This window comes from Bacillus sp. L75, assembly GCF_003676355.1.
GTDB classification, from domain to species: domain Bacteria; phylum Bacillota; class Bacilli; order Bacillales; family Bacillaceae; genus Bacillus; species Bacillus velezensis.
Map to the genome: position 1 here is coordinate 1 of NZ_ML064901.1, position 115,343 is coordinate 115,343.

The following is a 115,343-nucleotide window of genomic DNA, read 5'->3' on the forward strand; positions in this document are numbered from 1 at the left end:
TGTCTCATCTTATGGGGTCAGTCCCACCGGGAGAGGTTTTTTTATGTTTCACGTGTAACATATTTCGACAAAATGGAACAAGGTATATAAATGTTTATCATCAGGGATGCTTATAAGCATACAGAAAGAAAAAACGGCTTAGCAGTGGTACGATGTTGATGAGGTGACAGTGATGATTTCATTAAGCATATTAGATCAATCTCCTGTATCAGAAGGGAGTTCCGCGGAAAGCGCGCTGCGGGATACAGTAAGACTGGCGCAGGAGGCGGAAAAGCTTGGATATAAGAGGTTTTGGGTGTCAGAGCATCATTTTTCAGAGCGGTTGGCGGGTTCAAGCCCTGAAGTGCTGATCAGCCATATTGCGGCGAAAACGAATGAGATTCGTGTAGGCTCGGGCGGTGTCATGCTTCCGCATTACAGCGCATATAAGGTGGCGGAGAATTTCCGCGTGCTTGAAGGGTTGACGCCGGGCAGAATCGATCTCGGATTAGGGAGAGCGCCGGGCGGAATGCCGATCGCATCATGGGCGCTGAATGACGGCGGGAAGCGTAATGCTGATCAATATCCGCAGCAGCTTCGTGAGCTGGCGATGTATTTGCATGATACAGCTGATGACAATCACCGTTTTCCGAATCTGACCGCATCACCCCTTATTAAGACGGCGCCGGAAGTCTGGCTTCTCGGTTCTTCGGGGGAAAGCGCGCTTCTGAGCGCAGAAATGGGAGCAGGCTATATGTTTGCCCATTTTATTAATGGAGAAGGCGGAGAAAGCACGACAGCACAATATAAGCGCAGATTTAAACCTTCCGCATTAGGAAAAGAACCAAAAACGGCCGTGGCTGTGTTTGTGCTGTGCGCGGACACGGAGGAGAAAGCGGAGGAACTCGCGGCCGTCATGGATTATACGCTGCTTGCGGGTGAACAGGGGATTCCGCTTCACGGCGTACCGTCTTACGAAACCGTCCGCGGAAATACGTATACACCGTATGAACAAAGACGAATTGCCGATAATCGGAATCGAATGATCATCGGAACGAAGCCGCAAGTGAAAGAACAGATTCTGGCTCTCAGTAAAGCATACGGAACGGAAGAAGTGATGGCTGTAACCATTACTCATCATTTTGAAGATAAACTTCAGTCATACCGGCTGCTTCGTGAAGCTTTTGCCGAATGATCAGAAAGAAACCCTGCTGATGCTCCAGCAGGGTTGTTCGGTTATTCAATGATAAAAGGTTTTTCAGTCAGCACCTGGCTTGATTTCCCTTTGTTCGCGGCATAGGCCAGCATATAATATTCTCCTGCCGGCAGTGCGCTGTCACCATTGACTTTGCCGTTCCAGTCGAAATATTGATAGCCTTTATCCTGCTTTTTGTAGATGCCGGCTTGGCCGACAAAGTCAAGATTGCTGTCATATACAAGGAAGGCAAGCTCTTCGGCTCCCGCCGGAAGATAGGTTTCAATTTGGTAGGTTCCCTGCGTTGTGCCGTCCTGCACGTCGATTGACGTCACGCGCGGATAGTCCGGCTCTTTTACAATCAGCAGCGTCGGCACTTTTGCAACTGTTTTTCCGCCTTCTCGCACTGTGACGGTTCCCTCATAGGTGCCTGCCTTTACTTTTTTGGCATTGACCTTTACTTTCGCATTGACCTTTCCGGTTTGATGAGCGGGGATCACGACCCGGTCTGTGCCCGAAACGGTAATGCCCCTGCCGTTGAAAGAGTACTCGAGCTGATATGATTTTCTGATGGACGATTGATTTTCAATCGTAAAGGTTTCTTTTTTCGTTTCATTGCCTTTGTCTTTCATAAACGTTCCGTAAGAATAACTTCCCGGGGCGACAAGGGAGTCTGCTTTGATCGCCTTCATGATTCTGATGCTTCCGGCACCTTGCGCATTATGCGGGTATACGTCACCGTCCGCGTCCGTTAAGGTTTCCGCCGTGTTCATGAGAGCGGCTTTTATTTGTTCCGGGCTCCATTTCGGTTTGGCCTGCTTGATGACGGCAGCTGCGCCGGCTACATGCGGGGAAGCCATGCTCGTTCCCTGCTTCGATCCGTAGCCGTACGGGTCGGCCGGATCATGGGTCGGAATGGTGCTGACGACGTTTACGCCGGGGGCGGAGACGTCAGGTTTAATCATCCACGTGTCCATAACCGGACCGCGTGACGAAAAGTCTGCCATTTGTTCAGTGAGCGATTTAGCCACGGATAAATTGAAAGTCGCTTTTGTGCCGCCCGCTTTTAATTGGCTGACGAGTTTTTCGCCGTCTTCTGATGAAAGCTTAATCGTCGGCACGGACATGCCCGGTACGTTTGCTTCAATTTCTCCCGGGGCATTGTTATACACAACCATACCGATCGCGCCCGCTTTTTTGGCGTTGTCTGCTTTATCCACAAAGGCGATGCTGCCCCGTTTGACGACAGCGACTTTTCCCTTCAGATCTTTGCCTTCAAAATCCTTTTGCTCGCCGATACCCGCCTCTATGAGCTCTGTTTCTTTTTTATTCAGTGCTTTTATGTCATCTTCTTTGTTGTAGCCCATTACTTTCGCTGAGGAATAGGAACCGAAGGACACGGCGTACTCGTTCAGCGGCAGCTGGGTCGCTCCGACGGAGATGGCTTCTCTGGACGTTCCCGGAGAGCCGACGGTCCAATTGTTCGGCCCGCTGTTTCCGTTTGATGTAACGGCCGTGACGCCTTCTGACATCGCCCAGTCAAGCGCCGTGCTTGTCGCCCAGTCTGGGTTATTCACAGAATTGCCGAGAGAAAGGTTCATGACATCCGCTCCGTCCTGTACGGCGCGTTCGATGCCGGCGATGACGTTCTCCGTTGTTCCGCTTCCGCCCGGACCGAGCACACGGTAGGCAAGGAGTGTAGCATCCGGCGCGACGCCTTTGATCGTTCCGTTTGCCGCTACCGTGCCCGCGACATGGGTTCCGTGGTCAGTCGACGCGCCTCTCGGATCACCGGACGCCGTTTCTTCAGGATCGTAATCGTTATCCACAAAATCGTATCCTTTATATTGTCCGAAATTTTTCTTTAAGTCAGGGTGTTTATATTCGACACCGGTGTCAATAATGGCAACCTTGACGCCTTTACCCGTATAGCCGAGCTTCCACGCGTCATTTGCCCCTATATAAGGCGCGCTGTCATCCATCTGCGGAGACACGGCATCCTTAGATAGGGTGATGTCTTTATCTTTGAGCTGATCGGTATGATAGGTGACATTCGGATAAACCGCTTTGACATCCTGATCACTCAGCAGTTTGGGGATTTCATTTGCCGGGAGTTTCATGGAGAAGCCGGAAAACACTTGCTCATATTCCCTGTTAATTTTTCCGTGTTTAATGGTTTTGAGCGCTTTCTTTTTCACTTTTGCGCGTTCGCTTTTCAGCCTGCTTTTTGTCTGTGCTTTGCCGAGTTCCTTTGCTTCCGCCAGTGACTTTTCCTTCAGCTCCACGATGACTGTCGTTTGTTTGCCGGTGGTCATATCAATGTCACCGAACACCTCAGCCTTCTCAAGATCAGGAGTTTGCGGTTTTGAAGCCGGCGCAGCCTGTGAACTTGTGGATAAGGTAAAGGATAAGACAAAAGCCGGAAGCAGATAACGGATGATTCCTTTTTTCAATCGTGTTTCCCCCTTTTTTCTTTATCTAAATTAGAAATCTAGTATATATTTCTTGAAAATTCAAAATAATCCTTGTGACATATGACTCATTTATGGAAATTGGTCTGTGAATAAGGAGGGAGTTATACACAGAATCCTGTGTATAACTGAATAAATTTGTGTATATATATTGTTGGGAACGAGTGTTCCTATACAAAATATAGATCGAGTTTGTGGATATGTGGATATGCCCTGTGTTTAAGCTGTGCTTAACCAAGGGATAAGGTGTGTATAACTTTTTTTATCGGCTTTTCCATTTTTCAGGTCATTTCCATCAGCTTTCAACAAAACTTCTGAAAACTAGTTTGTTTTTTCACTCATATTGTGACAAACAATTCGCCCGGCCGCGTCTATCATAGAGTCATAGGGTTGCTAGACCCGCTAGTTTTTAGCGGAGAAGGATCGGCCGCCTTTTCCGTTAAAGCGGAGAGAAAAACAGGCCTGCGAACAAGCTGTCTGTCAAAAAGAAGCGGAGGGATGATTTGCAATGAAACGTTTGCTAGTATCTTTACGGGTGTGGATGGTCTTTCTGATGAACTGGATGGCGCCGGGTAACGGAAGATATCCATTAGCCGCCGTGTACGGAAACCAAGCGGCTTATCATAAGAAAGCGAAGCGGACGGCTGGGGCTTTTTCGTTTGTGAGCCGTGTCCGATCGGCGGATTTGACCGATGAAACGAAATCGGCCCGCGGCAGGCTGGATAAAAACCGATGGATGCCTGTCCGCAAAGAATTGCCGAAACGGGAGCGCGCGGGTCCGGCACCTTTACATCATATGAAAAAGAGGGTACAATCCCACTAAACATATGAACGGGAGCGAACCTCTTGAGAATAGACAAAGTATTAAATAACAATGCGGCGTTAATAAAAGAAGACGGACGGGAAAAGATCGTAATGGGTCCCGGAATCGCTTTTCAAAAGAGAAAAAATGATGTGATTCAAAAACATAAAATTGAAAAAATATTTGTCGTGCACGACGAAAATGAAAAGTTCAAACAAGTGTTAGAAACGCTTCCCGAAGAGCATATAGAGGCGGCTGAAGATATCATCAGCCATGCGGAGGGAGAGCTTGCGGCACCTTTGAGCGATCACATCCACATTGCGCTGGCGGACCATTTATCCTTTGCGATCGAAAGGATTCAAAACGGCCTTCAGGTGCATAACCGATTGCTTCATGAAATTAAGGCGCTTTATAAAAAAGAATATGAGATCGGCCGCTGGGCGGTTGAACACGTGAAACAAACCCTCGGTATATCATTGCCTGATGATGAGGCGGGGTATATCGCGCTTCATATCCACACTGCCAAGGCGGATGCCAAAAGCATGTATTCGGCGATGAAGCATACAACCATGATCAAAGAAATGATCGAAAAGATCGAATCCTTTTTCGAACAGAAGGTGGATGAAGACAGTATTTCCTATCAGCGCCTCGTCACGCACTTACGGTATGCGGTCAGCCGGTTGGACTCAAATGAAGCACTCCATTCCATGGACGAGGAGATGCTTTATTTCATCCAAAAAAAGTATCCGTTTGCTTATCGGTGTGCGCTTGAACTGGCGGCGTTTTTAAAAACTGAATATGATTTGGAGCTGCCGGAATCCGAGGCCGGCTATATCACGCTGCATGTCCAGCGTCTGCAAAAAAACCCGGAATAACGCGTCTGTTTCGAGAAACAGACTTTTTTTTTGAAAACATATTGACGAAAGCGCTATCATGAAATAGAATGAAAGCGCATTAAAAAAACTGAATCCGGCGGGATTGTGACTGGTAATGCAGGCAAGACCTAAAATTTGCGTACATGAAAAAGGGATCATGCTGACCTTTTTCGTTGGCGAATTTTAGGTCTTTTTTGATTTTAGAAAGGGGGATACATCATGAATTATCAAGAAACGGCAAAACAGCTTATCAAACATATCGGAGGGGAATCAAATGTCATCAGCGCGACACATTGCGCGACGCGGCTCAGGCTCGTCATTCAAGATGAACAGAAGATCAGCCAGGCCGGCATTGAAGAAATAGAAGGCGTAAAAGGGGCTTTCAGCAGCTCGGGGCAATATCAGATTATATTCGGCACCGGCCTCGTGAATAAAGTGTATGACGCTTTTTCAAAAGAAGCCGATTTGGGGCGGGAAGATCGTGAGACACATCAGGACGCAGCGAAAAAAAAGCTGAATCCGGCCGCAAGATTTGCGAAGACACTGTCTAACATATTCGTTCCCATCATTCCGGCTATCGTGGCAAGCGGACTTTTAATGGGGCTGCTTGGCATGATGAAGGCTTTTCACTGGGTGTCTGAACAATCATCGCTGTTTAAGCTTTTAGACATGTTTTCAAGCGCGGCGTTTATCTTCCTGCCCGTATTCATCGGGTTCAGCGCGGCGAAGGAATTTGGCGGTAATGCCTATCTCGGTGCCGTGCTCGGGGGAATTATGATCCATCCGGCGCTTTTGAATCCGTGGGGGCTTGCGGATGCATCGCCTGATTTTATGCAGCTCTTCGGCTTCGACATTGCGCTGCTCGGCTACCAAGGGACGGTCATCCCCGTACTGTTAGCCGTTTACATTATGAGCAAAGTGGAAAAGGGCACGAGAAAAATTGTGCCTCACGCATTCGATTTATTGGTCACGCCGTTTGTCACGGTGATTGTCACAGGATTTATCACCTTTATCGCAATCGGTCCGCTTGGCAGGGCGATCGGATCAGGCATTACCGTCTCGCTGACATATGTGTATGATCATGCGGGCATTGTTGCCGGACTGCTTTTCGGCGGTCTTTATCCGCTTATTGTGCTTACCGGTGTGCATCACAGCTTTCATGCGATTGAGGCCGGCCTCATCGCTGATTTGGGCAGAAACTATATCCTTCCTATCTGGTCGATGGCGAATGTCGCTCAGGGCGCGGCGGGACTGGCTGTATTTTTCCTGACGAAAAAAGCGAAAATGAAAGAAATCGCTCTGCCGGCCGCATTTTCCGCTTTTCTCGGTGTAACCGAACCAGTCATTTTCGGTGTGAACCTAAGATACCGCAAGCCGTTTATCGCGGGAATGATCGGCGGAGCGCTGGGCGGAGCCTATGTCGTGGTGACCGGTGTCGCCGCCAATGCCTACGGTCTGACCGGAATTCCGATGATTGCCATCACGGCTCCGCTCGGTTTAGGAAATCTTATAAACTATCTGATCGGAATAGGCATCGCCTCTGTCTCGGCGTTTATTGCCGCTTACATTATGGGAGCTAAAGAAAAGGAGGCCGTCAAATGAGGACACCGGATCAAGAGCTGCGCCTGCAGGCTGAGGAAGCGAAAAAGAAGCGGGGAGAAACAGCCGCGTCAGATCCATACCGCCAGAACTATCATATTATGCCGCCGGTCGGGCTTTTAAATGATCCGAACGGCGTGATCCAATGGAACGGCGTATATCACTTGTTTTTTCAATGGCAGCCATTTCATACGGGGCACGGCGCGAAATTTTGGGCGCATGTGACGACGAAGGATTTCGTTGAGTGGAAAGAGGAAGAAATCGCGCTTGCACCGGGTGAGTGGTATGACAAAAACGGCTGCTATTCCGGAAGCGCCATCGAAAAAGACGGGCGGCTCTGCCTGATGTACACAGGCAATGTCCGTGACGGAGAAGGCAATCGGGAAACGTATCAATGCCTCGCCGTATCCGAAGACGGGATCGTATTTGAAAAAAAAGGAGTTGTCGCGCGTCTCCCGGAAGGCTATACCGCTCATTTCCGTGATCCGAAGGTTTGGAAGAAAGACGGAGCGTATTACATGGTGCTTGGCGCGCAGACAGAAAAACTCACCGGAAGCGCTGTGTTGTTCACATCAGAGAACTTGACGGATTGGACGTTTCTCGGTGCGATTGCGGGGGCGGACTCCGGCGGTCTCGGGTCATTCGGTTATATGTGGGAATGTCCCGACCTGTTTTCCCTTGACGGAACCGACGTGCTGCTCGTATGTCCGCAGGGGCTTGAAGCCGACGGGATAGAATATCATAACAGCCACCAGGCGGGCTATTTCCTCGGCAGGCTGCATACAGAGCCGCCAGAATTTAAGCACGGTGAATTTACGGAGCTTGACAGAGGATTTGACTTTTACGCGGCGCAGACGCTGGAAGATGATAAGGGACGGAGAATTCTGTTCGCGTGGATGGGCGTTCCGGATCAGCATGAGGACAAACATCCGACACATGCGTATCACTGGATTCACTGCTTAACGATGCCGAGACAGCTGTCACTGTCCAACGGCAGAATCATACAGCGCCCGCTTTCGGAAATGAAATCACGCCGCACGGATGAACAAAAGCACCGTCTTCAATTGAATTGCTCGTCTGTAAGCCTCCCGGTGAAAGATGCGTCCCGGGCTGAAGTGCTGCTGGAGGACATCACTTGCGAATCCGGTTTTGAAATCTCAATTCGGGGCGCGGCCCGGTTTATATTTCATCAGGAAGAGGGGCTGGCTGTGCTGGAGCGCACCGCTTTCAGCGGAGAAGAAAAAGAAAAGAGAAGCTGCTCCATCAGCGAGGTGCATTCCGTGCAGCTCTTTCTGGATGCATCCTCGATTGAATTGTTTTTGAATGATGGAGAAGAGGTATTCAGCGCCAGATATTTTCCTTTCCCGGGAAATGATGACGTAACCGTCACTTCGGCAGGAAAAACGGAAATAAATGGCTCGATTTGGACACTTTTGTAGAAAATCGTTCTTTTTTCTTATGTGAAACCTATGCCATCTGTGCTATTCTTCAAACGAAAGCCTATGATTCCAGGAATAAAAGGAGTTGTTTTCTCAGTTTTGAAAAATCAGAAGATGACGCCGAAATGTTTACTTGTCAAAGCCGCAGAGCAAGTGGAAGATAAGCGGGAAGAATATAAAGAAGTATTGCTTCAGCTGAAGCGCATGCTCAAGAGAGCTGAGCCGCACAATGAATGGAGTGATCGGCTGATGCATACATATGAACAGATGAAGGAATATGCGCTGTTTGTGCAGTCTATTGAGATGTTTTTGCGGTCATCCGCGAAAAAAATGAAATAATCCCCCTCGGGTAATGAGGGGGATATTTATTTTATTTTCCGCTAAGACGCATCGCCGAATGTTTAGTCGGTCCGATGTATTGGTTCAGCGGGAAGGATTCTTTGATTGCCGCGGTGATAAATTCTTTTGCCGCATAGATGGCTTCCTTCACTTCAGCGCCTTTGGCCAGTTCTGCCGTCACGGCGGCGGAGAATGTGCATCCGGCTCCGTGCGTGTAAGGTGTATCAATCATTTCGCTTTCTAATACTTCCGCGGTTTCTCCGTCATACAGCACGTCGATCGCTTTTTCATGTTTCAATTTGCCTCCGCCTGTAATCAATACATATTTCGCGCCGAGTTCGTGAATTTTCTTGGCCGCTTCTTTCATGTCTTCCACCGTTTTTAATTCATCCATACCGCTCAGCTGGCTTGCTTCAAACAGGTTTGGCGTGATGACGGTTGCCAGAGACGCCAATTGGGTGCGAAGCGCTTCGGCATGCTCCGGATACAGCACTTCGTTCGCTCCTTTGCAGACCATGACAGGATCGATAACGACATTCTTCAGCTGTTTTTCTTTAATCGTTTTCGCCGCAAGCTCTATGATCTCCACGGTAGGGAGCATTCCCGTTTTCATGGCGTCTACGCCGATTCCGTCAACAATCGTCGCCAGCTGTGCGCGAATCGTATCGGCATCGATCGGGAATACTTGATGATCCCAGCTGTTCTCCGGGTCCATCGCTACGATCACGGTCAAAGCCGTCATTCCGTATACGTTTTTTTCTTGAAATGTTTTTAAATCGGCCTGAATTCCCGCGCCGCCGCTGGAATCAGAACCGGCAATAGTAAGTGCTTTGTGCATTGACATATCAATGGCCTCCATCAGTGTTTTATATCTCATTATAGTTAGATTTTCTTCCGATCACAATACGGAAGGCTTGGAGGAATGATTTGACAGCCGCGGGGGATGTGCGTACAATACCTACATAAGATTACTAGGTAAGGGTGAGAAAATAAATGCTCAACAGGGAGCTTGTAAAGGGAAGCACGGTCATTCTGGTGCTGACGCTGCTGAATGAACGGCCCATGTACGGGTATGAACTTGTGAAAGAAATGGAGAAAAGAAGCGGGAATGAACTGCAAATGAAGGAAGGCACGCTGTACCCATCGCTTCATAAGCTTGAACGCCAAAGCTATATTTCTTCTTACTGGGAAAAGCAGACCAAAGGGCCGGACCGAAAATATTACCGGATCACCGATGAAGGAAAAAACATTCTAGCCGAACGGACGAAGGAATGGAATCTGTTCTCTGCTCTGATGGACCGGATGCTGAAGCGGGGCGGGCAGAATGGATAAAGACCTTTATGTGCAGGAAATCAGAAAAGGGCTGGAAGGCAAGGCCGGAAGCCGTGAATTATTAAAAGAAATCGAAAGCCATATTCATCATGCCATTTGTGATCATCTGGAAAAAGGCAAAACCGAAAGCGAAGCGATGGAGCTTATTCTGCGGGAAGTGGGGACTCCGTCTGAGATTATCTCTGCTTTTCAAAAAGCTTCGGCGGTGCCCGCGCGGACTTTTATGCTCTTTTATCTGTTCTGCAACTGCGGTCTTTTTGTGATGGGGGCGATGATTACGATGATGCACGCGTGGAGGATTCATCCCGCTGTTGACGCGCTGTGGAAAGGGATTTCCGTGTCAGTATGGCTGATTATGATCGGTTATGTGCTGTATTGGTTCCAAATCGGCTATCAAGCTGGCAAAGAGTTCGGGGCTGGCGGCAAAAAGCTTGCTGAGCGGACGGTATGGGCTTCAATTGTGCCGAATCTATGTTTTATGTTTGTCTTCTTGTTCAATCTGGTTCCGGCTGGGCTGTTTCCTTCGGCGGTCACACCGAGTTTTGCGGCAGTATGCGCCGTTGTGACGGTATGTTTTCCGTTTTGCGGAAAAATAGGTTTTTACGCAGGCAGGCAGAGACTTGCCTGATCTTTTTCACTATATACATAGGGAATCTATATAGGGGTGTTAAAATGAGATTAGGTTCGTGGATGTACGGCGCGTGCGCCCAAATAGCCGTAACCGTATTTACCGTCTGCAGCTTGGTTCTTGCATTGCCCGTTGTGAGTCTTTTTATTATGGTTCTGAATGGGATGCAAGACGCTGTTTTTGTTGTTTTCAGTATTTTGCTTCTTCTATTATTTTATGCGCTGGGATGGATTTGGGCCGTTTCGTTTGCGCGTGAGTGGAAGGTGAAACTTTTCGAGCTGCAGATCAGTTCGCTCATTCCGCTGGCGGGTATATTATACTTGTACATTGACAGCGGGGTGAGTATACCGGAACTGATTCATGATTGGGGTGAGGATGGATGTGCGCTTGTCCCGCCGGCTTTTGTCTGCTTGTGCACAAGCTATGCGATGGTGTTGGTGCCTGTTTATCAATCAAAACTTTGGAACGCCATGGAGGCGGGCAGACTTAATGCCAAGGCGGTATGCACTGTTTGGGGAGACCTTCTGATCATTCTCGTTTTGCTGGCGGGCATGACCTGGATTTGTTTCTGAATGGGCCGAAATCAAAAATCCCCCCTGATCTCTCCGCCGCTTTATGTTTTAATAGAACATGAGAAAAAGCAGAAGGAGCGGATCATGAATATATCAATTGTCATAGTCACGTATAATCGGATTCCGGCTTTGTGTGAGCTGCTGGAGTCGATTTCCATGCAGACCATAAAGCCTTATGAAGTGATCATTGTAAATGATGCCGGGGAATCGGTCGAACAAGCGAAGCAGCTGTACAGCGATCTGCCGATTCAGATTATTGATTTAGAACAGAATGCCGGACATGTGGAAGCTCGGAACGCAGGTGTGAAAAAAGCGTCGGGTGATTGTATCATGCTGTGCGATGATGATGATTTCATTACGCCGGGCCATTTGGAAAGAATGGCGGCTGCACTTGCTGATGCGGATTTTGTCCATTCTGACGCGGAAATTGTGTCATTTGAAGAACGGGGCGGCACGAGATACCCGGTGTCACGAAAGCCGTTCGCCTATACGGCGGATTATGCGGATATGCGGGTATTTTCCACGTACGTTCCGTCAGGCAGCATGTACAGGCGTTCTCTGCATGACACGTTGGGGTATTTTGATCCGGATGTCCATAATTATTGGGACTGGGACTTTTATTTGCGCGCCGCGAAACAGCACCGTGTGAAGCGTGTTCCTTGCGCGAGCGTCATATATGCGTTTTTTGAGGGAGGCGGCAATCAGTCCGCGGATCTCGGCGGCAAAAGGAAGCGGTACTTAGACCGGTTAAGCGAAAAGCACGGGCTTGGAGAACTCCCGACGAAAAACTTTGCGGTTCTTCTTGAAGAGCCGGACATGAAGAGGCGGGAGGCGCCGACTGACATTGTGTGGGACGGAAAGCCCGTCCATTCAAGACTGCACAGTTCATAAGGGGGACGGACAGTTTGAAACAGCTTTTAAAAGACAGCTGGTGGAATCAGCTGAAAGATGAATTTGACAAACCGTATTATCAAGAGCTGAGAGAAATGCTGAAACAAGAATACAGCAGCCAAACGATTTATCCTGACAGCCATGATATTTTTAACGCCTTGCATTATACGCCCTATGAGGATGTAAAAGCGGTCATTCTCGGACAGGATCCATATCACGGGCCAGGACAGGCGCACGGGCTTAGTTTTTCCGTTCAGCCCGGGGTCAGGCAGCCGCCGTCTTTGAAAAATATTTTCATAGAGCTTCAGGACGATATCGGCTGCTCCGTACCGAACCATGGATCGCTCGTCAGCTGGGCGAAGCAGGGAGTGCTTTTGTTAAACACAGTGCTTACGGTTCGCCGCGGTCAGGCCAATTCCCACAAAGGCAAGGGATGGGAGCGGCTCACTGACCGCATCATTGATGTGGTGAATGAAAGAGAGAAGCCGATTGTCTTTATCCTATGGGGGCGTCACGCGCAGATGAAAAAAGAGCGCATTGACACATCGAAACACATTATTATTGAATCGACTCATCCGAGCCCGTTTTCGGCAAGGAACGGTTTTTTCGGGAGCAGACCGTTTTCCCGTACAAACGCCGCCCTTGAAAAAATGGGGGAGCAGCCGATCGACTGGTGCATCCCCGACCTGCCGCAATAAACGGTTTTTTGAGGCGCTTCCGCCCGGCGGTAAGCGCCTTTTTTGGCGTTCAGGGCGGTATGCCGTCAGAAAAAATAACAAACTCAATTCTGCGATTCGCTCAGAAATTTGATAAAATGCAGGAAGAAGACAAATTACTGCTGGAGGATTTACTCATGAACATACATATCTCTGCTTTGATTCAGAAGATGGAAGAAGAACTGAGGCAGGCGAAAACGGCGACCCGCACCGAGGAGGTCAAAATGCACGCGGCTGCCATCCGCTCTCTGTGTGATGTCGTGCTCGGCACTCAGACGCACACCGCTCCGGCGCCAGTGCAGAATCCGATTCCGAAAGCGGCGCCGAAACCTTCCGCGTCTCCTTCGACAGACCCGCTGCTGCTTGAAAAAATGATGGGCAGCGCCGGGCTGAACCAATATCAGAAAAAAGCGAAAGACGAACGTGAGGAAGACGGAAACGGGGATTCCATTTTCGATTTTTAACAGGAGAGGTTGATTGACTTGAAACTGATACTCGGGGGTTTGCAATGGACGGCATTTATGATTGCGGCTGCGATTGTAGTTCCTGTCGCCATCGCACAATCATTTCACTTGAACCATGCCGATTCTGCCGCATTGATTCAGAGCACATTTTTTGTGCTTGGCGTCGCCGCGGTCATCCAATGTCTCCAGGGACATCGTCTGCCGATTAATGAAAGCCCGGCAGGCTTATGGTGGGGCGTATACACGATTTACGGCGGACTGACTGGCACGGTGTTCGCGACATTCGGCGAGACGCTGCGGGCGCTGCAGGGGGCGCTGTTATTAAGCGCTGTCTTTTTCTTTTTGTTCAGCCTTTTTAAAGTGATTGAACGGCTGGCCGTGCTGTTTACGCCGGTTGTGACCGGTGTGTATCTGCTGCTGTTGGTCATGCAGCTGAGTCAGCCGATTGTGAAAGGCCTTTTGGGCATCGGCTATTTAAAAAACAGCGTCGACGGCCTTGTATTCGGGCTCGCCATGGTTGTGACGGCGGCGATGTTCATCATGTCCCGATCGAATGTTACGTTCTTAAGACAGTATGCGATTCTCCTTTCGCTTGCCGGCGGATGGATCTTATTCGCCGTCTTCGGCGCTGCCAAACCGATTCAAATACCGGACCGCGTGATTCAGCTGCCGGCTCTTTTTCCGTTTGGAAAACCCGTGTTTGACAGCGGCCTGATCATTACGTCACTTTTCATTACCGTGCTTTTGATTGTCAATATGCTCGCGAGCATCCGGGTTGTAGAAGCGGCGGTGAAAAAATTCGGCGGCACCGTCGGGAAACGGCGTGAGCGTCCGGCTGGGTTTGCGGCTTCGATCAGCCACCTTTTGAGCGGACTGTCAGGGGGCATTGCGCCTGTGCCGATTTCAGGGGCGGCCGGTTTTATTGAGACGACGAAGCTTCCTTCGAAAAAGCCGTTTCTTTTGGGAAGTGTATTTGTCGTGATCATCAGTATGATCCCGCTATTTATGAATGCGTTTGCGAGTCTGCCCTCACCGGTCGGCTTTGCGGTAAACTTCGTCGTTTTCTCCACGATGGCCGGTCTCGCCTTTACGGAGTTTGACTCTTATGAGAAAGCGGAGCAAAAACGAATCCGCTCCATTATCGGTCTGGCGCTCCTGACGGGGGTCGGCGTAATGTTTGTGCCGGAGAGCGCGTTATCGGGGATGCATCCGATCCTGATTTCGCTCTTAAGCAACGGTCTTGTGCTCGGGACGCTGCTGGCGATAGCGATTGACCGAATCCAGCTTATCAAAAAGAAAAAATCCGACAATCTCGTGTCATCGGACGGCGGACGTTGAATTTTGCCGATGTTGGGTTATGATTGAATTGGAAACTTTAACGAAAAGGCGGGAGAAAAATAGATGAAAGTGTTTATTATTCTTGGTGCGATTAACGCTTTATTGGCCGTGGCGCTGGGCGCTTTCGGCGCGCATGGGCTTGAAGGGAAAATCCCCGATAAATATTTACAGGTGTGGCACACAGGCGTGCAATATCATATGTATCACGCGCTCGGTCTTCTGGCTGTCGCGTTTTTGACCGAAAAGCTTTCTGGCGCAGGCAGTGTTTCTGTTGCGGGTTGGCTGATGTTTGCGGGCATCGTTCTGTTTTCAGGAAGCCTGTACGTATTGAGCGTGACGCAGATTTCCATTCTCGGCGCGATTACACCGCTCGGCGGCGTGGCGTTTATCATCTCTTGGATTATGATTATCGTCGCGGCCGTCAAATATTTATAAAGAAAAAAAGCCAATCCTCTGTCAAATGAGCGATTGGCTTTTTGATTTATCTCGGAGAATAAGAAGACATGGAGTACGGATAAGTATAAGCGATTTCCTCATCAAACGTGATGTAATCAAGGTAAATGGTCAGAAGCAGATAGCGGGTGCCCGTTTTCGGATCGCTGATGATGATATGGTCACGTCCCGCCGCCTGAATCACACCGCGGAAAATCTTTGAATTCCATTCTTTGCTGTTTTCAAATGTCATATAAATCGTCGCTGTTTTGCCCCGGTTCAACCGCAGAATATTTTCAATGTATGACTCTTCAATCGGCAGCATGCCGGGAACGTTTTGTGACGATGATGGACCTGACGGAATCTGAAAGCTGCCGCCGCCCTGCTGCTGCGGCTGGCCGGGGAACCCCCCGCCGAAGCTCTGCTGGCCTTGCTGCATCGGCATTGTCATTTGCTGCTGCATCGGCATCATTTGTGATCCTTGGCCCTGAGGCTGCGGATAAGGATTAGGCCCGAGCTGCGGCTGGTATCCTTGCATATCCATTCCCATTCCCATCCCCATCCCCTGCATTTGCTGATATTGATTCTTTTTCGGTTTCATATTGTTCCTCCTTTGATGAAAACCTCTTGATGCTGAAACCTCCTGACAAGTATCAGACAGCCGACAGAGCGGCTGCTGTTTTTATCTATTCCACCATATGAGCCCAAAGAAAGATTTATGCGAAAAAAGAAAATACGCTCCAATGAGTCCGGACATCAGAGCCGGCTTTTTTTGTGCGCGCAATGCTGACTTTTCACATAATAGTCTGTATTCCTAGCGCATCTTCCGCATAAGGAACATATGATAGCGGTAGTTTCAGGTGCGAAAAGGGGGTGACGAGTTGCCTAAAGTGTCAGTGATCATGACGAGCTATAACAAAAGTGACTATGTGGCCCGCTCTATTAAAAGTATTCTGTCTCAAACGTTTACGGACTTTGAGCTGTTCATTATGGATGACAACTCAAATGAAGCGACATTGGCGGAAATACGTCCTTTTCTCACGGATGACCGCGTCCGGTTTTATCAAAGCGATGTATCGGGCGTCAAAGAAAGAACGGAAAAAACACGCTACGCCGCCTTGATTAATCAGGCAATAGAAATGGCGGAGGGCGAGTACGTGACGTATGCGACCGACGACAACACGTATGTGCCGGAACGGCTTGAGAAAATGGTGAAAGAGCTTGATGAAGACCCGGAAAAAGCCGTCGTGTATTCAAGTTCCAAAACCTATCATCTGAATCAGCGGAAAGAGACGGTGAAGGAGACGGCCAGGCCCGCCGAACGGATCGTGTGGAACGCGCCGTGCGCCATTGACCATTGTTCGGTCATGCACCGGTTTTCCGTGCTGGAACAGGTTAAATCGGCATTCGGTTCCTATTGGGATGAAAGCCCGGCGTTTTACCGGATCGGTGACGCCCGTTTCTTCTGGAGAGTGAATCATTTTTATCCGTTTTACCCGATTTCTGAGGAGCTTGATATCAATTATATTACCGATCAATCCATCCATTATCAGCTTTTCGCGGCGGAGAAAAACGAGTTTGTGAACAGCCTTCCGCAGCAGACCACGTGCCGGGAGCTGAGGGAATCATTAAAAAAGCTTGGAAAGGGGTGAGGGCTTGTCGGCATACTTAGCGAACTATTGGGTGCTGTACCGGCAGTATATTGACCTTTTTCAGTCACTTCGCTACAAAGACATCCCGCTCGCATTGATCAGTAATTTTTATCAATATATCAGTCCGGCGCTTCGGGAGAGCATGGAGCAGAACCCAGAGCTTTTCGGTCCGGCTGATCAGCATATTCCTGAAGCCGGTATACAGCCATATTATGATCAAAAAAGGCAAAACATTAAGAAAACAGATGAGAAACCGGTAAACGGAAAAGTCATTCTGCATTTCGATCATCTTCGGTTCACCGAGGGAAACTACCGGCAGTTTGACCCGGCAAAAACAGCGGTACTGGCCAGATGGAGTCTGCCTGACCATTACGGGCTGCCCGTTATCTGCAAATTGGAGCTGACGGGAATGGGGCAAAAAGGGAACCCCGTCCCTTATATTGAAAAAGCCCATTCCATTTTGAAAGAGCTTCACAGCCATCCCGCTTTCGGAAACAGAGAATTTCAGGAACGTTTGTATAAAGACATTCCATTATTTATTGAAGCGATTGACGCCATTGATATTTTGTTTACGGCCGAAAAGATTTCCGCCGTTGTAGTCGGCACGACGGAGGATATTTACAGCCGTGTGCTGGCGCTGATGTCCGCGAAAAAAAACGCCGTCAGCATCTGTCTTCAGCACGGAGCGCTCATGGGAGATGAAGCGTTTCTGCCCGTGTTTACGGACTATCAGGCCGTATTCGGGGCTTATGAAGCGGAGTGGTATAAAGCAAAAGGCTGCAGGGATGAACAAATCATCATCACGGGGCATCCCCGTTTCGACGAGATTTTCTCAAGAGAGCCGATAGATCAGGACACGTTTTACCGCAAACTTTCTTTTCTCCCGTCACAGCGGACGGTGCTGATCGCCACGCAGCCGTTTTCTGATGAATTTTATACGGGCGTGCTTGAAGAGCTTGCCGGCCAAAAGAACATGCAGCTCATTATTAAACCGCATCCATGGGAAATCGGCAAAAACAAGCTGGATGCTTACAATCAGGTGCTGCGGAAATATAAAGCAGGCAAAATCATCAAAAAAGAGATGGAGCTGTATGATATTCTCCCGTATGTTGACGCTGCGGTGACACAGACATCAACGGTCGGTCTTGAAGCGATGCTGTTTCAAAAGCCCGTGCTGATCGGAAAATCAGCGGGAACCCGCAGATACCCTTATTATCACTCACTTGGAGAATTTGTCTTTGAGGACCCGCAGGCACTTGCTCAGGAATTGATCCGGATATGCGAAAGCCCCGCAGAATATCAAAAAGCGGAACAGGCGCGCCGTGCTTTTGTCGCCGCGAACTACCCGGTTCAGGATTCGCTTGCCGCTTTATGCCAAGTGCTTCAGGAAAAAACCGGAGTCAGCTTCAGACGGGTTGACCCTTCATAAAAAAGATAGGAGCGCAAAGAAAATGGTGCAAAAAAGATCAGCTTTTCTTCCCTATTCATTGCCCATGATCGGGAAGGACGAAATTCAGGAGGTTATTGATACGCTTGAATCGGGCTGGCTTTCAAAGGGACCGAAAGTAGAGGCGTTTGAAAAAGCTTTTGCCGCCTGGACGGGGGCAAAGCACGCGATCGCGCTGAACTCATGTACCGCCGCTTTGTTTTTGGCCCTGAAAGCGAAAGGGATCGGTCCCGGCGACGAGGTCATCACGTCTGCCGTGACGTTCAGTTCAACGGCCAATACAATCGTGCACACAGGCGCCGTTCCGGTGTTTGTTGACATCGATCCGCTTTCGCTGAATGCGGACCCTAAAAAAATTGAGGCGGCCGTCACCCCGCGGACAAAAGCGATTGTACCCGTTCATTTCGCCGGCCAGTCGTGTGATATGGATCAGATTCTGGCCATTGCCGAAAAGCATCAGTTATTTGTCTTAGAGGATGCCGCACATGCCGTGTATACCACGTATAAACAGAAAATGATCGGATCAATCGGCGATGCGACGGCATTCAGCTTCTACGCGACAAAAAACCTGGCAACCGGTGAAGGCGGCATGCTGACGACGGACGATGACGGGCTCGCCGATCAGATCAGGGTGCTCAGCCTTCACGGCATGAGCAAAGGCGCGTGGAACCGCTATTCTTCAAACGGAAGCTGGTACTACGAGGTCGAAACGCCCGGCTATAAAATGAATATGTTTGATCTTCAGGCAGCGCTTGGGCTTCATCAGCTGAAACGGATTGACAGCATGCAGCAAAGAAGAGCCGACATTGCGAGCCGCTACCAGGACGCCTTCAGACACATGAAAGGGCTGACCATCCCGCATGTCAGTGATGACGGGCGGCATGCATGGCATCTGTATGTTCTTCAAATAGAGGAGCAGGAGGCCGGGGTCAGCCGGAACGATCTGATTTCCGCTTTAAAAGACCAATATAATATCGGTACAAGTGTTCATTTTATTCCGGTTCCGTTCCATCCGTATTATCAAAAAACGTACGGGTATAAGGAGACTGACTTTCCGGCCGCTGCAGCGTATTATCACCGCACCGTGTCACTCCCTCTTTATCCGTCAATGACAGATGACGACGTTGAATACGTCATTGCAGCCGTTACGGATATCGTCAAAGGGGCTGATTAGGTGTACAGACTGAGGGAAAATCTTGCGCAGGACATGATTCATACCTTCCTGCATCAGAAGGGCATTCAGACGGAAGCCTATGAATCGTCGCTCTGTTTATTGGAAGAAAACAGCCTTCAAGGCGTGATTTTATATGAAAACTCTTCGTGGGAAAGTCAATTGTTCCGAAAAAATATCATCAATGTGAAGCTTGCAGCCGCAAACAGCGCCGGACAGCTCAAAAGGCTGTTTCAGGAATTTTACGCGGCAAGGCGGGCGGACGGCACTGATTTTATATTTATTAAAATACCGGCTGAAGATATCGGCGCGATGCAGGTCGTTCAGCAGCTTCCGAACGCTTATTTTGTAGGGAGTCTGCTCAAGCTCGTCAGTCCGGTGCGTGTATATAACAGCACACCGCCGTTTGAGATTACAGAAGCCGGACCCGGCGACACGGAAGCGATCAGCCGGCTGGCCCGCGACGCCTTTACAAAAAGCAGGTATTACCAAGATCCCCGCCTCAGCTATGAAAGTGCAAACCGCCTGTTTGAAGAGTGGGCGCGGAATAACGCGGAAGGCAGAGCTTCGTTACAATTCGCCGCCACATATAAGGGAGAGACCGTGGGCTTTATTCAGGGGCTGTCTAAAGGCGATGAATTCGTCCTTGATCTGATGGCGGTAAAGCCGGGCTTTGAAGGGAAAGGAGCGGGATTCCATTTAGCGGCGCACATTATTGAACAATCATTGCGCTTTCAGCATAAGACTGTATCAGCGGGAACGCAGCTCCACAATGTAAGAGCCATCCGCCTGTATGAAAGAATGGGATTTAAAGCGGATGCGTCCTATTACTACTATCATGTGTGGCCCGGGAAGGAGGCGGACTGATGGCATCATGCCAAATCGGAACGAAGTCAATCGGCGAAGGTTCGCCCGTATTCATCATCGCCGAAGCTGGAATTAATCATGACGGAAAACTGAGCCAGGCGTTTGAATTGATAGATGCGGCCAGTGAGGCCGGCGCGGACGCGGTCAAGTTCCAAATGTTTCAGGCTGACAAAATGTATCAGAAAGACCCCGGCTTGTACAAAACCGCTGCGGGAAAAGACGTCTCGATATTTTCTTTAGTGCAATCAATGGAAATGCCCGCTGAGTGGATCGAACCGCTGCTTGAATATTGTAAGAAAAAAGGCGTGCTGTTTTTAAGCACGGTATGTGACGAAGGCTCTGCCGACTTACTGTATGCGACTTCCCCTTCAGCTTTTAAAATCGCCTCCTACGAGCTGAACCATCTGCCGTTATTGAAATATGTCGCGGGGCTGAAGACCCCGATTATCTTCTCCACCGCGGGCGCTGATATTTCAGATATTCAGGAGGCTTATCAAACCATTACCGGCGAGGGGAACAAAGAAATTGCGATCATGCATTGTGTGGCGAAATATCCCGCGCCGCCTGAATACAGCAATCTGAGCGTCATTCCCATGCTTGCCGCCGCATTCCCGGATGCAGTGATCGGTTTCTCCGATCACAGCGCCCATCCGTATGATGTGCCGTGCGCGGCGGTCAGGCTCGGAGCGAAACTGATTGAAAAGCATTTTACGATCGATAAAAACCTGCCCGGTGCTGATCACTCCTTCGCCCTCAATCCGGATGAATTAAAACAAATGGTTGCGGCGATCCGCTCAGTTGAAGCGGAGCTGCGGCAGGGGCATCACGCTTCGGTGCCGGAAGTGCTGTCGGGAAGCTCCCATAAAACCACGACACCGATTGAAGGAGATATCAGAAGGTTCGCTTACAGAGGCATTTTTTCAACAGCGCCGATTCAAAAAGGCGAATGTTTTACGGCGGAAAACCTTGCCGTCCTTCGTCCCGGCCAAAAACCGCAGGGGCTCCACCCGAGATATTTTGAACTTTTAACTGACGGGACGCGTGCGGTCAGGGATATCCCCGCTGACACGGGCATCACTTGGGATGACCTTTTGACGAAAGGCAGCCCATATGATGACTGACATTTTGTTTATCATTCAGGCGCGGATGGGAAGCGGGCGTCTTCCCGGCAAAGTGCTGAAACCGATCGGCGGGTATACGATTCTCGATATGATTGTCAAAAGGGTTCGGCAAAGCGCGTATTATGATCAATCGCGGGATAATCTGATCGTCGCCGCGTCTGACAGCAAGACCGACGACATTCTGTCTGCGCACTGCCTCAGCAAGAACTACCGTGTGCACCGCGGCAGCGAGCAGCGCGTGCTTGACCGGTTTGCACAAGTCATCGAACGAGTAAAACCGGACATCGCAGTCAGACTGACGGGGGATAACCCGTTTGTCGACCCTTCGCTGCTTGATTTTCTGATTCAATCGCATTTAGATCAGCACGCGGACTACACGTATATCTGCGGTACACCGCTTGGCATCGGCGGCGAGGCGGTAAGCGCGCGACTTTTAACGGAGATCAATGCCGACAAAACGCTGGCGGACAAATACCAGGAACATGTCACGCTTTTAATAAGAGAATCTCCTGAGAGGTACCGGCTTCTCTTTCCTGAGCCCCCGCAGGAACTCCGGGCTCCTCACTTGCGGATGACCGTCGATACAGAAGAGGACTACAGGCTGGCCCGCGAGCTGTACGTAAAAGCGGGCTCGCGTCCTGATATTCCGGCAAAAGAATTGATCTATCTGCTGAATAGTGATCCGGAGCTCAGGGCCATTAATCAAATGATCCGGCAAAAAGAGGCTGATTAGCATGCGGGTTCTGATTTTCGCTGACGGGGGCCGTGACATCGGCATGGGGCACGCGGTCCGGATGAAGCTGCTTGCCGGTGCCATTAAGAACAATTGCTCAATAACGTTCTGCACAAATAAAGAGGCTTCTTCTTATCTGTCATCTGATCAATGGGAAGTGATCATCAAGCCTGACAAGGGACAGAAGGAATTTATTGTCCGGGAAATAAACAGGCAGGCTCCTGACCTTCTCATATTCGATCTGCTCGATATGCCGTGTGACTGGTTAGAGGAAGTCAAAAAGCATTCATCGGCACGCATCGTCTTATTTGAAGAAAAACGGGAACATGTCATTCATTTATGCGATGCCGTTATAAACGGCATTTACGGCGGGCTGAAAAGCCGGACGGTCCAAATGGGCAGCGCCGCTGTATATGAAGGCCCGGAATATATGATTCTTCATCCGGGTTTTGAAAAAGCAAAGCAGCTCTATCAACTGAGAAAAGAATGCCGGACCATATTGGTCTCATTAGGAGGAAGCGACCCGAAGAAGCTTGTCTTTAAAGTGATGGAAGCATGCCGCCGCATCCCCGACATTCAGCGAAAACGAGTGATCATCGTCATGGGCGGCGCCGCGCCTCATGCTGATAACGTGCGCGCGCATCTTACACAAATGCCTTATGCCGAGATGGTAAGGCAGACAAATGACATGGCCGCGCTTCTTTCGAGGGCTGATATGGCCGTCGTGTCCGGCGGGATCACTTTATATGAAACCATTTGTACAGGTGTGCCCTGCATCGTACTTTCTCAAGTGGAGCATCAAACTGAGACGGCAGAAAAATTCGCCGCACGGGGGGCCGCCGTTCATCTCGGCCTTGGTGAATGCATATCACCGGACGTTCTCGCTCGGCATATGTCTGACATGGCCGCTGATTATCCGATGCGGACCGGACTTCATCAAAACGGAAAGCCGCTGGTTGACGGCAGGGGCATCAAACGGGCGGCGGCGATTCTTTATGATTTGTGATAAAACCACACGTAAGGAAGTGTTCATGTGAAAGGTGTTATCTTAGCCGGAGGCACCGGCTCACGCCTTATGCCGCTGACAAAAGCGGTCAATAAGCATTTACTCCCTGTCGGTCCATATCCGATGATTTACTGGTCGATCATGAAGCTGGAAGAAGCGGGGATTACAGATATTTTGCTGATTACGCAAAAAGAATATATTCCGCAATTTCATAAACTTCTCGAAACCGGAGAAGAGCTCGGCGTCTCAATCACATATCAGGTTCAGCCAGCCGCATCCGGCATATCCGACGGTTTATCATACGCAAAGCGGTTTACCGGGCGCGATCCGTTCGTTCTGCTTTTGGGAGATAATATTTTTGAAGATTCATTAAAACCTTATACGGAGCGTTTCGCAAAGCAGGGAAAAGGAGCAAAAGTGCTGCTGAAAGAAGTGGACGACCCGGAGCGCTTCGGCATCGCCGAGATTGATGAGAAAAACAAACGGATCAAGTCGATCATTGAAAAGCCGGAGCAGCCGCCGACCAGACTATGCGTCACAGGGATCTACATGTACGACGCAGAAGTGTTTTCTTATATTGAACAAATTTCCCCTTCAAAACGCGGCGAACTGGAAATTACGGATGTCAATAATTTATACATTGAACACAGTGAGCTGACGTATGATGTGTTAACGGGCTGGTGGGTGGATGCGGGCACGCATGAATCGCTCTACCTCGCCGGAAGCCTGGCGCATCAGGCATTACAGAAAGGACAGGAGCATTAATCATGCCAAAATCATATTTAATTACAGGGGGCGCCGGATTTATCGGCCTTACCTTTACAAAGATGATGCTGAAAGAAACGGACGCGCAGATTACCGTCCTGGATAATCTCACGTATGCAAGCAGGCCGCTTGAAATAGAAGCCTTAAAAAAGAACGGCCGTTTCCGTTTTATCAAAGGTGACATTTCTAAAAAAGAGGACATTGACAAAGTCTTTTCCCAAATGTATGACGCTGTCATTCATTTTGCGGCTGAATCCCATGTGGACAGAAGCATAAATCAGGCAGAGCCGTTTATCACAACAAATGTGATGGGCACATACCGACTGGCGGACGCGGTGTTACAGGGAAAAGCCGGCAGGCTGATTCACATTTCCACAGATGAGGTGTACGGAGATTTGGCGCCGGATGATCCCGCTTTTACGGAGACGACGCCGCTTTCTCCGAACAATCCGTATTCGGCCAGCAAGGCAAGCTCAGACCTGCTCGTCATGTCTTACGTGAGAACCCATAAGCTTCCTGCCATCATTACAAGATGCAGCAACAATTACGGGCCGTACCAGCATCACGAGAAAATGATTCCGACCATTATCAGGCATGCCGTAAACGGCACGCCGGTTCCGCTGTACGGCGACGGGATGCAGATCAGAGACTGGCTGTTTGCCGAAGATCATTGCCGCGCCATTAAGCTCGTGCTGGAAAAAGGAACACTCGGTGACATTTACAATATCGGCGGAGGAAATGAACGGACGAATAAAGAGCTTGCGTCATTTATCATGAAGGAGCTCGGTGTCGAGGAACGGTTTGCTCATGTCGAAGACAGAAAAGGGCATGACCGCCGTTACGCCATCAATGCCTCAAAGCTGAAAAATGAGCTGGGCTGGCGGCAGGACGTCACATTTGAAGAAGGAATGAGAAGAACCATTCGCTGGTATACAGACAGCCAAGACTAATCGGAAAGAAGGGGATCCGATTGACGAAGGTATTAGTAACCGGAGCGGCCGGCCAGCTGGGGCGGGAGTTATGCCGCCAGCTGAAGCGGGAAGGGTATGAAGTGATCGCCTTGACAAAAGCGATGATGAACATATCCGACCAGCGTTCGGTGCGGCACTCGTTCAGCCATTACAAGCCGGATATCGTCGTCAATACGGCGGCATACACCTCCGTTGACAAATGTGAAACGGAGCTCGACAAAGCGTATTTAATAAACGGAATCGGCGCTTATTATGCCGCGCTTGAGGCTGAAAACACCGGCGCGAAATTCATTCACATCAGCACCGATTACGTCTTCAGCGGCAAAGGAACACGGCCATACCAGACCGATGATCCCGCAGATCCGGGCACGATTTACGGAAAAAGCAAAAAACTCGGCGAAGAACTGATCCGGTTAACGGGAAAAAACCACACCATTATCAGAACGTCGTGGGTGTACGGCAGCGGCGGGCACAACTTTGTCAATACGATGCTGAAACTTGCGGATACACATGATCAGGTGCGTGTCGTTAACGATCAAGTCGGAGCGCCGACGTACACAAAGGATTTAGCCGAAACGGTGATCGGTCTGTTTGACAGGCCGCCGGGCTTATACCACGCCGCAAACAGCGGAGTGTGCAGCTGGTATGAATTTGCCAAGGCTATTTTTGAAGAAAGCGGCAGAACCGCCTCCGTGCTGCCCGTCACGACGGAGGAATACGGAAATGAGACGCCGCGCCCCGCTTACTCGGTGTTGAGTCTTGAGTCGATTGAACGGCAGGGGCTCGGCATGAGGCATTGGCGGGAAGCGCTGCATGATTATTTACAAAGGGAGGGACAGTGCAAGTGATCGAAGGCGTAAAAATCAAAAAGCTGATCAAACACAGCGATGACCGGGGTTTTTTCTCAGAACTCGTCCGTGACGATGAACATCTCTTAGAGCGTTTCGGGCAGGCTTCCTGGTCCAAAAGCTACCCCGGCGTCATTAAAGCATTTCACTATCATGAGAAACAGGATGACCTGTGGTTTTTTCCGACGGGCCACGCCCAGGTCGTGCTGCATGACCTTCGCGAAGAGTCGGCAACCAAGGGAGAAACGGATGTCTACTACATGGGAGAAGACAATCCGATGCTCCTTCTCATTCCTAGGGGCGTCGCACACGGGTACAGAGTGCTGGGTGAAACCCCGCTGACCATTATTTATTTCACGACAATGTCCTACAATCCGGATCAGCCTGACGAAAAAAGAATTCCGTGGAATGATGACACCATCGGATTTGACTGGCAGACGGCTCACCGATAGCGCACAAGACGAAGACAGCGGATGTCTTCGTTTTTTGTGCTGATTCATCTCGTGAAAAATAAATGATTGAATATTCTAAAAAATAATTTACTTCCATGGATAAAGGTGGTAGATTATTCTCAGGAAAAGAGAAACCCAATTCGCGAATGGAACCATCAGACACGCTTTTCCGGCAGAGGACGCTCTGAATCCCATATGATCTGGAGGAATTCATGATGTTAAAAAGAAAATCATTTTCGGCCTTTCTCATCAGTGCTGCGGTATTTTCATCTGTGTTCTTGCCATCTTTTCATGCGAACGCCCAATCTGCCGTTATTGAAGCGAAAACCGTCAATAGTACGAAAGAATACGCGACGTCTGATATTGAAGTCACATACAAGCCGAATGCGCTGCTTGCCGTCGGCGCCGTTGAATTTCAATTTCCTGACGGGTTCAACGCCACTGTGAGGGACTCTGTAAACGGAAGAACACTGAAAGAAACGCAAATTCTCAACTACGGAAAAACGGTCAGACTTCCGCTTACCCTTGACTTATTGGGCGCGTCTGAATACAATCTCGTCCTAGTGCGTAAAAACCTTCCGCGCGCGGGCGCGTATACAATTAAAGGCGATTACGTAAACGGTTTGGGGGCCGGCAGTCTTTATGCCGAAACAAAGCTGGTTATTGACCCGCGTTAATCGGGGATGAAAGAGGCTGACAACAGCCTCTTTTTTTTTATGCGCAAAAAACCTGGCATGAATCTTGCATATAAAAAAGGGCGTAACGACAATGTGAAAGGGATTGATGGGTTTTGGTGTAAAAGCGCTTACATTTTGTTCTGCCGGTAATTGAAGCTTACACGTAAAATACGATGAGGTGATAAAACATGTCAGCCAACCCGATTTCTAAAAGCAATCAGAAAGATGAAGAAAAAGAAGTTCTTAATTTGTTCTTGTCAACACAATCGATCATAAAAGAGGCCCTGCGAAAACTGGGGTACCCTGACAATATGTATGAACTGATGAAAGAGCCGATGCGGCTTTTAACCGTCCGCATCCCTGTCAAAATGGACAATGGCTCAGTACAGGTTTTCACGGGCTACCGCTCACAGCATAATGACGCAGTCGGCCCGACAAAAGGGGGCGTGCGGTTTCATCCGGAAGTCAGTGAAGAAGAGGTTAAGGCGCTTTCCATCTGGATGACTTTAAAATGCGGCATCACAAATCTTCCTTACGGGGGCGGAAAAGGCGGCATCATCTGTGATCCTCGGACGATGTCATTCGGAGAGCTGGAACGGCTGAGCCGCGGATATGTGCGTGCGATCAGCCAGATCGTCGGTCCGACAAAGGATATTCCGGCTCCCGACGTATATACCAACTCGCAGATTATGGCATGGATGATGGACGAATACAGCCGCCTGAGAGAATTTGATTCACCGGGATTCATTACGGGCAAACCGATTGTTCTCGGCGGTTCACAGGGGCGGGAGACGGCGACCGCGCAAGGCGTCACGATTTGTATTGAGGAAGCCGTTAAGAAAAAAGGGATTCCATTGGAAAATGCGCGGATCATCATTCAGGGGTTCGGAAATGCGGGGAGCTTTCTCGCTAAATTTATGCATGACGCCGGCGCCAAGGTGATCGGCATCTCAGACGCCCACGGCGCTTTGTATGACCCTGACGGCCTTGACATTGATTACCTGCTGGATAAGCGGGACAGCTTCGGCACGGTGACGAATCTCTTCTCGGATGTCATAACGAACAGGGAGCTGCTGGAAAAGGACTGTGATATTCTCGTGCCCGCCGCAATCTCCAATCAGATTACGGCTGAAAACGCCCATCACATTAAAGCTTCAATCATTGTGGAGGCGGCAAACGGCCCGACAACGATAGATGCCACGAAAATTCTGAATGAAAGAGGCGTGCTTCTCGTGCCGGATATTTTGGCAAGCGCCGGCGGCGTGACGGTGTCTTATTTTGAATGGGTGCAAAATAATCAAGGCTTTTACTGGTCTGAGGAGGAAGTCGCCGGAAAACTGCGCAGCGTCATGGTGAATTCGTTTGAATCCATTTATCAGACAGCGCATACCCACAAAGTCGATATGCGTTTGGCCGCCTATATGACGGGCATCAGAAAGTCGGCTGAAGCGGCCCGTTTCCGCGGCTGGGTATAAGTGTTATCCGCAAAGAGATTTTGCATCAGTTATATAGCGGATCGCAAAATTTCTTTGCGTTTTCAGATTACAGCTGACAGATTCGGACAAGCTTCGTCCGCTTTCGGCAAAGATTTTCTTATTTTTATCACAAATTGCTATGCTGGTATGCTTCTTGCATCTTCATAAAGCGTGAGCACACATTACAAAATACGGGGAGGAATTCTAATGACAGTTTCATACGCACACGAACCATTTACAAATTTTCAGGAAGAGACAAATAAACAATCGTTTCAGGAAGCGCTGGCTTATGTGAATTCACAGCTCGGCAAGCATTATCCGCTTATCATCAACGGTGAAGCGATTGAAACGGATAAAAAGATCATTTCCGTCAATCCGGCAGATAAAAAAGAAGTGATCGGTTCTGTATCGGCCGCCGGAAAAGAACTTGCGGAAAAGGCCATGCAGGCTGCGCTGCAGGCATTTCAAACATGGAAAAAAGTACGGCCGGAACACCGCGCGAATGTGCTGTTTAAAGCGGCGGCGATCATCCGCAGAAGAAAGCACGAATTCTCCGCGTATCTAGTGAAAGAAGCCGGAAAACCGTGGAAGGAAGCGGATGCGGATACGGCGGAAGCGATCGACTTTTTAGAGTATTACGCCCGTCAGATGCTGAAACTGAAAGACGGTTCCCCTGTAAAGAGCCGTGACGGAGAATATAATCAGTATCACTATGAGCCGCTTGGGGTGGGGATCGTCATCTCTCCATTCAACTTCCCGCTTGCGATTATGGCGGGAACGGCGGCGGCAGCCATCGTAACAGGCAACACGATACTGCTGAAACCGGCGGATGCGGCGCCTGTCGTGGCGGCGAAATTCGTTGAAGTGATGAAAGAAGCGGGCCTGCCGGACGGCGTGCTCCAATTCATACCGGGCGACGGAGGAGAAATCGGCGACTATCTGGTTGAGCATCCGAAGACGAGATTTGTGTCGTTTACAGGTTCCCGCGCGGTCGGATGCCGCATCTATGAACGCGCCGCAAAAGTACAGCCGGGCCAAAAGTGGCTGAAACGGGTCATTGCCGAAATGGGAGGGAAAGATACGGTGCTTGTAGACAGAGATGCTGATCTTGATCTTGCCGCTTCCTCAATCGTGTATTCCGCCTTCGGATTCTCAGGCCAAAAATGTTCAGCCGGTTCCCGTGCGGTCATCCATCAGGACGTCTATGATGAAGTTGTTGAAAAAGCCGTCGCTTTAACAAAATCACTCACCGTCGGAAGTCCGGAAGATTTTGATACATACATGGGGCCAGTCATCCACGAAGCATCTTATAATAAAGTCATGAGTTATATCGAAATCGGCAAAACAGAAGGAAAACTCCTGACGGGAGGCGAAGGTGATGATTCAAAAGGATACTTTATTCAGCCGACCATTTTTGCGGATGTTGATGAAAACGCCCGCCTGATGCAGGAGGAAATTTTCGGGCCGGTCGTCGCGATCTCAAAAGCCCGTGATTTCGACCATATGCTTGAGATTGCCAATAATACCGATTACGGACTGACGGGCGCTCTGTTATCGAAAACCCGCGCGCACATTGAACGCGCCCGCGAAGATTTTCACGTCGGGAATCTATACTTCAACCGCGGATGTACGGGAGCGATTGTCGGATACCAGCCGTTCGGCGGCTTCAATATGTCAGGAACCGATTCAAAAGCCGGAGGACCTGACTATCTGATTCTTCATATGCAGGCAAAAACAACGTCTGAAGCCTATTAATCTTTCGGAAATAGCGCGATGAAAAAGAGAGTCGCGCTATTTTCTCTATATGAGGGTAAGGAGGATGGAACATGTATCAGCAGCTCAGCAAAATGCTTCCGGAGGAGAAAATAGAAGCCATTACGAAATCACTGGTGGCGTTAAACAGCATCAACGGCACATTGGGAGAAGGAAAAAAAGCCGACTATATCAAAGATATGATCAAGAGCTTTCCCTACTTTCAGGAGAATCCGTCACATGTGTGGGAGCAGGCGATTCCTGAGGACCCTTACGGCCGCAAAAATATTTTTGCATTTATTGAGGGAAACGGCGAAAGCCTGAATACGGTCATTTATCACGCTCATCTTGATACGGTCGGCATCGAGGATTTCGGCCCTTTAAAAGATATCGCTTTTGATTCCGACCGTCTCGCGGAGTATTTCTCAAACTATGAATTTGATCGGGATGTGCAGCGGGACGCCCGCTCAGGCGAGTGGATGTTCGGAAGGGGTTCGGTTGATATGCAGAGCGGTATTGCCGTTCATCTCGCCAATCTGCTTCACTTTTCTGAACGGCGCGATCAGCTGCCGGGCCATATTCTGTTCATGGCAAACCCGGATGAAGAAAGCCAGCATTCCGGCATTTTAACCAGCATTTCTGAATTAAAACGGCTGAAACAAGAAAAGCAGCTTCGTTATTTAGCAGCGATTAATAACGATTTTATCACCCCGCTGTATGAGGGTGACACGACAAGGTACATCTACACGGGCGCGGCAGGGAAGCTTTTGCCTTGCTTTGCGATTTACGGGCGGGAGGTGCATGTCGGTGATACGCTGTCCGGCATCGACCCGAATTTGATCGCGTCAGAAATCACCAGAAGAATTCACAACAATATTCATATGGCGGAAAACATTGAAGGGGAGCTTGTGCTTCCGCCGACCTGCCTGTACCAGCGTGACAACAAGGAAGCGTATAACGTGCAGACCGCCGTCAGCAGCTATGTCTATTTTAATTATTTTATTTACGAGAAAACCGCCAAAGAAGTCATGGATCAGCTGACCGCCGTGGCTGACGAAGCCTGCAAAGAGACAGAACGAAAATTATCTGATTATTACGACGAATACTGTGAGAGAACGAGCCTGCCGAAAAAAGAGATGTCATGGAACGTTCAAGTGTACAGTCTGGAAGATTACCTGAAAAGGCTGAGAAGCCGCGGGATAGACCCTGCACAGTGTATCGGGCAGGCATTTAAAACATATGAACATCTTGAACTGCGGATGAGATGCTTTAAAGCCGTCGAGGAACTGCAAAAACTCGATCCTGAGCAGGGAGCCAAGGTCATTATTTTCTATGCGCCGCCTTACCTTCCGCACAATTATCTGAAAGAAGAGAGCACACGGGACCGGCTTTTGCAGCATGTCATTCAAGAAGCGGTCGATAAAACAGCGGCGTCAACCGGAGAAACATTCGCCTTTAAAAAGTTTTTCCCTTATTTAGCGGACGGAAGCTTTTTATCGCTGCATGAAACAGACGAGGAGGTCTCCGCCTTTACCGATAATTTTCCGGGCTGGGATGTCATCGGGACGATTCCTTTTAAAGAAATCAGGGAATTGAATATTCCGTCGGTCAATATAGGGGTATACGGAAAGGACGGCCATAAATGGACGGAACGCGTGTACAAGCCGTACACATTCCATGTGCTGCCGGAGCTCATTCAGCAGACAACAATGCACCTTTTGCACAGCTACCGATTAGACATACGCACAAATGGCTGACATAACGGAATAAGGGGGATGTATATGCAGGGAGATACCAATCAAACTGAATTGCAGCGCACGATGAAGGGCCGGCATTTGTTTATGATCGCCCTCGGCGGCGTGATCGGGACGGGGCTTTTTCTGGGCTCCGGTTTTACGATCAGTGAAGCGGGACCGATCGGCGCGATATTGGCTTATGTGATCGGCGGATTTTTAATGTATCTGGTGATGCTTTGTTTGGGGGAGCTCGCGGTCGCCATGCCGGTCGCAGGATCATTTCAAGCGTATGCGGCAAAGTTTCTCGGGCCGTCGACGGGTTTTACGATCGGATGGATGTACGCATTCAGCTGGGCCAATACAGTGGGGCTTGAACTGACGTCGGCGGGGATTTTAATGCAGCGGTGGTTTCCGGCCGTTCCGATTTGGGTGTGGTGCCTTGTATTCGGCGTCGTCATTTTTTCCATTAACGCGCTGTCTGCGCGGAGTTTTGCGGAAATGGAATTTTGGTTTTCCAGCATTAAGGTCATGGCCATTGTATTGTTTATTATTCTCGGCTGCGCTGCGGTATTCGGCTTTGTCGGTTTTAACGGCGGGCAGACGGCTCCGTATCTGTCAAACTTTACGACGGACAAAGGGCTTTTCCCGAACGGTGCCCAAGCCGTGCTGTTTACCCTTGTCATGGTGAATTTTTCATTCCAGGGCACCGAGCTGGTCGGAATCGCCTCGGGAGAAAGCGAAAATCCGGAAAAGACGCTTCCCCGCTCAATCCGAAACGTCATATGGCGGACGCTGTTTTTCTTCGTGCTGGCGATGTTTGTTCTCGTGTCCATTTTGCCGTACCAAACGGCAGGCGTCATCGAAAGCCCGTTTGTGGCTGTGCTGGATAAAATCGGCGTTCCCTATGCGGCTGATATCATGAACTTTGTCATTCTGACCGCCATGCTGTCGGTGGCGAATTCCGGGCTGTACGCTTCATCCAGAATGATGTGGTCCCTATCAAAAACTAAGATGGGCCCCGCTTCCTTAACGAAACTGACGAAAAAAGGCGTGCCTCTGAAAGCTCTTTCCATCACCATCGCTATCTCCGGTTTATCCCTGCTGACAAGTGTATTCGCGGCTGAAACGGTGTATGTATGGCTCATTTCCATCTCCGGTATGATTACCGTCGTCGCGTGGATGTCAATCTGCGCTTCACAATTCGTTTTCCGGAGACGCTTTCTCGCTGAAGGAGGAAATCTGAAAGACCTGGCATTTAAAACGCCGCTTTATCCGATCGTGCCGATTCTCGGATTTTCGATTTACGGGCTTATCTTAATCAGTCTCATCTTTATCCCCGACCAGCGTATCGGTCTGTACTGCGGCGTCCCGCTGATGATCATCTGTTACGCGTATTATCACTTCGGTATTAAAAAACGCCTGAAGCGTGAGCAGGCTTCTTCGGAAAAAGGCGCTGCCGGATAAGAAAAAAAGCCCTCCGCAAAAAGCGGCGGGCTTTACTTTGTTTTTCGTTTGGCCGACAGGACATAGGATAGAACGGCAAAGAACTCAAAACCGAAAATGCTGACGGCCATCGGCCAGGCATTTTCTTCTCCGGCAATACCGACCAGGGGAGCGGCAGCCGCACCGCCGATAAAGGGCAGGAGTCCGAGAAGAGCTGCAGCGCTTCCCGCGCCTTTCTCCTGTTTCTGCATAGCCAGAGAAAATCCCGTCGTCGTGACGATCCCGACAGAAGAAACAATGATGAATAATGAAATGCAGACCGCCGTCAGGCCTAAACCAAACGCAAGTGATAAAAGCAAAGCGATGCTTCCGATGACGGCGATCAACAGCCCGGAGACAAACAGCTTCCGTTCATCATGTGTTTTGGCCATCCGTCCGGTGATTTGGGTTGCGCATATGATTCCCGCACCGTTTACGGCGAACAGCAGGCTGAACATTTGCGCCGATACGCCGTAGATGTTTTGCAGTACAAACGGCGACCCGGCAATATATGCGAACATGCCGGTCATCACAAATGCCTGGCTGAGCGCAAATCCCATAAACATCCGGTCGCCAAGCAGGCCGCGAAACGTCATCAGCGTCTCCCGGAGTCCGCCGCTTGTCCGCTTTTCCGGCGGGAGTGATTCAGGCAACGCCGTAAGCACGGCGGCAGAAATGATACAGCCGATCACCGCCAGCACGACAAATACGATTTTCCAGCCGGCAAACTGAAGGATAAATCCCCCTGTAATCGGCGCTAAAATCGGTGCCGCCCCATTGACGAGCATCAGTAATGAGAAAAAAGCCGTCAATTCTTTTCCGGAATACATATCGCGTGCGGACGCCCGTGCGATGACGATTCCGGCCGCCCCGGTGAATCCTTGAATAAACCTCATGACAATTAAAAACGAAACAGAAGGGCTGAAGGCGCATAATAAAGAAGACAGCGTATAAAGCAGCAATGACAGAATGAGCGGCTTCCGGCGCCCGATCATATCACTGAGCGGCCCGACAACGATCTGCCCGACCGCCAGCCCCAAAAGACAAAACGTCAGGCTCAGCTGCGCAAGTGACGCTGTCGTATGAAGATCGGCCGCCACTTCAGGCAAAGCGGGCAGATACATATCGAGCGAAAGCGGCCCGAATGAAGCGAGCGTCCCGAGAATCAGTACCATGCCGAGGCCTGCGCGGGCGGCCTTTGAATCAGCGTTATTCATTTCATGACCCCCACCTTAACAAATGATTCTATCACTATAGCATAACCGGACGACGTATTTTATATCATTTGTTGAATACAAACTAAATATTTTATTTAAAATCTGAATGTAAATAAGAAAACAGAATTAGTTTTCATTTGAAATGTAAAATGAAACATAAGGATGCTAAACTATAAAACAACAAAAGGTAGAAAAGTTTTACGGAAGAGGTGTTCAAAGAGCATGAACAGCAAACAAACCGATCACATCGAAACGAAACGCCGATTTCCGATCTGTCTCGCGCTTGCTTTGACATTAGGCGTATTTGCCGCCGGTTCTGAAGAGCTGGTGATTTCTCCGCTGCTTCCGGATTTAGCGCGGGCATTCAGCTCGGATGTCAGTGTGCTGGCGCTTTCCATCAGTATTTACGGAGTGATGATTTTTATCGGTGCGCCGCTTCTCGTTCCGCTGGGCGATAAATATTCCCGGGAACTCAGCCTGATGGCGGGGCTGCTTATATTTACGGCCGGCACGGTGATCTGCGCGCTGGCGCACAATCTCTTTTTCTTCTTTCTGGGCAGGGCGCTTTCCGGGCTTGCGGCGGGTGCGTTTGTGCCGACAGCTTATGCGGTGGTCGGCGACCGTGTGCCTTATGCGTACCGCGGCAAGGTGATGGGTCTGATCGTGTCAAGCTGGTCGCTCGCTTTGATTTTCGGCGTTCCGATCGGCTCTTTTATCGGCGGCGTTTTAAATTGGCGGTGGACGTTTTGGATTTTCGCCCTCATGTCTGTCCTCGTTGCTTCGCTCATTTTCATTGAGGCGCGCCGCAGCACGGCGGATGGGGATAAAACAGAAGAGGAAAACGGCCGGCAGGCAGGCACTTTCCGGGATGCGCTGAAGGTGCCCCGTGTCCCTGTATACCTCACGATCACTTTTTGCAACATGATCGGTTTTTACGGCATGTATTCCTTTCTCGGCACATATCTTCACCGCGTGCTGCCGGGGGGGAATACAGCTTCAGGGCTGCTGATCATGGTGTACGGAATCGGTTTTTCCATGAGCGTGTTCACCGGAAAAATCGCAGATAAGGCGGGGAAAATGCGCTCTTTGATCGCGGCATTGGCCGTGATCAGCATATGGCTTTCCTGTCTCGCCTATGCGCCGTCATCAATGCCGTTTTTGGTTATCGGGTTATTCGTCTGGGGATTGATGCAAAGCCTGACGGTGACCTTGCTCAGCACCATTTTAAGTGATTGCTCACAGAGCCGCCGGGGCAAAATCATGGCATTTTACAGTCTGGCGTCCAATTTGGCCGTCACCTTGGGTTCTGCTGTCATGGGTCCGGTCTATGTCGGATACGGATATGCGGCTGTTGGATTTATCTGTGCGGCCGTCACCCTCATCGGCTTTGTCCTCAGCGTTTTCGCATACAGAAGGTATGGGAAATATGAGCATCAGGCCGACCAATCATTGTATCGGTAAAATAAAGTTTCTATAATTTTGTAAATGTTAATTTTTAGCACCCTATTTCATAGGGTGTTTTCTAATATATAGGAATAATTATCAATATTTTCAAATAATATTGACAGCTTGAACGTCTATGGATAATATTTACTTAAAATTTAACAGATTGGTTGGTGCTCATGATTATATTGGATAATAGCATTCAAACGAAAAGCAAGGCTTATTCAATATCTAAACTGATTACGATCAACACGCTCGGTCCTGAAGGGACAAGCAGTGAGTACGCAGCAAAAAACTTCATCACCAATTTTACCCTTCTCCAAGGGGTGAACAGTAAATTATCACTGCATGATACATTTGAATCGTGCATTGAAAAAACGCTTCAAAGTCCGCTGGAATACACAATTGTGCCTCACGCGTATGACGGCATTAAGCACTTCTACATGAGACCGGATCTGCAGCTTCTGCAAATTTTCAGGTGCGACACCCCGATGTACGGCCTGGCTGTCCGGCCCGGTTTTGAATATACGGATGACATGCTTGATCAGACTGTCATCGTATCCCACCCGTCTCCTATCAATTTGATTAAGTATTTTACCCGTAAAGATGTCACGTTTGATCTGGTGAACTCAACGAGCGCAGCCGCGAAAAGAGTGAAGGACGGTTTGTCCGACATCGCGCTGACAAATGAGCTGGCCAGACAAAAGTACGGCCTTCACTTTGTCAAAACATTTAAAAGCATTCCCATGAGCTGGTCATTATTCGGAAAAGGAGAGATTCATGATGAAAACTGAACAAGATTTGCAGGAACTTTATTTCCCGACGCCTAAATTAATAGAATGGGATAACGGAGTAAGACAATATTCGTCCGTCAGAGGAGATACGGAAGTTCTGCTTTCTTACGTTCCGCCGCATACAAACGTGGAACCGCATCAGCATAAGGAAGTCCAAATCGGCCTTGTCGTTTCCGGCGAGCTGTCCATGACTGTCGGAGATGTCACAAGAAAGATGACAGCGCTGGAATCAGCCTATATCGCGCCTCCTAATGTGCCTCACGGCGCAAGAAATGAGACGGATCAAGAAGTGATCGCCATTGATATTAAACGCCTGAAAGCCGGTGAAACCTACACAAGCCCTGAAGATTATTTTTTGAATATTTTTAAAACGAGAGACTTATTGCCCGGTATGGAAGTCACGTTCTTCGTGGAAGACTGGGTGGAAATCATGCTTGCCAACATTCCGGGCAACGGGGGAGAAATGCCGTTCCATAAACACCGCAATGAACAGATCGGCATCTGCATCGGCGGCGGCTATGATATGACCATTGAAGGCTGCAAAGTGGATATGACATTCGGCACAGCTTATTTCTGCGATCCGAGAGAAGATCACGGCGCCATCAACAGATTTGAAAAAGATTCAAAATCAGTCAATATCTTTTTCCCTCCGCGCTATAACAGAGCAAAAGCGAAAAAATTAGAGGCGGAAGAGTCATGAACCTGACGGATAAAACCGTCCTCATCACAGGGGGCGCATCAGGCATCGGTTATGCCGCGGTTCAGGCGTTTCTGAATCAGCAGGCGAATGTGGTCGTCGCGGATATTGATGAGGCGCAGGGAGAAGCGATGATCAGGAAAGAAAACAATGACAGGCTGCATTTTGTGCAGACGGATATTACAGATGAGCCGGCATGTCAAAACGCCATCCAGTCAGCGGCGGACAAGTTCGGCGGATTGGACGTGTTAATCAATAACGCCGGCATCGAAATTGTCGCCCCGATTCATGAGATGGAGCTGAGCGATTGGAACAAGGTGCTCAACGTCAATCTGACGGGCATGTTTCTTATGAGCAAGCACGCGCTCAAGTATATGCTCAAAAGCGGCAAGGGCAATATCATTAACACGTGCTCCGTCGGAGGAGTCGTTGCATGGCCCGACATTCCCGCATATAACGCCTCTAAAGGCGGCGTATTGCAGCTGACGCGTTCGATGGCTGTCGATTACGCCAAACACAACATCCGCGTCAATTGCGTGTGCCCGGGAATCATTGACACACCTTTGAATGAAAAGTCGTTCCTTGAAAACAACGAAGGCACGCTTGAAGAAATCAAAAAAGAAAAAGCGAAAGTCAATCCGCTGCTGAGACTCGGCAAGCCTGAAGAAATAGCGAACGTCATGCTGTTTCTCGCGTCGGATTTATCAAGCTATATGACCGGAAGCGCGATCACCGCAGACGGTGGATACACCGCACAATAGAGAAGGAGTGTTTACATATGGAGAGAAAAACAGTATTGGTTATCGCTGACCTTGGGGGATGCCCGCCGCATATGTTTTACAAAAGCGCAGCCGAAAAATACAACCTCGTCAGCTTTATTCCAAGGCCTTTTGCAATTACAGCCTCTCATGCGGCATTAATTGAAAAATACTCGGTCGCGGTCATAAAAGATAAAGACTATTTTAAGAGTCTGGCTGATTTTGAGCATCCCGATTCGATTTACTGGGCTCATGAAGATCATGACAAACCTGAGGAAGAAGTAGTCGAAGAAATCGTCAAGGTGGCCGGCATGTTCGCGGTTGACGCCATTACGACCAACAATGAACTGTTTATCGCTCCGATGGCAAAAGCGTGTGAACGTCTCGGCCTGCGGGGAGCGGGCGTACAGGCCGCTGAAAATGCCAGAGATAAAAACAAAATGAGAGCCGCTTTCAACCGGGCCGGCGTCAAGTCTATCAAAAACAAACGGGTGACGACGCTGGAAGATTTCCGCGCCGCGCTTCAGGAAATCGGAACGCCGCTCATTCTAAAGCCTACATATCTGGCGAGCTCCATCGGCGTGACGCTCATCAAAGAGAGGGAAACGGCAGAAGCCGAATTTAACAGAGTCAATGAATACCTGAAGTCGATTAACGTACCGAAAGCGGTCACGTTTGAAGCGCCGTTTATCGCGGAAGAATTTTTGCAGGGCGAGTATGACGACTGGTACGAAACAAGCGGTTATTCCGACTATATCAGCATAGAAGGCATCATGGCCGACGGAGAATACTTCCCTGTCGCAATTCATGATAAAACACCGCAAATCGGATTCACGGAGACATCGCATATTACGCCGTCCATCCTGGATGATGACGCGAAGCGGAAAATCGTCGAAGCAGCCAAAAAGGCGAATGAAGGACTCGGCCTCGAAAACTGCGCAACACATACAGAGATTAAATTAATGAAAAACCGGGAAGCCGGACTGATTGAATCAGCGGCACGATTTGCGGGCTGGAACATGATTCCGAATATTAAAAAGGTCTTCGGCGTCGATATGGCGCAGCTGTTATTGGATGTTCTCTGTTTCGGAAAAGAAGCCGATCTGCCGAAAGGATTATTGGAGCAGGAGCCATGCTATGTCGCCGACTGCCACTTGTATCCTCAGCATTTCAAAGAAAACGGCCAGCTGCCTGAGACGGCTGTCGATTTCGTCATTGAAAGCATTGACATTCCCGGCGGCGTCTTAAAGGGAGACACCGAAATCGTTTCTTTCTCGGCGGCCGAGGCGGGTACATCCGTGGATCTGCGGCTGTTCGAAGCGTTCAACAGCATTGCGGCGTTCGAGCTGAAAGGAAGCAATTCGGGTGACGTGGCCGAATCAATCAAACAAATTCAGCAGCAGGCGAAGCTGACTGCAAAGTATGCGTTACCGGTATGAAACAGCTGAAACCGAACTCTAAGTATTTGCTTTTCGGGCAGGCGCTTTCGTTTATGGGAGACTATTGCGTTCTCCCGGCTCTGCTCATTTTGTCTACATACTATCACGACTACTGGGTGACGTCCGGCGTCATCGCGGTCCGCAGTATTCCGATGGTGTTTCAGCCGTTTTTAGGCGTGCTCGTGGACCGGCTCGACAGGGTGAAAATCATGCTGTGGACGGATGTGATCAGAGGCGTCATCTTTTTGGGGCTGACATTTCTCCCGAAAGGCGAATATCCGCTGCTTTTTCTGGCGCTGCTGTTTGTTTCTTACGGAAGCGGCGTGTTTTTTAACCCGGCACGTCTCGCGGTCATGTCGTCTTTAGAAGCGGATATTAAAAATATCAACACTTTGTTTGCAAAAGCCACGACGATTTCGATTATTGTCGGCGCTGCAGCCGGCGGACTTTTTCTGTTAGGCGGTTCTGTGGAGCTTGCCGTCGCGTTTAACGGGGTGACCTATCTTGTCTCCGCGTTTTTCATCAGCCGCATTAAGCTTCAATACGTGCCGATTCAGTCAGAAAACGTAAGGGAAGCTTTTCAGTCGTTTAAAGAAGGCCTGAAGGAAATCAAAACAAATGCTTTTGTGTTAAACGCCATGTTCACGATGATTACGATGGCGCTTTTGTGGGGTGTCGTCTACAGCTATTTCCCGATTGTCAGCCGCTTTTTAGGCGACGGGGAAATCGGCAATTTCATCCTGACGTTCTGCATCGGCTTCGGCGGCTTTATCGGCGCCGCTCTTGTCAGCAAATGGGGCTTTAACAACAATAAAGGGCTGATGTATTTTACAGTGTTATCGATCGTCTCGCTTGCGCTGTTTTTGTTTACCCCGATTTTCGCCGTGTCAGTCATTGCCGCTATTCTTTTCTTTATCGCAATGGAATACGGTGAAGTGCTGGCGAAGGTCAAAGTTCAGGAGAACGCGGCGAACCAGATTCAGGGCCGGATCTTTTCGGTGGCGGAGGCGTCCATCGGATTGTGCATCGCTGTCGGTTCCATGCTGATCAATATTGTAGACGCGGCAGTCATCATGGCGTTTATCGTCCTTTTGGTCAGCGGGCTGTTTCTGCATACAAAACTGGTCAATAAATCCTTTTCAGAACGGAATAACGAATCAGAGCAAATTCATTTATAAGGAGCCTTTCAGATGGAAATCATACCGTCCGACGTCATCAAGACACTTCCGAAACAGGAATTTTCGCTCGTTTTTCAAAAGGTAAAAGAGATGGAGAAAACGGGAGCTCAGATCATTAACCTCGGGCAGGGGAATCCCGATCTCCCCACACCGCCGCATATCGTTGAAACATTGCGGGAGGCTGCGCTGAATCCTTCGTATCACGGATACGGCCCGTTCAGAGGCTATCCGTTTCTGAAAGAAGCCATCGCGGAATTTTATGAGAGAGAGTACGGGGTATCGGTCAATCCGGAGACAGAAGTCGCGCTGTTCGGCGGAGGGAAAGCTGGTTTGTACGTTTTGACGCAATGCCTGCTGAATCCCGGCGATATCGCCTTAGTCCCGAACCCCGGCTACCCTGAGTATTTATCGGGAATTACAATGGCCAGAGCGGAGCTGCATGAGATGCCGCTTCATCCGGAAAACGGCTATTTGCCGGATTTTGAGCGGATTGATCCCGCCGTCCTGAAAAAAGCCAAGCTGATGTTTTTGAATTACCCGAATAACCCGACTGGCGCGACTGCGGATCAGGCGTTTTATGAAAAAGCGGCAGCGTTTGCAAAAAAACATGACATCCACCTTATTCACGATTTTGCATACGGCGCGTTCGAATTTGATCAGAACCCGGCCAGCTTTCTTCAGGCGAAAGAAGCGAAAACGGTCGGCGCGGAGCTTTATTCATTTTCGAAAACCTTCAATATGGCAGGCTGGAGAATGGCATTTGCCGTGGGGAATGAGAAAATCATTCAGGCGGTCAATGAGTTTCAGGATCACGTCTTCGTCGGCATGTTCGGCGGTCTTCAGCAGGCGGCAGCGGCGGCGCTGTCAGGAAGTCCTGAGCATACGGAGCGTCTGAAGCGCACATATAAAGAACGGATTGACTTTTTCACGGCGTTATGTGAAAAGGAATTAGGCTGGAGCATTGAAAAACCGAAAGGGACTTTTTATGTATGGGCTGAAATTCCGAATGAATTCGAGTCTTCACACCAGTTTTCGGACTATCTGCTGGAGCATGCCCATGTTGTCGTGACGCCCGGCGAGATTTTCGGCAGCGGCGGAAAGCGTTATGTCAGAATATCAATGGTGGCAAAACAGGGTGATTTAAGGGAATTCGTGCTGCGGATTCAAAAGCTCGGTTTGTCCTTTCCTTCATTACAAGAAACATCCCGCTGAGAGCGGGATGTTTTTATTATATGCTTTTCATGCTGCCGCCGTCGGCTGACACTTGCTGTCCGGTAATATAGGAGGCTTCTTCAGAGGCAAGAAAGGCAGCCAGCGCCGCGGTTTCTTCCGGAGTTCCGACACGCTTCATCGGGACGCCTGATGCAATCCGTTCTTCCGCTTCCGCTTTAGAAATGCCGTTTTGCTTCATGACATTCTTCACGAATTGGTGATAACGGTCTGTGGCGATAAACCCGGGATTCAGACAGTTGACAGTAATGTGAAAAGGCGCAAGCTGAATGGCGATGTTTTTGCTGGCATTAATTAAAGCGGCGTTCATCATGCTGTTGGTAAACATATTGGCGCCGGGTTCTTTCCATAGGTTTCCGACGATATTAATGATTCTGCCGAATTCGTGCTGTTTCATGATTGCTGCGGCCGTTTTCATAGAGTCGATATAAGCGATTGTTTTATTCGTAAAGGTATTTGTCATATCCTCTATATCGCAGTTTTCAAAGGTATCCGGCGAGCCGCCCGGAATGTTGTTGATCAATACATCAAGCCGTCCGCATTGTGATCTGATCTCTTCAAAAATGCCGGCTCTTGTCTTCTGATCCGACATATCCCCGGCCAGAACGGTGACGCCCGCATCCGGATGTTTGGCGAGGATCTCTTCTTTTACCGATTCGATATTTTCGGGAACTCGAGAATTAATGACGGTATGAAAGCCATTGTCCGCCAGTTTCAGAGCGATCGCTTTGCCGATCCCCTGACTGGCTCCCATAATAAACGCGGTTCGTTTTGACAACTGTCTGCACCCCTTTACCAAAATGGAATCTCCTTTACATCGTAAAAAAAAATGATAAAAATAGCAAATTTTATTTAAATTCTGACAAAGGAAAAACCCGCCGGACAGGCGGGTGGTTGTTACACGTGCAAAAACTTCGGAAGCGTGTCAAGAGACAAGCGGTTTCCGACAAAAAATGAACCGAATTCGCCGTAGCGCGCGCTGACTTCATCAAAGCGCATTTCGTAAACAAGTTTTTTGAACTGAAGCACATCATCGCTGAAGAGCGTGACGCCCCATTCGTAATCGTCAAAACCGACAGATCCCGTGATAATCTGTTTGACTTTGCCGGCATAGCTCCGTCCGATCAAGCCGTGGCTTCTCATCAGGTTTCTGCGTTCATCCATAGAAAGCATGTACCAGTTGTCATTGCCGCTTCTTCTTTTATCCATCGGATAGAAGCAGACGTATTTCGCTTCGGGCAGCTCAGGATACAGGCGGGCGCGGACATGCGGATTTTCATACGGATCGCCTTCTCCGCTTGCGAGGTAGTTGCTCAGCTCAACCACGGACACGTAAGAATAAGCCGGGATTGTAAATTCAGCAAGCTTTGATTTGTTAAATTCAAGCTCGATTTCGTTCAGCTCTTCCATTGTCGGGCGAAGAATCATCAGCATAAAATCAGCTTTCTGTCCGACGATGCTGTAGATGGTTTGCGAGCCTTTGCCTTCTTTTTGGGCGACACCCCATTTTTCAAGCAGTCCCGTAAATTCGTGAATAATCGACAGGCGCTCATCGCTGGATAACATCTTCCATGACGTCCAGTCCATTGTGCGGAAATCGTGAAGCGCGTACCAGCCGTCAAGCGTTTGGGCGGCTTCGTTCGTTTTTTGCTGCTCACTCATGTATCTTCACTCCTATATCTTTTCATTACATTGATGCCTTCACTATATCACAGTTTAACCGTTTCGGCTGTGGAGAAACCTTGAATAATCCGAAGCCTTGTGTCAGAAACTATGCCGTGAACAAACGGTCAATTAAATTAGTTAGAAAAATAAGATTTCTTTTTGAAAGCGCTATAATAGAAGTTGGTTATTTGAATTTAGCTGGAAGAAGAGTATGCTGTAAAAGTAAGCGTTTTTTGTCAACATAGAGGAGGGTATATCGTGGCAGATTTATTTACAAAAGTACAAGAAAAAGTCGCAGGAAAAGATGTGAAAATCGTATTTCCTGAAGGGTTGGACGAACGTATCCTGGTTGCGGTCAACAACTTGGCGGGCAACAAGGTATTAAAGCCGATCGTAGTCGGCAATAAAGAAGACATTCAAGCAAAAGCGAAAGAATTAAATCTTACGCTTGACGGCGTGGACATTTTTGACCCGCATACATATGAAGGCATGGAAGAACTCGTTCAGGCTTTCGTAGAACGCCGCAAAGGCAAAGCGACGGAAGAACAGGCCCGCAAAGCTTTGCTGGACGAAAACTATTTCGGCACGATGCTTGTGTACAAAGGTCTCGCAGACGGACTTGTCAGCGGAGCTGCACATTCTACTGCTGATACGGTGCGCCCTGCACTGCAAATCATCAAAACAAAAGAAGGCGTGAAAAAAACATCAGGCGTCTTCATCATGGCCCGCGGTGACGAGCAGTATGTGTTCGCTGATTGCGCGATCAACATTGCTCCTGACAGCCAGGACCTTGCCGAAATCGCCATTGAAAGCGCCAATACGGCTCAAATGTTTGACATTGACCCGCGCGTTGCCATGCTCAGCTTCTCTACAAAAGGATCGGCGAAATCAGACGAGACGGACAAAGTGGCTGAAGCGGTGAAAATTGCGAAGGAAAAAGCGCCTGAGCTTACGCTTGACGGCGAATTCCAATTCGACGCTGCATTTGTGCCGTCTGTCGCGGAGAAAAAAGCGCCGGACTCCGACATTAAAGGAGACGCGAATGTATTTGTATTCCCAAGCCTTGAAGCAGGAAACATCGGCTACAAAATCGCTCAGCGCTTAGGCGGCTTTGAAGCGGTCGGACCGATTCTGCAAGGATTGAATATGCCTGTAAACGATCTTTCCAGAGGATGTAATGCGGAAGACGTCTACAATCTTGCGTTAATTACGGCTGCTCAAGCGCTGTAATCCGCAAAAGCCGGCCTTTACGAGGGCCGGCATTTTTTTATAGAAAGAACGTCACTGCGGCCCAGCCGAACAGGGACAAACAGAGAGAACCGATCAAGCCTGCTGCGAGCGCCCGCCAGCCGTTATGACGAAACGCCGATATATGGACTTTCAAACCGAGACCCGCCATCGCCATGCCGATTAAAACATAAGACACTTGAACAAGAAACGCGGAAAACGAGGCTGAAATAACGCCTGATGTATGGATGGCGCTCATTCCGAGAAATCCGAAGATAAACCAAGGGATGGGGAGCGAAGCGGCAGAAGCCGTCTTTGACTTTCCGCTGCGGCGCGCCCGCATTCCGAGCATGAATGCGGCCGGGACGAGCAGCGCGACCCGGGTCAGTTTGACGATCACCGCCATCTCGACGGCTGCTTTTCCTCCGGCGCTGCCGGCCGCCGCCGCATGCGCCACCTCGTGAAGCGTTGCCCCGCAAAAGGCTCCGTAAGCCGCAGGAGAAAAGCCCAATCCATGATAAGCAAGAGAATATACAACAGTAAAAACGGTTCCTAATAACGAAACGGCGGCCGCGCTGATGGCGGCTGCATTTTCATTTGATCTGATCTGCGGCGCGATCGCGGCAATGGCAGCCGCCCCGCAGATCGCTGTGCCGCAGGCTGTCAGCGTGCTGAGTGTCTGATCTATACGGAACAGCCGGGACAGTCCGTATACAACGGCACCCGCAAACATCATACAGCAGACGGCAATTGCAAATACGTGCCAGCCCGCATGATAGATATCCGCCAGATTCAGTCTCATGCCAAGCAGGATGATGCCTGCTTTCAGCAAGTATTTGCTTGAGAACGCGATCCCCGGCTCTAATGCCGCCCGCTGTCCGAATACGGCGCGCCAGAGCATGCCGATCAGCATTGCAAGGACAAGCATTCCGAGCATTTGCAAAAACGGCAGGCGGCTGACATAGAAAGCCGCAAACGCAATTCCTGCGGTAACTGAAACACCTTTTACCATCTTCATCTCAGTCACTTCCCATTATCTTGATAACTCCACTTTACTGCGGTCTTAATCATTAGTAAAATATATTTATATGATCTAAACGATTAGGAAAAATAATGATTAGGGGCGATGCTTTTTGTATTATGGGGAACTGAAAACATTCATTGCCGTCGTGGAAGAAAAAAACTTTACAAAGGCGGCGCAGAAGCTGATGATTTCTCAGCCGAGCGTCAGCCTTCACATTAAAAACCTGGAGAAAGAATTTCAAACCGCCTTGCTGAACCGCTCTCCGAAGCACTTTACGACTACGCCGACGGGGGACATTCTCTATCAGCGCGCCAAGCAGATGGTCTTTTTGTACGAACAGGCGAAATCCGAAATTTACGCCCATCATCATTATGTCAAAGGGAAGCTCAAAATCGCCGCGAGCTTTACCATCGGCGAATATATTCTGCCGCCGCTTCTCGCAAAGCTTCATGACGAGTATCCCGAGCTGAACCTGGACGTCATGATCGGAAACACGGAGGAGGTCAGCGAAGCGGTTCGGATGCTTCAAGCCGATATCGGATTAATTGAAGGGCATACGGGGAAAAACGAGCTGGACATTCAGCCGTTTATGGAGGATGAATTGTGCATTGCCGCACCGAACGGACACCCGCTCGCCGGCAGAAAAAACATCCCGGCTGCCGAATTGCAAAATCAAGCGTGGGTGACGAGGGAGAAGGGTTCGGGAACGAGGGAATATTTAGACCACGTCCTTCAATCAAACGGACTGCGGCCGAAATCCATGATGACGATCAGCAGCAACCAGGGCGTCAAAGAAGCCGTGATCAGCGGAATGGGTCTTTCCGTTCTGTCAAAAAGCGTGCTGCAAAAGGATCTGCTTCACGGCAGCATTTCCGTGCTTGAGATAAAAGGATTCTCCTTAAAACGGAAACTGTCTATCATCCAATCTTCCATTATGGAGAACACAAAAAACAAAGAAATCTTCATCGCTCTATTGAAAAGCCAATTTCAATCATCACAAGCGGAGTGATATAATAAATGCATGGAAAGCCTATGACGAAAGGGATTTAAAATAGATGGGAAAGCAACCGATTGATTTACTGATGCAGCCGAGCTGGAGAATCATTGACCAATCCAGCCTCGGCCCTTATTTTGATGCGAAGCAGTCATTCGCAATGGATGATACGTTGTGCGCCTCCGTAGGCAAAGGGGAATCGCCTGCGACGGCACGCTCTTGGGTGCACCACCGGACGATCGTGCTCGGCATTCAGGACACGCGCCTGCCGTTTTTAGAGGACGGCGTGAAATTGCTGGAGGACGAAGGCTATCGTGTCATTGTCCGCAATTCCGGAGGCCTCGCCGTCGTACTGGACGAAGGCGTATTGAATATCTCGCTTATTTTTGAAGACGAGAAAAAAGGCATCGACATCGACAGAGGCTACGAGGCGATGACAGAGCTGGTGCGGCGGATGCTGCGTCCGCACCATGCCGAAATTGAAGCATATGAAATTAAAGGATCGTACTGTCCGGGCAGCTATGATCTCAGCATCGGCGGCCGAAAATTCGCGGGAATCTCACAAAGACGCCTGCGGGGCGGAACCGCGGTTCAGATTTACCTCTGCGCCGATAAAAGCGGAAGCGAACGCGCCGATCTGATCAGACGTTTCTATCAAGCCGCTTTAAAAGACAAAAGCAACGATACAAAAGGCGTATATCCCGATATCCGGCCCGAAACGATGGCTTCATTAAGCGAATTGCTGCAAACGGACATTACCGTGCAGGACTTAATGCTGGCGCTTTTGACTGAACTGAAGGAACTCAGCGGACGCCTGTATGCAGCCGGATTATCGCCGGAAGAGGAAATGGTATTTGAAAAAAATCTGACCCGAATGCTGGAACGGAATGAGAAGGTGTTCGGCACGCAGGAAAGCTTGGACTAAGTCCGGGCTTTTTTTGTTTTTGGTAATTATATACTATTTAGTTATAGTGAAAAAAGAAGTGTTATATGAAAACTAGTTTACATTATATACCTTATTTGATTAATATATTTATGTAGGTTCCAAATAATTCTATAAACTAAAGGAGATGGAGATATGAACTTTAAAAAAATAAAAGAAGAAAAAAGAATCACGATCCCGACACATTTGTTAGCCGGAGATGCGGAACAATCAGGCAATTCTTTCGCTTGGAGCGGCTGGGTGCTTGTAGTGCCGAGCCAAGAAGACAATCAAAACCCGAATTTGAATTTCTCTGATTTAGCCGCTCAAAAGTAGGATAATCACTGTTTGGAGCCTACACATCTGAGACGAGGCGGTGAGAGTGTGACACAAGAGTATATAAGAGAAATTAAGCGGGGAGCACTGTCATGGATTGTTAAAAATATCCATTATTTTGATATGAATCATAAAGTAGCGAATGATTTCAGATGGCGCCTTAAAACATTTATAGAACTCATTTTTCTTACCAATTACCTGATCAGAAATCAGGCAGATGATAAGGAAGTTGCTGTTATAACGGAGTTTATTACAGAAAGGCTCCGTAATGATCAGCTTGAAGAATTTATTCATTTTGATCCGGACGGTCTCGCCGGATTGGCTATTGCGGGTGAATTTCTTACCTTGACTGATCATCCGTCACGGGCTTCGGTGATATGGGAGCTGGAAAAATTCACGGCAGCGCGTTTTGATTGCAGCCTTGCTAAAGTTCCCTTTCGGAAAATGGATCTGAAGTACAGTCTGCAAAGAGCAGGCGTAACCTCGGAAATAACGGATTTTTCTGACTTATATCACTACACAGCAGCTGGTCAGGATATCCCAAATACATATATGACGGATCATGATGCGTACAGCATCACTCATACGATTTTTTATATAACAGACATGGGATGTTCTTCGCTTACGGATAAAGAGTATCATCTGCCGTCCTTAAAAGAAAAGGTCCTGAAATTTCTCGGGATCTATATCTGTCTTGAGAATTTAGATATTACCAGTGAATTATTGATGTGCAGCTCTTTTTTACATATCAACATGGATAAGGACAACCATAAACCGCTCTATGAAGCAGCCTGGAATAAAATCTATCAGGGCCGAATGAAAGAGGGGAATGTCCCGAGCATCACCTATCAACATAAACCCGGTTTGACAGGTGAACAGCGAAGAGAAGATGTGTTCAAACATTGCTATCATACAACACTTGTCGCCGCTGGTGCCGCGCATGCCTGTCTTAGAGCAGAAAGGAACGATTAACTTGAATAGATTAGCTGAAGAGACGGATCAATTTTTATTATCTTTTGCTGAACAATCGCTTCCGGATCAAAAGAGCCTTCAGCTGTTTGCCGGCTTCTGCAAGTACTACAGGAAGACGAGCCATTCTTCCGCTGTAAAAGAACATACTGAAAGGATTGCCTCCGCTTTCGTTGATAAGTCATGCTGGGAAGATCTGTTTCACTGTAACACGGCCATTGTCAATGAGTTGATTCATATCTATTTAACGGCAAAAGCTTATAAAAAGAAGCAGGGAATGGATTCGGATGATCAGGTCATACGTCACGGATTGCAAAACGGCTATCTTATAAAAAAAGAATGGCCTTATTTTAAATACGCCGAATTCGTCGGTTTGCTGAGCGAGCTGGGAATGTCAACTGACCATGAAAAAGTGCGCTTTTACAAGAATTCGATGTTTCAGCCTTTGCTCCATGACGCATGGAAAAGAACAGCTGAAAACGAGCTGGAGTTTGTCGAGTACTGTCTTCTTCATTTGAATGAGGGAGAGCATCTGCTTCATCCCGGCTTGAAGGCGTCCATTCAAAAATGGCTTGTGTTTTGTCTCGGCAGCCGAAAAATGAAACAGCTGTGCAATATGTTATTTATCCAATCGTGTATCGATCCATTTTTTTATGGCTGTCAAGCGGCTCTTCATCATATAAATAACGAGAATCCATCCATTCATTGTGCTCCGGCTCTTCTGCCGGCGATTGAGATTCTGAATCTGGAGTGTGGAACATGCAGATAGTCAAGGAACATTTTAATATAAAAAAAACAGAAGAATGGCTGCTGGGTTTTTGGAAGAACATTCAGCTGCAGCCGGAAGAAATGGAAGCAGATGATCTCATGCACCTGTTTTGCGGTTTAGCGGCATGTCATCATTTTGAAAGCAGAAAGGATACAGAAGAAGTTATTCTATTCCTAGACCGTTATTTCGGAGAAAAAACACACGAATGCCATCCGGTCCTGTTCGCGTATGCGTATCATGTGTACCGCAGGATAGATGCCGCAAAAAGCATCTTTTTTCATAACGGACTTGAACAAATGGTCCGCGGTTTACAAGAGGAACTGAAATCAGTGCCCTCCTCTATGATCCTCATGGTGTTAGGGGCTTATTTTGGGGCGGTGACTCCGGAAGAACTGATCGTGTTCTTAGAAACCGGGATGAAACGTGAGGCCGATTTGCTCATGGCACCGGGCGGCATGCAGGAAGAACAGGCGGATGCCCTTTATGCAGTCACTTATTTGCAAATGAAAGAATTGCAGCCTTTTCTCACGGAATGGTACAAAACATCAGACTTTGCTTTTTCAGGTTTAATGTTAGCCGAGTGCAGAAAGTATCACATTGACGCCGTTGCAAAATACACTGCCATTATGAAATTTCTCCGATTCGATGAGGCGCTTTTTATACGGGAAGGGCGGGAATTTCTACACTTTCAGCAGCGAAGCAGCGGGAGCTTCGGTTATTTGAATCCGTTAGCGATGGACCAAGGGGCGGCCAGCGGCAAATTACTGGACCGTCAGTATTTCCTGCCGTCCGCTCATTATGCCGCCGCCTCTCTGTCTATGCTGTAATGTCTCTCTTTTGAAAGACGGAAAAAGAAATCAATAAACATATAAGAAAGTAGATCGCTATAACCGTCATGGAATAGGGGATGTTTAACGTTGAAATCGCATCACCCGCACTTTTATTTACATAAGCAACGAGATTTAAATGCGGAAAGAGCGTAAATTTATACCACGTAAATTGGGCAAGCAAATCAGTTCCGCCCAATATACTGCCGGCAAACAGCAGTAAAATGGATAAGCAAAGGGAGAGCGCCTGGCTTTTGCACAATACTGACAAAGTGAACGCAATGGTGACAATGCTTATAATTGATATGAAACGCAAAAGCAGAATGATTCCGGATGCTTTGATTGAACTGATGGTATACAGACTGTCATTTAAATGAGTATAGACGAGCGGATATGAAGCATTGGAAAAACCGAATAACACGCCGCCGATCAGCAAACAGCTCACACAGTAAAATAAGTAAACCATGCCGGTAAACAGAAGAGACGCCAGAAATTTCGATGTTAAAATCCGCCATCTTCGGTTCGGGCTTGTAGCGATAAACTTAATCGTCCCAAGGGCAAACTCTTTAGAAACAACCCCGCTGACGGTTAAAATCGCGGTCAAGCTGACGAAAATCTCAAGCCCGTTTGAAGTAACCGTGCCGAAAAACCTCCAGCCGTTCCATTCATAAGGGTTGATGTTATGCTCCAAATAATAGTCTTTATTCTTAACATCAGCAGAATAATAAACGCCTGTCGTTTCAGCGGGTTTATCAATTTCTTCCTGTTTTTTTTCGGCGAGAAGCCGTTCTTTCCAATTGTTATCCGAGGAAGCATCTAACTCATGATTCATAATAAGGCCGGCCAGCAAAACGATGAGAAACAGGAAAAAAAGAGATAAAAGTGTGCCTTTTTTTTGGGTTATTTTTATGAATTCGTTCTGCGCCAGATGAAATATGCTCATACCGCGTCCTCCTGATCTGTAATCATCATGTATTTCTCTTCCAATGACAAAGTTCTTGCAGAAACGCGGGAAATCAGAATCTCTTTCTCTGCCAAAGATTTAATGACATACGGGATGGTATCTTCTTCCGCTTCCAATTCAATGATGCGGCTGTCTTTTTGCTGTACTTGAAGAATACCGTCCTGCTCTAATATTTCTTTCGCCCTTGCCGGATGATCGACCGTGACGGTAAACAGCTTTTTCTGACCAAGGTCATGTCTGTTCTTCATGTCTTCAATTCCTAAAATCCGTCCCTTTTTAATATAGGCAACCCTATCGCAAATCTCCTCCATTTCCGACAATAAATGGCTTGATAATAAAATGGAAACCCCTTGCTTCGCTAAATCGGAAAGAATGGTGCGCAATTCTTTCATTCCTTTAGGATCGAGGCCGTTCATCGGTTCATCCAGAATTAATAATCCGGGATTGTGAAGAAGAGAATAAGCGAGCCCCAAGCGCTGTTTCATACCTAATGAGAAATGTTTCACTTTTTTGCGGGCAGCCTGCTCTAGCCCGACTTTTGCAAGGGTATTCATAAGGTCATCCGTTCGCAGCGAGGTGCTGCGCAGTTTAGTAAAATATTTTAGGTTTTGCAAAGCGGTCATATTCGGATACATATCCGGGCCTTCAATGATAACCCCGATATGTCTCATAAAATATTCAAAGTCGCTGTCCGGTCTGCCTCTGAATGAAATGGCTCCTTCTGTTTTTTTAATAAGCTGTACGATCATTCTGAAAATAGTGGTTTTTCCTGAGCCGTTCGGCCCTAAAAGGCCGAAAATCTCGCCTTTTCTCACATCGAAAGAAATTGACTGTACAATAGGGGTATGATTGATTGTTTTAGAGACATCTTTTAATATCAGGGCTGGTTCAGTCATGATATTTGCACACCTTCCTTATGATTTAGGGTAAAAGCCGTCAAAACCGAAGAACATGCTTCCGATCAGGCCGGCAACGATTAAAATGAGAGCAATGCTATACCACATTTTTCGATTCAATGGTTTCCCTCCTTACAACGCTGACATTCCATTTGAAATAGCGCAAAAAGATGCGGAATATCAGTTTCGAAAGATCAAATCCGGCCATAAACACCGCCATACCCGCTCCAAGAACCATACATCCGTTAAAAATGGCTGTTACAATCGGCACTTTTACGAGGAGAAAGAATGATCCGGTCATCAGCATCAGGCCGATCGCCATCAAACTTAACACCGCAACAGAGGCAAAAAGAAACGGTGTCAGCATAAACATGAAGTTGAACATGCCCATCCCCAGCATCAGGCCGAATGCTTTGAAAAAGGAGCGCCATGTTTTCTGCTCCTCGGCATCACTGATGAAAATATCCGCTTTTAAGGCGCGCGCAAGTGTTTTGGGGTTTCCTAAATTGTCGGCGATTTGTTCATCGCTTTTTCCTTCAGCGCCGCCCATTTGGAATATTTCGCCGATATCGGCGAGTATCTCTTTTTGCTCAAGTTCCGGCAGATCTTTTATTTCCCGCCGGAGATGTTTTAAATATTGGTCTTTACACATTCATTTTCCCTCCTTAATGATGCTGTTCACTTTTTCGGACAGGTCAAGCCATTCCGATTTTAATGTTTGATGATAAAAGGCGCCTTCTTCTGTTACCTTGTAATATTTGCGTGACGGGCCTTGATCGGAAGCTGCTGTATACGTTTTTAAATAGTTGTTTTTTGTAAGTCTTCGTAATATGGGGTAGATGGTGCCCTCCGATACAGGGAACGTTTCACTTATGATCTTGATTAATTCATAACCATATAAATCTTCATAAAGAAGCAGGGACAACACACAAAGTTCCAACGCTCCTTTTCGTAATTGGCTACTCATTTACTATCATTCCCATCATATCTAATAATTGTATTCTCTATACAGTGTATTGCACAGTAGCTAATCGATCAATAATTCCCAAGAACCATTTGGGATGAGGAATTGAATCTTTATGCTTATGTGCGGGCGGGGACCGAGATGCGCAGCCCTTGCGGGAAGAAGGCCTCCTGAACAATGTTTACATTAATATAGATCAGGATGCGCGTCATTGACAAATGGCAAAAACCCCTTTTTCCATGACAAGGAAAGGGGTTTTTCCGTTATTCGGCCATTTTTTCTAAATTGCCGTTCCGGTCCATTTTGAAGGACGGAGAGGCATGTTCGTCGTCTTCAAATAAAACTAGTTTTCTGGCTCTGTTCATAATTTTCACCAAGGTTTCGTAGTCTTCCTGAATGGTTTTTTGATCTTTTTCAAGCTTTTCGACGGCCGCTTCCAGCTGCTCGGTTTTAGACTGAAGTTCTTGGTTTTCCCGTTTTAAACGGTCATTTTCCATTTGCAGGGCGGAAGTTTGCTTTCCGTTGCCTTCATAGCTCTTCAGAAATTGAATGACGTCTGCCATTGTGAGCTCCGCCTTTTGGCTCGGCTGCTGAGGCGCCAGCAAATGTGATAAACTAGCTAACTCTTCCTTGAAGCTTTCATCGACATAAGGCATATGTTCGCCGGACATGACGGCTTGCCGATCCTCTTTTGGCGCTTCCGTTTGAACCGTCTCTTCGGCTGCGGTTTCCTGCATGATGTCCGCATCCGGCGCAGGCGGCTGATATAATAGTTTCTTCTTGGCCGGCTGGCCGTTTCCGAGCGCGCGCATCCGCTGTTTCCGCTGTTTTTTGGCGAGCTGAAGCGCTTTTTCGTATTGATGGCGGACGACGGCATTCCATCTGAAACCGCACGCTGCCGACGTTCTGTTTAATTTATCGCCTACCTCTTCAAAGGCGTTCAGCTGCGTGCTTCCTTCCCGGACGTGCCGGAGCACGGTTTCCGCAAGCAGCAGGTCATTTTCCTCCGACCAGGCGTCCTGTCTTTGTTTTGTCAATGTTCTCAACCCCCAATATCTTTGATGGTATTAGAATGTCCAGATTGGAAAATATTTATACAAATTGGCTGAAAGAATGAGAGATACGCAGAGCCTTGCAGGATAAGATGAATCCTTGTACAATGAGATGTGATGTGATTTTTTTCGTTTTTAAAATTAAGTTTTAACATAGAGGAACATTGAATGAAGGGAAGCGTACATCATGGCTAATGAATTCCGAGTGTGTGATGATTGCCAGGCCACCAATATTAAGACTTTGCTGCCGCGTTTGAAAGAAGCTGACCCGGATGCAAAAGTGGAGGTCGGATGTCAGTCATATTGCGGGCCCGGACGCAAAAAATCGTTTGCTTTCGTAAACAACCGCCCGCTGTCGGCGCCGACTGAGGACGAGCTGATTGAGAAAGTGAAAAAGAAGATCAAAAAGTAAATGTGTATTTTTACGACAGCCTCGCCCGATGGGTCAGGCTTTTTTGCTTCAAAAAATCAATGTCGGAAAACTGGAACAAAACGCCGGACAAATTCAAGGATGTTTTCAAATTACAGAGCCGATATAATAGAATCACGGCTAAAAAAAAGAGGGAATGACGATGGCGTATCCAAACGGAAAATTATCAGAAGAAAAAGTGTTTAAAGATCCCGTTCACCGCTATGTTCATGTGCGGGACAAGCTGATCTGGGATTTGATCGGCACCCGTGAATTTCAGCGGCTGCGCCGGATCAAACAGCTCGGTACGACGTATTTGACGTTTCACGGCGCGGAACACAGCCGTTTTAACCATTCTCTCGGCGTCTATGAGATAGTCAGACGAATGGTTGATGATGTTTTTAAAGGGCGTCCTGAATGGGATGACAATGAACGCGAACTCTGTCTCAGCGCCGCGCTTTTGCACGATTTGGGACATGGGCCGTTTTCGCATTCCTTTGAAAAGGTTTTTCATCTGGATCATGAAGACTATACGAGGGAAATCATTCTCGGCGACACCGAGGTGAATCAGGTTCTCAGAAAGGCGGGACCGGGATTTCCGCAGGATGTTGCCGAAGTCATTGCCAAAACATACAAAAACAAACAGGTGGTCAGCTTGATTTCGAGCCAGATTGACGCCGACAGGATGGATTACCTTCAGCGGGACGCATACTATACGGGCGTCAGCTACGGACATTTTGATATGGAACGGATTTTAAGGGTGATGCGTCCGCGAGAGGACCAAATCGTCATTAAGCAAAGCGGCATGCACGCCGTCGAAGACTATATTATGAGCCGCTATCAAATGTACTGGCAGGTGTATTTTCATCCCGTGACGAGAAGCGCTGAAGTCATATTGACGAAAATTCTCCACCGTGCAAAGCAGCTCCATGAAGAAGGGTATATCTTCACTCATGCTCCCGTTCATTTTTATTCCATTTTTGAAGGGAAGCTGACGCTTGCGGATTATCTGAAACTTGATGAAGCCATCATTTTATATTATTTCCAGGCTTGGGAAGAAGAAGAGGACCCGATTCTGTCCGACTTGTGCCGCCGCTTCATTAACCGCCAGCTGTTTCAATATGCCGAATTTAACCCCAATGAGGAAATGTCGGCTTATTTTGAACTGACCGCTCTGTTTAAAGAGGCGGGAATTGATCCCAATTACTATTTAGTGGTCGATTCTTCATCGGATCTGCCGTATGATTTTTACCGGCCGGGTGAAGAGGAGGAGCGTCTGCCGATTCACCTGTTAACGCAGAAGGGCCAGATCAAAGAGCTGTCCAGGCAGTCCGCCATTGTCGAATCCATTTCGGGCAAACGCCGGACGGACCATAAGCTCTACTATCCGATGGACCTCATTTGCGACGATTCAGAAAACCCTGAAGCAAAATTAAAAATCCGGCAGCTGCTGGGACTGACATAGAAGGATTTTGGTAAAGAAGGAAAAGGAGATGTCGGGAATTTGTTGAAAGAACATGCAAAACTGATGAAGGTGTTCTCGGATTCTGGAGAAATCATCGGGCGGAAAAAGCTGCAGAAAATCATTTATATCGCGAAGAAAATGCAGTATCCTTTCTACGAAAAATATGATTTTCATTTTTACGGCCCGTATTCCGAAGAACTGACGCTTCGAATTGAAGAGCTGTGCAATCTTGGGTTTCTGGATGAGGTGAAGGAAAAAAAGGGCGGCTACTTTCAATACCGGTACTCGCTGACGGAGACGGGAGCCGAGTTTTTACATCATGCGGAGCTTACGATGCCGGATATGAAGAAGTACATCGACAGCGTCAACAGCCGCTCATCCCGGTTTTTGGAGCTGGTGTCTACGATTTTGTATTTTGACGGCCTTGAAGCTGAGGAAAAGAAAGAGAAAGTGTTTACGATAAAAAGCAAACAGAAATATACGGATGAAGAATATGATGAGGCGCTTCACTACATAGAAGAGCTGAAACACATTTGTTAAAGGCGATGGCTTTCGTCTTTTTTGATGAAAAAACCAGGCCGCACATAAAGCGGGCCTGGTTTTGTTTATTGTCTCAATTTGCTGTGCTTGTACGAATATAAAAAGTAAACGATCACGCCGATGATCAGCCAGACGGCAAAATAAAGCCACGTTTTCAGCGGCAGATTGACCATTAAAAACAAACAGCAGATAATGGCCAAAATCGGCAGTACGGGTACAAAAGGCACTTTAAATCCCCGTGGCAGATCCTTATGGGTGCGGCGCAGAATCAGCACGGACAGACTGACCATGGCGAATGTCAATAATGCGCCGATGTTTGAGAGATCTGACAGCTCTTTCAGATCAACAAAACCCGCGATGCAGGCGCTGATCAGTCCGATCAGCCACGTATTAAAGATCGGCGCTCCCGATTTCTTTCCGACAATGGTAAAGACTTTCGGCAGCATTCCGTCTCTTGCCATCGCAAAAGATATACGGGTCGCCGCATAGGTATGGGCGAGAACGACGGCCATCAGTCCGATCACCGCACCGGCAGCGATAACGCCCGCCACCGCGTTTTGTCCGACAGACTGCAGCACATAAGACATGGCTTCCGGCACATTAAGCTGTGAATACGGAACCATCCCCGTCATGACGAGACAGACGATGACGTATACCAATGTACAGATCACCAGTGAACCGATAATACCGATCGGCAGGTTGCGCTGCGGTTTTTTGACTTCTTCAGCCGAAGCGGAAATCGCGTCAAATCCGAGAAACGCAAAAAAGACGGCAGAAGCCCCCGTAATGACGCCTTTGATTCCAAAAGGCATAAAAGGATGCCAATTGCCCGGCTTTACAAAAAAGCTTCCTGTGATGATAAACAGCAAAACAATTCCGATTTTTACGAGAACCATTATATTATTAAAGGTTTTGCTCTCTTTGGAGCCGCGTGACAGAACGACGGCAATTAATAGAGTAATGATGATGGCAGGAAGGTTGACGATGCCCCCCTGGCTCGGCACGTGCAGCAGACTGTCCGGCAAAGGCATGCCGATTTCGGCTAACAGATTATTAAAATAACTTGACCAGCCGCTTGCCACCGCCGACGCCGTCACCATATAAACGGATAAGAGCGTCCAGCCCATTAAATGGCCGACAATTTCTCCCATGGTGGTATAAGAGTAAATATAGGCGCTTCCGTAAACCGGGAGAACAGAAGCGATTTCGGCGTAACATAATGCTGCAAGGCTGCAGACAACGGCTGCAATGATAAAAGAAAAGATTACGGAAGGTCCGGCGTTTTTCGCGGCCGTAATGCCTGTAAGAACCATGACGCCCGTCCCGATGACGGCGCCGATGCCCAGTAAAGTTAAATCAAATCCACCCATCGTTTTGGCAGTCTGCCTGTTTCTGCTTTGTTCAAGCAGCTGGGTGATGTCTTTTTTTTGTAGGATATTCCGCAACACGCATCCCTCCATCCAAAAGCAAAAGCCAAGAGGGGCTCTTTGGCTTTTACCCGTGTCACATCTTCTGTGTAATCGACAATCCTGTGTTCTGTTTCCCCGTCTGTTCCGTTTCTTTTCCAGTCATATTGTCTGCCGCATCCGATCAGATTATCCTTTCCGTCAAACGCAGTCACCCTTAATGATTTTACCTGAATCATGTCTATAAAACCAGCATTGCATAAAAGGGATGGGTAAAAAAGCAGGAGATAATAGTCTGTATAGGGCAGGATAAAAGTTGCGGGCTTTCCGGCCGAAATTTTGACTTTCCCCGCGAGGTATCAGTAAAATGTAATAAAAAACAATCAAATGATGATGGATGCATCTTGAAATGGGGAGTTTCTGCATGGAGTACGATATATTGCAAGCAAATGTACTGGATTACGCGCTCACGAAATATTTAAAGAGCACGAAAAAGCTTGATGAGGCGACAATTCCGAAGAGTATAAACAATATCAGAGGATTTATTCTCAGGATTATTTACCGGCACGGCACGTGCACGATTAAAGATATATTGCAGGAAGTTACATTATCGCCTTCAGCCACGACAACCGCTCTGAATCATTTAGAAAAAGAGGGTTTCGTGGAAAGGTCGAGAAATAACGAAGACCGACGCACGGTATGGATGACGCTTTCCGAATCGGGAAAAATGGCGGCCATGCAAATGATTGAAAACCGGCAGATGCTCATTGACGAGCTGTTCGAAGCATTGACAGAAGAAGAAAAGAATACCTTTTTCAGCCTCGTTGAAAAAGTAATGAAATAAGCCGGCCTGACATAGCAGCGCCGGCCATTATCAAGGATTACTCCGTATCGCTGATCCGTTTGCCGGCGACGGCGTAATGATCCTTTCTCATTTCATCAATCATGACAATGATCTTTTCTTCGGCTGCGCCTGTCGTTTCTTTTACGGCTTCTGTCACTTTTTCAACCAGATTCCGTTTTTGTTCATCTGTGCGGCCTTCAAGCATTTTAACGGTTACGAGCGGCATGGTGCTGATCCTCCTTTATCGTTTCCTCTCTTTGGAAGAGAGGTCACTTATAGTATACTGAATGAAGGACAATCTTGCATTTTTTAAAAAAGGGGATTTTTACATTTGGACAGATTTTTATATTATCCGCTGGAGCTTATGCCCTATGTCGTGATTACGCTGATCGTGGCATTTACGATGCATGAACTGGCGCACGCGTATGTCGCGTATCGGTTCGGAGACGATACCGCGGCGAGACAGGGCAGATTAACGCTCAATCCGATTAAACATCTTGATGTTTTCGGAACGATTCTAATTTTGGTCGCGGGTTTCGGCTGGGCCCGTCCGGTGCCGGTGAACCGCCGCGCCTTTAAAAGACCGCGGCTGGCGGGAGTGCTGGTTTCCGTCGCCGGGCCTGTAAGCAACCTGCTTCTTGCCTTTATCGGTTTCTTTTTGCTAGTGTTGATGCATGCTTACGGAATGGAGCTGCTTTCTGCATTCAGCATGGGGCTTGACCGCTTTTTCTCTATTTGGATTCAGCTGAATCTCGCGCTGTGTTTATTCAACCTGCTGCCGCTTCCTCCGCTTGACGGCTACCGGATTATTGAGGATCTCGTGCCGCCGCGGGTGCGCGCCAAAATGACTCAGTTTGAGAGCTACGGGATTATCGTGTTTCTCGTGCTGTTTGTGACACCGGTCGGCTCCTATGTCGTGTGGCCGCTGTTAAGTGAGGGGAGAGACTGGATTCTCAAGGTATTTGCCATTATATTTCAACCGCTTTTGTAGGAGGGTATTTTCATGGAAGAAAAAAAGAAGAAAACAATCGGATTTAATATTATTAAAAGTGATCCGACCGACGGACATGGCGGTTTTGGCGCCGGGGCGCTGAGCCTTGACAATATTTCTCCGGTATTTGTCGATGTGGAAGAGAAGGAAGCCTTCGTTGACATCGGCGCCATGCATGCCCGCAGTGTCGTTGAAAAAGGCATCAAATTCCTGCCGAACAAAGATGAAGTGCCGAACGGAAAACCGTACTGGCTCGTGTGGGTCACCATCGACAGAAAAGAAGAAGGCCCTTATTACGCGGGTGTGACGGCTTGTGAAATGACCGTGGACAGAAGTATCCGCAGAGGCTATAAGTCATTGCCGGAGCATGTGAATTTAATGGATAAATCAATGAAGCGCTGCATTATCGTGGACAAAATGGACGCCAGCTCAAAGCAGGTGCTTGCTGAATTTCTGCAGAAGCATGACCAAGGGCTCTGGGAACGTTCATCCGATGAATTGAAAACAGGTCTGCTTCCGGAAGAAAAATAATTTGTGAACTTTTTGTGAACTTTATAAATATTTGCACTATTTTGCGATTGTACTGAGTAAACTGTTGATACAGAATCAGGACATGGAAAGTCCCGAGCCGAACCAAGACTCGGGGTTTTTCATGTTTACGCGGAGGTTTCATCATGTTCACCGTCTTTGAAATCGGGCCATGGGTCATTGAAGCAGATGCGGCGGAAACGAGAAAACAATACGAAAAATCATGGCCTGATCCTTGCGATTGCGGGAGCTGCCGGAACTTTTCCGAGGCGGTGAATCTCCTTCCCGCCGAGAAAACAAGATTGTTTACGCAGTTTGGGATTCGTCCGGCTGTCTGTCACGACTTGGGGGAGCATGGAAAGGAAAACGGCCTGCATCATTATGCGGGCAGCTATCCGATTGTCGGCAGGCTTAGGGAAGGCTGGCCGAAGTTTCATATCGAGAGGGCGGGAGATATCCGCTTTTCGTTTTCATTGCCGAGTACAACATTTTTTATACCGAAGGGTTTTCCTGACCCTATTATCCATCTCGACTTTTCACTCTTGCTCCCATGGGTGCTTGAGGAAGACGCGGATTAAAAGCCCGGCGCGCAATGCACCGGGCTCAGTCTTTTTTGCCGAGCCACTTATCCCACCACTTTTTGCGCGGAGCTTCTTTGCGGGCGGGGGCGTGTTCCTTTTCTTTTTTAGAAGGTTCCGATCCGTAGCACACATCCGCGGGCTCAGTGCCTGCGATGAAATACGTATAATGCTTTGCGGCGCAGCCGGGTCCCGAAGTGTAGCCGGAAGCGGGATCGATATAGACGCCCGTGACGCCCTTCGGCGGTTTAAGCGCTATTTCCGGTTCTCCTTCGAGCGCCTTCTCCATAAAGTCCGCCCAAATCGTCTTCGCATAGCTTTTTTCTTCTACTGAATCAATCGTGCTGCTTTTGTCATAGCCTGTCCATACACCGGCGGCAAGAGCCGGGTTAAAGCCGATCATCCAGCTGTCTGCGCTGGTCGTGCCTGATTTACCGCCATAGGTTCGGGTCAGCCGGTCAGAAATGGTGCGTCCCGTGACGGAAGTATAGCCGTTTAAATCCTGATCAAACATGCCCGTCATCATGCTCGCCGTCACAAAAGCGGCTTTTTTATCAAGCGTCTGCTGATGTCCGCGCGGCTGTTCATACAAGACGTTGCCGGCGGTATCCGTCACTTTTGTGATAAAGGAAGGGGTGATTTGTTTTCCCCCGTTTGCGAGCATCGCATAGGCATTAACCATCTCAATCGGGCGCACGGGTTCAGTTCCGAGCGCCAGAGACGGAAGGGGCTTTAAATGTTCGCTGATGCCGAATTCCTTTGCCGCCGACACGAGCTTATTCATGCCGAGAAAGAGATGAGTCTTCACGGCATAAATGTTGTCTGATAACGCAAGCGCCTGAAGCAGCGTAATCGGTTTATTGGCATAGTAGCCGTTGTAATTGCTTGGAGAATAAGTATTTCCGTTGTCGTCAATCTGGAACTCTGTGGCTTCGCTTTTCATCAGCGTGACCGGTGTAAAGCCGCTTTGAATCGCTTTGTAGTACAAAAGCGGCTTGATCGTGGAAGCCGGCTGCCGTTTCGCCTGTGTCGCCCGGTCAAACGGGCTTTTTTCGTAGTCACGTCCGCCGAGAAGCGCAAGCACGCGCCCTGTTGCCGGATCAATCGCGGAAAAGCCGACCTGAATGTCAGAGCCGGTACGGATCGTATGTGCCACAGTGTTTTCCGCAATCCGCTGCATGCGCTTATCAAGCGTCGTATAAACACGCAATCCGCTCGTTGCGAGCTGTTCGCGCGTCATGCCGAGCTTTTTCTCGAGTTCTTTCATCGCATCATCGTAAAAATAAGGCGCCGTTTTCGCCGCGGTTCTGTTTTTCAGCGGCTGATAGGCAAGCGGCGTTTTCTTAAGCCTTTCCGCCTTTTCTTTTGAGATCATTTTTTGGCCGATCATCAGTCGGAGAATGGTTTCCTGGCGCTGTTTGGCCTTCTTTTCGCTGACATATGGCGAATAGCCGGACGGGCCTTTCGGTATGCCCGCCAAGAGCACGGCTTCCGCATCGTTCAGATCTTTGGCGTGTTTGCCAAAATACAGGCGCGAGGCGGCTTCAATTCCATATGCGCCGTGGCCGTAATATATCGTATTTACATAACCTTCTAAAATCTCGTTTTTAGAATAGTTCTGTTCAAGGCGGATCGTGTAAAAGGCTTCATTCCATTTACGTTTCCATGTCTTATCATGCTCAAGGTAGAGATTTCTCGCGTATTGCTGGGTGATGGTGCTTGCGCCCTGAACCTTGGCCATTGCCTTTATGTCAGCCAGCGCGGCGGCGGCCATCCGCCGGTAATCAAAACCGTGGTGATTGTAAAAGTTTTGATCCTCCACCGCAATGGCGGCCTGCACCGCTATCGGATTGATATCTTTTAACCGGACCCAGTAGCGCTTTTCCCCGAAATCGGTCTCACCTAGCTTTGAGCCGTCATTTGCATAAAGAATCGTAGACTGAGGAACCCGGACGGAGGGGGCCCCCTGCCATTTCGCTGCAAGAAGAACGGATGTGAAGCAGACGCCGGCCAGCATTCCGCCGATCAGTGTCAGAAAGATGCAGGCGCGGATGATTTTGAATGTGATTCTGAGCTGTTTTCCAGATACTTTATCCACTTTTGGGAACCCCCTTTTTCATGATTCTATTATTATGTGAAAAAAGGGGGTTTTTTAAACATATCAAACCGGACACTTCTTTACTTTTTCCCCTCCATCCTCTATACTTTTTCCTTAGGTGAAAATGAGATTTTAACCGGAATAAAAGCGATACAGACGCTTACAATAAATGAAATAAGCCTTGAAAGGGAGATGACAATTGAGCGAGCTTTGGTATACGGAGAAGCAGACGAAGAATTTCGGCATTACATTAAAGGTGAAACAAACATTACATACGGAACAGACGGAATTTCAGCATCTGGAAATGGTGGAGACAGAAGAATTCGGCAACATGCTGTTCTTAGACGGAATGGTCATGACTTCTGAAAAAGATGAATTCGTCTATCATGAAATGGTTGCGCACGTCCCGTTATTTACGCACCCGAATCCGGAAAACGTCCTCGTTGTCGGCGGCGGAGACGGCGGTGTCATCAGAGAGATTCTGAAGCACCCAAGCGTAAAAAAAGCGACGCTTGTCGACATTGACGGCAAGGTTATTGAATACTCTAAAAAATTCCTTCCGTCCATTGCGGGCAAGCTTGATGATCCGCGCGTCGACGTGAGAGTCGATGACGGTTTCATGCACATCGCGAAATCAGAGAATGAGTATGACGTCATCATGGTTGATTCAACAGAACCGGTCGGACCGGCCGTCAATCTGTTCTCAAAAGGCTTCTATGCCGGAATTTCCAAGGCGTTAAAAGAAGACGGCATCTTCGTCGCGCAGACGGACAACCCGTGGTTTACACCGGAACTGATTACAAACGTTCAGCGTGACGTGAAAGAAATCTTCCCGATCACCCGCCTGTATACGGCTAATATCCCGACGTACCCGAGCGGCCTGTGGACATTTACGATCGGTTCTAAAAAGTACGATCCGCTTGAAGTGGAGGACAGCCGTTTCTTTGACATCGACACGAAATATTACACGAAAGAGCTTCACAAAGCGGCATTTGTTCTTCCGAAATTTGTGAGCGACTTAATCAAATAAAAACGTACGGCGCAGGAGCGAATCTTGCGCTTTTTTACAGGAAAGCGAGGGTTTTATCATGAGGTTTGATGAAGCATATTCAGGAAAAGTATTTATCGCAAGCCGCCCCGACTGGAAAGAGGCGGACGCCATCCTTTACGGCATGCCGATGGATTGGACGGTCAGCTACCGTCCGGGTTCACGATTCGGCCCGGGGAGAATCCGCGAGGTGTCTATCGGTCTCGAAGAATACAGCCCGTATCTCGACCGTGACTTAGCTGATTTGAATTTCTTTGACGCCGGCGACATTCCGCTTCCGTTCGGCAATCCGCAAAGAAGCCTTGATATGATTGAAGAATACGTGGACAGCATTTTAGAAAAAGGAAAGTTCCCGCTCGGCATGGGAGGGGAGCACCTTGTATCATGGCCTGTCATAAAAGCCATGTATAAGAAATTTCCGGACCTTGCCATCATTCATTTTGACGCGCACACCGACCTTCGCACGGATTATGAAGGCGAACCGCTTTCCCACTCTACTCCGATCCGCAAAGCGGCCGAGCTCATCGGGCCGCAAAACGTATTTTCATTCGGCATCCGCTCCGGAATGAAGGAAGAATTTGAATGGGCGAAAGAAAACGGCATGCACATTTCTAAGTTTGAAGTGCTTGAGCCGCTGAAAAAAGTGCTGCCGCAGCTTGCGGGACGCCCTGTTTATGTCACGATCGATATCGACGTTCTTGATCCCGCTCATGCGCCGGGAACGGGCACGGTTGACGCAGGAGGCATCACGTCTAAAGAATTACTCGCGTCCATCCATGAAATCGCGCGCTCAGAAGTCAACGTAAAAGGCGCTGACCTCGTAGAAGTCGCGCCGGTCTATGACCACTCAGAACAAACCGCAAACACGGCAAGCAAGATGATTCGTGAAATGCTGCTTGGGTTTGTGAAATAAAAGAAAATCCCCCGCTTGAAACATGCGGGGGATTTTTATATTGTATATAAACTACTTAGAAGTTAGTAAAAGCAACATATTATTTTACCATTAATCATTGATGTTATTGATAAAAATTATATAATAGGGTATTATTTAGTAAATACATCTTTAGAAAGGAAGTTAGAATGAAAACAGCAGTAGAAAATGAATTGGAATTAAAAAAGATTGAAATTTCAGTAATTAAACTGATAATTGCTGAAAAACCTAATAAAGAGATCGCTAAGTCATTAAACTACTCGCAGCGTAATGTCGAATATATCATAGCCGGTCTCTGTAAAAAGTGGAATGTGAGTACTAGAGTCGGTATTGTTTCGGAAGCATATAAAAGGAACTGTATACAGTGAACGAAATGAAAGAAAAACCCCTATTGAGGGGGTTTATTTATATATGCTAAAAAAACATTCTATACAGGAATGCCGTAAAAATAAAAACTGAGATTGTCAGGTAGTTCAAATTTGTTCTCCATTTCAGAAGAATAAACAAAAGAAATAAGTATGCAATATTGAACAAATCAAAGATAGAAAAAATCAAATGATTACTTGTGAAAAATAAACTAGTATTTGGATGTTCTGCGAAAATGTTTTTGAATGATATAAGAAAAAACTTAATTGCGACCGGGATGTTAGAAAACATAAATAGGGAATAAAAGGTTTTAATCTTAATTTGAGCGCCAAGAAAATTTATAATGAGAAATAATACAAATCCTTCAAAAATCACCCCGAACATTAAAAGAAACAGTGCGGCTATCGCAATGATATAATCTAAATGTTTCACTTGCTCAACAACTTGTATAGGGATGTTTTTGGGAATTAAACTTTTCATAAAAGGCAATAGAGAACTTAAATAAAAAGCTAACCCGATAATATAAAACAAAAACGAGGACAAAAAATTAATGTTTCGTTCCTTAAATGAGGATAATTCAATTTGCATAATCTTAAGAGGCTCCTTTTATAAAGATAGGTGTAATAAATGTTTCTAACATAGCTGCTATCATTAAACCGAGAAATATAATACCAATATATTTAAAAGTGAATTTCAAATTTATTTTGAGGAGTAATAAATCTAAAGTTAATTTCATTCCTACAGAGGCTGCAAGAAGCAATACCGGCACTTCAATTATTCCATGGGGAATAACAAGCAGTAAAAGGTTTAAATTGTCTTTGATGTTTCCTATCGCATTCCCTAAAATTAATCCATTAATAATTAAAACAGCAACCGTGCCAAGTGACAGCGTCAACGGTCCTAAAAAAACAAGCAGACTCGCTACTTTAATATTATTAAAGAAAATCTGAAAAAAATCCGGACGGATATTTCGATTTAGATTATTTACATTTGAAGCGGGATCTGTATAAAAATATGCTGTAAATAAAGCAATTAAAAATAAGATCAGACAGAGTATGTACAATTTGACTAAAACGTTCTTTTTAAACAAAGTATTTTCATCCATTCGTTTAAGGGACTGCCAGGGATATTGAATTTAATGTTTTATATTAAGCTGCTGCTGTACTTGCTGCAGCCAATTGTTCTAAAACGGCTAATGGCAAGCCTGCACCAAGAGATCCTAAAACAGTAATGATAGCCAGGACTGAACCCGTTGCAGTGATAGCACTGACAATCCAACTAGGAGCTATTATTCCAGCTCTGTTTAAAATATCGATGACATCCATGCTTAAATGATTATGTTTTATACTGAAAAGAGCGAGAACAATGATTCCTGATGCTACTAATGTAAAAATCGCTTTACTATTTTGTGTTTTTAAAAGTAGACTCATTTTTTCCTCCAATTTTTTCAATATCCCCAGCAAGTTAAATAATAAAATATATTGGAAGCTATTTGAATTGCGGATTTCCGAAAAAATATTTAAGAGGTGAAATCCGTTAAGGTATCTGCTGGCTTATTTCAGTACAAAGAAAGCCGGACCATATGTATGATCCGGCTTTCTTTGTACTGAAACATTTATATTTTTTTTTCAAGAATAATATCAAAATAATCGGCTGCCCCATAACCTGAAATAGGAGGAGCAAATATTTGAACCAGCTTCCATCCTTGCTGCGAATACTTTTCAATAATTTCTTTATAGTCTTCTTTAGGCTTTCCTTTCCATCGGTTTACTTCTACTTTTATGAACTTATATTCGTACATTGCTGTATAATCCTCCGGAAGTGTATTGGAATTGTTACCTTGTTTTTCGATTATGATAAACTTGAATCCATAAATAGAGCGCGCAGCCTATTAAAAGTATTGGGAATTGCCATCCTGTATTTCCGTTTTTAAAATAATCTATTAATGACCATATCAGTAAAGCGACAGTATAAAAACTAAATGCTATTCTGGCGGCTATACCCGATTGGTGTTTTTGCATCTCATCCATTTTCTTCATAAGAACCGCTCCCTTACTTTTTTTTGGCGTTATAGTTGAATACTTTATCTATTCCCGTATTTAATGCGTGAGCTATCGAAAAAGCCAGACTTAAAGTTGGATCATATTTATTATTTTCAATTGCATTGATGGTTTGCCTGGTCACATTGCAGAGCTTAGCCAGATCATTTTGTGAAATATCAGCTGCTGTTCTAAGTTTTTTAATATTGTTATCCACTAAAACCCTCCTTAAATATTTTTGTTTTTATTTTAAATTTTCAAATTTATATATATTTATTTTAAATAATATATGTATATGTGTCAAATACTTTTTACACATTTGAATTTTAAGGTATACTTTTTGTTTTTGCAAATTAGTTGTTTATATAAAAAACGGCTTGCAGTTTAACCTGCAAGCCTAAAAGTAATCATCATTTAAATCATTCCGCGCTGAGCAACTTCAAATTGATGTTTCGGTGCACTTGCGATTTCGGCTGAAACAAAAACAGTGCTTATTGCCAAGCAAGTAAGTGCTAATTTATACTTCAATTTCATACAACTTCACACCTCCTTGAATCTGCTGTCTTGTTTCTTCCACCTTTAAAAAATATGCGGAAGCCTTCTCGAAATTTTCTCTTTCATGATAATATTTTGCCACATCTAAGGCAAAATCTTCAAGATCAGCATACATCGATTTATCTCTGAGAAAGTCAAAACATTCCATGATTGCTTCTTCATCAGGCTCACCGACATATAAAGATTCTAAAAATTCATACTCGGCGATATATAGGGAATCTTCTGCCTCCTCTGCATAAGATACCCCTTTGTCATGATATTGTCTGGCTATGGCCATATTTCCGATTTTATAATGTATTTGTGTGATTAAGAAATAGGCTTGCGGGAGAGAAGTGATGATGTTCCCATCTTCAAAAACAGCTATTGCCCGTTTTATGTAATCAATGGCTGGTTTGTAATTTTCTTGGCTGTTAAAACAAAGTCCGATATTATATAGAGTCCGGCCCATTAATTGTGGCTGCTGTTCTGCCTCTGCCATGGCATAAGCCTTTTTAAAATGCTGAATTGCTTCATCATATTGCTTTAAGTCAAGAAAGTTGGTAGCGAACAATGAATGGCACTGAAGCACCCTTATATTATATGCCTCCTGCTTATGATAAATTTTATAAGCCTGCCGGGCATAATCCATAGAAAAATAAGTCTGTTTCATATAATAGTAGGACTCTGACATCTTAAAATAAAATTCAGCTTTCTCGATACAATCTTTGACAAAATCAAGCTTATATTCAGCTTTCTTAAAAAACTGAATCGCTGAAAGATATTCACGGCATTCCAGCTCATACATCCCCCGGAAAAAATTAAAATAATAATCAAGACGTCCGGTCAGCCGGGCCTGCTTTTTATCAATATCCGCGAGCAGATCCGATAGTCTAGGCTGTTCTTCTATCCGCTGCGATTCCAGCGGTTCGAGGTATTCGAGCATCAGATTATGGCGGAATTCCATGAGAGAATAGTATAGATGAAGATCCTGATCATCTTCCAGACCTGCAAGTTCTTCTTTGATTTCTCTCCGCAAGTACTCGGCGTCCGGGATGCTGAACCTTCGAATGTACATATACCATTCGTTGATTTTTTCTCCAACCGCTGAAGATGATAAAACACTCGCCACTATTCCGAATCCCTCCCTTCCACGTTATGTATATGACATATTTTATCATTTTCATTCGGAAGGATAGCGCAAAAATACCGCAATGTTTTCTTTCGTTAAAACCGCATGTCTGCGGATATCATTTCAAAAATCCACTATTATCCCCACAATTTGTACAAGCAAACAAATACACCTTCCCATATTCTGTTGTATCTGCGTGAGCAGTGTATGTCTGAAAAGGAAGTGAAGATATGAGAAATAACAAGCTTTCCTTTAAAGAAAAAGCAGGAGCCGCACAAGAAGAATGTTTATGTTTTTGCGAGGAAGAAGCAAGCCGTGAAGCGATGTTTCAAGCGCCGATTGAATTGCCTGAGGGGTTTGTCGTTGATCCGGCTGAAGCTGTTGCAGGCGTGACGTGGAATGCAGACAGCCTTTCTTGTGTCATTGAACGCTGTTTCATTGAGACGGGGCCAGAGCCTGATGAAATCGGTGTTCAATTCGCAGTGCGCCTGCAGGGAACTGTTACGCTTCTCGTCAGTGTCTCACCAGTGCGAAATCAATATGGACAAGGGAACGGGTCTGTTTCTGTCATCCGCAATGCAGAGATTGACCAAGTCGTCTATTATTCCGATGAGCCTGATGATTGCCCGGATGTCAGTGACATTACGATCGAGAACCTTATTGTCGTTCCGCCATTCTATGGCAGTCCTTTATCGGTGACGGGCACGATTGTGCTTGTGCCCGAACCGGGACCCGTTTATGCGTTTACAGCGAATCCAAACGATCAATCGGTTTCTGTGATAGATACAAACACTCACACCGTTGTGACAAAAATTGCTCTTCCGTACCGGCCGACAGGTATTGAAATAACTCCGGATAAAAGCGCTGTGTTTGTTTTGCACTTCAACAATAATGTGATTTCTGTCATCGATTATGACACTTTAACAGTGACAGCATCCATACTGCTGGATCAGCCGCCTGGATCGGTAAAATGCATCCCAAATCATGAGTTTGCTTATGTTCTCGGCGATACTGCGATTTATGTGATTGGAATTGATACGTTAACTGTGGATAGGTCGATTCCTGTGGAAGGATTTGATTTTGCAATTGATCCCAATGGGTTATTCGCCTATGTTCTTGATTTTGGTTTAGTGCAAAAAGTGGACCTATTCACCGGTGAAGTCACAGGAACGATTGAACGAGAGCTTATCGTATCATCCATAGAAACAAATTGGCCGGAGCGGTATGCGTATGTCTTAGAACAAGAATTCTTATTCAATTATTTGACGGTTATTGACTTAAATACGTTTACGATCAGCATTACCCAAGAGCTGGAGCCTGATGGCCAATATGTAATGTTTACGAGTGGATCAGAGGTGTATTTACATGACAGCTTCACTGGCAATTTATATGCTGTCAGTCCGAATGGTGCAGGCGTTATAGGAAATGTTCCGCAATCGGCAAGAGACTTTGCGTTTACTCCGAATGGCGAATTTCTGTATGCTGCTCATTTTTTAGAGCAGAACATCACTGTTTACAACACGGATGATTATTCTGTGGAAACTGTGATATCTCTTGGGGTTTCACCGGGAGATATTGTGATTTAACCAACTGCATGCTGTACATTTCTAAAAGGACGTGAATTCATGAAAAAGAATGATCTGTCTGCTTTACAGGAAAATTGTTTCTGTTTTTGTGATGAGGAAATTAGCAGAGAAGCGCCGTTTCAAGTGCCGATTGACATTCCCGAGGGGTTCACCATTGATTCTGCCGAAGCAGCTGCGACGGTTACATGGAGTACTGCTCATTTATTATGTATCAGTGAGCCTTGCTTAATCCAGACTGGGACGGAACCAGAAGATATCGGTATTCGATATGCCGTGAGAGTAAAAGGGACCGTTACGCTTCTTGTCAGTGTGTCGCCTGTACGAAATCAATATGGACAAGGGGACGGGTCTGTTTCTGTGATTCATACTGAAGAGATTGATCAAGTTGTTTATTATGCAGCGCAGTCTGGCCGCTGTCCTGATTTCAGTCAAATAACGGTGGAAGATCTTCTCATTGTACCGCCTTTCTACGGCAGTCCGCTTACGGTGACCGGGACACTTGTTTTACCGCCACCGCCAGACCCTCAATCGTATGTGTTTACAGCCAATTCAGGAGACAGCACGGTTTCGGTTATTGATTCAGATTTAAACACTGTTGTAAAAACAATCCCTTTTTCTGACGTGCCAACTAATCTAGGCGTTACTTTCGATAAAGCTTTCACGTATGTCCTCCATGGGAATACCAACCTTGTCTCAGTGCTAGATAATAAAACATTAACCATCATAAATACCATCACTGTTGGAGGAGGGCCGAGAAAGGTTGAATTTGATTCAACAGATGAGTTCGCGTACGTGATGGCCGCCGGATCTATATATATGATCAACATGGCCTCTCAATCGGTCATTGATGTCATTCCGATACCCGGCGCTTTAGACTTTGCTCTTGATCCGAATGGACAGTATGTCTATACCGCTAATGGAAGCAGTTGGTCGGTTGATAAATATGATGTAAATACTGGGCAGTTGGTAGAAAGTATCATAGATACATTTGAATTTCCCAGTTTAATTGCCACTCCTTACGCTGGAAATTTTGCGTATGTGTTGAATGGTGAGCTGCTGCCGAAAGGGGTAACGGAGATCAGTTTGTCACCATTAAGCAGGGGAGGCGACTTCAACCGTTTATTTGAAACTCTGAGGACGATTGTATTTTCTCGCGATAGCACTAGGGCTTATTTTCTAGAGCCATATAGTGAACCGTTTCTCATTAATAACTTATACGTAGTTAATACGGCTGGACAGAGGATCATTGCAAACGTGTCTCTGCCCGGCGCCTTTGACCTCGCCGTAACACCTGATAATCAGTACATTTATGCAGCACAGCCCGGCGACAATACCGTAACCGTGTACCGCACGAGTGATTATACAGCCATGACGGTGATTCCGGTTGGGACTGGTCCGTCAGCGATTGCGATGTAGCTTATTTCACAGGTTGAGAGAAGCAGAGCTGCGATAAAAAAATCGTTTATAAATAAATGAGCCGATCTGCTGGATGGCAGCCAGGATGATTAAAAACAGCAGTTCACTTACAGTGAAACTGAGCATCCGCCAAACCCCGGCTCCTGTCAGCGCTCCCGCATGCCCTTTTTTGAACAGGCTGACATGCTGGAAAAGCTGCAGCAAGTACGTCCGCATAAAATACAATAAATACAAAATCAGTAACACCGCGAGTCCCATTGATACGGCAAGGGGCGTGTGAAAGCGGAAAGGGACGGCTTTGACGATTTCGAACACGCAGCCGAATATGATGACTTGGCATAATACAGCAGCCATCACGTGTGTTTGGCGGACGTTTTTATAGCTGTCACGCAGCGCTTTGACATCGTTGGCATTTCTGCTGCACAATCTATGTTGCCGGAAGTCGCAGCAGCTTCGATGAGACTGTGTGAGTTTCTGAAAAGCTGCTGTCATGTTTTTTACGGATTGGGTGACATAGTGATATGATTTTCTCTTCTCATAAGGAACTGCTTTTTATGAGGTTTATCTTCAAATCTAATGAGCAATGATGGTAAGATAGAAGCAGTTGAAGTTTACAAGCTGAATGATTATACTATTCAAGTCAAAGTGGAATGATGAAAAGGACGTGTCAAAATGAAGCAAGAGACACCGATAACACTCCATGTGAAGTCTGTGATCGAGGATGACGGAAATGATGAAGTCATCGAATTCCGTACTACCGGATTTTACTATGTAAAACAACAAAAAGTGTATCTATCTTATTATGAAGAACACGACCTAGGCAAAGTAAAAACGATTGTGAAGGTGAGCGAAGGCGAAGTCCTGATCATGAGGTCAGGCGCTGTTAAAATGAATCAGCGTTTCATAACGGGAGCTTCCACAATTGCGAAATATAAAATGTCATTTGGTGAGCTTGAGCTGGAAACAAGCACAAAATCGATTCAATCTGATCTCGGTGAAGAAAAAGGCCGAATCAGCATCGCATATGACATGCATGTCGGAGACGGGCAGCAGCATTTACATAATATGACGATCACGTATGAGGGAGGAACTCACGCATGAACATTGCGGAACAAATGAAGGACGTGCTGAAGGAAGAAATCAAAGCGGCCGTTCTGAAAGCGGGCCTGGCGGACGAAAGCCAGATTCCAAGCGTACTGTTAGAAACGCCGAAAGAAAAAACACACGGTGATTATTCCACAAACATGGCGATGCAGCTGGCGAGAATCGCAAAAAAAGCGCCGCGCCAAATCGCTGAGGAGATCGTGGCATCATTTGATAAAGGCAAAGCTTCCATTGAAAAGATGGATATTGCGGGACCCGGCTTTATCAACTTTTACATGAACAACAGCTACTTAACAAAACTGATTCCGTCCGTGCTTGAAGCGGGTGAACATTACGGAGAGACAAACATCGGACAAGGCGAAAAGATTCAGGTCGAATTCGTATCAGCCAACCCGACGGGAGATCTTCACTTAGGCCATGCGCGCGGCGCGGCGGTAGGTGACGCGCTGTGCAGCGTGCTTTCTAAAGCGGGCTATGATGTGAGCCGCGAATACTATATTAATGATGCGGGCAACCAGATTAACAACCTGGCGCTTTCCGTTGAAGTCCGTTATTTTGAAGCGCTCGGTCTCGAGAAACCGATGCCGGAAGACGGCTACCGCGGCGAGGATATTATCGCCATCGGGAAAAAGCTTGCCGAAGATTTCGGCGACCGTTTCGTACACGAAGAGGAGAGCGAACGTCAGGCGTTTTTCCGTGAATACGGCTTAAAGTACGAGCTTGATAAACTTCGCTCCGATCTGGAAAATTTCCGCGTGCCGTTTGACGTATGGTATTCTGAAACGTCACTGTATGAAAACGGAAAAATTGATCAGGCGCTTGAGGCGCTTCGCGAAAAGGGCCATGTATACGAAGAGGACGGCGCGACATGGTTCCGCTCCACAACGTTCGGCGACGATAAAGACCGTGTGCTGATCAAAAAAGACGGCTCATACACTTATTTGCTGCCGGATATCGCATACCATAAAGACAAACTTGACCGCGGATTCGACAAGCTCATCAATGTATGGGGCGCGGATCACCACGGGTATATTCCGCGTATGAAAGCGGCGATTGAAGCGCTCGGTTACAAGAAAGGCACATTGGAAGTTGAGATCATTCAGCTCGTTCATTTATACAAAAACGGCGAAAAAATGAAGATGAGCAAACGTACGGGGAAAGCCGTAACGATGCGCGACTTGATTGAAGAAGTCGGCTTGGATGCCGTGCGTTATTTCTTCGCGATGCGCAGCGCTGATACGCACATGGATTTTGACTTGGATCTTGCCGTATCCACATCTAACGAAAACCCTGTGTATTATGCACAATACGCACATGCACGTATTTGCAGCATGCTTCGCCAAGGGGAGGAGCAGGGACTTAAACCGGCGGCAGATCTTGATTTCAGCCATATTCAATCAGAAAAAGAATATGACCTGCTGAAAACGATCGGCGGCTTCCCTGAGGCAGTGGCAGAAGCGGCGGAAAAACGCATTCCTCACCGTGTCACAAACTATATTTATGATCTGGCTTCCGCTCTGCACAGCTTCTACAATGCGGAGAAAGTCATCGATCCGGAAAATAAAGAGAAGAGCCGCGCGCGTCTCGCTTTAATGAAGGCGACGCAAATTACGCTGAACAATGCGCTTCAGCTGATCGGCGTATCCGCTCCGGAAAAAATGTAATGATGATCAAAGGACAAAGTCTTCGGGCTTTGTTCTTTTTTTGTATATAAAGCGTGTGATGTAATTCACAATCCCGCACACTGAGTTTTTGTATGATAAGACTGATATTGAATCAGTGAAAGGGGCAAGCCGAATGATCAATCGTCAACATATTCAATTATCGTTGCAGTCATTAAGCTTAGTGGCAGGGTTTATGGTGTGGGTGCTGATTTCATCGCTCATTTCTCAAATGACATCAGATATTCATTTAAGCAAAGGCGAAATTTCATTGGTGACGGCGATTCCCGTTATTCTCGGATCGCTTCTCCGTATTCCTTTAGGATATTTAACGAACAGGTATGGGGCGCGGCTGATGTTTATGATCAGCTTCATCCTGCTTTTGTTTCCTGTATTTTGGATCAGTATCGCGGATTCTTTATTTGATTTAATCGCGGGCGGCTTTTTCTTAGGGATCGGGGGAGCGGTATTCTCCATCGGAGTGACGTCCCTCCCGAAATATTATCCGAAAGAAAAGCACGGTGTCGTCAATGGGATTTACGGTGCCGGAAACATCGGGACCGCCGTTACTACCTTTGCGGCGCCGGTTATCGCTCAAGCCGCGGGATGGAAAGCAACCGTGCAGATGTATCTTGTTTTGCTGGCTGTCTTCGCATTACTGCACGTTTTGTTCGGCGACCGGCATGAGAAGAAAGTCAAAATTTCCATAAAGACACAAATGAAAGCCGTTTACCGAAATCATGTGCTGTGGATGTTGAGCCTGTTTTATTTTATTACGTTCGGCGCCTTTGTCGCCTTTACCATCTATCTTCCGAATTTTTTGGTTGAGCATTTTGGGCTGAGCCCTGCGGACGCCGGTCTGCGGACGGCCGGCTTTATTGCGGTCTCTACGCTGCTCAGGCCTGTGGGAGGGTTTCTTGCAGATAAACTGAGCCCGCTCCGCATTCTGATGTTCGTTTTCGCAGGGCTTACGCTGTCAGGGGTCATGCTGTCATTCTCCCCGACGATCGGCCTTTATGCGTTCGGATCGCTGACGGTGGCAGTCTGCTCAGGGATTGGAAACGGGACGGTATTTAAACTGGTGCCTTTCTATTTTTCGAAGCAAGCGGGGATTGCCAACGGGATTGTGTCTGCCATGGGCGGACTGGGCGGTTTTTTCCCTCCGCTGATTCTGGCAAGTGTATTTCAGGCAACAGGCCAATACGCGATCGGGTTTATGGCGCTTTCAGAGGTCGCGTTAGCCAGCTTTGTTCTTGTGATCTGGATGTATTGGCAGGAAAGAATGAAAACACATACGGAGAGAAACAGTCAGAGCCTCAATTCATAATGATCCATTCACAAGATTGTTAGTTTTTTCTGGGTGAGTGCAAATCAAGTCACGTTACAATATACATACGCAACGTGACTTTCTTCGAGGTGAGCTCATGAATATTCTCTCTGTCCGAAAATCTGATAAAGAACTTCTTTCCCGCGAACTGCATGAATTGCTGGAATCGATCAGTACGAAAAGGAAAATGAAAAAACATACTTATTTGTTTCAAGAAGGAATGGATGCAAAAGAGCTTTATCTGATTCAGTCAGGACTCATTGAAATCGGCAAGCTGACGTCTGACGGAAAAGACCTGACGCTTAGAATCTGCCAAAAAAACGATATTGTCGGGGAATTGACGCTATTCACAGATGAGCCGAGATATATGCTCAGTGCGAAAGTGTTAGAGGATGGCGAGGTGCTCGTCATTAATAAAAACAAGCTGGAAAAGGAATTGATCCAAAACGGTGTTTTGACGTTTGAATTTATGAAATGGATGAGCACCCATCTTCGAAAAATCCAGTCCAAGATCAGGGACCTGCTTCTTCACGGCAAAAAGGGGGCACTCTATTCCACCCTTATCCGCTTATCAAACAGCTACGGGGTGGAACGAAGTGACGGGATTCTGATTAACATTGTGCTGACAAATCAGGATTTGGCTAAGTTTTGCGCGGCGGCAAGGGAGAGCGTCAACCGCATGCTGGGAGACCTCCGCAAACAAGGGGTTATTTCGATAGACGAAACCGGAAAAATTATTTTGCACAAGCGGGACTATTTACGATGCGAGATCGAGTGTGAAAATTGTCCGCTGGAGATCTGCAATATTGACTGAAAAAAACAAGGGCAGCCGGTGTCCTTGTTTTTCAGCTTGTGATACATATACACATGACGGCGAAAAAGAAGCCGGCATTTACGATTTCCAGAATGCCGATCGTTTTCACCGGCCAGTCTCTTCCGTGAAAAAACCAGGCCCGCAGACTGCTTGGGATAAAAGAGAGAAACGCCCAGCCTGCCCCGAGAAGAGCCGATAAAAAGGGGAGCAAGAGGTGATATCCCCACGACCAGTATGCAAAGGTTCTGCTTTTTCTCTCCCGTATGACCGATTTCACATAAAAAGAACTCCCGACAAAAAATAAAGCAGATTGCAAGAATAGAAACCAAGCCCAGCCGTCAAGGGTTCCCGTTCCCAGCCAGCAGCTCGCAAGCCCGCCTGAACAAAAGAACAGAACACCCGCAATATCATTCGTGAGCGCCCGTTCGTTTTTTCGGCGGGCATAATGCGTATGTATGAGAAACAGCGGCAATAAAAAAACGCCGATCCAGACGAGCTGCGGCTTATGATAGACAGAAATGATCAAAAAGCAGCAGGCCGGAAAACCGTAATACCATATCCACTTTTGATAGGGCTGAAGCTGTTTTTTTTTCAAAGCGAGCGAAACGGGATAAACCGCTAAGTAAAGGAACAGCCAGCCCAGAAAGAGCGGAATATGCCAGAAAACCGGGCCTCCCTTGACCATGCCGAGTAAAAATGGAATCAGCAGCATCGCCCATGCGCCGTGCTGCTTCGGAATCATCGCCTTCATCGAAACCCTCCTTTTTATTTCATTATAAGTACAAACACTCTCCTGATAAGTGACTTTTATCATACAAGCTGTGAAATACATCACTGCCGCGCGGGCTCAATCGGGCTACACTAAAGCTATCCTTAGCACAGGAGGCTTTCCTATGAATCAGTGTGACTATTTATTATTTCTGAAACAACTTCCTATGTTTAATGAAGTGCCTCTGTCCATTGTCGAAACCTTGCTGAAAAACGGGACGTTTATCCGCGGCTCATCTGACCAATCTCCATCCTTTCTTCATTCACAATCCGTTTATATTGTATTAAAAGGCAATATCCGTTTTACGGACAGCAGGCTCCCTGAAGGGTCGCAAACCGTTGCGCTGTGGGAAAAAGGCGATGTGTTTCCGATTGATGAAAAAGGCGGGCTCTCTTTATCGCCTTTTATCTCAGTCAATGCCTCACCGGATATTCTGGTACTCCATATTCCATATTCCGTATTTAAGCAAATGATGTCTTACCATCCGCGGCTGCAAATGAACTTTTTGGCGATGCTTCAGCAAAATGTCTTCTGTTCCTATCAGTTGTTTTTGCGGTATCTGCATACATCACGGGATGAAAACGCCGAACCCGGTTCTTAAACAGAACCGGTTTTTTTTGATGACGCCGGGCGTCCCCATATCGTTTGAAAATCCTTCCTGCTGCTCTGTGTGAACGTTTTGTGAAAAAAGCAGAGTGTGTGACATAGTTCACAAGGTGATGCGACGTCTCTGTTTATAGTGTACATAGCATCACCTGACTCGGAAGGAGTGAACGATCATGAAGAAAAAGAAAATGAGTCCGTTGCTCAGGAGATTAAACTATTTTTCTCCTATCGAACATCATTCAAATAACCATAGCCAAACGACAAGCGAAGATCGTGATTGGGAGAATGTATACAGAAACAGATGGCAGTACGACAAAGTCGTTCGCTCCACCCACGGCGTCAACTGCACGGGTTCTTGCAGCTGGAATATTTATGTGAAAAACGGAATTGTCACGTGGGAAGGACAAAACTTGAATTATCCATCAACAGGCCCGGATATGCCTGATTTCGAACCGAGAGGCTGTCCGCGGGGGGCCAGTTTTTCTTGGTACATCTACAGCCCGCTCCGTGTGAAATATCCATATGTGCGCGGTGTGCTGATCAATTTGTGGCGGGAAGCATTGCAGGCGCATCATAATCCGCTGGATGCCTGGAAATCGATCGTCGAAAACCCTGAAAAAGCGAAGTCCTATAAACAGGCAAGGGGGAAAGGCGGCTTTGTCCGCGCGGAATGGCCGGAGGTGCTGAAGCTGATTTCAGCCTCTCTGCTGTATACAGTGATGAAATACGGGCCTGACCGGAATGTCGGTTTTTCTCCGATCCCGGCGATGTCCATGATCAGCCACGCATCAGGTTCGCGATTCATGTCGTTAATCGGCGGCCCAATGCTCAGTTTCTATGACTGGTATGCGGATCTTCCGCCGGCGTCCCCGCAAATTTGGGGCGACCAGACGGACGTTCCGGAGAGCAGTGATTGGTACAATTCAGGCTATATTATCACATGGGGCTCCAACGTTCCGTTAACGAGAACGCCTGATGCGCATTTTCTGGCGGAAGCCCGCTATAAAGGCGCTAAAGTCATTTCGATCAGTCCCGATTTTGCGGAATCCTCAAAGTTCGCAGATGACTGGCTGAGTATCCGCCAGGGGACTGACGGGGCGCTTGCGATGGCGATGGGTCACGTCATTTTGCAGGAATTTTACGTGAACCAAGAAACTGAACGTTTTATTGAGTACGCGAAGCAATACACCGATTTTCCATTCTTCGTCACTCTGTCAAAAGAGAACGGCGTGTATACAGCAGGACGGTTTCTGCATGCAAAAGACATCGGGCGGCAGACAAAAAATGATCAGTGGAAGCCGGCGGTCTGGAATGAACAGACAGGTGCGTTTGCCATACCGCAAGGCACAATGGGCTCCCGCTGGGACGGGCAGCAGAAATGGAATCTGCACATGATCGACGAAGACACCGGGGAACAGATTGAGCCCCGTCTCTCCGTGCTCGGAATAGAGGACGAAATCGGCTCAGTGCGCATTCCGTATTTTTCAGATGACGGAAACAAAGTGCTTGAGCGGGATCTTCCTATTAAAAAACTGGACCTGAACGGTGAAGAGACGTACGTCACGACCGTGTTTGACTTGATATTGGCCAACTACGGCGTGAACCGGGGCATCGGCGGACAATCAGCCGCATCCTATGATGATCCCCGTCCGTTCACACCTGCCTGGCAGGAACGGATCACGGGAATTAAAAGAGAAGCCGTTATACAGATTGCCAGGGAGTTTGCCCAAAATGCGATTGATACAGACGGCAGATCCATGATTATCGTAGGGGCGGGAATCAACCACTGGTTCAACTCCGACACAATTTACCGTGCGGTGTTAAATCTTGTTTTACTCGTAGGCGCCCAAGGCGTAAACGGCGGAGGCTGGGCCCATTACGTGGGGCAGGAAAAGCTCCGTCCGGCTGAAGGGTGGCAGACGATTGCAACCGCAAAGGACTGGGAAGGCGTGCCTAAACTTCAAAACGGCACCTCGTTTTTCTACTTTGCGACAGACCAGTGGCGTTATGAAGACCAGCCGATCAGTGACTTGGCTTCACCGATCACCGCGTCATCCCGCTACAGGCATCACGCCGATTACAATGTGCTGGCGGCGCGATTAGGGTGGCTTCCGTCTTACCCGACATTCAATCAAAACGGCATTGATCTGTACAAAGAAGCTGAGAAAGCGGGGGCGGCGACACCTGAAGACGTAGGTGCGTACGTGGCCTCACGGCTTCAAGAGAAAAAACTGAAATTGGCGATTGAAGACCCTGACAATGAAGTGAATTTCCCAAGGAATCTCTTCGTATGGCGGGCAAATCTGATCTCAAGCTCAGGGAAAGGGCATGAATATTTTCTCAAGCATCTGCTGGGGACGACGAACGGTCTGATGAATGACGACAGCGACAGCATCCGCCCTGAAGAAATCAAATGGCGGGAGCAGGCGCCGGAAGGCAAGCTCGACTTGTTAATCAATCTTGATTTTCGAATGGCGGGTACGGCGCTGTATTCCGATATCGTGCTGCCGGCGGCTACATGGTATGAAAAACACGATCTCAGCAGTACGGATATGCATCCGTTTATTCATCCATTTGCTCCGGCCATCTCGGCGCCGTGGGAATCGAAGTCAGACTGGGATATTTTTAAGGCGCTGTCAAAAGCCGTTTCCGATCTGGCGGAAGAAGTCGATATGGAGCCGGTAAAAGAGGTAGTCGCAACGCCGCTTCTCCACGACACGATGCAGGAATTGGCCCAGCCATTCGGCAAAATCAATGACTGGAGCAAAGGCGAATGTGAAGCCATTCCGGGAAAAACGATGCCGAACATCCATGTCGTTGAACGGGATTACAAACACATTTTTCATAAAATGACCGCGCTCGGCCCTCATACGGCTTTAAAACCGAGCGGAACAAAAGGGATGAGCTGGTCGATTGCGGATGAATATGAATCACTCAAACAGAGACTGGGAGAAACCGATTCAAACAGCGTTGCCAAAGGATGCCCGAATATAAGTGAAGCGAAGCAGGCGGCGGAAGCGATTTTAACCCTGTCGTCCACCTCAAATGGAAAAGTCGCCGTGAAAGCATGGGAATCACTTGAAAACATTACCAATCTGGAGCTGAAAGACCTGGCGGAAGAGCGCGAGGAAGAATGCTTTACGTTCGAGCAAATTACAGCCCAGCCGAAAACGGTCATCACCTCTCCGGCCTTTACCGGTTCAGAAAAAGGAGGGCGCAGGTACTCGCCGTTTACGACGAATGTGGAAAAATTAATTCCGTGGCGGACGCTGACAGGCAGACAATCCTATTATGTCGATCATGAACTGATGATGGAATTCGGTGAAACGATGGCGACATTTAAACCGATCCTCCAGCACCGTCCGTTCCTAAGCAAGCGGCCTGATCAAGAGGGCAAAGAAATCGTTCTTAATTATTTGACGCCGCATAATAAATGGTCCGTCCACAGCATGTATTTTGATTCTCTGCCGATGCTGACGCTGTTCCGCGGCGGGCCGACCGTGTGGATGAATAAAGATGACGCAGAGGACACGGATATCAAAGACAACGATTGGATTGAATGCTTCAACCGAAACGGCGTTGTCGTCGCGAGAGCGGTTTTGTCTCACCGGATTCCTAAAGGAATGGCGTTTATGCACCATGCCCAGGACCGCCACATCAATGTGCCCGGCACAAAACTGACGAATAACCGCGGAGGCACCCATAACAGCCCGACAAGGATTCACGTCAAGCCGACCCAGATGATCGGGGGCTATGCCCAGCTCAGTTACGGCTTTAACTATTACGGTCCGACGGGGAATCAGCGCGATCTGAATGTCGTCATCCGCAAGCTGAAGGAGGTCGATTGGCTTGAAGATTAAAGCGCAGATCGGGATGGTCATGAATTTGGATAAATGCATCGGCTGCCACACGTGCAGCGTCACCTGCAAAAACACGTGGACAAACCGTTCCGGTGCGGAATATATGTATTTTAATAATGTAGAAACAAAGCCCGGCATCGGCTACCCGAAGCAATGGGAGGACCAGGACAAATATAAAGGCGGCTGGACGTTGAAAAAAGGAAAGCTTGAACTGAAATCAGGCCCGAAAACAAACCGGCTTGCAGGCCTTTTCTATAATCCGAATCAGCCGACGATTGATGACTACTATGAACCTTGGAACTATGATTATGAAACATTAACAAACAGCCCGCAAAAAAAGCACCAGCCGGTGGCGCGGCCGAAATCGTCCTTAACGGGGGATTTTATGAATATCGAATGGGGTCCGAACTGGGAAGATGATCTCGCGGGCGGCCATATTACAGGGCTTGAAGATCCAAACGTGCAAAAAATGGAGGAATCGATCAAAACAGAATTCGATGAAGTCTTTATGATGTATCTTCCGCGTATTTGTGAGCACTGCATTAATCCGGCGTGCGTGTCCTCCTGCCCGTCCGGCGCCATGTACAAACGCGAGGAAGACGGCATTGTGCTTGTGGATCAAAATGCATGCCGTTCATGGAGATATTGCGTCTCATCCTGTCCTTATAAAAAAGTCTATTTTAACTGGCAGACGAACAAAGCGGAAAAATGCACACTCTGCTTCCCGCGATTGGAGGCAGGGCTGCCGACCATCTGCTCCGAAACGTGTGTGGGCAGAATCCGCTATCTCGGCGTCATGCTGTATGATGCGGACAAAGTGGAGGAAGCGGCCTCTGTTGAAAATGAAAAGGATCTCTACCATTCCCAACTGGACGTTTTTCTTGATCCGAATGATCCTGAGATTGCCAAACTGGCAAAAGAACAAGGCATCCCGGCTGAATGGATAGAAGCGGCGCAGCAATCGCCGATCTATAAAATGATCATTGACTGGAAGATTGCGCTTCCGCTTCACCCTGAGTACCGTACGCTGCCGATGGTTTGGTACATTCCGCCGCTCAGCCCGATTATGAATCTCTTTGAAGGAAAAGGCAGCCGGCAAACGGCGGAAGCGATTTTTCCGGCTATCGACCAAATGAGAATTCCGATTGACTATTTGGCGCAGCTGTTAACGGCGGGGGATACGGATCATATTCGGTCCACGTTAAAGAAAATGTCTGTCATGCGCCAGTATATGAGGGCGGTTCAGACAAATAAATCCATCGACCCGGCATTGGTCTCCAGTGTCGGCTTAACAGAACAGCAAATTGAAGACATGTATCGGCTGCTGGCAATCGCCAAATATGATGACCGTTTTGTGATCCCGAGCAGCCATCGAGAAGAAGTGTCAGATTTATATGCTGAACAAGGGAGCTGCGGCTTATCATTTTCAGGCGGCCCCGGCTCCTGTTTCTAATTTTTCATAAATGAGGTGTAATAACATGAACACCACAGACCGGCAAATGACGTTCTCCGCTCTTTCCGTTCTTCTCTCTTATCCGGATGAAGAGTGGAGAGCCGAGATTCCCGATTGGAAGGCTCTTATCCATGACATCACCAATCAGCAAATCCGGGAGAAATTGCTGCACTTTTTAGAGGCGGCAGCCGGCTTTTCTCCGCAAGCGCTGATTGAACACTATGTGTATACGTTCGATTTCGGAAAAAAAACGAATATGTACGTCACCTACTTTAACTCAGGCGAACAAAGGGAGCGCGGCATTGAATTGCTGCATTTAAAAAACACCTACCAGCAATCCGGTTTCCTGCCGACAGAGAAAGAACTGCCTGATTACCTGCCGCTGATGCTGGAATTCGCCGCGGTTGCGGAGATTGAAGCGGCGAGAAGCGTGTTTGAGAAATACGTGTCTAATGTGAGGGAGCTGGCTTCCCGCCTCGAAAAAAATAACAGCATCTATGCTGAGCTGCTGCACGTGCTGCAGGCCGCACTGGAAAACATCGGTGTACATGAAAGCATTGAAGAAGGGGCTGTTCAGGCATGAGCGGGCAGATCCTGTGGGGCGTTATGCCATACATTGTATTGACGATCTTTATCGGCGGGCATATTTACCGCTATCAGCATGACCAATTCGGCTGGACGGCGAAATCAAGCGAGCTGTTAGAAAAGAAAAAACTTGCCGCTGGCAGCACACTTTTTCATTGGGGACTGCTGTGCGTTGTCGGCGGACATGTCATGGGAATTCTGATCCCGGAAGGCGTGTATGCTTCCCTTGGCATTTCAGAGCATATGTATCACAAAATGGCGATCGGCGCAGGCCTGCCGGCGGGGATTGCTGCATGTGCCGGACTTGTCATCCTGACATACAGAAGGCTGTTTGACAAAAGAATCCGCAAAACCAGCTCGCCATCGGATATCTTGACGCTTATTCTGCTGCTGTTCATGATGCTGTCGGGCGTTGCGGCCACGTTTCTCAACATCGATTCGAAAGGATTTGATTACAGGGCAACAGTCGGGCCGTGGTTCAGGGAAATTGTTTTGTTCCGGCCTGACGCTTCTTTGATGGAGAGTGTCCCGCTATGGTTTAAGTTTCATATCATCATAGGGTACGCCGTTTTTATCCTTTGGCCGTTTACAAGATTGGTTCACGTGTTCAGCCTGCCCCTCAAGTATTTGACCCGCAGCTATGTTGTCTATCGGAAACGCACGTAAAAATCCCCCCTGCAAGAGGGGGATTTTTTATGGTGAAAAAATAAAAACATAAGATATTTTCTGCCAAGGTAATGGCTGGGCGGCGGGGATTCCTGTTATGTTTTATTTGGAAATAACATCAACAAAAGGAGAGTGAAGAATGAAGCGGATTTTCCTCATTTTAGCCGCCTGTCTGATGACAAGCGCCGGCGTCCTGACACTCAGACATTCTCATGTATTAACCGGCGGCACAGCGGGACTGTCACTAAGCCTGTCATACTTGTTTCATTCCTCTTTTGCGATTATCTTCTTTCTGATCAATATCCCGTTTTATATATTTTCTCTCATCAGAATGGGAATCAAATTCACTCTATCCACCGTTTTTGCAGTCACAGTACTGACTCTGTTTACCGGCGCGGATCACTGGCTGCCGCCGGTCTCTGTTTCACCGCTTGCCGGGGCGATTTGCGGCGGGGCGCTGATCGGGTTCGGCCTGTCGCTCATGTTTTATCATCAGGCATCGCTCGGCGGCGCCAATATCCTCGCTTTATTTCTGCAAAAGCGCTGCGGATGGAATCCGGGTGCCGTTAATTTCCTCTTCGATTTTGGCGTCGTGCTGGCCGGCATTTTTTCCGTCGGGTTGCTGAAAGGGCTCTTCTCCTTAGTGTCGATAGCGGTCACCGGTCTGATCATCGGCATCTTCAAAAATAAAATCAAAGGCAGCTGCTCGCTCAATCCGGCATTGCTTCAGAACATCACACCCGGCCAATCACAAGAAGCTTCATCATAAGCCTTTCCGCTCGTGCGGAGAGGCTTTTTCATATGTTTACAGGCCTGAAAACAGAGGGTATACAGAGATATCGGATCAGATGGGAGAGAGTCGGGATGCTGAAAAGGAGACTGGAATTTTGCTTTTTATATATGATGCTTATCGGAGTATATGTCATATGGTTTTTTCCGGTTTCCAGGCTTGAGTTTTACGGAGGGGTGCTTTGTTATGCAAGCATTATTTTGTTCAGCATCTATTCGTTAATTCTTGAAAACCGCACCTCGCAGCACACGCTGTTATGGATTCATATTCTTGTGTTTTTTCCGATCGCCGGGTACTTATTTTACCTTTTTTCCGGCCAGCTTTATGAAAAAGGCAAGCTGTTCAGGTCGAAACGGACATACAACCGGGAAAAGCTGAGAACGATATTTGATATGGAACAAACTCCCGACCTGTCCGGGCTGAAAGGAAATCAGAAGCGTTTCTTTCAATATTCAATCAAGGCGTCCCATATGAATATTAATACAAAAAGCAGGCTGAAGGTGCTCAAAAACGGGGACGAAACATTTCCGGAGCTGTTTGAGGCGCTCCGGGAGGCCGCGTCATTTATACATATTGAGTATTACATGTTCAAATCAGACATGCTCGGGCACAAGATGATGGACATTATGATGGAAAAGGCGCGTCAAGGCGTGGAAGTGCGGTTTTTGTTCGACGCGGCCGGCAGCCTGAAGCTGGCCGGAAAAGATATTAAAAAACTGAAACGCGCGGGTGTGAACATCGTCCCGTTTCTGCCGCTGAAATACGGTTTTTTCAACCAAAAATTCAATTTCAGAAATCACCGCAAGATCGTCATCGTTGACGGGAAAGTCGGTTTTGTCGGCGGGCTGAATGTCGGCAAGGAGTATATCGGCAAAGACCAAGATGTCGGCTTTTGGCGGGACACCCATATGAAAGTCGAAGGAGAAATCGTTCAGACGCTCCACAGCATTTTTATGCTTGATTGGGAATACGTTTCGGATGAGGTGCTGATTGATCAGAAAGCATATACCCGCCCGGTTGCGGCAGAAAGCGGCGGCGTCTATCAAGTCGTTCCGACAGGCCCCGATATGAAGGAGCGGATGAGCGATCTGTATTATGCCATGATAGCGGCGGCCGAATCGTCTGTATGGATCGCGACGCCTTATTTCGTGCCGAATGAGCCGATCCGCACAGCGCTAAAGGAGGCTGCTGCCAGAGGCGTCCGGGTGCGTGTCATGGTGCCGGAAACCAATGACGGATTTTTAACCCAGTACGCGACGAGATCGTATTTCCCCGAGCTTCTTCGCGAAGGAATCGAAGTCTATTCTTATCAAAAAGGCTTTATGCATCAAAAGGTGCTCATCACTGACGGAAACCTCGCCTCTGTCGGGACGGCGAATATGGACATGAGAAGCTTTCAGCTGAACTTTGAAGTCAATGTCTTTTTTACAGATCAAGAGGCGATCAAAGATCTTGAAGCGCATTATCTGGAGGATATGAAGGAGTCTGAAAAAATCAGCCCCGTCCGTTTCTATAAGCGCACATTATGGGAAAGAACGAAGGAATCCTTCGCACGGTTATTTTCCGGCGTTTTATAAAAAACGCTTTTAAAACTCCTTGTGTATAGTATAATTGAGAAATATTATCATTAAGAACGAGGCACAAGGAGGACGGAATCGTGCTGCGACAATTTTTTTCTTATTATAAACCGTACAAAAAGCTGTTTTTTCTCGACTTCTTTTCTGCCATCGCCGGCGGATTGATGGAGCTGAGTTTTCCTCTGATTGTCAATTACTTTATCGATACATTGCTTCCGGGGCGGGATTGGAGTCTGATTATTTTGACTTCCGCTGCTTTATTCGGGGTCTACGCCCTCAGCTCGGCACTTCAGTATGTTGTGACGTATTGGGGCCATATGCTCGGCATTAACATTGAAACCGATATGCGGAAAAAGCTTTTCGACCATCTGCAAAAGCTTCCGTTCAAATTTTACGATAACAACAAAACGGGCAGTTTAATGTCCAAGCTCACCAATGATTTGATGTATATCGGAGAAACCGCCCACCACGGACCTGAAGACCTGTTTATCGCGATCATGACGATTTTGGGCGCATTCGGTGTGATGCTGTTTATTAACTGGCAGCTCGCGCTGTTGACTTTTATCATTATGCCGGTCGTCATATGGCTTGCTTTGTATTTCAATAAAAAAATGACCTCTGCGTTTACAAAACTGAACAAAGACGTCGGAGACTTCAGCGCGAGGGTTGAAAACAATATCGGCGGCATCCGTCTTGTTCAGGCTTTCAGCAATGAAGCGTTTGAAACGCAGCGGTTTGACGTGAACAATCAGCGTTTCCGCAAAACAAAGCTGACGTCTTATAAAATCATGGCGAAAAACGGCTCGATCAGTTACATGCTGACAAGATTCGTCACGCTGTTCGTCTTATTGTGCGGCACATGGTTCGTGATCCGCGGATCGTTATCTTACGGGGAATTCGTCGCTTTTGTGCTGCTGACGAACGTTCTGTTCCGTCCGATTGATAAAATCAACGCGATTATTGAGATGTATCCGAGAGGCATTGCCGGTTTTAAAAGCTTTATAGAAATACTGGAAACGGAGCCTGATATCAAGGACGCCCCGAACGCGAGACATGTGTCCGGTTTAAAAGGGAATATCCGTTATGATGGTGTGTCGTTCGGTTACGAAGAAAACAGTCCGGTTCTGTCGGGAATCAATTTGTCCATTCATGCCGGGGAGACAGTCGCATTCGTCGGGCCTTCGGGAGCGGGAAAATCAACGCTGACAAGTCTGCTGCCGCGCTTTTATGAGCCGTCTGAAGGCGTGATTTCCATCGACGGAATCGATATTAAGGACATGACGCTGTCATCATTGCGCGGACAAATCGGCGTCGTCCAGCAGGATGTCTTTCTGTTTTCCGGCACATTGCGGGAAAACATTGCTTACGGGCGGCTCGACGCGTCTGAGGAAGAAATCTGGCAGGCCGTCCGCCAGGCGCATTTAGAGGACTTGGTAAACGGGTATCCCGACGGTTTAAACACGGTGATCGGCGAGCGCGGCGTGAAACTGTCAGGCGGGCAGAAGCAGCGGCTTTCCATCGCCAGAATGTTTTTGAAAAACCCGTCGATCTTAATTTTAGACGAGGCTACATCAGCCCTCGATACAGAAACGGAAGCCGCCATTCAAAAATCGCTGCAAGAGCTGTCTGAAGGACGCACGACGCTTGTGATCGCCCATCGGCTGGCTACGATTAAGGATGCGGACAGGATCGTCGTCGTCACGAAAGAAGGCATCGCTGAACAAGGTCATCATAAGGAACTGCTGGCATCCGGCGGCATGTACCAGAGACTTCATCAGGCCCAATTCGGCGAGCTGATTCATTAATAAAAGAAAAAGGATAGACGAGCGGGGGCCGGGCAGCCTCCTGTCTATCCTTTTTTTATGTAGTCCGTATTTAATGGGCTTCTTTTTGCGCAGGTTCGATGATATGTTTGAAACGGTCAATAAGCTGCACCGCTTTCTTTCCTTCCACTACAATTAAATATTCTTGTTCTTTATGGGCCATTCTGAACGTTTCCAGCTCAATGATATCTTTGATCTTGCACATTGTTTTTTTAGAGTAGATATACAGCTCGTGGCCCCCCGTGTGGCAAAGCTGATAAAGCTGAAGCATGTTTCTTAAAGTGAACTTCTTAGCGGCTATTTTCAAAGATGTAATGTTTTTCATATGTTTTCTCCTCCGTCTGATGGTCTGTTATTTCGGAAATTCCCCATATAAACGGGTGATAAACCTGGTTATGCCTTCCACCTCAGCACTCCGCCCGCCAGGCGTTTGACTCCCCGGATGGCGCTTAATTCTTCGACGAGCCGGAGCAGCGCCCGGTCTTTCTCTTTCGCCTCAATCATAAAATCGATGTCCGTATCCCATTGTCGAAACCGCTCCAGCACCGGCAGAATAAAATTCGCATCCACATAGTCCGCATGACTGCGTATGGCTGATTCTGATTTTGGCGAGGAGAGATGGACCTTCGGCTTTAAGCCGATCCGCTGCCATGTTTTGATCATCCGCGGAAGAATGTCATCTAAATCAGCGTCATCGGTCGGATTGGCGTAAAAATGGTGATAATCAAACACAAACGGAATGCCTTCTTGTTCACATACACTGAGTGTTTCCTCGGACGTATACGTTTTATCATCGTTTTCTAAAGTCATCCGCTGTTTGATGACATCGGGAAGTTCTTTCAGATTCACGCGGAAACGGCCAAGCGCGCTTTGTTTGTCACCGTAAGCGCCTCCGACATGGATGTTGATGACGGAACGGTCCGCGATGCCCATTGCGTCCAGCATGTCATAATGATAGGCCATATCCTTGACCGCATTTGCGGTAATCTCCTGTTTCGGGCTTGTAAAAAGCGTGAATTGGTTCGGATGAAAGCTCGTTCTGAGATCATATTTTCTGACCAGCCCGCCGATCTCACGAAACTCCTGGCGAAACGGCGTGACAAAATCCCACAGCACATCCGGATGGGTGGCGAGCGGCACAATCGAGCTTGAGAACCTGTACAGCGGGATGCCGTGGCTGATCACATAGTGGATGGTGCGCAGCGTATTGGTAAGATTTGCTTTTGTCACAGAAAGCAGGGCGTCTTTCCGCTCACTGCGGGAAAGCTTGGTATAGCGCGCATATGTTAAGGTTTTTGCGGGGGACGCGTCCCAAAGGCGCATGGCGTTTGCGACGAATCCGAATCTGAACAGCATATGGTTTCTCCTTTATAAAAAGTAAGATATGGCCTTTCCCAGCCATTCTGCAGGAAGCTGTCTGACGGAGCGCTGTTTCACTTTTTCTAATGTGAGAAGCTCGGATTTTTCGATGTCCTGCTTTATGGTTGAAAGCACTTCCTTTGTAAAGGCTTCATCATGAATGATGACATTCACCTCTTCATTCCAGAACAGACTCCGTTTATCAAAATTCGGCGTGCCGATAATGCTGATGCGGTCATCAATAATGAAAGCTTTGACATGATAAAAGCCTTGATAATACCGATAGATGAGGCAGCCGGCCTTCAGAAGCTCGGGATAATAGGTAAAAGCTGTTTCCCGAACGAGCGGGTGGTCTGACTTCATCGGCACGATCAAGATGACTTTGACGCCTTTTCGGCAGGCTGAAATAAGCGCTTCCTGAAGCTTTTTGCTCGGTACATAATAAGGCGTGCCGATAATGATTTTTTTCTCCGCCTTACGGATGCAGTTTTCATAATGCGATTCAAGCGAAAAACCGTCAGACGCATATGTCCTATGAGAGATATTCCCTTCGGATAATGCCGGATAAACCCCGGGTGATCCGGGTGCTTTTCCGGTGTTTCGTTTCAGATCGCTTACAAAAAGAGTCTGAAGATCGGCCGTGCCTTCGCCGGTCATCCGCAGGTGATAATCCTCCCAGTTTCCGAACTTCGCTTTTTTGCCGAGGTACTCTTCAGCGATATTAAAACCGCCGACATAGCCGATTTTGCCGTCAATGACGGTCACTTTCCGGTGATTCCGTTTTTGCAGCCTGAAAAAAAGAAACGGAAATGCCGGTTTATTTAGAAAATGAACGTGAACGCCGGCTTTTTTCATCGTTTGAATGGAAGGCTTTTTCACTTGGCGGCTGCCCGCCCAATCGAGCAGCAGATATACGGAGACGCCGGCCTGGGCCTTTTCCTTCAATAAATGAAACATCTCATGGCTGACTTGGTCGTTCTTCATAATAAAAAACATCATATGAATAGAAGAGACAGCTTGGCGGATATCAGCCGTCATCTGCCGCACAAGCTCGCTGCCGCAGTGAATGAGTGTGATATCACTCTTTTTCGGGTCAAAAACGGGCTCATACGCCTGTTTTTTGTACGCCGCCCGGCCAAGCAGAATATCAAGCAGCATAAGTGCGATCAATATGATAAAAATGACAAGCAACACAAAAATGACCTTCATACCGACGCTCCTTTCCGAAGTATTCGTAGTGTGCCCTGAGAATGTGAATTTAATTATTGACTGAACACTCATTCATTATTTATGATAAAGTAAAGATATGACAATGAAGAGGGGTATCAGAACAAAGGGGGAGACAAGATGAACGCATTTCTCATGGTAAACGCGCTGCTGTTTTCAGCTGTAACCGCTTACGCCGTTTATTTATTCGTTTACCTGATCAGAACGAGGATCGCTTATATTAAGCTCGGCCAAAGGGAAGAATTTGATAAACGCCTGAAAGAACGTCTTCAGAAGATATGGGTGAATGTGTTCGGACAAAAAAAACTGCTGAAAGATAAAAAGAGCGGCATCATCCACGTTCTGTTTTTTTACGGTTTTATACTCGTTCAGTTCGGCGCAATTGATTTTATTCTGAAAGGGCTGCTTCCTGACCGTCATCTGCCGTTCGGTCCGCTTTATCCGGCGTTTACCTTTTTTCAGGAAATCGTCACGTTTCTGATTTTAATCGCCGTAGTCTGGGCGTTTTACCGGCGCTACATTGAAAAACTCGTCAGACTGAAACGCGGGTTTAAAGCGGGGCTTGTCCTGCTGTTTATCGGCGGACTGATGGTGACGGTGCTTCTCGGGAACGCCATGAACCTTTTATGGCACGATCATTCTCTGTCTTGGACGGAGCCGATCGCTTCCTCTATTGCGTTTGTGCTCGGCGGTCTTTCAGCGCCGGCGGCAGCCGCCGTGTTTTATGTTTCATGGTGGCTTCATCTGTTGTTTTTGCTCAGCTTTTTAGTGTACGTGCCGCAATCAAAGCATGCGCACTTAATTGCGGGTCCGGCGAATGTGTTCCTCAGCAGGCTGGATTCAAAAGGAAAGCTGGAAAAAATCGATTTCACCGATGAGACGAAAGAAAGCTACGGCGTCGGAAAGATTGAAGACTTCCGCCGCTCTCAGCTTGTCGACCTTTACGCCTGCGTCGAATGCGGCCGCTGTACAAATATGTGTCCGGCCTCCGGTACGGGCAAGATGCTCTCGCCGATGGACCTCATTTTAAAGCTCAGAGACCATTTGACGGAAAAAGGCGCTGCCGTGACGTCAAAATCTCCGTGGGTGCCCGCGCCCGTTTTTCAGCACACGAAAGCGAATCAGCTCGCCGCGGCTTCCTCAGGGGGAGGATCGCGTGAAGCGGCCGCAGCCATTGATTACAACCCGAGCTTAATCGGCGAGGTCATCACGGAAGAGGAGATTTGGGCGTGCACCACTTGCCGCAACTGTGAGGATCAGTGTCCGGTCATGAATGAACACGTTGATAAAATTATCGATCTTCGCCGTTATCTTGTGCTTACGGAAGGGAAGATGGACAGCGACGCGCAGCGGGCCATGACAAGCATTGAAAGACAGGGAAACCCGTGGGGCTTAAACCGGAAAGAGCGGGAGAACTGGCGGGAGCAGGCTGATACAGAGATTCCGACAGTGAAAGAAATGAAAAAACAAGACAAAGAGTTCGACTATTTGTTTTGGGTCGGATCAATGGGTTCCTACGATAACAGGAGCCAAAAGATTGCCGTCTCATTTGCAAAGCTGCTTAATGAAGCGGGCGTATCCTTTGCGATTCTCGGCAATAAGGAAAAAAACTCAGGCGATACGCCGCGCCGTTTGGGCAACGAGTTTCTGTTCCAAGAGCTGGCGGAACACAACATCGGCGAATTTGAAAAACACGGGATCAAAAAAATCGTCACGATTGATCCGCACGCCTATAATATGTTCAAAAATGAATATCCTGATTTCGGATTCCGGGCCGAAGTCTATCATCATACTGAATTATTAGCCGAGCTTGTGTCACAGGGGAAACTAAAACCGCTTCACCCGGTGAATGAAACGATTACCTTCCATGACTCGTGCTATTTAGGAAGATACAATGAAGTGTATGAGCCGCCGAGAGCGATCTTAAAAGCCATTCCGGGCGTTCAATTGAAGGAAATGGAGCGCAGCCGCGAAAACGGGATGTGCTGCGGCGCCGGGGGAGGGCTCATGTGGATGGAAGAAGAAACGGGAGCGAGAATCAACACGGCCCGGACTGAGCAGGCGCTTTCTGTCAGTCCGACGGTCATCAGTTCCGGATGTCCTTACTGTCTGACCATGCTCGGCGACGGTACGAAAGCGAAAGAAGCCGAAGACGCGATCGGCACTTATGATGTCAGTGAATTGCTCGCCATGTCTGTATTCGGCGCTGAAAAACAAGAGTCTTTATAGAAAGAAGCGGGCCGCCGGCGCATATGCCGGCGGCTTTGTTTTCGCACATCAGCCGATTTATGAAGGGACGGCTCTAAAATTTCTTAAATTACGCTGTTAAGGGTAGCATATTCTGTTTTAATTTGTTTATAATGAGAGGTATGGTTTATGAACAAAACAATACAAATTCGTTCTTATTATAGGATAGAAACAGATACATATAAGTAATAGAAAGGGAGTGTCCGACCTTGAGTATCAAACAATATTCTCAGGAACAGCTGAAGCAGATGGCTTTAGTTGAAATCGCTCACGAAATTTTCTCAGAACATAAAAAACCGGTTCCGTTCCAGGAGCTGCTGAATGAAATGATCTCCTTGCTCGGTGTTACGAAAGAGGAACTGGGCGACCGTATCGCCCAATTTTATACAGACCTGAACATTGACGGCCGCTTTATTGCTCTGTCAGACCAGACGTGGGGGCTTCGCAGCTGGTATCCGTACGATCAGCTGGACGAAGAAACACAGCCGACTGTAAAAGCGAAAAAGAAAAAAGCGAAAAAAGTCGTTGAGGAAGATCTCGACCTTGATGAATTCGAGGAAGTTGACGAAGATGACATCGATCTCGATGAAATAGAAGAAGATATTGACCTTGAAGCAGACAGCTTTGACGACGAAGATATCGATGAGGAAGATGACGACGAGCTTGAGATCGAAGACGAGATGATTGAAGAAGATGAGGAAGATTATGATGATGAGGAAGAGGATCGCAAAGACTGATTTTATATCAGCAAAACGATCTTGACTTTCATTGTCGAACTATGTAGTATGTATTTTGGGCTCTTCAAAAAGAAGAGAATTCATAAGAGTGCTACGCTCCCTTTCAAGAAATTGAAAGGGAGCTTTCTTATTTTCATCTCCCAAATTCTTTTACACATCATTTGTTTTTAGTGAAATGATTTTCTATAAAACGGCACATTTTAAGGAATGTAGCGCAGACCGAAGAGAGGAGCAAACGAAATGACGAAATATATTTTTGTAACCGGGGGAGTTGTATCATCACTCGGAAAAGGAATTGTGGCTGCGTCACTTGGCCGCCTGTTGAAAAACAGAGGCATGAGCGTCACCATCCAAAAATTTGACCCTTATATCAACGTTGACCCGGGAACGATGAGCCCGTACCAGCACGGTGAGGTATTCGTTACCGATGACGGCGCTGAGACTGACCTTGACTTAGGGCATTATGAGCGGTTCATTGACATTAATCTGAACAGATTCAGCAACGTGACGACTGGTAAAATCTATTCTGCCGTATTGAAAAAAGAGCGCCGCGGGGACTACCTCGGCGGAACGGTTCAGGTCATTCCGCACATCACAAATGAACTGAAAGACCGCGTGTACCGTGCAGGCAAAGAAACAAACGCAGATGTAGTCATTACTGAGATCGGCGGAACAGTGGGAGACATCGAATCCCTTCCGTTCCTTGAAGCCATCCGTCAAATGAAAAGCGACATCGGCCACGAAAACGTGATGTACATTCACTGTACGCTTGTTCCGTACATCAAAGCGGCGGGCGAGCTGAAAACAAAACCGACGCAGCACAGCGTAAAAGAGCTGAGAAGCCTCGGTATTCAGCCTAATATCATCGTCGTGCGCACAGAAATGCCGATTTCTCAAGATATGAAAGATAAAATCGCGCTCTTCTGCGATATTGACACGAAAGCGGTCATCGAGTGCGAAGATGCGGACAACCTTTACTCCATCCCGCTTAACCTTCAGGAGCAGGGACTCGATAAGCTTGTCTGCGATCATATGAAATTAGAATGCAAAGACCCGGATATGACGGAATGGAAAGACCTTGTCACGAAAGTGAAAAACTTGTCTAAAACCATTACAATCAGCCTCGTCGGTAAATACGTCGAGCTTCAGGACGCTTACATTTCAGTCGTTGAATCACTGCGCCACGCCGGCTATGCGTTTGACGCTGATGTGAAGATCAAATGGATTAACGCCGAAGAAGTGACAGAAAGCAATATTCAAGAGCTGACTAGCGGCACAGACGGAATCATCGTGCCCGGCGGTTTCGGAGACCGCGGCGTAGAAGGGAAAATCATCGCCGCCAAGTATGCGCGTGAGAATAAAATTCCGTTCTTCGGCATCTGCCTCGGTATGCAGATTGCATCCATTGAATATGCGCGAAACGTATTAGGTCTGGAAGGGGCTCACTCTGCGGAGATCGATCCGTCCACTCCTTATCCGATCATCGACCTTCTGCCAGAACAAAAAGATGTCGAGGATCTCGGAGGAACGCTTCGTCTCGGACTGTACCCTTGTAAGCTTCAGGAAGACACGAAAGCCTTCGAAGCGTATGCGGATGAAGTGGTATACGAACGCCACCGCCACCGCTATGAATTCAACAACGAATACAGACAGCAAATGGAAGAGAACGGTTTTGTGTTCTCAGGCACAAGCCCTGACGGCCGTCTTGTGGAAATCATCGAGCTGAAAGACCATCCTTGGTATGTCGCTTGCCAGTTCCACCCTGAGTTCAAATCAAGACCGACAAGACCTCAGCCTTTATTCAAAGACTTTATCGGCGCTTCCGTACAAGCTGCAGAACAGAAGTAATAAAAAAAGACTTGCCTCCTTTAAAAGCGGCAAGTCTTTTTTCTGCATCAGGCATATTCCTGCATCATTTCCTTTAACGTAAAGGACAGTGCGTGATAGACATACAGGCCTGTCATTAATGAAGGAAAGCCGTATCTTGTCCCGTCTTCATCAGGCAGAAGCGGCATTTTTAATTTGCTGTCAATATGAACATCACAAAATTCCTCAATCCCGGTTTGATCTTTGATGACAGGAGATACGCCGACGAGGCCGATCCCTTTTTCATAAAGCTTTTGAGCCAGCGCCTGTTCTTCAGCCGTGCCCGGACCTGAACAAAACATGAGCACCCTGTCGCTTTCTGTAATCGAATCAGCTGTATCCGGAAACGCTTTGACGGAAGGCATCGGTTCTGAGCCGAGTTCCGCCTCGCACAAAATGCCCTGCATCTCATTTGCGCCGTATAAATAAATGGTATGGCCGCTGACGGCTGCCTGCGCCAGCAGGCGCGCGCCGTCTTCTATTGCTTCGGATTCCTTATCCTGAATGCGGGAAAAAATGCCTGCAAGCTGCGTCGTAAATATCTTTAACATGAGTGAAACCTCCTTTACACATACAAGAACAGTATACAACAAAAGAGAAAATGCTCAGAAAATGTCGGAAAGTAGACTATTATAATTAAAGGAAATGTGAAAATCAAACAGAATACATAAACAACTGCTTCCTTTTGACGAAAATGATAATATTGGGGTGTAAAATGATGAATGAAAAGATTTTAATCGTAGATGACCAATACGGTATACGCATATTGCTCAATGAAGTGTTTCATAAAGAAGGGTACCAGACGTTTCAGGCCGCCAACGGCATACAGGCGCTGGACATCGTAACGAAAGAACGGCCCGATCTCGTGCTTTTAGATATGAAAATCCCCGGCATGGACGGAATCGAAATTCTCAAGCGCATGAAGATGATCGACGAATCCATCCGCGTCATTATCATGACCGCTTACGGAGAACTCGATATGATTAAGGAATCAAAAGAGCTCGGAGCGCTGACTCATTTTGCGAAACCTTTTGACATTGATGAGATCAGAGACGCGGTGAAAAAATATTTACCTCTAAAATCGAATTAATAAAATTAGAAACAATTATGTCATTGTGTTGCCGATTTGTCGAAAAGTTGGTATCCTAGAGATGGAGAAAAAGCGATCTGTTGTTTTACATATGACAGGTTTTTATGGTCATGCTATAGGTGGAAAGCTTTTTTCGAGAAGAAGCAAATCAGGCTATATAAGGAGGACTTTCGACATGCCTTTAGTTTCAATGACGGAAATGTTGAATACAGCTAAAGAAAAAGGATATGCTGTTGGACAATTTAACTTAAATAACCTTGAGTTCACTCAAGCTATTTTACAAGCAGCAGAAGAGGAAAAATCCCCGGTTATTCTTGGTGTTTCAGAAGGCGCGGGACGCTACATGGGCGGCTTCAAAACAGTGGTTGCCATGGTTAAAGCTCTTATGGAAGAATACAAAGTGACAGTTCCTGTCGCCATTCACTTAGACCACGGTTCAAGCTTTGAATCTTGTGCGAAAGCGATTCATGCAGGCTTCACTTCTGTAATGATCGACGCATCTCACCACCCGTTTGAGGAAAACGTAGCAACTACAGCTAAAGTGGTTGAGCTTGCTCATTTCCACGGCGTTTCAGTTGAAGCTGAGCTTGGAACTGTAGGCGGACAGGAAGATGACGTGATCGCTGAAGGCGTCATCTATGCTGACCCTAAAGAGTGTCAAGAACTTGTAGAGCGCACTGGCATCGACTGCCTTGCACCTGCACTGGGTTCTGTTCACGGCCCTTACAAAGGCGAACCGAACCTCGGCTTCAAAGAAATGGAAGATATCGGAAAATCAACCGGCCTTCCATTAGTACTTCACGGCGGTACAGGAATTCCGACTGCCGACATTAAAAAATCAATCTCACTTGGTACGGCTAAAATCAACGTAAACACTGAAAACCAAATTTCTTCTGCAAAAGCTGTCCGCGAAACATTGGCAGCTAAGCCGAACGAATACGATCCTCGTAAATATCTTGGACCTGCTCGTGAAGCGATCAAAGAAACGGTTATCGGCAAAATGCGTGAGTTCGGTTCTTCAAACCAAGCTTAATCCAATGTAACATCCATAAACCGCCTGACAGCATTGACAGGCGGTTTTATGTCTTACCTTTAGAAAGCGCAATCATGTTTTACAGTTCTGAAAATTTATTACTGGGGAGGCTTTCCTTATGTTATTTTTCATTGATACAGCAAACATTGACGAGATTAAAGAAGCTTATGAACTTGGCGTTCTTGCCGGAGTTACGACAAACCCTAGTTTAGTGGCGAAAGAAGCTGACGTGTCTTTCCATGACAGACTTCGTGAGATTACGGAAGTCGTGAGCGGATCAGTAAGCGCGGAAGTCATTTCCCTGAATGCTGAAGAGATGATTGAAGAAGGTAAAGAACTTGCGAAAATCGCACCGAATATCACGGTGAAAATCCCGATGACGTCTGAAGGGTTAAAAGCCGTAAAAGCGCTGAGCGACCTGAACATTAAAACCAACGTAACGCTCATTTTCAGCGCCAACCAAGCGCTTTTGGCGGCAAGAGCCGGGGCGACTTATGTATCTCCGTTCTTAGGCCGTCTGGATGACATCGGCCATAACGGTCTTGAACTGATTTCAGAAATAAGACAGATTTTTGACATTCATGACATTGATACACAAATCATCGCAGCTTCCATCCGTCATGCGCAGCACGTGACTGAAGCCGCTTTACGCGGTGCGCATATCGGTACGATGCCGCTGAAAGTCATTCACCAGCTGGCGAAACATCCGTTAACGGATAAAGGCATCGAGCAATTCTTGGCAGACTGGAATAAATAAGGGTGAAAAGGGCGGCAAACCGGTTGCATCCGTTTGCCGCACCCTTATGTTTTCCTGTTTGGCAGCGGGCCTTCAGTATCAAAGTGAAGAGTGTGTTTCCCCGGAATGTGAACCCGGCGGGCCTCTGTGCATCCTGTGTTAAAAATGCCCCGCAAAGCTTCGCTATTTTCTTCCTGTTATTTTATAATGTCCTTGTATTCTTTCTCTTCGAATTGGCTACATTTTGGACAAGAGCTTTATTTGCAGAGACAGAATAAAATGCCATTTTATTTACGCTCCGCAGCTATCTTCTTATGGAAGGAGACTATCATGGAAAAGTTGAATATTGCCGGCGGCGATCCGTTAAACGGAACCGTACATATCAGCGGCGCGAAAAACAGCGCCGTCGCATTGATACCCGCAACCATTCTGGCAAATTCCGAAGTAACGATCGAAGGGCTTCCGGAGATCTCAGATATTGAAACGCTGCGTGACCTGCTGAAAGAAATCGGCGGAAACGTCCATTTTGAAAAAGGAGAAATGGTCGTCGACCCTTCCCCGATGATCAGCATGCCGCTTCCCAACGGCAAAGTGAAAAAACTCCGCGCTTCCTATTACTTAATGGGCGCGATGCTGGGCCGCTTCAAACAGGCGGTCATCGGACTGCCGGGCGGATGCCATCTCGGGCCGCGGCCGATTGACCAGCACATCAAAGGGTTTGAAGCGCTTGGGGCGGAAGTCACCAATGAACAAGGCGCGATTTATCTGCGCGCCGAAAGGCTGAGAGGCGCACGGATTTATTTAGATGTCGTCAGCGTCGGAGCGACGATCAATATCATGCTTGCCGCTGTACTGGCTGAAGGTAAAACCGTGATAGAAAACGCCGCCAAGGAACCTGAGATTATTGATGTTGCCACATTGCTCACCAGCATGGGCGCAAAGATCAAAGGCGCGGGAACCAATGTAATCAGAATTGACGGCGTAAAAGAGCTGCACGGATGCAGGCATACGATCATTCCGGACAGAATTGAGGCGGGCACCTTTATGATCGCCGGCGCCGCGATGGGGAAAGAAGTCATTATTGATAATGTCATACCGACTCACCTGGAGTCTTTAACGGCGAAGCTCAGGGAAATGGGTTTTCACATTGAGACGAGTGACGATCAGCTTCTTATGCTCGGCGGGCAGAAGCAGATAAAACCGGTCGACGTAAAAACGCTTGTTTACCCGGGATTCCCGACTGATCTTCAGCAGCCGATGACATCTCTGTTAACGAGAGCCAGCGGCACGAGCGTCGTAACCGACACCATCTACTCGGCCCGATTTAAACATATAGATGAGCTGAGACGGATGGGGGCCAACATGAAAGTGGAAGGCAGGTCGGCCATTATCACCGGTCCGGCCGAGCTTCAGGGCGCAAAAGTAAAGGCGAGCGATCTGCGTGCAGGCGCTTGTCTGGTCGTCGCCGGGCTCATGGCTGACGGCGTAACCGAAATTACCGGTCTCGAGCATTTAGACCGCGGCTACAGCAATCTTGAGAAAAAACTTGAAGGTCTGGGCGCCACAATCTGGCGGCAAAGGCTGACGGACGAAGAGATAGAACAGCTCCAAAATTCATAGAAATGCGGACTTTTGAGAGGAGATCGTGTTGAAATGGAAAGAAGCTTATCGATGGAATTGGTTCGAGTCACTGAAGCGGCGGCTTTAGCATCTGCCAGATGGATGGGCCGCGGGAAAAAAGATGAAGCTGATGATGCGGCGACAAGCGCAATGCGTGACGTGTTTGACACGGTGCCGATGAAAGGCACGGTCGTGATCGGGGAAGGCGAGATGGATGAAGCGCCGATGCTTTACATCGGCGAAAAGCTCGGAAACGGATACGGCCCTCGCGTCGATGTCGCCGTCGATCCTCTTGAAGGCACAAACATCGTAGCGAGCGGCGGCTGGAATGCGCTGACGGTGATCGCGGTCGCCGACCATGGAACACTGCTGAACGCCCCGGATATGTATATGGAAAAAATCGCGGTCGGTCCTGAAGCGGTAGGCTGCATCGATATTGAAGCGCCTGTCATTGATAACTTAAAAGCCGTTGCGAAAGCGAAAAACAAAGACATTGAAGATGTCGTGGCAACCATTTTAAATCGTGACAGACACGAAAAAATCATCTCTGAATTGCGTGAGGCGGGCGCCAGAATCAAACTGATCAACGACGGTGATGTCGCGGGCGCCATCAATACGGCCTTTGACCATACGGGAGTAGACATTCTCTTCGGTTCAGGCGGGGCTCCTGAAGGCGTGCTGTCTGCCGTTGCGTTAAAAGCGCTCGGCGGCGAAATCATCGGCAGGCTTCTGCCGCAAAGTGCGGAAGAGCAGGCCCGCTGTGAGCGAATGGGCCTTGATGTATCCAAAGTGCTCCGGATGGAGGACCTTGTGAGAGGGGATGACGCCATTTTTGCCGCAACGGGCGTCACGGACGGAGAGCTGCTGAAAGGCGTTCAGTTCAAAGGCTCCGTCGGCACGACTGAAAGTCTGGTCATCCGGGCGAAATCAGGAACGGTCCGATTCGTTGACGGAAGACACAGCCTGAAGAAAAAACCAAATCTTGTGATCCGGCCATAAATAGAGAAAAGCGGGACGGAAAGTCCCGCTTTTCTTTTGCAATAAAGAGTCAACCCTATCATTTATATGTCAAAGCATTATTTAAGTTGAATAATTTTTTGAAATGAGGTAAAAATAAAGAGTGCTGCGATTTTTCTGTGTCATTCCTTCTTTTGAGTACTGGGAAATTTTCAAATTCTACCGCATACAGACGATATAAATATTGATCTTCTCAAGTTTTTGTCCTCGCTTCCTTCAAAACTCATTAAGACATTCCTTTTTTAAAAAAGCGCCGATCATGGGTGGAAGTGTTACCGATAGAAGTTCCTGAACGTTTTATAAAAGAATGTGCTTTGGCGGAATCATGCGAAGCAGCCGATTTGAATGAAAACAGCAATACATTGACTATGAAAAGCGTGGTGTTTTTATGAAAGACGTATCTATTTCCTCTTTGGAAAATATGAAATTAAAAGAACTATATGAACTGGCCAGACATTATAAAATCTCCTACTACAGCAAACTGACTAAAAAAGAATTAATCTTTGCCATTCTGAAAGCCAACGCCGAGCAGGAGGATCTTCTGTTTATGGAAGGCGTGCTCGAAATCATCCAATCGGAAGGATTCGGCTTCCTCAGACCGATTAATTACTCGCCAAGCTCAGAAGACATCTACATTTCTGCTTCCCAGATCCGCCGCTTTGATTTAAGAAACGGTGACAAAGTATCCGGCAAGGTGCGTCCGCCGAAAGAAAACGAACGCTATTACGGACTTTTGCACGTTGAAGCGGTAAATGGAGACGATCCGGAATCTGCGAAGGACCGCGTCCATTTTCCTGCGCTGACTCCGCTTTATCCGGACCGCCAAATGGTGCTTGAGACGAAACCGAATTATCTCTCAACAAGAATTCTCGATATGATGGCTCCCGTCGGTTTCGGCCAGCGCGGTCTGATCGTGGCGCCGCCGAAAGCCGGTAAAACCATGCTGTTGAAAGAAATCGCTAACAGCATTACGACAAATCAGCCTGACGCTGAATTGATCGTTCTCTTAATTGATGAAAGACCGGAAGAAGTAACGGATATTGAACGTTCCGTAGCGGGCGATGTCGTCAGCTCGACGTTCGATGAAGTGCCGGAAAATCACATTAAGGTAGCGGAGCTTGTGCTTGAACGGGCGATGCGTCTCGTTGAACACAAAAAAGACGTTATCATTCTGATGGACAGCATTACCCGCCTGGCACGGGCCTACAACCTCGTTATCCCGCCAAGCGGACGTACGCTTTCCGGCGGGATTGACCCGGCTGCGTTCCATCGTCCCAAGCGCTTTTTCGGTGCCGCGAGAAACATTGAAGAGGGCGGCAGTCTGACCATTTTGGCGACGGCGCTCGTAGACACGGGCTCCCGGATGGATGACGTCATCTATGAAGAGTTTAAAGGAACGGGCAACATGGAGCTTCACCTTGACCGTTCTCTTGCGGAAAGACGGATTTTCCCGGCGATCGATATCCGCCGCTCCGGCACACGGAAGGAAGAGCTGCTCGTGCCGAAAGAGCATCTTGACCGTCTATGGGCGATCCGCAAATCGATGTCTGATTCTCCGGACTTCGCAGAGAAGTTTATGAGAAAAATGAAAAAAACAAAAACGAATCAGGAATTCTTCGATCTGATCAACCAAGAATGGAAGCAGGCAAACCTTTCATCATCAGCCCGCCGCTGATAAAAAATGTATTTGCAAATGCAGTAAATGACTGATATAATTCTCTCATATGCGTTCCGGATTACTCCGGAATAATAACTCTGTTTCCACACGGGATTCAGGGCGGAAGGAGATGGATACAATGAAAGCAGGAATTCATCCTAATTTCAAAAAAGCAACAGTTAAATGCGCTTGCGGAAATGAATTTGAAACAGGCTCAGTAAAAGAAGAGGTACGCGTTGAGATTTGCTCTGAATGCCACCCATTCTACACTGGACGTCAAAAATTCGCTTCTGCTGATGGTCGTGTTGATCGCTTTAACAAAAAATACGGTCTTAAGTAATAATAGATTTTACAGGCAGGCAAGAATTGCTTCTTGCCTGTTTTTTATGTCCATAAACAGGAAAAAAAGGGGAGCGGATAGCCTATGTACATAATGAAGCAAAGCGGATGGCTTGAGCTGATATGCGGCAGCATGTTCTCTGGGAAATCAGAAGAGCTGATCCGCAGAGTGAAAAGAGCGACATATGCGAAGCAGGAGGTCAAGGTATTCAAACCTGCCATTGATAATCGCTACAGTGAGGAGGCCGTCGTTTCTCACAACGGTACATCCATGACAAGCCACGTCATCTCGTCTTCGGCTGAAATATGGGATCATATCAGTGAAAGCACGGACGTCATCGCGGTAGATGAGGTGCAGTTTTTCGGCGAATCGATCATCGGCGACTTATCCTCGCTTGCGGATAAAGGCTATCGTGTCATCGCGGCCGGACTTGATATGGATTTCCGGGGAGAGCCTTTCGGCGTGGTGCCGAATCTGATGGCGGTTGCCGAATCGGTGACGAAGCTGCAGGCGGTCTGCTCCGTTTGCGGGTCGCCGGCAAGCCGTACGCAGCGTTTGATTGACGGGAAGCCCGCTTCCTATGATGATCCGGTCATTTTAGTCGGCGCGTCGGAGTCATACGAAGCGAGATGCAGACATCATCACGAAGTGCCGAAAAAAACAGACTGATAAATAACCCTTTTCATGAAAACATCGGTAAAAACTCCGGTGTTTTTTTGACGTTTTTTCAAAAATTGTAGTTAAATAACTTAAAAAAGAGTATGAAAAAATTAAGTAATTTTCATCTCTTGAATTTTCATTTTTACAGGCATAAAATGACTAAGTAATGTAAATAGTTATGAGACATTGTTCGAATAATTGTCAAAAAAAGATATAGCAGATCGCGATCACACTAGCCAAAATGGGTAATTACTTAACTTTGTTAACTATTTGAAGAAAGAAGGAGATTTTCTTGAATAATATTAAAGTAACGAAGGAAGGCAACTTAGAAACTACTTTAAGAGGAAAAGAAGTTCTATCTATCCCTACTTTAAATAAAGGTGTTGCGTTTTCAGCAGAAGAAAGAAAAAGCCTTGGATTAGACGGGCTGCTTCCTCCGACAATTCTGTCTCTTGATGAGCAGGCAAAACGCGCATACGAGCAGTTTCAAGCTCAGCCGGACCGCCTTCGCCAAAACGTGTATTTGAATGATTTGCAAAACCGTAACGAAGTTCTTTTCTTTAAATTGCTTCAAAACCATCTTCGTGAAATGCTGCCGGTTGTTTACACACCGACTGTCGGTGAAGCGATTCAAGAATACAGCCATGAGTACAGAAGACCTCAAGGGATTTACCTTTCTATCGACAACGTGGAAGGGATTGAAGAGGCATTTGAAAACCTTCATGCCACTGCCGGAGATATTGATCTGATCGTTGCGACAGACTCAGAAAGCATCCTCGGAATCGGTGACTGGGGTGTAGGCGGTATCAACATCGCCATCGGTAAATTAGCGGTATACACAGCTGCCGCCGGTATTGACCCAAGCCGTGTTATTCCTGTCGTTCTTGACGTCGGTACGAACAATGAAAAACTTCTGAACGATCCTTTATACATCGGTAACCGCCATGAACGTATCCAAGGCGAACGTTACGAAGCTTTCGTTGACGCTTATGTAAAAGCTGCGCTTAAATATTTCCCTAAAGCTCTTCTTCACTGGGAAGACCTTGGAAACAAAAACGCGCGCAATATCATGAAGAAATACAACCATGAAATTCTTACATTCAACGATGACATTCAAGGAACAGGCGCGATTACGCTTGCAGGTGTGCTTGCGGCTATGAAGAAAACAGGCGCGTCTATTAAAGACCAGCGTGTGGTTGTCTTCGGTGCGGGATCTGCCGGAATCGGAATCGCTGACCAAATCCGCGACACTATGGTGCTTGCCGGTCTTTCTGAAGAAGAAGCCAACAAAGCGTTCTACACAATGGACTACAGAGGCTTGTTAATTGAAGGTATGGAAAACATTCTTGATTTCCAAGAGCCGTACCTGCGCACAGCTGAAGAAATTAAAGATTGGAAACGCGATGAAAACGGACAAATTCCTTTCATTGAAGTGATCCGTCAAGCGAAACCGACAATCTTAATCGGTACATCAGGCCAAAGCGGCGCGTTCAGTGAAGAAATCGTCAAAGAAATGGCAAAACACGTTGAGCGTCCGGTCATCATGCCGATGTCTAACCCGACACCGCTTGCTGAAGCCGTTCCTAGCGATCTTTTCAAATGGACTGACGGCAAAGTGCTTGTGGCGACAGGAAGCCCGTTTGACAATGTAGAGTACAATGGCGTTTCTCATGAAATCGGACAATCTAACAACGCATTCGCGTTCCCTGGACTTGGTCTCGGTTCAATCGTTGTAGAAGCGAAAGTGATTACTCCTGCAATGTTTGCGGCAACTGCTGACGCAATCGCAGAAAGCGTTGATTTTGAAACACCGGGTGCAGGCCTTCTGCCGAGCATGAGCGACTTACAAGAAGTTTCAATTAAAGTTGCGATCGCCGTAGCGGAAACTGCCATTAAAGAAGGCGTGGCAAACCGCATTCCTGAAAATGTAGAACAAGCCGTTCTTGATGCAATGTGGAAACCGCAATATAAACAAGTTGTCGCTAAATAATTTTTACGATTAATTTTACAGTCCGAGGGAAAGCTTTTATGTAAAGGCTAAAGTATACGGACATTAAGGATTTGGAGGAGAACATTTTGAGCTTCTTAGATATTTTAATCCTCCTGGCGCCGATCTTTTTCGTGATCGTGCTGGGATGGTTCGCAGGTCGCTTCGGAAGTTATGACGCGAAGTCAGCAAAAGGGGTAAGCACCTTAGTTACGAAGTACGCGCTTCCGGCGCATTTTATCGCTAGTATTTTAACCACTTCAAGAAGTGCGTTTTTATCACAGGTTCCTTTGATGGTCGCTTTGATCATTGGGATTGTCGGATTCTTTATCGTCATTCTGTTGGTTTGCAAATTTATCTTTAAGTATGATTTAACGAATTCATCTGTATTTTCTTTAAACTCTGCACAGCCGACTTTTGCTTTTATGGGTATTCCCGTACTAGGAAGCTTATTCGGAGCAAGCGAAGTAGCGATTCCTATCGCCGTTACGGGTATCGTGGTTAACGCCATCCTTGACCCGCTTGCGATCATTATCGCTACTGTCGGTGAGTCATCTAAGAAAAAAGACACTGAAAACGAGAACTTCTGGAAAATGACTGGTAAGTCTATTCTTCACGGTCTTTCCGAACCGCTTGCGGCTGCACCGCTTATCAGTATCATTCTGGTACTCTGCGGTGTAACACTCCCTGGCTTGGGAGAAAAAATGCTTGATCAGCTCGGAAGCACAACATCAGGTGTTGCGCTCTTCGCCGTCGGTGTAACTGTCGGTATCCGCAACATTAAGCTCAGTCTGCCGGCTTTCGGTATCGCTTTGTTAAAAGTTGCCGTTCAGCCTGCGCTGATGTACTTGATCGCTCTTGCAGTCGGACTTCCGGCTGACCAGATCACTAAAGCGGTATTGCTCGTTGCATTCCCTGGATCTGCGGTAGCGGCGATGATTGCCACACGTTTCGAAAAACAAGAGGAAGAAACTGCGTCCGCGTTCGTGATCAGTGCGATTTTATCTCTCATCTCACTGCCGATCATCATTGCGCTGACTGCATAATGAAAAGCTCCCTGTTTCAGGGAGCTTTTTTGATTAGAATTGAAATTTAAAAGGCGAAAATCTCGTTTTTTTTCTGGGTTTCTTATGTTCTGAAGAAGCGGCTGTTTCTGAGAGGGGAGCTGTCTGGGCAAGTTCCTGGATGCGGGAGGCCAATGTCTGCAATTCGGTATTGAGGTCGTCAATTTCCCGCCTGTGCTGAAGAAGCTGATAAGACACCCCTTCATCCGCCTTTTGTTTCAGCTGGCGTTCAAGCTCCTCTATCCTTGAAAGCAGATGGTTCTCACCTTGTTTCTCTTTCGTGAGAATGTCCAGTTTGCGCTCCAGCTCTGCCAATCTTTGTTCAGCGCCGCCATTGATTTTCGGACGCTGCAAAATGAAGCCCGTCCGTTTTTTCGGCTGCCGGGGCACTTGAACGTCCAGAAGGGCAGTGCCTTCAGAAATTTGCCGTTTGACCGATTTCAGCACATCAAGATCCTCAGGTGTAAAGGAATAATGTCCGAGCTCATTCCGTTCAGCCGGAAGATTCAGCTGTTTGACCCACCTTTGCACCGTTTTTGCGGAGACGCCGAGCTCTTTCGCGGCCATGTTTGTATTCATGATCACATACCTCCTTTTTGCTAGGTATTCGACCATGAGGCGGCGTTCCCTTCATGTTAGACAAAACAAGAAGGAATTCGCCAAAGAAAGCGGCATTTCTTCAAAAAACTTACGCTTCATACAATTCAAGCGGAAGCTTGTCGGGATCAAAGAAAAAGGTAAACCGTTTCCCCGTCAGCGGATCGGTTCTGATTGGTTCTGTGCCGACGCCCTTTTCCTTTAACTCTCTGACGGCTGCTTCAAGATCGTTTACGGTGAAAGCGAGATGCCGGAGACCCGCGGCTTCCGGTCTGGTCGGCCGTTCGGGCGGATCGGGAAAGGAAAACAATTCAATCGCGTACGCGCCGTCCAGCGCAAGATCAAGTTTATAAGATTCCCGTTCCTTTCGGTATGTTTCTTTTATAATGCCGAAGCCGAGAATCTCGGTGTAAAAAGCTTTCGACTTTTCATAATCAGAGCATATGATTGCTATATGGTGGATGGATTTCAGCATATCCGCTCCTCCTTTTTTGCTTCAGTATAACAGAGGCGAATTGCTTTTGACTGGCGATAAGCCCTATACTATAATGAGAATGTTACGCACAGGAAAACAGAGGTGAAGACCGTGTTAGACCGTTTACAGTCAATTGAACAACGATACGAAAAATTAAATGAGCTTTTAAGTGATCCGGAAGTGGTCAACGATCCGAAAAAGCTTAGAGAATATTCGAAAGAGCAATCTGATATACAAGAAACCGTTGAAGTCTATAGACAATACAGAGACGCATCAGAACAGCTTGCCGATGCGAAAGCGATGCTTGAGGAAAAGCTTGATGCCGATATGAGAGAAATGGTGAAGGAAGAAATCTCCGAACTGCAGGGAGAGACGGAAACCTTATCAGAGCGTTTGAAAGTGCTCCTCATCCCGAAAGACCCGAACGATGATAAAAACGTAATCATGGAGATCCGCGGAGCAGCGGGAGGAGAAGAAGCCGCGCTGTTTGCGGGAAATCTCTACAGAATGTACTCCCGTTACGCCGAAATCCAAGGCTGGAAGACTGAAGTCATGGAAGCAAACGTGACCGGAACGGGCGGTTATAAAGAAATCATCTTTATGATTACGGGAAAAGGCGCATACTCCAAGCTGAAGTATGAAAATGGCGCGCACCGCGTACAGCGTGTTCCGGAAACGGAATCAGGCGGCCGTATTCATACATCCACGGCGACGGTGGCGTGTCTTCCTGAAGCGGAAGAAGTAGAAGTGGACATTCACGAAAAAGACATCCGCGTCGATACATTCGCATCAAGCGGACCGGGCGGACAAAGCGTAAACACGACGATGTCGGCCGTACGCCTGACGCATTTACCGACCGGTGTCGTCGTTTCCTGTCAGGATGAAAAATCTCAGATTAAAAACAAAGAAAAAGCGATGAAGGTGCTCCGCGCCAGAATCTATGACAAATTCCAGCAGGAAGCTCAGGCTGAATATGATCAGACCCGTAAATCAGCCGTCGGTTCAGGCGACCGTTCCGAGCGTATCCGCACATACAATTTCCCGCAAAACCGTGTGACGGATCACCGCATCGGCCTGACGATTCAAAAGCTGGATCAAATCCTGGAAGGCAAGCTTGACGAAGTGGTTGAAGCGTTAATCGTAGAAGACCAGTCAAGCAAGCTCCAGCAGGCGGAAAATTAAGATGAAGACCGTTTTTGAAGCCCTAAGCTGGGCTTCTTCTTATTTAACCGAAGCGGGAAGAGAAAAAAACGCGGCCGAGCTGCTGTTGTTAAATGATACCGGAATGGACCGGAGCAAGCTTCTCGCAAGTCTGCAGGAGGCCGTCGGCGAGGACGAGCTTTATCGATTCAGGCGGCACGTGGAGATGCATAAAGAAGGTATTCCGATTCAATATATTATCGGGAAAGAACAGTTTTACGGCAGGGAATTTTTTGTGAATGACGATGTTCTCATTCCGCGTCCGGAAACGGAAGAAGTCGTCTTTCATCTGCTGGACAGACAGAAGCGGGCATTTTCCGAGGCAGAACGACTGAACGTCATTGATATCGGTACGGGGAGCGGAGCCATTGCGGTGACGCTCGCGCTGGAATGCGGACATTTTTCAGTATCGGCTTCGGATATTTCAAAAGAAGCGCTGCAGGTGGCGGAAAGAAATGCGCAAAACCTCGGAGCGGACGTCTGTTTTTTGCAGGGAGATCTGTTAACTCCTTTTATTTCATCAGGGAAAAAAGCGGATATTATTGTTTCCAATCCGCCGTATATTTCTGAAGAAGAAATGGCGGATTTGTCGGATATCGTCCGTTTCCATGAGCCGCTTCATGCTCTTACGGACGGCGGTGACGGTTTGAAATTCTACAAGCGGTTTATGGAGGAGCTGCCTCTTGTCATGAAAGATAAAGCGCTTGTCGTCTTTGAAATCGGATATAATCAGGGGAAAGCCGTGAAAGACCTGTTCCGTCATTCCTTTCCGAATGCGGAAGTGGAAGTCGTACAGGACATCAACGGAAAAGACAGAACCGTATCCGCGGTCATCACATCATGAAAAAAGCCCGCCGGTGACGCACACGGCGGGCTTTTGTTACAATGGAAAGAAAATGAAAGGGGCATCCGCCTTGAAAAAAGCGTTCGCCTTCGGATGTATACTCGCCGCCGCAGCTTATGCGGCGGGGGTTGTTCTGCCGTTTGGTGTTGACATCATTTTCGGCGCCGTTACGGCTGTTCTTATCGTCACAGCGATTATCGTTTCCGGGTTGGCCGTAAGCGGAGCGGAGCAGCGGGCCAATTATCATTCTGAAACAGAAGAAGGACGGCACGCCCGTTTAAAGATGGCCGCCGTTTTCTTTTGCGCCGCTCTCCCTTCAGCCGGCTGTCTGCTGATTACGCTTCTGTAGCCGGATTTTGTCTTTGCAGCAATACGGAATCCCATACCCAATAGACGACGGCTGTTAAAACCGCAAAGATATAAAAGGCTGAATTAGAAAACAGAGATTGGCCTGACGGCTGCAAAAGACCGAAGATGATCCCGTTTGCAATGAATGACACCCCTAAATAATAAAGAAAATACAGCGGATGAAATCTCTTCGGCTTTTTATTCAGAAAGTATTGAAGCGGCAGCGCAAAAATCAAATAAGGAAACAAAAAATAAAACGCCATCGAAATGAAAGCCGCGATAATGAATTGATGAACATACAAAATAGAATAAATGACAGACATACATGCCGCCGACAGCAGCACGGTGTAATTATATTTCATCTGAAAACCTCCTATCAAAATAATATCGTACCATATTTTGAATCTGTCAATGCAGATTATCAGCTTGCTAGATTTTTTTCTTCCCGCCGGTTTAAACCTTTTCCGTCATGTCCATAATGGGACTAGATAAAAAAAGCACGGAGAGGAACGGTGGGGACCGATGAAACAGACAATGATGATCTGCATATATATTTTTCTTTTATTATCAGGAGCGCTTGCGGGTTTGACAAAAGAAGAAACGGCGCGGGCATCAGCCGATGAGCCCGTCGTCATACCGGATGAAGCGATCCGGCTCAGAATTTTGGCCAACAGTGATAACGATGAAGATCAAAAGCTCAAGCGCCAGATCAGAGATGCTGTAAACAAGCAAATCACGGACTGGGTGAAAGATATCACTTCCATTGAAGAAGCGCGGCGGCTCATTCGTTCGAAGCTTCCTGAAATTAAAGAAATCGCCAAACAAACGATGAAAGAAAAGGGTGCGCATCAGTCCGTTTCAGTTCAATTCAATAAAATCTCGTTTCCGACAAAGCTCTACGGCAATATGGTCTATCCGGCCGGAAAATATGAAGCGATTTTAATTACACTCGGCAATGGCGAGGGCGCCAACTGGTGGTGCGTCTTGTTTCCGCCGCTGTGCTTCCTTGATTTCTCAAACGGCGAAGCGGTGAAAGATCAGGAAGACGGCGGACAGAAGCAGGAAGAAACGCAGAAACAGACTAAAAAAGTGCTGGATGACGTAAAAGCAAAGGCTGATAAAGCGAAGAAAGAAAATAAAGATGACGATGATACAGAAGTGAAGTTTTTCCTCGTCGATTGGATTTCAGATCTATTTTCCTGAAGTAAAAGGCATAAATCCGGATTCGATTCATAGATTGGAAGAAAGAGTTGATCGAAACGGAGGGAAATATATGTTTTATCAGCTGAGAGTGGCAAGAGATCAAGATACGGAGGCGCTGGAGGCCTTTTTGAAAAAGGCTGATACGGCACATGCGGAAATCGATCAGCAGATCAGCCGGTTTATCGTACTGGAAGACAGCGAAAAAATGATTGCCGCCTGTCTCGGGATCGAAAAATTCAGCGGCGGAAAAGGGCTTCTCCGTTCACTCGTCATGTCGGACAGGCTGAATCAAAGCCATATCGTTACACTGTTTCAAAGTATGGATGTGCTGTGCAAAAAACATGAGATTCAAGATGTCTACTTAGTCGCCAATCAGCCCTCATCTGCTGAGTTTCTGAATGTGATGGGATTTGAAGCGTGCGCCGATGCGCCTGATGAACTGTATACGTCCGAACATTTCCGCAACTCGTTATGCACAGAAGGTTCGTTTTTAATGGTGAAAACCTCTGCCTGATCTAACTTATACACAAGGTTATCCACTTATTAAAAAGTGTTGTCCACAGTTTGTGGATAACACTTGTTTTATTAAAGGACATCTTTTATACTTTCAAAAGGAATACACGAGAGAAAATAAAGTTTTACCGCTTTAAAATAAGGAGTTTGGTTCTACATGAAAACAAGAAGATGGTTTGTGGATTGTTCCGCAGAATTATCCACAACCGATCCCCAGATTACACAAGCCGCGGAATTGCTGCGGCAGAATGAGGTTGTGGCTTTTCCGACAGAAACCGTTTACGGACTGGGCGCTAACGCTGAAAATACGGAAGCCGTAACGAAAATATATGAGGCGAAAGGAAGGCCGAGCGATAACCCGCTGATTGTGCATATATCCCATATCAGCCAGCTTGATCGTTTTATCAGCCATATTCCTGAGACGGCGAAAAAGCTTATGAAGCTATTCTGGCCGGGGGCGCTGACCCTTGTTCTGCCGTGTAAGCCCGGTGTGCTGTCACCCCGTGTCACCGCGGGACTTGAGACGGTAGCGGTCAGAATGCCTGATCATCCGGTAGCATTAGCCCTCATCAGCTCGGCCGGACTGCCGATCGCCGCGCCGAGCGCCAATTTATCAGGAAAACCGAGCCCGACGAAGGCCGAGCATGTAGCTCATGATTTAAACGGCCGCATTGCCGGTATTGTGGACGGCGGCGCCACGGGAATCGGAGTGGAATCAACCGTTCTGTCCTGTACGGGGAAACAGCCCGTGCTGCTTCGTCCGGGCGGCGTGACAAAAGAGCAGATTGAATCCGCCGCCGGTTCGGTTCTTGTGGATAAAGGGCTGACCGAAGAAGATGAGGTTCCTATTTCTCCCGGTATGAAATATACACATTACGCGCCTTCTGCGCCGATGGCTATTGCCGACGGCGGCGCCCGGAGAATTCAAGAACTGGCAGACGCATATAAAAGCCGGGGGAAACGAATCGGCATTTTGACAACAGAAGAGAACGCCGATAGTTACCAGGCTGATTATATCAAGGTCTGCGGCAGACGCGCCGACCTTGAAACAGTGGCGTCCGCCTTATACGATGCGCTCCGCAGCTTTGATGAAGCGGAAGTGGACATGATTATTTCTGAGTCCTTTCCGGATACCGGAGTGGGGCTCGCCGTGATGAACAGGCTGATGAAAGCCGCAGGCGGCACCGTTATCCATTAACTTGTTCTACCCCTTATCGGACATGCATAAGCTAAACAAGCGGGCACGTCCAAGGGGGTTTTTATTTCATGTCGAATCTATTCATCGGGGAACTTGTCTCCTTAAGCATCATGGCATTTGCTTTAGGGACGGATGCCTTTTCCGTCGGGCTCGGAATGGGAATGATTCAGCTGAAGAAAAAACAAATTTTTCATATAGGGGTTGTCATCGGGCTGTTTCATGTCATGATGCCGCTTGCGGGAATGGCGGCCGGGCATCTGCTGTCCGGTTTTCTGGGGATGCTCGCCGTTTACATCGGCGGATCTCTTCTTTTCATTTTAGGGGTGCAGATGATCATCGCCGCGTTTAAACAATCAGACGGGCCGCTCATATCTCCGGCAGGCTCGGGACTGTTGCTGTTTGCGGTCGGTGTCAGTCTGGACAGCTTTTCTGTCGGGCTCAGTCTCGGGATGAACGGTTCCAATCCGTTTCTGGCCGTTACGCTGTTCGGGGTTTTCAGCACCGTTTTAACATGGGCGGGCCTTTTGGCGGGAAGAAAGGTGCAGTCGTGGCTCGGCTCGTACAGCGAAGCGCTCGGCGGAGCCATTTTGATCGGATTCGGGCTGAAACTGCTTTTACCGGTATAAGATACGTAAAAAAAGAAACGAAGATGCCGTTTCTTTTTTCTTCATTTATAATAGGCAGTAAGAGGTGACGGACATGAAAATAATCTTTGTATGTACAGGCAATACGTGCCGCAGTCCTATGGCTGAGGCTCTTTTTAAATCCATTGCAGAAACGAAAGGGCTGG

The 115,343-nt window shown here is 47.5% G+C and carries 119 protein-coding genes and 2 pseudogenes (1 of these 121 running past the window's edge); 90 read left to right on the plus strand and 31 right to left on the minus strand.

Annotation, left to right across the window (positions count from 1 at the left end; all coding sequences use genetic code 11):
- The first annotated feature begins 172 nt into the window (after positions 1-172).
- Positions 173-1,174: an LLM class flavin-dependent oxidoreductase gene (locus tag D5S11_RS00005; RefSeq protein ID WP_047936289.1), complete on the plus strand. Its 1,002-nt coding sequence runs from the start codon at positions 173-175 to the stop codon at positions 1,172-1,174.
- 41 nt (positions 1,175-1,215) lie between these two features.
- Here the strand turns inward: D5S11_RS00005 and D5S11_RS00010 are convergent, their stop codons facing one another.
- Positions 1,216-3,627, minus strand: a complete 2,412-nt coding sequence (locus D5S11_RS00010) for a S8 family peptidase (protein WP_108725253.1) — start codon at positions 3,625-3,627, stop codon at positions 1,216-1,218.
- A gap of 526 nt (positions 3,628-4,153) precedes the next feature.
- Here D5S11_RS00010 and D5S11_RS00015 point away from each other — a divergent pair.
- The 5 genes from D5S11_RS00015 to D5S11_RS00035 all read left to right on the plus strand — a co-directional run bounded on the left by D5S11_RS00015 (position 4,154) and on the right by D5S11_RS00035 (position 8,699).
- Positions 4,154-4,468: a hypothetical protein gene (locus D5S11_RS00015; RefSeq protein WP_003150952.1), complete on the plus strand. Its 315-nt coding sequence runs from the start codon at positions 4,154-4,156 to the stop codon at positions 4,466-4,468.
- Between the two features lie 23 nt (positions 4,469-4,491).
- A complete protein-coding gene (locus tag D5S11_RS00020) occupies positions 4,492-5,322 on the plus strand; it encodes a PRD domain-containing protein (protein WP_007407705.1) in 831 nt (276 codons plus the stop codon).
- A 219-nt stretch (positions 5,323-5,541) separates the two neighbouring features.
- Entirely contained in the window at positions 5,542-6,924 is a 1,383-nt protein-coding gene (locus D5S11_RS00025; protein ID WP_007407704.1) for a sucrose-specific PTS transporter subunit IIBC, read from the plus strand.
- The gene (locus tag D5S11_RS00030) at positions 6,921-8,360 is read left to right on the plus strand and encodes a sucrose-6-phosphate hydrolase (protein WP_007407703.1); all 1,440 of its coding nucleotides are present in this window, start codon (positions 6,921-6,923) and stop codon (positions 8,358-8,360) included. Before D5S11_RS00025 ends, D5S11_RS00030 begins: the two co-directional genes overlap by 4 nt.
- 63 nt (positions 8,361-8,423) lie before the next feature.
- Positions 8,424-8,699 (plus strand): hypothetical protein, encoded by a 276-nt coding sequence (locus D5S11_RS00035; protein ID WP_234418061.1) that lies wholly within the window; start codon positions 8,424-8,426, stop codon positions 8,697-8,699.
- Between the two features lie 31 nt (positions 8,700-8,730).
- Here D5S11_RS00035 and D5S11_RS00040 read toward each other — a convergent pair whose 3' ends face one another.
- On the minus strand, positions 8,731-9,543 hold the full coding sequence (locus D5S11_RS00040) for a bifunctional hydroxymethylpyrimidine kinase/phosphomethylpyrimidine kinase (RefSeq protein ID WP_108725255.1): 813 nt from the start codon (positions 9,541-9,543) through the stop codon (positions 8,731-8,733).
- Positions 9,544-9,692: 149 nt separating this feature from the next.
- Between D5S11_RS00040 and D5S11_RS00045 the strand changes: the two genes are divergently transcribed.
- The 8 genes from D5S11_RS00045 to D5S11_RS00080 all read left to right on the plus strand — a co-directional run bounded on the left by D5S11_RS00045 (position 9,693) and on the right by D5S11_RS00080 (position 15,075).
- Positions 9,693-10,031, plus strand: a complete 339-nt coding sequence (locus tag D5S11_RS00045; protein WP_003150960.1) for a PadR family transcriptional regulator — start codon at positions 9,693-9,695, stop codon at positions 10,029-10,031.
- Positions 10,024-10,659 (plus strand): permease prefix domain 1-containing protein, encoded by a 636-nt coding sequence (locus D5S11_RS00050; RefSeq protein WP_108725256.1) that lies wholly within the window; start codon positions 10,024-10,026, stop codon positions 10,657-10,659. Before D5S11_RS00045 ends, D5S11_RS00050 begins: the two co-directional genes overlap by 8 nt.
- A gap of 44 nt (positions 10,660-10,703) precedes the next feature.
- A complete protein-coding gene (locus tag D5S11_RS00055; protein WP_108725257.1) occupies positions 10,704-11,231 on the plus strand; it encodes a hypothetical protein in 528 nt (175 codons plus the stop codon).
- Between the two features lie 84 nt (positions 11,232-11,315).
- The gene (locus D5S11_RS00060; protein WP_007407698.1) at positions 11,316-12,122 is read left to right on the plus strand and encodes a glycosyltransferase family 2 protein; all 807 of its coding nucleotides are present in this window, start codon (positions 11,316-11,318) and stop codon (positions 12,120-12,122) included.
- A gap of 14 nt (positions 12,123-12,136) precedes the next feature.
- On the plus strand, positions 12,137-12,820 hold the full coding sequence (locus D5S11_RS00065; protein ID WP_012118732.1) for a uracil-DNA glycosylase: 684 nt from the start codon (positions 12,137-12,139) through the stop codon (positions 12,818-12,820).
- 59 nt (positions 12,821-12,879) lie between these two features.
- A complete protein-coding gene (locus D5S11_RS00070; RefSeq protein WP_015387535.1) occupies positions 12,880-13,302 on the plus strand; it encodes a YwdI family protein in 423 nt (140 codons plus the stop codon).
- 18 nt (positions 13,303-13,320) lie between these two features.
- Positions 13,321-14,640, plus strand: coding sequence for a purine/pyrimidine permease (locus tag D5S11_RS00075; RefSeq protein ID WP_007407695.1), 1,320 nt, complete (start codon positions 13,321-13,323; stop codon positions 14,638-14,640).
- 63 nt (positions 14,641-14,703) lie between these two features.
- A complete protein-coding gene (locus D5S11_RS00080; protein WP_007407694.1) occupies positions 14,704-15,075 on the plus strand; it encodes a DUF423 domain-containing protein in 372 nt (123 codons plus the stop codon).
- 46 nt (positions 15,076-15,121) lie between these two features.
- On the opposite strand, the gene gerQ is transcribed toward D5S11_RS00080, so the two are convergent.
- Entirely contained in the window at positions 15,122-15,673 is a 552-nt protein-coding gene (gene gerQ, locus D5S11_RS00085) for a spore coat protein GerQ (RefSeq protein WP_007407693.1), read from the minus strand.
- 280 nt (positions 15,674-15,953) lie between these two features.
- On the opposite strand from gerQ, the gene D5S11_RS00090 reads away from it, so the two are divergent.
- The 16 genes from D5S11_RS00090 (at position 15,954) to D5S11_RS00165 (ending at position 33,209) form a co-directional block, all read left to right on the plus strand.
- Positions 15,954-16,724: a glycosyltransferase family 2 protein gene (locus D5S11_RS00090; RefSeq protein WP_003150972.1), complete on the plus strand. Its 771-nt coding sequence runs from the start codon at positions 15,954-15,956 to the stop codon at positions 16,722-16,724.
- 4 nt (positions 16,725-16,728) lie between these two features.
- On the plus strand, positions 16,729-18,153 hold the full coding sequence (locus tag D5S11_RS00095) for a capsular polysaccharide export protein, LipB/KpsS family (RefSeq protein WP_047936285.1): 1,425 nt from the start codon (positions 16,729-16,731) through the stop codon (positions 18,151-18,153).
- Between the two features lie 22 nt (positions 18,154-18,175).
- On the plus strand, positions 18,176-19,345 hold the full coding sequence (locus D5S11_RS00100; RefSeq protein ID WP_007407691.1) for a DegT/DnrJ/EryC1/StrS family aminotransferase: 1,170 nt from the start codon (positions 18,176-18,178) through the stop codon (positions 19,343-19,345).
- Entirely contained in the window at positions 19,346-20,209 is an 864-nt protein-coding gene (locus D5S11_RS00105) for a GNAT family N-acetyltransferase (protein ID WP_047936284.1), read from the plus strand.
- Positions 20,209-21,330, plus strand: coding sequence for an N-acetylneuraminate synthase family protein (locus D5S11_RS00110; RefSeq protein WP_047936283.1), 1,122 nt, complete (start codon positions 20,209-20,211; stop codon positions 21,328-21,330). The genes D5S11_RS00105 and D5S11_RS00110 overlap by 1 nt, the downstream gene beginning before the upstream one ends.
- On the plus strand, positions 21,323-22,063 hold the full coding sequence (locus D5S11_RS00115) for a cytidylyltransferase domain-containing protein (RefSeq protein WP_047936282.1): 741 nt from the start codon (positions 21,323-21,325) through the stop codon (positions 22,061-22,063). Before D5S11_RS00110 ends, D5S11_RS00115 begins: the two co-directional genes overlap by 8 nt.
- Position 22,064: 1 nt before the next feature.
- Positions 22,065-23,069, plus strand: a complete 1,005-nt coding sequence (locus D5S11_RS00120) for a PseG/SpsG family protein (protein WP_047936281.1) — start codon at positions 22,065-22,067, stop codon at positions 23,067-23,069.
- 27 nt (positions 23,070-23,096) lie between these two features.
- Positions 23,097-23,834: a sugar phosphate nucleotidyltransferase gene (locus D5S11_RS00125; RefSeq protein WP_031378582.1), complete on the plus strand. Its 738-nt coding sequence runs from the start codon at positions 23,097-23,099 to the stop codon at positions 23,832-23,834.
- Positions 23,835-23,836: 2 nt separating this feature from the next.
- Positions 23,837-24,784: a dTDP-glucose 4,6-dehydratase gene (rfbB, locus tag D5S11_RS00130; RefSeq protein ID WP_020957994.1), complete on the plus strand. Its 948-nt coding sequence runs from the start codon at positions 23,837-23,839 to the stop codon at positions 24,782-24,784.
- 20 nt (positions 24,785-24,804) lie between these two features.
- Positions 24,805-25,653 (plus strand): dTDP-4-dehydrorhamnose reductase, encoded by an 849-nt coding sequence (rfbD, locus tag D5S11_RS00135; RefSeq protein ID WP_007407683.1) that lies wholly within the window; start codon positions 24,805-24,807, stop codon positions 25,651-25,653.
- On the plus strand, positions 25,650-26,105 hold the full coding sequence (locus D5S11_RS00140) for a dTDP-4-dehydrorhamnose 3,5-epimerase family protein (protein ID WP_007407682.1): 456 nt from the start codon (positions 25,650-25,652) through the stop codon (positions 26,103-26,105). Before rfbD ends, D5S11_RS00140 begins: the two co-directional genes overlap by 4 nt.
- A gap of 215 nt (positions 26,106-26,320) precedes the next feature.
- The gene (gene bslB / locus D5S11_RS00145) at positions 26,321-26,782 is read left to right on the plus strand and encodes a biofilm surface layer hydrophobin BslB (protein WP_022537147.1); all 462 of its coding nucleotides are present in this window, start codon (positions 26,321-26,323) and stop codon (positions 26,780-26,782) included.
- A 188-nt stretch (positions 26,783-26,970) separates the two neighbouring features.
- Complete coding sequence (locus D5S11_RS00150; protein WP_007407680.1) at positions 26,971-28,257, plus strand: Glu/Leu/Phe/Val family dehydrogenase; 1,287 nt, start codon at positions 26,971-26,973, stop codon at positions 28,255-28,257.
- A 207-nt stretch (positions 28,258-28,464) separates the two neighbouring features.
- The gene (gene pruA / locus D5S11_RS00155; RefSeq protein WP_003150992.1) at positions 28,465-30,012 is read left to right on the plus strand and encodes an L-glutamate gamma-semialdehyde dehydrogenase; all 1,548 of its coding nucleotides are present in this window, start codon (positions 28,465-28,467) and stop codon (positions 30,010-30,012) included.
- 71 nt (positions 30,013-30,083) lie between these two features.
- The gene (locus D5S11_RS00160) at positions 30,084-31,766 is read left to right on the plus strand and encodes a M20 family metallopeptidase (protein WP_007407678.1); all 1,683 of its coding nucleotides are present in this window, start codon (positions 30,084-30,086) and stop codon (positions 31,764-31,766) included.
- Between the two features lie 24 nt (positions 31,767-31,790).
- Entirely contained in the window at positions 31,791-33,209 is a 1,419-nt protein-coding gene (locus tag D5S11_RS00165; protein WP_007407677.1) for an amino acid permease, read from the plus strand.
- Positions 33,210-33,241: 32 nt separating this feature from the next.
- On the opposite strand, the gene D5S11_RS00170 is transcribed toward D5S11_RS00165, so the two are convergent.
- Positions 33,242-34,444, minus strand: coding sequence for a multidrug effflux MFS transporter (locus D5S11_RS00170; RefSeq protein ID WP_039063797.1), 1,203 nt, complete (start codon positions 34,442-34,444; stop codon positions 33,242-33,244).
- Positions 34,445-34,666: 222 nt separating this feature from the next.
- On the opposite strand from D5S11_RS00170, the gene D5S11_RS00175 reads away from it, so the two are divergent.
- The 7 genes from D5S11_RS00175 to D5S11_RS00205 all read left to right on the plus strand — a co-directional run bounded on the left by D5S11_RS00175 (position 34,667) and on the right by D5S11_RS00205 (position 41,965).
- Entirely contained in the window at positions 34,667-35,905 is a 1,239-nt protein-coding gene (locus D5S11_RS00175; protein WP_108725258.1) for an MFS transporter, read from the plus strand.
- Between the two features lie 161 nt (positions 35,906-36,066).
- On the plus strand, positions 36,067-36,681 hold the full coding sequence (locus D5S11_RS00180; RefSeq protein WP_015418458.1) for a bacilysin biosynthesis protein BacA: 615 nt from the start codon (positions 36,067-36,069) through the stop codon (positions 36,679-36,681).
- A complete protein-coding gene (gene bacB / locus D5S11_RS00185) occupies positions 36,671-37,381 on the plus strand; it encodes a 3-((4R)-4-hydroxycyclohexa-1,5-dien-1-yl)-2-oxopropanoate isomerase (RefSeq protein ID WP_032869426.1) in 711 nt (236 codons plus the stop codon). The genes D5S11_RS00180 and bacB overlap by 11 nt, the downstream gene beginning before the upstream one ends.
- Positions 37,378-38,139, plus strand: coding sequence for a dihydroanticapsin 7-dehydrogenase (bacC, locus tag D5S11_RS00190; protein WP_020957990.1), 762 nt, complete (start codon positions 37,378-37,380; stop codon positions 38,137-38,139). Before bacB ends, bacC begins: the two co-directional genes overlap by 4 nt.
- A gap of 17 nt (positions 38,140-38,156) precedes the next feature.
- Positions 38,157-39,575 (plus strand): alanine--anticapsin ligase, encoded by a 1,419-nt coding sequence (gene bacD, locus D5S11_RS00195; protein ID WP_020957989.1) that lies wholly within the window; start codon positions 38,157-38,159, stop codon positions 39,573-39,575.
- Positions 39,572-40,753: a bacilysin exporter BacE gene (locus tag D5S11_RS00200; protein WP_007407671.1), complete on the plus strand. Its 1,182-nt coding sequence runs from the start codon at positions 39,572-39,574 to the stop codon at positions 40,751-40,753. Before bacD ends, D5S11_RS00200 begins: the two co-directional genes overlap by 4 nt.
- Positions 40,754-40,765: 12 nt before the next feature.
- A complete protein-coding gene (locus D5S11_RS00205) occupies positions 40,766-41,965 on the plus strand; it encodes a transaminase BacF (RefSeq protein WP_020957988.1) in 1,200 nt (399 codons plus the stop codon).
- 16 nt (positions 41,966-41,981) lie between these two features.
- On the opposite strand, the gene bacG is transcribed toward D5S11_RS00205, so the two are convergent.
- On the minus strand, positions 41,982-42,761 hold the full coding sequence (gene bacG, locus D5S11_RS00210; protein ID WP_020957987.1) for an NADPH-dependent reductase BacG: 780 nt from the start codon (positions 42,759-42,761) through the stop codon (positions 41,982-41,984).
- Positions 42,762-42,880: 119 nt separating this feature from the next.
- Positions 42,881-43,645, minus strand: coding sequence for a hydrogen peroxide-dependent heme synthase (hemQ, locus tag D5S11_RS00215; protein WP_003151011.1), 765 nt, complete (start codon positions 43,643-43,645; stop codon positions 42,881-42,883).
- A 261-nt stretch (positions 43,646-43,906) separates the two neighbouring features.
- Here hemQ and pta point away from each other — a divergent pair, with 261 nt between their 5' ends.
- Entirely contained in the window at positions 43,907-44,878 is a 972-nt protein-coding gene (gene pta / locus D5S11_RS00220) for a phosphate acetyltransferase (protein WP_003151012.1), read from the plus strand.
- 37 nt (positions 44,879-44,915) lie between these two features.
- Here the strand turns inward: pta and D5S11_RS00225 are convergent, their stop codons facing one another.
- Entirely contained in the window at positions 44,916-45,893 is a 978-nt protein-coding gene (locus D5S11_RS00225; protein ID WP_015240790.1) for a YeiH family protein, read from the minus strand.
- Positions 45,894-46,008: 115 nt separating this feature from the next.
- On the opposite strand from D5S11_RS00225, the gene D5S11_RS00230 reads away from it, so the two are divergent.
- The 6 genes from D5S11_RS00230 to D5S11_RS00255 all read left to right on the plus strand — a co-directional run bounded on the left by D5S11_RS00230 (position 46,009) and on the right by D5S11_RS00255 (position 50,716).
- Positions 46,009-46,908 carry a cysJI operon transcriptional regulator CysL gene (locus D5S11_RS00230; protein ID WP_003151014.1) on the plus strand — a complete coding sequence of 300 codons (900 nt, stop codon included), beginning with the start codon at positions 46,009-46,011 and terminating at the stop codon, positions 46,906-46,908.
- Positions 46,909-46,954: 46 nt separating this feature from the next.
- On the plus strand, positions 46,955-47,818 hold the full coding sequence (gene lipL, locus D5S11_RS00235; RefSeq protein ID WP_007407665.1) for an octanoyl-[GcvH]:protein N-octanoyltransferase: 864 nt from the start codon (positions 46,955-46,957) through the stop codon (positions 47,816-47,818).
- A 153-nt stretch (positions 47,819-47,971) separates the two neighbouring features.
- Positions 47,972-48,151, plus strand: a complete 180-nt coding sequence (locus D5S11_RS00240) for a hypothetical protein (RefSeq protein ID WP_003151018.1) — start codon at positions 47,972-47,974, stop codon at positions 48,149-48,151.
- A gap of 48 nt (positions 48,152-48,199) precedes the next feature.
- Positions 48,200-49,123 carry a DUF6895 family protein gene (locus D5S11_RS00245; protein WP_007407663.1) on the plus strand — a complete coding sequence of 308 codons (924 nt, stop codon included), beginning with the start codon at positions 48,200-48,202 and terminating at the stop codon, positions 49,121-49,123.
- Positions 49,092-49,889 (plus strand): hypothetical protein, encoded by a 798-nt coding sequence (locus D5S11_RS00250; protein WP_032868176.1) that lies wholly within the window; start codon positions 49,092-49,094, stop codon positions 49,887-49,889. Before D5S11_RS00245 ends, D5S11_RS00250 begins: the two co-directional genes overlap by 32 nt.
- Positions 49,880-50,716 carry a hypothetical protein gene (locus D5S11_RS00255; RefSeq protein WP_038462322.1) on the plus strand — a complete coding sequence of 279 codons (837 nt, stop codon included), beginning with the start codon at positions 49,880-49,882 and terminating at the stop codon, positions 50,714-50,716. Before D5S11_RS00250 ends, D5S11_RS00255 begins: the two co-directional genes overlap by 10 nt.
- Here D5S11_RS00255 and D5S11_RS00260 read toward each other — a convergent pair.
- From D5S11_RS00260 to D5S11_RS00280, 5 genes are all read right to left on the minus strand, one after another.
- The gene (locus D5S11_RS00260) at positions 50,706-51,659 is read right to left on the minus strand and encodes an ABC transporter permease (RefSeq protein WP_032868174.1); all 954 of its coding nucleotides are present in this window, start codon (positions 51,657-51,659) and stop codon (positions 50,706-50,708) included. The two genes, D5S11_RS00255 and D5S11_RS00260, sit on opposite strands and share 11 nt — an antisense overlap.
- Complete coding sequence (locus tag D5S11_RS00265; RefSeq protein ID WP_020957981.1) at positions 51,656-52,576, minus strand: ATP-binding cassette domain-containing protein; 921 nt, start codon at positions 52,574-52,576, stop codon at positions 51,656-51,658. The genes D5S11_RS00260 and D5S11_RS00265 overlap by 4 nt, the downstream gene beginning before the upstream one ends.
- Positions 52,577-52,673: 97 nt before the next feature.
- Positions 52,674-53,228 carry an HAAS signaling domain-containing protein gene (locus D5S11_RS00270; protein WP_007407658.1) on the minus strand — a complete coding sequence of 185 codons (555 nt, stop codon included), beginning with the start codon at positions 53,226-53,228 and terminating at the stop codon, positions 52,674-52,676.
- Entirely contained in the window at positions 53,229-53,543 is a 315-nt protein-coding gene (locus D5S11_RS00275) for a PadR family transcriptional regulator (protein WP_007614461.1), read from the minus strand. It lies immediately after the preceding gene.
- A gap of 260 nt (positions 53,544-53,803) precedes the next feature.
- Positions 53,804-54,577 carry an RsfA family transcriptional regulator gene (locus D5S11_RS00280; RefSeq protein ID WP_085341585.1) on the minus strand — a complete coding sequence of 258 codons (774 nt, stop codon included), beginning with the start codon at positions 54,575-54,577 and terminating at the stop codon, positions 53,804-53,806.
- 202 nt (positions 54,578-54,779) lie between these two features.
- On the opposite strand from D5S11_RS00280, the gene D5S11_RS00285 reads away from it, so the two are divergent.
- The 3 genes from D5S11_RS00285 to D5S11_RS00295 all read left to right on the plus strand — a co-directional run bounded on the left by D5S11_RS00285 (position 54,780) and on the right by D5S11_RS00295 (position 57,006).
- Positions 54,780-55,004, plus strand: coding sequence for a YuzB family protein (locus D5S11_RS00285; protein ID WP_003151034.1), 225 nt, complete (start codon positions 54,780-54,782; stop codon positions 55,002-55,004).
- A gap of 160 nt (positions 55,005-55,164) precedes the next feature.
- A complete protein-coding gene (locus D5S11_RS00290; protein WP_007407654.1) occupies positions 55,165-56,466 on the plus strand; it encodes an HD domain-containing protein in 1,302 nt (433 codons plus the stop codon).
- A gap of 39 nt (positions 56,467-56,505) precedes the next feature.
- On the plus strand, positions 56,506-57,006 hold the full coding sequence (locus D5S11_RS00295) for a YwgA family protein (protein WP_007407653.1): 501 nt from the start codon (positions 56,506-56,508) through the stop codon (positions 57,004-57,006).
- A 65-nt stretch (positions 57,007-57,071) separates the two neighbouring features.
- Here the strand turns inward: D5S11_RS00295 and D5S11_RS00300 are convergent, their stop codons facing one another.
- On the minus strand, positions 57,072-58,451 hold the full coding sequence (locus D5S11_RS00300; protein ID WP_032865071.1) for an amino acid permease: 1,380 nt from the start codon (positions 58,449-58,451) through the stop codon (positions 57,072-57,074).
- 385 nt (positions 58,452-58,836) lie between these two features.
- On the opposite strand from D5S11_RS00300, the gene D5S11_RS00310 reads away from it, so the two are divergent.
- Positions 58,837-59,256: a MarR family winged helix-turn-helix transcriptional regulator gene (locus D5S11_RS00310; RefSeq protein ID WP_020957978.1), complete on the plus strand. Its 420-nt coding sequence runs from the start codon at positions 58,837-58,839 to the stop codon at positions 59,254-59,256.
- Between the two features lie 37 nt (positions 59,257-59,293).
- Here the strand turns inward: D5S11_RS00310 and D5S11_RS00315 are convergent, their stop codons facing one another.
- Positions 59,294-59,482: a 2-hydroxymuconate tautomerase gene (locus D5S11_RS00315; protein ID WP_020957977.1), complete on the minus strand. Its 189-nt coding sequence runs from the start codon at positions 59,480-59,482 to the stop codon at positions 59,294-59,296.
- A 105-nt stretch (positions 59,483-59,587) separates the two neighbouring features.
- On the opposite strand from D5S11_RS00315, the gene D5S11_RS00320 reads away from it, so the two are divergent.
- The 3 genes from D5S11_RS00320 to D5S11_RS00330 all read left to right on the plus strand — a co-directional run bounded on the left by D5S11_RS00320 (position 59,588) and on the right by D5S11_RS00330 (position 61,353).
- The gene (locus D5S11_RS00320; protein WP_003151043.1) at positions 59,588-60,247 is read left to right on the plus strand and encodes a site-2 protease family protein; all 660 of its coding nucleotides are present in this window, start codon (positions 59,588-59,590) and stop codon (positions 60,245-60,247) included.
- A 12-nt stretch (positions 60,248-60,259) separates the two neighbouring features.
- Positions 60,260-60,778: a YwhD family protein gene (locus D5S11_RS00325; RefSeq protein ID WP_007407649.1), complete on the plus strand. Its 519-nt coding sequence runs from the start codon at positions 60,260-60,262 to the stop codon at positions 60,776-60,778.
- A 143-nt stretch (positions 60,779-60,921) separates the two neighbouring features.
- The gene (locus D5S11_RS00330; RefSeq protein WP_007407648.1) at positions 60,922-61,353 is read left to right on the plus strand and encodes a hypothetical protein; all 432 of its coding nucleotides are present in this window, start codon (positions 60,922-60,924) and stop codon (positions 61,351-61,353) included.
- A gap of 25 nt (positions 61,354-61,378) precedes the next feature.
- Here the strand turns inward: D5S11_RS00330 and D5S11_RS00335 are convergent, their stop codons facing one another.
- Entirely contained in the window at positions 61,379-63,451 is a 2,073-nt protein-coding gene (locus D5S11_RS00335) for a transglycosylase domain-containing protein (protein ID WP_020957976.1), read from the minus strand.
- A 199-nt stretch (positions 63,452-63,650) separates the two neighbouring features.
- On the opposite strand from D5S11_RS00335, the gene speE reads away from it, so the two are divergent.
- From speE to D5S11_RS00350, 3 genes are all read left to right on the plus strand, one after another.
- Entirely contained in the window at positions 63,651-64,481 is an 831-nt protein-coding gene (gene speE, locus D5S11_RS00340) for a spermidine synthase (protein WP_003151052.1), read from the plus strand.
- Between the two features lie 58 nt (positions 64,482-64,539).
- The gene (gene speB / locus D5S11_RS00345; protein ID WP_007614448.1) at positions 64,540-65,412 is read left to right on the plus strand and encodes an agmatinase; all 873 of its coding nucleotides are present in this window, start codon (positions 64,540-64,542) and stop codon (positions 65,410-65,412) included.
- 167 nt (positions 65,413-65,579) lie between these two features.
- Positions 65,580-65,798 carry a helix-turn-helix transcriptional regulator gene (locus D5S11_RS00350; RefSeq protein ID WP_003151056.1) on the plus strand — a complete coding sequence of 73 codons (219 nt, stop codon included), beginning with the start codon at positions 65,580-65,582 and terminating at the stop codon, positions 65,796-65,798.
- Between the two features lie 590 nt (positions 65,799-66,388).
- On the opposite strand, the gene D5S11_RS00360 is transcribed toward D5S11_RS00350, so the two are convergent.
- The 7 genes from D5S11_RS00360 to D5S11_RS00390 all read right to left on the minus strand — a co-directional run bounded on the left by D5S11_RS00360 (position 66,389) and on the right by D5S11_RS00390 (position 69,498).
- Positions 66,389-66,901 carry a stage II sporulation protein M gene (locus D5S11_RS00360; RefSeq protein ID WP_007407644.1) on the minus strand — a complete coding sequence of 171 codons (513 nt, stop codon included), beginning with the start codon at positions 66,899-66,901 and terminating at the stop codon, positions 66,389-66,391.
- 43 nt (positions 66,902-66,944) lie between these two features.
- The gene (locus tag D5S11_RS00365) at positions 66,945-67,226 is read right to left on the minus strand and encodes a hypothetical protein (protein WP_007407643.1); all 282 of its coding nucleotides are present in this window, start codon (positions 67,224-67,226) and stop codon (positions 66,945-66,947) included.
- A gap of 185 nt (positions 67,227-67,411) precedes the next feature.
- Positions 67,412-67,597 carry a DUF4177 domain-containing protein gene (locus tag D5S11_RS00370; protein WP_032868172.1) on the minus strand — a complete coding sequence of 62 codons (186 nt, stop codon included), beginning with the start codon at positions 67,595-67,597 and terminating at the stop codon, positions 67,412-67,414.
- 34 nt (positions 67,598-67,631) lie between these two features.
- Positions 67,632-67,835, minus strand: a complete 204-nt coding sequence (locus D5S11_RS00375; RefSeq protein WP_007407641.1) for a hypothetical protein — start codon at positions 67,833-67,835, stop codon at positions 67,632-67,634.
- Positions 67,836-67,848: 13 nt separating this feature from the next.
- Positions 67,849-68,052, minus strand: coding sequence for a helix-turn-helix transcriptional regulator (locus tag D5S11_RS00380; protein ID WP_007407640.1), 204 nt, complete (start codon positions 68,050-68,052; stop codon positions 67,849-67,851).
- A gap of 197 nt (positions 68,053-68,249) precedes the next feature.
- A complete protein-coding gene (locus tag D5S11_RS00385; RefSeq protein WP_007407639.1) occupies positions 68,250-68,369 on the minus strand; it encodes a PhrC/PhrF family phosphatase-inhibitory pheromone in 120 nt (39 codons plus the stop codon).
- Positions 68,353-69,498, minus strand: a complete 1,146-nt coding sequence (locus D5S11_RS00390) for a response regulator aspartate phosphatase (RefSeq protein ID WP_007407638.1) — start codon at positions 69,496-69,498, stop codon at positions 68,353-68,355. The genes D5S11_RS00385 and D5S11_RS00390 overlap by 17 nt, the downstream gene beginning before the upstream one ends.
- Positions 69,499-69,728: 230 nt before the next feature.
- On the opposite strand from D5S11_RS00390, the gene D5S11_RS00400 reads away from it, so the two are divergent.
- On the plus strand, positions 69,729-71,084 hold the full coding sequence (locus D5S11_RS00400) for a YncE family protein (RefSeq protein ID WP_032867380.1): 1,356 nt from the start codon (positions 69,729-69,731) through the stop codon (positions 71,082-71,084).
- Positions 71,085-71,123: 39 nt separating this feature from the next.
- Positions 71,124-72,500 (plus strand): YncE family protein, encoded by a 1,377-nt coding sequence (locus tag D5S11_RS00405; protein ID WP_032867382.1) that lies wholly within the window; start codon positions 71,124-71,126, stop codon positions 72,498-72,500.
- 6 nt (positions 72,501-72,506) lie between these two features.
- On the opposite strand, the pseudogene D5S11_RS00410 reads toward D5S11_RS00405, so the two are convergent.
- A pseudogene (locus tag D5S11_RS00410) lies at positions 72,507-73,019 on the minus strand (bacteriocin biosynthesis protein AlbG); the annotation flags it as partial.
- Positions 73,020-73,172: 153 nt separating this feature from the next.
- On the opposite strand from D5S11_RS00410, the gene D5S11_RS00415 reads away from it, so the two are divergent.
- The 4 genes from D5S11_RS00415 to D5S11_RS00430 all read left to right on the plus strand — a co-directional run bounded on the left by D5S11_RS00415 (position 73,173) and on the right by D5S11_RS00430 (position 77,406).
- Entirely contained in the window at positions 73,173-73,601 is a 429-nt protein-coding gene (locus tag D5S11_RS00415) for a YwiB family protein (protein WP_007407634.1), read from the plus strand.
- On the plus strand, positions 73,598-75,268 hold the full coding sequence (gene argS / locus D5S11_RS00420) for an arginine--tRNA ligase (RefSeq protein ID WP_007407633.1): 1,671 nt from the start codon (positions 73,598-73,600) through the stop codon (positions 75,266-75,268). Before D5S11_RS00415 ends, argS begins: the two co-directional genes overlap by 4 nt.
- Positions 75,269-75,401: 133 nt before the next feature.
- A complete protein-coding gene (narK, locus tag D5S11_RS00425) occupies positions 75,402-76,592 on the plus strand; it encodes a nitrate transporter NarK (protein ID WP_032867385.1) in 1,191 nt (396 codons plus the stop codon).
- A gap of 97 nt (positions 76,593-76,689) precedes the next feature.
- Entirely contained in the window at positions 76,690-77,406 is a 717-nt protein-coding gene (locus D5S11_RS00430; RefSeq protein WP_007407631.1) for a fumarate/nitrate reduction transcriptional regulator Fnr, read from the plus strand.
- A gap of 31 nt (positions 77,407-77,437) precedes the next feature.
- Here the strand turns inward: D5S11_RS00430 and D5S11_RS00435 are convergent, their stop codons facing one another.
- Entirely contained in the window at positions 77,438-78,157 is a 720-nt protein-coding gene (locus D5S11_RS00435) for a YwiC-like family protein (RefSeq protein ID WP_007407630.1), read from the minus strand.
- 142 nt (positions 78,158-78,299) lie between these two features.
- Here D5S11_RS00435 and D5S11_RS00440 point away from each other — a divergent pair, with 142 nt between their 5' ends.
- From D5S11_RS00440 to D5S11_RS00475, 8 genes are all read left to right on the plus strand, one after another.
- Positions 78,300-78,776 carry a cyclic nucleotide-binding domain-containing protein gene (locus D5S11_RS00440; protein ID WP_007407629.1) on the plus strand — a complete coding sequence of 159 codons (477 nt, stop codon included), beginning with the start codon at positions 78,300-78,302 and terminating at the stop codon, positions 78,774-78,776.
- Positions 78,777-78,954: 178 nt separating this feature from the next.
- Entirely contained in the window at positions 78,955-82,641 is a 3,687-nt protein-coding gene (locus D5S11_RS00445; protein ID WP_108725259.1) for a nitrate reductase subunit alpha, read from the plus strand.
- Entirely contained in the window at positions 82,631-84,094 is a 1,464-nt protein-coding gene (gene narH, locus D5S11_RS00450; RefSeq protein ID WP_007614408.1) for a nitrate reductase subunit beta, read from the plus strand. The genes D5S11_RS00445 and narH overlap by 11 nt, the downstream gene beginning before the upstream one ends.
- Before the next feature lie 25 nt (positions 84,095-84,119).
- Positions 84,120-84,677 carry a nitrate reductase molybdenum cofactor assembly chaperone gene (gene narJ / locus D5S11_RS00455; RefSeq protein ID WP_032867392.1) on the plus strand — a complete coding sequence of 186 codons (558 nt, stop codon included), beginning with the start codon at positions 84,120-84,122 and terminating at the stop codon, positions 84,675-84,677.
- The gene (gene narI / locus D5S11_RS00460) at positions 84,674-85,345 is read left to right on the plus strand and encodes a respiratory nitrate reductase subunit gamma (protein ID WP_032867394.1); all 672 of its coding nucleotides are present in this window, start codon (positions 84,674-84,676) and stop codon (positions 85,343-85,345) included. The genes narJ and narI overlap by 4 nt, the downstream gene beginning before the upstream one ends.
- A gap of 139 nt (positions 85,346-85,484) precedes the next feature.
- On the plus strand, positions 85,485-86,114 hold the full coding sequence (locus tag D5S11_RS00465; RefSeq protein ID WP_007407623.1) for a YitT family protein: 630 nt from the start codon (positions 85,485-85,487) through the stop codon (positions 86,112-86,114).
- Positions 86,115-86,209: 95 nt separating this feature from the next.
- Positions 86,210-87,712, plus strand: a complete 1,503-nt coding sequence (gene cls, locus D5S11_RS00470; protein ID WP_032867396.1) for a cardiolipin synthase — start codon at positions 86,210-86,212, stop codon at positions 87,710-87,712.
- Between the two features lie 80 nt (positions 87,713-87,792).
- Positions 87,793-89,517 carry an ABC transporter ATP-binding protein gene (locus D5S11_RS00475; protein WP_032867398.1) on the plus strand — a complete coding sequence of 575 codons (1,725 nt, stop codon included), beginning with the start codon at positions 87,793-87,795 and terminating at the stop codon, positions 89,515-89,517.
- Between the two features lie 70 nt (positions 89,518-89,587).
- Here D5S11_RS00475 and D5S11_RS00480 read toward each other — a convergent pair whose 3' ends face one another.
- From D5S11_RS00480 to cls (D5S11_RS00490), 3 genes are all read right to left on the minus strand, one after another.
- Positions 89,588-89,860, minus strand: a complete 273-nt coding sequence (locus D5S11_RS00480; RefSeq protein ID WP_007407620.1) for a hypothetical protein — start codon at positions 89,858-89,860, stop codon at positions 89,588-89,590.
- 68 nt (positions 89,861-89,928) lie between these two features.
- Complete coding sequence (uvsE, locus tag D5S11_RS00485; protein ID WP_032867400.1) at positions 89,929-90,891, minus strand: UV DNA damage repair endonuclease UvsE; 963 nt, start codon at positions 90,889-90,891, stop codon at positions 89,929-89,931.
- A 12-nt stretch (positions 90,892-90,903) separates the two neighbouring features.
- Positions 90,904-92,103: a cardiolipin synthase gene (cls, locus tag D5S11_RS00490; RefSeq protein WP_108725260.1), complete on the minus strand. Its 1,200-nt coding sequence runs from the start codon at positions 92,101-92,103 to the stop codon at positions 90,904-90,906.
- Positions 92,104-92,241: 138 nt separating this feature from the next.
- Between cls (D5S11_RS00490) and D5S11_RS00495 the strand changes: the two genes are divergently transcribed.
- The 3 genes from D5S11_RS00495 to pyrG all read left to right on the plus strand — a co-directional run bounded on the left by D5S11_RS00495 (position 92,242) and on the right by pyrG (position 96,953).
- Entirely contained in the window at positions 92,242-94,350 is a 2,109-nt protein-coding gene (locus D5S11_RS00495) for a (Fe-S)-binding protein (RefSeq protein ID WP_003151094.1), read from the plus strand.
- Between the two features lie 227 nt (positions 94,351-94,577).
- Positions 94,578-95,105: a DNA-directed RNA polymerase subunit delta gene (gene rpoE / locus D5S11_RS00500; RefSeq protein WP_007407616.1), complete on the plus strand. Its 528-nt coding sequence runs from the start codon at positions 94,578-94,580 to the stop codon at positions 95,103-95,105.
- Positions 95,106-95,345: 240 nt separating this feature from the next.
- Positions 95,346-96,953 (plus strand): glutamine hydrolyzing CTP synthase, encoded by a 1,608-nt coding sequence (gene pyrG / locus D5S11_RS00505; RefSeq protein ID WP_007407615.1) that lies wholly within the window; start codon positions 95,346-95,348, stop codon positions 96,951-96,953.
- Between the two features lie 47 nt (positions 96,954-97,000).
- Here pyrG and D5S11_RS00510 read toward each other — a convergent pair whose 3' ends face one another.
- Positions 97,001-97,522 carry a DUF2529 domain-containing protein gene (locus D5S11_RS00510; protein WP_007407614.1) on the minus strand — a complete coding sequence of 174 codons (522 nt, stop codon included), beginning with the start codon at positions 97,520-97,522 and terminating at the stop codon, positions 97,001-97,003.
- 164 nt (positions 97,523-97,686) lie between these two features.
- Here D5S11_RS00510 and spo0F point away from each other — a divergent pair, with 164 nt between their 5' ends.
- From spo0F to D5S11_RS00560, 11 genes and pseudogenes are all read left to right on the plus strand, one after another.
- The gene (gene spo0F / locus D5S11_RS00515) at positions 97,687-98,061 is read left to right on the plus strand and encodes a sporulation initiation phosphotransferase Spo0F (protein WP_012118670.1); all 375 of its coding nucleotides are present in this window, start codon (positions 97,687-97,689) and stop codon (positions 98,059-98,061) included.
- Positions 98,062-98,236: 175 nt separating this feature from the next.
- Positions 98,237-99,094, plus strand: coding sequence for a class II fructose-bisphosphate aldolase (locus D5S11_RS00520; RefSeq protein WP_003151102.1), 858 nt, complete (start codon positions 98,237-98,239; stop codon positions 99,092-99,094).
- Positions 99,095-99,212: 118 nt separating this feature from the next.
- Positions 99,213-99,851, plus strand: coding sequence for a fructose-6-phosphate aldolase (gene fsa / locus D5S11_RS00525; protein ID WP_007407613.1), 639 nt, complete (start codon positions 99,213-99,215; stop codon positions 99,849-99,851).
- Positions 99,852-100,160: 309 nt separating this feature from the next.
- Positions 100,161-101,450: a UDP-N-acetylglucosamine 1-carboxyvinyltransferase gene (locus tag D5S11_RS00530; protein ID WP_007407612.1), complete on the plus strand. Its 1,290-nt coding sequence runs from the start codon at positions 100,161-100,163 to the stop codon at positions 101,448-101,450.
- A gap of 33 nt (positions 101,451-101,483) precedes the next feature.
- Positions 101,484-102,449: a class II fructose-bisphosphatase gene (gene glpX, locus D5S11_RS00535; RefSeq protein WP_003151105.1), complete on the plus strand. Its 966-nt coding sequence runs from the start codon at positions 101,484-101,486 to the stop codon at positions 102,447-102,449.
- A gap of 201 nt (positions 102,450-102,650) precedes the next feature.
- Positions 102,651-102,859 (plus strand): annotated as a pseudogene (locus D5S11_RS20430) (hypothetical protein).
- Positions 102,856-104,142 (plus strand): transcription termination factor Rho, encoded by a 1,287-nt coding sequence (gene rho, locus D5S11_RS00540; RefSeq protein ID WP_108725261.1) that lies wholly within the window; start codon positions 102,856-102,858, stop codon positions 104,140-104,142. Before D5S11_RS20430 ends, rho begins: the two are co-directional and overlap by 4 nt.
- Before the next feature lie 121 nt (positions 104,143-104,263).
- Positions 104,264-104,464 carry a 50S ribosomal protein L31 gene (gene rpmE, locus D5S11_RS00545; protein WP_003151132.1) on the plus strand — a complete coding sequence of 67 codons (201 nt, stop codon included), beginning with the start codon at positions 104,264-104,266 and terminating at the stop codon, positions 104,462-104,464.
- 84 nt (positions 104,465-104,548) lie between these two features.
- Positions 104,549-105,133 carry a thymidine kinase gene (locus D5S11_RS00550; protein WP_007614390.1) on the plus strand — a complete coding sequence of 195 codons (585 nt, stop codon included), beginning with the start codon at positions 104,549-104,551 and terminating at the stop codon, positions 105,131-105,133.
- A 283-nt stretch (positions 105,134-105,416) separates the two neighbouring features.
- Positions 105,417-107,114, plus strand: coding sequence for an oxaloacetate-decarboxylating malate dehydrogenase (gene malS, locus D5S11_RS00555; RefSeq protein ID WP_007407609.1), 1,698 nt, complete (start codon positions 105,417-105,419; stop codon positions 107,112-107,114).
- Between the two features lie 86 nt (positions 107,115-107,200).
- Positions 107,201-108,157: an AEC family transporter gene (locus D5S11_RS00560; protein WP_007407608.1), complete on the plus strand. Its 957-nt coding sequence runs from the start codon at positions 107,201-107,203 to the stop codon at positions 108,155-108,157.
- Between the two features lie 33 nt (positions 108,158-108,190).
- Here D5S11_RS00560 and racA read toward each other — a convergent pair whose 3' ends face one another.
- Both racA and gloA2 read right to left on the minus strand, forming a co-directional pair.
- Positions 108,191-108,754 (minus strand): chromosome-anchoring protein RacA, encoded by a 564-nt coding sequence (gene racA / locus D5S11_RS00565; RefSeq protein ID WP_015418422.1) that lies wholly within the window; start codon positions 108,752-108,754, stop codon positions 108,191-108,193.
- A 109-nt stretch (positions 108,755-108,863) separates the two neighbouring features.
- Positions 108,864-109,247 (minus strand): SMU1112c/YaeR family gloxylase I-like metalloprotein, encoded by a 384-nt coding sequence (gene gloA2 / locus D5S11_RS00570; protein WP_003151138.1) that lies wholly within the window; start codon positions 109,245-109,247, stop codon positions 108,864-108,866.
- A 111-nt stretch (positions 109,248-109,358) separates the two neighbouring features.
- On the opposite strand from gloA2, the gene prfA reads away from it, so the two are divergent.
- From prfA to D5S11_RS00585, 3 genes are all read left to right on the plus strand, one after another.
- Entirely contained in the window at positions 109,359-110,429 is a 1,071-nt protein-coding gene (gene prfA / locus D5S11_RS00575; RefSeq protein ID WP_003151139.1) for a peptide chain release factor 1, read from the plus strand.
- A 1-nt stretch (position 110,430) separates the two neighbouring features.
- Positions 110,431-111,291 (plus strand): peptide chain release factor N(5)-glutamine methyltransferase, encoded by an 861-nt coding sequence (gene prmC, locus D5S11_RS00580; RefSeq protein WP_012118666.1) that lies wholly within the window; start codon positions 110,431-110,433, stop codon positions 111,289-111,291.
- A 70-nt stretch (positions 111,292-111,361) separates the two neighbouring features.
- Positions 111,362-111,640: a DUF5316 family protein gene (locus tag D5S11_RS00585; RefSeq protein WP_007407605.1), complete on the plus strand. Its 279-nt coding sequence runs from the start codon at positions 111,362-111,364 to the stop codon at positions 111,638-111,640.
- Here the strand turns inward: D5S11_RS00585 and D5S11_RS00590 are convergent.
- Positions 111,627-112,001, minus strand: a complete 375-nt coding sequence (locus tag D5S11_RS00590; RefSeq protein ID WP_003151143.1) for a UPF0715 family protein — start codon at positions 111,999-112,001, stop codon at positions 111,627-111,629. The genes D5S11_RS00585 and D5S11_RS00590 overlap by 14 nt on opposite strands.
- Before the next feature lie 160 nt (positions 112,002-112,161).
- On the opposite strand from D5S11_RS00590, the gene spoIIR reads away from it, so the two are divergent.
- From spoIIR to D5S11_RS00615, 5 genes are all read left to right on the plus strand, one after another.
- Positions 112,162-112,842, plus strand: a complete 681-nt coding sequence (spoIIR, locus tag D5S11_RS00595) for a stage II sporulation protein R (protein ID WP_007407604.1) — start codon at positions 112,162-112,164, stop codon at positions 112,840-112,842.
- A gap of 70 nt (positions 112,843-112,912) precedes the next feature.
- A complete protein-coding gene (locus tag D5S11_RS00600) occupies positions 112,913-113,356 on the plus strand; it encodes a GNAT family N-acetyltransferase (protein WP_007407603.1) in 444 nt (147 codons plus the stop codon).
- Positions 113,357-113,512: 156 nt separating this feature from the next.
- Complete coding sequence (locus D5S11_RS00605; RefSeq protein WP_032867405.1) at positions 113,513-114,553, plus strand: L-threonylcarbamoyladenylate synthase; 1,041 nt, start codon at positions 113,513-113,515, stop codon at positions 114,551-114,553.
- A gap of 68 nt (positions 114,554-114,621) precedes the next feature.
- Complete coding sequence (locus D5S11_RS00610; RefSeq protein ID WP_007407601.1) at positions 114,622-115,179, plus strand: manganese efflux pump MntP; 558 nt, start codon at positions 114,622-114,624, stop codon at positions 115,177-115,179.
- Between the two features lie 73 nt (positions 115,180-115,252).
- Positions 115,253-115,343, plus strand: the 5' end (the start) of a protein-coding gene (locus tag D5S11_RS00615; protein WP_020956469.1) for a low molecular weight protein arginine phosphatase. The gene runs 365 nt beyond the window's last position; the window shows 91 of its 456 coding nt (coding positions 1-91); it begins with the start codon at positions 115,253-115,255; the stop codon falls past the right edge of the window.

Coding starts and splice junctions, on each gene's coding strand:
- D5S11_RS00005 (WP_047936289.1), top strand. CDS start 173: ATGATTTCATTAAGCATATTAGATCAATCTCCTGTATCAGAAGGGAGT.
- D5S11_RS00015 (WP_003150952.1), top strand. CDS start 4,154: ATGAAACGTTTGCTAGTATCTTTACGGGTGTGGATGGTCTTTCTGATG.
- D5S11_RS00025 (WP_007407704.1), top strand. CDS start 5,542: ATGAATTATCAAGAAACGGCAAAACAGCTTATCAAACATATCGGAGGG.
- D5S11_RS00030 (WP_007407703.1), top strand. CDS start 6,921: ATGAGGACACCGGATCAAGAGCTGCGCCTGCAGGCTGAGGAAGCGAAA.
- D5S11_RS00035 (WP_234418061.1), top strand. CDS start 8,424: ATGATTCCAGGAATAAAAGGAGTTGTTTTCTCAGTTTTGAAAAATCAG.
- D5S11_RS00040 (WP_108725255.1), bottom strand. CDS start 9,543: ATGTCAATGCACAAAGCACTTACTATTGCCGGTTCTGATTCCAGCGGC.
- D5S11_RS00045 (WP_003150960.1), top strand. CDS start 9,693: ATGCTCAACAGGGAGCTTGTAAAGGGAAGCACGGTCATTCTGGTGCTG.
- D5S11_RS00050 (WP_108725256.1), top strand. CDS start 10,024: ATGGATAAAGACCTTTATGTGCAGGAAATCAGAAAAGGGCTGGAAGGC.
- D5S11_RS00055 (WP_108725257.1), top strand. CDS start 10,704: ATGAGATTAGGTTCGTGGATGTACGGCGCGTGCGCCCAAATAGCCGTA.
- D5S11_RS00060 (WP_007407698.1), top strand. CDS start 11,316: ATGAATATATCAATTGTCATAGTCACGTATAATCGGATTCCGGCTTTG.
- D5S11_RS00070 (WP_015387535.1), top strand. CDS start 12,880: ATGCCGTCAGAAAAAATAACAAACTCAATTCTGCGATTCGCTCAGAAA.
- D5S11_RS00080 (WP_007407694.1), top strand. CDS start 14,704: ATGAAAGTGTTTATTATTCTTGGTGCGATTAACGCTTTATTGGCCGTG.
- gerQ (WP_007407693.1), bottom strand. CDS start 15,673: ATGAAACCGAAAAAGAATCAATATCAGCAAATGCAGGGGATGGGGATG.
- D5S11_RS00100 (WP_007407691.1), top strand. CDS start 18,176: ATGGTGCAAAAAAGATCAGCTTTTCTTCCCTATTCATTGCCCATGATC.
- D5S11_RS00110 (WP_047936283.1), top strand. CDS start 20,209: ATGGCATCATGCCAAATCGGAACGAAGTCAATCGGCGAAGGTTCGCCC.
- D5S11_RS00115 (WP_047936282.1), top strand. CDS start 21,323: ATGACTGACATTTTGTTTATCATTCAGGCGCGGATGGGAAGCGGGCGT.
- D5S11_RS00120 (WP_047936281.1), top strand. CDS start 22,065: ATGCGGGTTCTGATTTTCGCTGACGGGGGCCGTGACATCGGCATGGGG.
- rfbB (WP_020957994.1), top strand. CDS start 23,837: ATGCCAAAATCATATTTAATTACAGGGGGCGCCGGATTTATCGGCCTT.
- bslB (WP_022537147.1), top strand. CDS start 26,321: ATGTTAAAAAGAAAATCATTTTCGGCCTTTCTCATCAGTGCTGCGGTA.
- D5S11_RS00150 (WP_007407680.1), top strand. CDS start 26,971: ATGTCAGCCAACCCGATTTCTAAAAGCAATCAGAAAGATGAAGAAAAA.
- pruA (WP_003150992.1), top strand. CDS start 28,465: ATGACAGTTTCATACGCACACGAACCATTTACAAATTTTCAGGAAGAG.
- D5S11_RS00160 (WP_007407678.1), top strand. CDS start 30,084: ATGTATCAGCAGCTCAGCAAAATGCTTCCGGAGGAGAAAATAGAAGCC.
- D5S11_RS00165 (WP_007407677.1), top strand. CDS start 31,791: ATGCAGGGAGATACCAATCAAACTGAATTGCAGCGCACGATGAAGGGC.
- D5S11_RS00170 (WP_039063797.1), bottom strand. CDS start 34,444: ATGAATAACGCTGATTCAAAGGCCGCCCGCGCAGGCCTCGGCATGGTA.
- D5S11_RS00175 (WP_108725258.1), top strand. CDS start 34,667: ATGAACAGCAAACAAACCGATCACATCGAAACGAAACGCCGATTTCCG.
- D5S11_RS00180 (WP_015418458.1), top strand. CDS start 36,067: ATGATTATATTGGATAATAGCATTCAAACGAAAAGCAAGGCTTATTCA.
- bacB (WP_032869426.1), top strand. CDS start 36,671: ATGAAAACTGAACAAGATTTGCAGGAACTTTATTTCCCGACGCCTAAA.
- bacC (WP_020957990.1), top strand. CDS start 37,378: ATGAACCTGACGGATAAAACCGTCCTCATCACAGGGGGCGCATCAGGC.
- bacD (WP_020957989.1), top strand. CDS start 38,157: ATGGAGAGAAAAACAGTATTGGTTATCGCTGACCTTGGGGGATGCCCG.
- D5S11_RS00200 (WP_007407671.1), top strand. CDS start 39,572: ATGAAACAGCTGAAACCGAACTCTAAGTATTTGCTTTTCGGGCAGGCG.
- D5S11_RS00205 (WP_020957988.1), top strand. CDS start 40,766: ATGGAAATCATACCGTCCGACGTCATCAAGACACTTCCGAAACAGGAA.
- hemQ (WP_003151011.1), bottom strand. CDS start 43,645: ATGAGTGAGCAGCAAAAAACGAACGAAGCCGCCCAAACGCTTGACGGC.
- D5S11_RS00225 (WP_015240790.1), bottom strand. CDS start 45,893: ATGAAGATGGTAAAAGGTGTTTCAGTTACCGCAGGAATTGCGTTTGCG.
- lipL (WP_007407665.1), top strand. CDS start 46,955: ATGGGAAAGCAACCGATTGATTTACTGATGCAGCCGAGCTGGAGAATC.
- D5S11_RS00240 (WP_003151018.1), top strand. CDS start 47,972: ATGAACTTTAAAAAAATAAAAGAAGAAAAAAGAATCACGATCCCGACA.
- D5S11_RS00250 (WP_032868176.1), top strand. CDS start 49,092: ATGCCTGTCTTAGAGCAGAAAGGAACGATTAACTTGAATAGATTAGCT.
- D5S11_RS00255 (WP_038462322.1), top strand. CDS start 49,880: ATGCAGATAGTCAAGGAACATTTTAATATAAAAAAAACAGAAGAATGG.
- D5S11_RS00260 (WP_032868174.1), bottom strand. CDS start 51,659: ATGAGCATATTTCATCTGGCGCAGAACGAATTCATAAAAATAACCCAA.
- D5S11_RS00265 (WP_020957981.1), bottom strand. CDS start 52,576: ATGACTGAACCAGCCCTGATATTAAAAGATGTCTCTAAAACAATCAAT.
- D5S11_RS00270 (WP_007407658.1), bottom strand. CDS start 53,228: ATGTGTAAAGACCAATATTTAAAACATCTCCGGCGGGAAATAAAAGAT.
- D5S11_RS00275 (WP_007614461.1), bottom strand. CDS start 53,543: ATGAGTAGCCAATTACGAAAAGGAGCGTTGGAACTTTGTGTGTTGTCC.
- D5S11_RS00285 (WP_003151034.1), top strand. CDS start 54,780: ATGGCTAATGAATTCCGAGTGTGTGATGATTGCCAGGCCACCAATATT.
- D5S11_RS00290 (WP_007407654.1), top strand. CDS start 55,165: ATGGCGTATCCAAACGGAAAATTATCAGAAGAAAAAGTGTTTAAAGAT.
- D5S11_RS00310 (WP_020957978.1), top strand. CDS start 58,837: ATGGAGTACGATATATTGCAAGCAAATGTACTGGATTACGCGCTCACG.
- D5S11_RS00315 (WP_020957977.1), bottom strand. CDS start 59,482: ATGCCGCTCGTAACCGTTAAAATGCTTGAAGGCCGCACAGATGAACAA.
- D5S11_RS00325 (WP_007407649.1), top strand. CDS start 60,260: ATGGAAGAAAAAAAGAAGAAAACAATCGGATTTAATATTATTAAAAGT.
- D5S11_RS00330 (WP_007407648.1), top strand. CDS start 60,922: ATGTTCACCGTCTTTGAAATCGGGCCATGGGTCATTGAAGCAGATGCG.
- speB (WP_007614448.1), top strand. CDS start 64,540: ATGAGGTTTGATGAAGCATATTCAGGAAAAGTATTTATCGCAAGCCGC.
- D5S11_RS00350 (WP_003151056.1), top strand. CDS start 65,580: ATGAAAACAGCAGTAGAAAATGAATTGGAATTAAAAAAGATTGAAATT.
- D5S11_RS00360 (WP_007407644.1), bottom strand. CDS start 66,901: ATGGATGAAAATACTTTGTTTAAAAAGAACGTTTTAGTCAAATTGTAC.
- D5S11_RS00365 (WP_007407643.1), bottom strand. CDS start 67,226: ATGAGTCTACTTTTAAAAACACAAAATAGTAAAGCGATTTTTACATTA.
- D5S11_RS00370 (WP_032868172.1), bottom strand. CDS start 67,597: ATGTACGAATATAAGTTCATAAAAGTAGAAGTAAACCGATGGAAAGGA.
- D5S11_RS00375 (WP_007407641.1), bottom strand. CDS start 67,835: ATGAAGAAAATGGATGAGATGCAAAAACACCAATCGGGTATAGCCGCC.
- D5S11_RS00385 (WP_007407639.1), bottom strand. CDS start 68,369: ATGAAATTGAAGTATAAATTAGCACTTACTTGCTTGGCAATAAGCACT.
- D5S11_RS00400 (WP_032867380.1), top strand. CDS start 69,729: ATGAGAAATAACAAGCTTTCCTTTAAAGAAAAAGCAGGAGCCGCACAA.
- D5S11_RS00405 (WP_032867382.1), top strand. CDS start 71,124: ATGAAAAAGAATGATCTGTCTGCTTTACAGGAAAATTGTTTCTGTTTT.
- D5S11_RS00415 (WP_007407634.1), top strand. CDS start 73,173: ATGAAGCAAGAGACACCGATAACACTCCATGTGAAGTCTGTGATCGAG.
- argS (WP_007407633.1), top strand. CDS start 73,598: ATGAACATTGCGGAACAAATGAAGGACGTGCTGAAGGAAGAAATCAAA.
- narK (WP_032867385.1), top strand. CDS start 75,402: ATGATCAATCGTCAACATATTCAATTATCGTTGCAGTCATTAAGCTTA.
- D5S11_RS00430 (WP_007407631.1), top strand. CDS start 76,690: ATGAATATTCTCTCTGTCCGAAAATCTGATAAAGAACTTCTTTCCCGC.
- D5S11_RS00435 (WP_007407630.1), bottom strand. CDS start 78,157: ATGAAGGCGATGATTCCGAAGCAGCACGGCGCATGGGCGATGCTGCTG.
- D5S11_RS00440 (WP_007407629.1), top strand. CDS start 78,300: ATGAATCAGTGTGACTATTTATTATTTCTGAAACAACTTCCTATGTTT.
- D5S11_RS00445 (WP_108725259.1), top strand. CDS start 78,955: ATGAAGAAAAAGAAAATGAGTCCGTTGCTCAGGAGATTAAACTATTTT.
- narJ (WP_032867392.1), top strand. CDS start 84,120: ATGAACACCACAGACCGGCAAATGACGTTCTCCGCTCTTTCCGTTCTT.
- narI (WP_032867394.1), top strand. CDS start 84,674: ATGAGCGGGCAGATCCTGTGGGGCGTTATGCCATACATTGTATTGACG.
- D5S11_RS00465 (WP_007407623.1), top strand. CDS start 85,485: ATGAAGCGGATTTTCCTCATTTTAGCCGCCTGTCTGATGACAAGCGCC.
- cls (WP_032867396.1), top strand. CDS start 86,210: ATGCTGAAAAGGAGACTGGAATTTTGCTTTTTATATATGATGCTTATC.
- D5S11_RS00480 (WP_007407620.1), bottom strand. CDS start 89,860: ATGAAAAACATTACATCTTTGAAAATAGCCGCTAAGAAGTTCACTTTA.
- uvsE (WP_032867400.1), bottom strand. CDS start 90,891: ATGCTGTTCAGATTCGGATTCGTCGCAAACGCCATGCGCCTTTGGGAC.
- cls (WP_108725260.1), bottom strand. CDS start 92,103: ATGAAGGTCATTTTTGTGTTGCTTGTCATTTTTATCATATTGATCGCA.
- D5S11_RS00495 (WP_003151094.1), top strand. CDS start 92,242: ATGAACGCATTTCTCATGGTAAACGCGCTGCTGTTTTCAGCTGTAACC.
- pyrG (WP_007407615.1), top strand. CDS start 95,346: ATGACGAAATATATTTTTGTAACCGGGGGAGTTGTATCATCACTCGGA.
- D5S11_RS00510 (WP_007407614.1), bottom strand. CDS start 97,522: ATGTTAAAGATATTTACGACGCAGCTTGCAGGCATTTTTTCCCGCATT.
- spo0F (WP_012118670.1), top strand. CDS start 97,687: ATGATGAATGAAAAGATTTTAATCGTAGATGACCAATACGGTATACGC.
- D5S11_RS00520 (WP_003151102.1), top strand. CDS start 98,237: ATGCCTTTAGTTTCAATGACGGAAATGTTGAATACAGCTAAAGAAAAA.
- fsa (WP_007407613.1), top strand. CDS start 99,213: ATGTTATTTTTCATTGATACAGCAAACATTGACGAGATTAAAGAAGCT.
- D5S11_RS00530 (WP_007407612.1), top strand. CDS start 100,161: ATGGAAAAGTTGAATATTGCCGGCGGCGATCCGTTAAACGGAACCGTA.
- glpX (WP_003151105.1), top strand. CDS start 101,484: ATGGAAAGAAGCTTATCGATGGAATTGGTTCGAGTCACTGAAGCGGCG.
- rho (WP_108725261.1), top strand. CDS start 102,856: ATGAAAGACGTATCTATTTCCTCTTTGGAAAATATGAAATTAAAAGAA.
- rpmE (WP_003151132.1), top strand. CDS start 104,264: ATGAAAGCAGGAATTCATCCTAATTTCAAAAAAGCAACAGTTAAATGC.
- D5S11_RS00550 (WP_007614390.1), top strand. CDS start 104,549: ATGTACATAATGAAGCAAAGCGGATGGCTTGAGCTGATATGCGGCAGC.
- racA (WP_015418422.1), bottom strand. CDS start 108,754: ATGAATACAAACATGGCCGCGAAAGAGCTCGGCGTCTCCGCAAAAACG.
- gloA2 (WP_003151138.1), bottom strand. CDS start 109,247: ATGCTGAAATCCATCCACCATATAGCAATCATATGCTCTGATTATGAA.
- prmC (WP_012118666.1), top strand. CDS start 110,431: ATGAAGACCGTTTTTGAAGCCCTAAGCTGGGCTTCTTCTTATTTAACC.
- D5S11_RS00590 (WP_003151143.1), bottom strand. CDS start 112,001: ATGAAATATAATTACACCGTGCTGCTGTCGGCGGCATGTATGTCTGTC.
- spoIIR (WP_007407604.1), top strand. CDS start 112,162: ATGAAACAGACAATGATGATCTGCATATATATTTTTCTTTTATTATCA.
- D5S11_RS00600 (WP_007407603.1), top strand. CDS start 112,913: ATGTTTTATCAGCTGAGAGTGGCAAGAGATCAAGATACGGAGGCGCTG.
- D5S11_RS00605 (WP_032867405.1), top strand. CDS start 113,513: ATGAAAACAAGAAGATGGTTTGTGGATTGTTCCGCAGAATTATCCACA.
- D5S11_RS00610 (WP_007407601.1), top strand. CDS start 114,622: ATGTCGAATCTATTCATCGGGGAACTTGTCTCCTTAAGCATCATGGCA.